This is a genomic window from Hymenobacter sp. M1-2, from assembly GCF_057808495.1.
Window position 1 is genome coordinate 1 of sequence record NZ_JBTYZO010000012.1, and the last position, 115,343, is coordinate 115,343.

Consider the following 115,343-nt stretch of genomic DNA (forward strand, 5'->3'; position numbering starts at 1 on the left):
TGGCTTTCTGTTGCAAGCACTCCGCCTTGCCTGATTTTGGTGCGGGAGCCCTACCCCGACGGGGCTTTAGTGGTTTTTTACCGGTTGGTTGCTACCGACATACCGCCCCTCCGGGGCTTCCCATAGGCCGCCGTGCGTAAGTCCTATTAATAAAGCAACTCACCCAGCCCCGCCAGCGCGGCGCTTCTCGTCTTCGGCCCCACCAGAGCGGCGCTTAGTTTGCGCCACCTTATCGTTGCCGAAACGGTAGCTGAACGAGAGCGTAGCCACCCGCGAATCCTGGCGCTGGTAGAAGCGCTCCACGTAGTTCTCGTAGGTGGAAGTGGCGCGTACCACGCTGGTGTAGAAGATGTCCGTTACGTTTAGCTTGAGCGTACCTTTCCGGTCCCAGACCTGCTTTTGCACGCCGGCCGTCACCTGGCCCTGGGGCCGCACCAGGAAGAAGCCGTACACCTCCCGCGACTGGTAGCGGGCACTCAGGTCGGCAGTCCAGCCCTTGCCGAGCGGGAAGGTGCTGTTGCTCGTGACGTTGTAGGCCGCGCGGCCCGTATTGAGGCTGGTGCCGGCCAGGTTGCCCTCGAAATGGTTGTAATAGAGCACGGCGCTGTTGTTCATGGTCCACCATTTGGCCAGCTCCACCGGCGCGTCCAGCGTGAGAGCCACGTACTGCTGCTGCCCCAGGTTCTGGCTCGTCGATACCACCGCGCGGCCGCCCTCCGGCGCCGGCTGCACCGTCCCGATAATGGGGTCCGTGGTGACGCTGTAGCTCACGCCCAGGTTGTATTTCTGGCGGAAAGTGTGCGTCAGCTCGAAATTGTAGCTGGTCTGCGGGAGCAAGTCGGGGTTGCCGGCGCCGTAGGTGGTGGCGTCGATGTAGGAGCGGAAGGGGTTGAGCTGCCCGTACGAAGGCCGGTCGATACGGCGGCTCAAGGACAGAGATAGGGCGTGGTTTTTAGAGAAATCCCGCTTCAGGGAGGCACTCGGAAACAGCTGGAAGTAGTTGCGGTCAAAACCCTGGCTGGGGTCTTCGGGCACGCCGGTGGCCTTGGTTTGCTCGCCGCGCAGGCCCGCCTGTAGCGTCCAGCCAGGCCGCGTGTAATTGAGGTTGACGTAGCCGGCGTTGATGTTCTCATCGTACAAAAAGCGGTTGGAGCGGCGCGCGTCGCGCACCAACCCCACGCCATCGGGCCCCGGAATGCGAAATAGCAGGTCGTTGTCCGATTTCACCCAGCTCACCTTGCCGCCGGCTTCCAGCGTCAGCTGCTTGCTCAGCAGGTGCGTGTAGTCCGCCTTCACCGACCAGATATCGAGCCGGCCCCGCTGGTTGCCATCGAGCAGGTCGAGCGAGTCGTTGGGGAAGGTGTACACCGTGCTCAGTTGCTGCAAGCGGCGGCTGTCATAGCGGGCTACGTCGGCATCAGCGGTTAGCTCGCGCGGCCCCACCGAATCCTGCGCGAAGGTGTGGCGGAAGTTGAGGTTGCCGGTTACATTGGGCACGTCCAAATCCCGGGTATTCAGGGAACCGTAGCGGCGCTGCAATTCCCCGTCGGGGGCCAGTTGGTTGGTGGCGTTGGAGCCGGTCTGGGCCAATTGAAAATCCACTCCGCTCACCACCGCACCCAGTACCGTATGTTCGCCTAGGTCGTAGTCGAGGCCGCCTTTCCAGGTGTGGGAGCGGCCCCGGCCGGTGCTAAAGTTCTCTTGGTCGGTGCTGCCGGTGAAGGTGCGCGTGCCATCGGGGTAGGTGTAAAAATCCCGGTGAATGCTCAGCGCCCCAAAGTTCTGCCGGTCGGCGTAGGTGTAGCTCCCAAACAGATTGAGACCCTTGCGGCGGTGGTTGAGCGAGAGGCCAGCCGTGTACTTGTCGTTGCCGTAGCGTCCCAGGCCATAGCTGGCATTGATGGTGCCATTGGTGCCCAGGCGCTGGTCTTTTTTGAGGTTGATAGCAATGATGCCTGCCCCGCCCTGCGCGTCGTATTTAGCCGGTGGGTTGGTGATCAGCTCGATGTTCTTCACTTGGTCGGCGGGCAGGGCGCGCAAGTAATCGGCCAGCTCGGTGCCCGTCATGGGCTGCCGTTTGCCGTCGATGAGCACCAGTACGCCTTGTTTACCGCGCAAGGCCAGGTTGTCGTTGCCATCCACAGTTACGCCCGGCGAGCGGCCCAGCACTTCCAGCGACGTAGCACCCGCCGCCAGCGTAGTGCCTTCCACGTTCACCACAGTGCGGTCGGCGAGGCGCTCAAACTGTGGTTTCTGGCCCACTACGGTCACTTCTTTCAGGTTGGTAGCCCCACTGGCCGCCAGCGCCAGCGTGGGCATCTTCACCTCGCTACTAGCCACCTCCACCGGCGCACTCCAGCGCCGCACAAACCCCACCTGCGACGCCGATACTAGGTAGCGCCCGGCGGCCACTGGCCCTAGTCGGTAAGCTCCCTTCTCATCACTGAATTCCGACTTCACCACCACCGAGTCCTGGGCGCGGTGTAGCGTGAGCGTGGCAAATTCCACCGGCTTGCCAGCCGCGTCCTGCACGGTGCCATTTACGGTACCAGTGGTCTGAGCAGTAACGTTTTGCGTGGAAACCAGGCTTGAAAAAACGGCCACAGCAAGGTAAGCCGGCCGCCGCAGCCACCGGGAATAAAGAGTTTTCATGAGCAATACAGAGTGTCGCTGTTGAAAAAAGAAGAAGAAGGAATGGTGCGCCCGCCCGGAGGTAGCGACGTGACGCGGAAGAAGAAAAAAAGCTGCGTGGCCTCTTCAGCAAGGAGCAGCAACTGGCAAGGACGGCCCGCTTTCTGTCGACGGAAAACGGAGCCAGGCAATGACTACGAATTTGTTCGTACAATTATATACGAAGTATTTCGTAGGTGCAAGAGGTTTGGCAATATTTTCTTTAAAAAGGCGGATTTCGTCTCAGAATCATGATTTCTGTGCCTGTGCAGGGCTAATTGTTAGGGGAGGAGCAATTCGTGTAAATCCGTTCTAGCAGGCCGCGCAGTACGGTGAGGTCGTCTTCGCTGAGGCCGCGCAGGGCCAGGGCGCGGTTGTTGAGCACCACGGGCTGCACGGCTTCCAGCACCCGCTCACCTTCTTCGGTCACGCGGAGCTGGCTGCGGCGGCCGTCGGAAGGCAAGGGCACGGCGGCCAGCAGCCCGCGCCCCGCCAGCAGACTGATAATGCGCGCCACCGAAGCCTGGTCCTTGAAAACCCGATCGGCAATGTCGGTTTGCGTTAGGTCGTCGTGCTCCTGAATCACGCGCAGCACCAGCCACTGGTCGATGGTGATGGCAATGCCCGCCCGGTCGATGTTGGCCTGCGCCATTTTTCGGTACTGCCGAATGGCTTTGTCGAGCGAATAAAAGATGACGTTGGAGAGCATGCAGGCTGTTTCGGGGTTCTGAGTGAATAGATGTATGACATATCATAGAAGTTGCCTGCGTTGAAAAATATTTTTCAGAAGCGCGTATTCCGACTGGGCGTTTTGAGTGTGTTGGCAACAGCATTTTGCTCGCAACCGGCTCAGCGGCGCGGGGTATGGGGTAGGGCGGAGCAAGAGAAGCGCCGCGCCGTTGGGGAGGCAAGGATTGCACCGGGCGAAATGCTTTTCGCGGAAAGAACTGGAAAATGCAGGGCGACGAAACGGGTTTCGGAGGCACCGGCCTCAATTGGCTGGAAACGGCCTTGGCATAGCTGGCATTGGGTTTGGAAAAAGAAGGACAGACACTTCTTTCATCCTAACCACTTGTACGTCATGCACAACATTGATCGAACCTTGCAGGAACTGGAATCTGGCTCGCTACTGACCGGAGAATTTGAGAACACCTACGAGTACGGCTCCCAGGGCGAATATGGCTCGCAGGGCGAGTACGGCCAGGAGTTTGGGCAGGAATTCAGCGGCGAATTTGGACAAGAGTACAGCAACGAATACGAAACCAGCCAGGGTGAGAATCTGGAGCTGGAAATGGCCTATCAGCTGCTCGAAGTCAGCAACGAGCAGGAGTTGAATCAGTTTCTGGGCGGGCTCATGAGCAAAGCGGCAAATGCCGTCCGGGGTGCCGCATCGAGTTTCGTGACGTCGCCGGCGGGCAAGTCGGTGGGCTCGTACCTAGTGAAAGTAGGCAAGGAAACACTGCCGGGATTAGGCCTGAAGTACGGCGACCAGTTTGGTACGCAGCTCGGCAAAAAGTACGGTGGCGCGGCGGGAGGAGCGGTGGCGGGGGCGCTTGGCGGGGCCGCGGGCAAATGGGCGGCCACCAAGGCGGGCAACTATCTGGCCAGCAACGCCCAGCGCATCTTCAACCTGGAGCTGGAAACTCTGAGCCCCGAAAACCAGGAACTGGAAATAGCGCGCTCCTTCGTGCGTTTCGCCACCGACGTGACCCGCCGCGCCAACCAGGCCGTGCGCCAAAACCCCAGCATTGGTCTGGCCGACCTAGGCCGGCAGGTAATCGGGGCCTCGGCTCAGCAGTACGCCCCCGGCTTGCTACCCACCAACGGCAATGGCAACGGTGCGCAGCTCTCACAACGCCGCTCGCGCGGTGCCAAAGGCACCTGGGAGCGGCGCGGCAACTCCATCGTGCTCTACGGGGCCTAAGCCGCCAGCGGCACTACACTCATTTTCATTCACAGGAAGCCTAACTGCTTACCATCATGTACAACAACGAATTTGAACTGGAATTTGAGCAAGGTCTCGGCCAGGAGTTTGAGTATCAGGAATCGTCTTTCGATGGCGCAAGCTCGCGGGAGTCGTACGAGTTCAACCAGGAATTTATGGGCGAAGCCGACCACGAGTTCAGCGGTGAGATGTTCGAAATGGGCGACGAGCTGAGCGAAACGCAGGAAATGGAGCTGGCGCACGAGCTGCTGAGCGTTCAGAACGAAGAAGAGCTGAACATGTTCCTGGGCAAGCTCATCAAGGGGGCCGGCAAAGCCATTGGCGGCATCGTGAAGTCGCCGATTTTCCGCGGCATTGGCAACGCCCTCAAAACCGTCGCCAAAAAGGCACTGCCTATTGCGGGCGGGGCGCTGGGCTCGTTTTTCGGCGGCCCGCTGGGCGGTATGGTGGGCGGCAAGCTCGGCTCGATGGCCAGCAACTTGTTTGAGTTGGAGCTAGAAGGCCTCAGCCCCGAAGACCAGGAATTTGAAATGGCCCGCGCCTACGTACGCTTCGCCGACTCGGCGGTGCGCAACGCGGCCAACCTGCACCGCCGTCAGCCGGGCTCACAAGCCCCCGCGTTGGTGCGTTCGGCCCTGACGCAGGCCGCCCAGCAGCACGCACCCGGCTTGCTGCGTCCGCGCAACGCCAACGGCACGTTCCGCTCGGCCAATGGCAACGGCCAGCAGAGCCAACACGGCCAACATGGTCAGCAGAGCCAGCACGGACAGCAAGGCCAGAATTTCTACCCGCAACGCGGCGGGTCGGGCCACCGCGCCAGCAGCGGCACCTGGACGCGCCAGGGCCGTACGCTGGTTATTCAGCTCTAGGGGCATGAAACGCCCCGCCGACACCCAGTTTTTGATTAACGAGGCGCTGTCGTTGCTGAGCCGGCTGCAAACGGTACGGTCCTTTGCCCTGAACACGCCCATGGTGCTGGCCGCTTCCGTGTCGGCCGCGGCCAACGTCGCCATTAACGAGCACCTGGCCCGCGTGGCGTTCGATTTGCGTCGCCGCTTGCAGGAGTTCATTCAGTGGGCCCAAAGTCCGGCCGCGGCAGACGTTAGCGCCGCCGAAAGCCAGGCTAAGTACGTGCTGCTGAAGCTGCGCTTCAACAACCTGCTCGACCAAGTCGACATCTTCGCCGACGTGCTCAGCCAGCGCGGCGAGCATGTGACGGGCACCTGGATGGCGGGCCTCGATGTGCTGGCCGAAGATGCGCTGGCGCTGCCCGGCAACTACTACGACGCGCCGCCGCTCATCTGCTTTCTGGAGCGGGGGCACGGGGCGGCCATCCGGCGGGCCCGCACCCGGTTGCCGGGCGGCGACGACAACCCGGTGGGCGTGATTCAGATTCCGCGCGAGCGAATGGTGGGCAGCGGCATTGCCTCGTCGCTCATTCACGAGGTGGGCCACCAGGGCTCGGAGCTGCTGGGGCTCACGCAAACCATCAAGGACGAAATCAGCCGCACCCAGCTCGGCGGCGACGCGGCGGCCGACTTACCGTGGCTGCTGCTCAGCCGCTGGCTCAACGAAATCCTGTCCGATTTCTGGGCGGTGGCGCACCTGGGCATTTCGGCTACTTACGGGCTGATGAGCGTGGTGAGCCTGCCGAGCTACTTCGTCTTTCGCATCGGCACCGACGGACCCCACCCGTTTCCCTGGATTCGGGTCAAGATCAGTCTGGCGCTGGGGGAGGCCCTGTTTCCGCACCCGCAGTGGGCCGCTCTGGACCAGCAGTGGGAGGCCTTGTACCCCACAACGGAGCTGCCCGCCAACAAGCAGCGCATCATCGAAAGCCTGGAGCAAGTGCTGCCGGCCTTCGCCGGGCTGGTGCTCAACCACCAGTCGAAGGCTTTGCGGGGGCAGCGGCTGGCGGACCTGTTTCCGGTGGCCGAGCGGCAGCCGGCTCGTTTGCAGCAGCTCTACCAGGAGTGGCAAGCCCAGCCTGCCCAGCGCGAGCAGTGCGCCCCCACGCTGGTATTTGCGGTGGTGGGCCAAGCCAAAGCCGATGGCAAGATTACGGCCCCGCAGGAATATCAGCTCCTCACCCAACTCCTGACGCGCTGGGCCCTGAACCGGGCCAAAAACTACGGCCAGCGGCCCATGCCGACGTCAACAGCCATATCCAAGCTGGCGGCCAACCGCTCTCACCTTCACTCTCTAACTGCCTAATTTCATGGAACGCGAATTAATCATTGACTCCAACCAGGTGTACATAGGGGACAACTCGACCCTATCGCTGCGTCTGAGCCCCACGGACAATATACCGTTGAGCACGGCTCTGAGCGGCAAGTACATCCACCTCATTTTCGACAACCTGACCTGGGACGAAAATTTCGTTGCGTTCATCTATAGGTGCGACGTTACTGCTGGCAAGCTCACGCTTGTAAATACGCGCACTCAAACCAAGGACCTGTTCAGAAGCATCACCCAAAATCTCAACAAGCCCATTCCGCTGAAGGATGCTCAAAGTATTATCATCGACTGGGAAATTGAAGGATGGGATACGCCGGGTACTTACACGGTTGGAGGCTTCATTGGAACACTGAATTCTGAGTTGAGTGCTGAGAATTGGCTGGAGGCCAGTACTAGTATTCGCGACGAAGTGAGAAATGAAGACTTCTCGCCCACGCTCAAGCTGCGGGTAATCGAAGAGGGTGACTCCCAACCGGTGAAAGTTTCGCTAAACGAAGCGAAGCGCGAGGAAACGTCCGACCAGCCACTATGGTCCCTGATCCGGAACCGGACTGTCGATTTCAGCCAGTACCGGGCATTTATTGACCGGGTGATGTGCTCTACCGACGAGTCGGACGCGCGGGCGTACGTCACGCAACGCTATTTGCCTTTCAACCGGGCAGCCTCCTACAGCATGCTCAAGCATGCCACAGAATACTATTTGATGCAGGAAATAGGGCTGGCCATAGTAAAGGACACTAATCCGGAGTCAGAAACTGATTTTCAGGGGAGTGTTACGTCGAGAAACAGAGGGGTAATAATGGATACCCGGACGCCACGGCTAGCCAGAACCGATCGGCTCAGTAGAGGTGGTCTTCAGGAAGAAAGGCGACGGACAAGCGGCGCACCTTTCAGCCCCGCCGCTTACAAGGCGGATTATCTGGAGCAGCTGGAAAACAATGAAGGCAAAGTGCTGCCCTACTTCAAGATCATCCGCGAGAAGCTGTCGGAAGTACCACTGAAAAAGATGGAAGACCTGCCCGGCTTCAACGGAGGTATGGTTCCTGGCCCGGACGTGTGCTATGGCATTCTGCGCTCCAAGCTGCAAGCGCCGCCTTTGATGGAGCTGATCTGGTCGTACTGGATGGAGGAAGGCGGGCTGGTGCAAACCATGAACGCGCTCTGCCTGCGCTTCCAGAACGTGCGCCGCGGCGGGCCCGGCAACGACCCCCTGGCCAACCTCAACCTCGACCCACTGCGCCCGCTCAACAATCTGCTGTGGGGCTACATCGAAGACGAGCGCAACCGCCTCACCCTGAACCGCCGCAACCTGGAGTACCAGTACGAGTACGGTATTTCGCTCATTGGCAAGGCGGTGCAGAGCATTGCGGTGGCCGAACACCGCAGCAACTTCCTGCGCGGCTTCCATAGCCTGCTGCGGGCCGCGGTGGAGTTCTACCAGCAAGCCAACTTCACTACCGTCATTCCCGACGGCTTCCCAATTCTCAACCACCTGCGGGAAGTGCACCTGAGTCTGGCCGAGGGCGCTCACAACCAGTACGGCGACCTGCCCTGGACCTCGCGGGCCGAAATGCTAAGCCAGCAGTGGCTGCTGGCCCGGCCCGAAATGCGCGAGTTCCTCGGGGGCCGCATCATGGTGCCCTACACCGAGCCCTGGATGGACCGCGTCGACAACATGAAGAGCTTGCAGGGCTGGAACCCCACCAACATCACCCACTTCCGCGACCTGGCTACTTTCGGCGAGCAACTGTTGCTTTCCGTGCGCTACGGCAGCTGGAACGACCCAACCATTGGGGCCCAGAACGCGGCCAACTGGGCCCACTACTGGCGGACCGAAATCCAGCGCTACCTGCACGCCTACAAAGCCGTGACCGGCGTAGACCTGGCTTCCGACATCGTGGACGCCCGCATTACGGTGCCGGCCAGCGAAGACCGGTACCTGCAGCCCTCCCAACTGATTGAGCGGCAGGTGGCGCTGCAAAGCCCGGCGGCCCAGCAACAGCGCCACCGCCAGCTAAACGGTGGCGGCGCCCTGCCCTCGACTCCGCCCCGGCCGGTAGGGGCCCCGGCTCTGCGGCGCGGCCCGTTCAATGAGTGATTTCACCTCGGCGCTCTATCTAGGCCGGCCGGAAGTCCCGGTGGGGCTTCCGGCCGGCTTACCGCTGAGCACCGGCCAGCCGGCCGCGCTGGCCGAGCCGGAACTGGCCCGCTGGGTGGGGCAGGAAGTGGCTCGTCGCCAAGGGCTGGAAGATGGGTTGCTGGCTCCCTCGTCGTTGCATTTGTTCTGGGACGTATTTCGGCTGGTGCCGCGCCGGGGCGTGGTTTTCGTGGACCAAGCCCTGTACCCGGTAGGCCGCTGGGGCGCCGAGCGCATCTTGCTGCGGGGCTTACCCGTGGTGCAGTTCCGTACCGGCGACGAAGACCAACTGCGGCGCTTGCTGCACGTCTACGGCCAGCAGGGCCACACACCCTGGCTCGTGACGGACGGCTGGCTCGTAGCTGCTGGTCGCCCGGCCCCGCTGGCCCGCTACCTCGCCTTGCTCCAGCCGTATCCCGATGCCGTGCTGCTCGTGGATGATGCTCAGGCTTTCGGGGTGCTTGGGGCTGGCGCCACTGCCGCGCGGCCTTGGGGCCAGGGCGGGGGCGGCAGCACGGCGTATGCTGGCCTGCACAGTCCGCAGTTGCTCACTATCACGTCGTTGGCTAAGGGCTTGGGCGTGCCGGTGGCGGTGCTGGCCGGCAGCGCGGCCCGAGTAGCGCAGTTCCGGCAACGCAGCGAAACGCGAGTGCACACCAGTCCGGCTTCCACCGTGCACACTTGGTTGGCGGCCCAGGCTTTGTGCCAGGATGCCGCCCACGGCGAGGCTCGGCGCCAGCGCCTGCTCCGCAACGTACGGCAGTTTCGGCTGGCAATGGAATGGACCGGCTTGCCGCTCCAAGGCGGCTTGTTTCCAGTGCAAAAGTTGCAACTGCCCGATGCCCGGGTCGCCTTCGACTTGTACCGGGGCTTGCAGCAACAAGGCATCCGGGCCCTGCTGCTCGCCAACCCAGCCCGGCCTACGGTGCCCGACGTGGCTTTCTGCCTGCGCGCCGACCACACGACGGCCCAGCTGCGGCACGCCAGCCACTGCATACGAGAACTACTTGGCTTACCCTCGGCCGCCTCAGCTGCCGCTTCACCTTCTGTCTTCTTTCATTTTTTCTGTTATGAACACTACGCTACACGCTGAATCTGCCCCGGCTGCCGGGGTGTTGGCCACTGTCTACACCCGCCTGGGGCGGACTCTGCGGGTGCCGCTGCGCGGCGCTTCGGCAGCTCGCGGGGCGGGCTGCGTGCGTCATCCGGAGCAGCAATTTATGCGCTGGTTCAACCGGCAAGTAGCGGCCAATCCGGGCTTTGCGGGACAAGTCAAGAGCATTTTGCTGGTCGTGAACCGGGAGCAGTGCGTGAGCTGCCAGCAGGCCCTGGTGCGGTTTCTGAGCCGGTTCAATCTCGGCAACCGACTCCGCCTGCTGGCCACTGACCCCGCGCCGGGCTGCGGCTGCACCAACTGCCAGAAGCAAAATGAAATGGGGCACGAGCACGAAGAAGAAACTATGAGCGACGAAATGAGCCGTTGGCGAGTGCCAGCGCGCACGGCAGCCCTCCGGCGAGCCCCCGTGCGTGGTGCCCGGCCCACGGTAGCCAACGTGGGCCGCGCCATTCGGCCGTTGCGACGCTTCCCGTTGGTGCGCACCTTGGTCCGGCCGAGGCTGCTGGGCTACCAACCCGATGCCTTAATAGCGGCCGCTGCGGCGCCGGCTCCGCCACAACCCGCGGCTACCTGTGCCGCCCCGGGCGGAACTCGGCCCACGTTGCGCTTCGGGGCCCGCGGCGAGTATGTGAAATACCTACAATGCCGCCTGAATTTTCATCAGGTGAGCTTAAGCCAACCGCTCGTGGAAGATGGCGTGTGGGGCGCGAAAACGCAGGCCGCCGTGCGCAGCTTCCAGCAAGGCAAAGGTTTGATGGTAGACGCAGTGGTTGGCCCCAAAACCTGGGCCCAGCTTGATGCCGGGACTTCGGTGACGCCAAATATCCCGCCCATAACCCCACCCCAACCCACGCCCAGCGGTACCACCGACGTAGATAAGGTGCGTTTCCGCAACGCCACCGACATCAACGCCTTCTTCGTGGCCCGAACCGGCCAGGATTTCGTCGACTGGTTCCGGGGCAAGGTGGGCGGACGCGGGGCCTGGGTGCGCACTTGGCAGGGCAAAACATCGGCCGTGAGCATGCCTGGTACTGCTGATGCCAAAGCGGGCTTCCAGCAGTTCTGGGACGGTATTCCGCTGGTGTTCAATACGGCCGAAATCAACTTCGCGCAGTTTGCGGCCCTGCAAAGCATCCTCATCAACGAAACGGGCGGCACCATGCGGCCCATTGCCGAGCGCGTGGGCATGGCTGGCCATCCCGGCATAGCGTATGCCTTCGATAAGATTGCGGGCCTGAAATCGTCGTACAACGTGGCGCCCAACAAAACGGCCCTCGCACTTTTCAACGACCCTAATTTCGTGCAGGCGCACGGCCACAAGCCCTTGGGCCAGCAGCTGGCCAACACGCAGGATGCGCGCTGGGGCAGTGTTACGTATCCCACTAACGACTACCCGACTAGCACCGATCCGGCCGTGGCGGGCTTTGTGCAGGAGGCCGACTTCTACAAGTTTCGGGGCCGCGGCTACATCCAAATCACCTGGCGCAACGCCTACCAATGGCTTATTCCGTCGGTGCAGAACTACACCGGCGCGGACCCCATCATCCAGCGCTACCAAAAACAATGGCAGGGCCTGAGCCTCGACGCCGTTGCTACGCGCTCCAGCAACGCCGATTGGGACGCCCTGTTCATGCAAAGCCCCACCTTCGCGCTGGGAGCCCTCAAAATATTCTTCAGCCATAAGTCCGACAGCATCAACCGCGTACAAGTGGGCAACTGGCTCAGTGTACGTCAGGTGGCCTGCGACGTGATGTGTACCCCCGGCTACAAAGACCTGTTTGAGCAGCGCGTAAAACAGATTTTCAACACGCTAGGTACGGCGCCCGTACCGGCTGGGCCAGCACCAGGTTCGGTGCCGGGTGGTGGGGGAGTACAGCCTCTCGTACCAGTCACTGGCGGTGCCGAAAACGAGTTACGCGAGGCTATCATTGCTAACGCCTTGGCCATGATGTCCGAACCTGTGATTAGGGCCAGTGAGTTTGGCGAAGATGGTTTCCGCAGGGGGTGGCAAAAGCTGCTGGCCATGTTCAAGCTAGCAGCGCCGAGCTATATCGTGCCTGGATGGGAAGAGCATTCATTGAAGCGCAGCAAGAAAGTAGGAGCAGCGGGCTTTCCGCATTGGTGCGGCATTTTCGCCTTGTGGGCGGTGAAAGCAGCAGGCTTGAACGTGGGTACCTGGCAGATAGAAAAAGGCCTCAATAAAACATTTGGAATTCGGCATATCAAGCCAAACCAGTTGAAAAAAGGCGACATCGGCTACATCGCAGAGAAGTCTCACCACTTCCTGATTCGCGAAGTGTATCCCGATGGCTCGGTCGATACCATTGAAGGCAATTCACTGTACAGCTCGATTAGAACGGGCAAGCGCACCATCCATAACGCTAAAAGTATTCTAGGAGGCTTCACCGCTTTCTAACACTCAGCTGTCACGTTGGTGGCCGTCACCAACGTGACAGCTGAGTGTCCAAGCCGCCGTTTGTAGCACCAAATGGATGCTTGCTATTGGGAGCCTCTATATTTTCTTATCATGAACGCCCAGTTCCTGCGCGAGCTGCAACAGCTCGTCCGCTTCCCCAGCATCAGCACAGATCCGCAGTACACCGGGGCCGTGCAAGACTGCGCGGCGTGGCTGGCCAAGCACTTGCGAGGCATCGGGCTCGATGGAGTGCGGCTATTCGAAACGCCGCGCCACCCTGTTGTGTACGCTCAGAAGCTGGTGGGCCCGCACAAGCCCACGTTGCTCATCTATGGCCACTACGATGTGCAGCCCGTGGCGCCCGCTGCAGCTTGGACGGTGCTGCCCTTCGGCGCCGTAGTCCGGGGCAACAAGCTCTACGGCCGCGGCGCCTCCGACGACAAAGGCCAGTTTTTCACCCACGTCAAAGCCCTACAATTGTTGCTGGCTAGCGGGCAGCCGTTGCCACTGAATGTGAAGCTGTTGCTGGAAGGCGAGGAGGAAATCGGTAGCCCCAATCTTGGCGCCTTTGTGCGCCAGCACCGCCGCTTGCTACGCGCCGATTGGGCCGTACTGTCGGATACCAACCTGATTTCGGCCGAACAGCCTTCGCTCACTTATGGCTTGCGTGGCGCATTGGCGGCGGAGCTCACCGTACAAGGCCCTCAGGATGAACTCCATTCCGGTGTGTTTGGCGGAGCGGTGCTGAATCCATTGCAAGCGTTGAGCGAAATACTGGCGGCCCTGCACGACAAAGAGGGCCGGGTAACAATTCCCGATTTTTACGAAGCTGTAACTCCTGCTTCCGCCACCGAGCGAACCTACCTGCGCCGCCACGGCCCGCCTGATGCGCAACTGCTGCACGAGGCCCAGGTGAGGCAGGGCTGGGGCGAGCCAGGCTACAGTCTCTACGAGCGCACCACGCTCCGGCCTTCGCTCAGCATCACAGGTCTGAGCGGGGGCTACCAGGGCGAGGGCGTGAAGTCGGTGGTGCCGCCGCGGGCCAGTGCCAAGCTGAGCTTCCGGCTGGCCCCCGGCCAGGACCCGCATCAAGTGGAACGGCAGTTGCGCGCTCACGTGCAACGCCTTACGCCGCCGCAGGTGCAAGCCACGCTCCGTAGCCAGCTGCACGCGCCGCCCTATACGGTGTCGCCCCGGCATCCGGTGATGCAAGCTGCCGCGCAGGCTTACGCGGAGGGTTTCGGGCGGGCCCCGGTGCTGCAACGCTCCGGCGGCACCATTCCGGTGGTGAGCATCTTCGAGCAAGACCTCGGCATCCCGACCGTACTCATGGGTTTCGGCCTGCCCGACGACCGGAAACACGGCCCCGATGAGTTTATGTACCTGCCCAATTTCTGGCGCGGCATCCATACCAGTCTGGCGTTTTTGCGCCGGCTAGGCCAGTTTTCTGCCACTTCACCTGCATAGCCATGCTCATCATCGACTGCCACTGCCACGCCGGCAAAGGCGACGGCCTCACCGGCCCCTGGGACACCGATGCGCCGCTCGGCCCCTATCTGGAGTGGGCCCAGGAAGCGGGCATCCACAAAACCGTGCTCTTCGCCGCTTTTCACTCTGATTACGCGGCGGCCAACCGCCAAGTGGCCCAGCTGGTGCGCCAAGACCCTCAACGGTTCTACGGTTTCGCCTTCGTGCACGCCCAGCGCGACCGGGGCCGGGTGTTGGAAATGGTGGGCACTGCGGTGCAGCAGTACGGTTTCGTCGGTATTAAGTGCCACCGTTACGACGCCCGTATCAGCCGCGAAATCTGCGACGTGGCCCGCGCCTTCCGGCTGCCGGTGCTCTACGATGTGGTGGGCGAAATCTCGGTGGTGGAACTGCTTGGCGAGCAATATCCCGACGTCAACTTCATCATCCCGCACTTGGGCTCTTTCTCCGACGACTGGCGGGCCCAGGCCGGCCTCATCGACCAGCTCGTACGCTTCCCCAATATCCACACCGACACCTCGGGCGTGCGCCGCTTCGACATTCTGCAACGCGCCCTGGACCGCGCCGGACCTCGTAAGTTCCTCTTCGGCTCCGATGGTCCCTGGCTGCATCCCGGCGTGGAGCTAGCCAAGGTTGCCGCTCTACATCTACCGCCAGAAGACGCCAAACTCGTGCTAGCCGGCAACCTGCTGCGCCTCATCAGTCAAGTGCGCCCCGAACCTGCCCAGCCGCCCCGCGTTGCCGTAGCTGCCGAAACAACCAACGAGTGGCGCGACCCGTGGTTGGTGAGGTGATTATGTTATTGGGTGACAGGTAACAGGTTTTGGGTGACAAGTGATGGGTGAGAAGGAGGGAGTAACAAGGGGAAGAGGGAGGTACGAAGGAAAAGCCGTAATTAGCCCCGGAGGGGCGATATATCGGTAGAAAGAAGGACTATAACGTTGAGTAAAGCCCCGGCGGGGCGACACCTTGCCTGCGCGGTCGAGGTGCCGTCTCGCTAGGGCTCTTCTATTGCAGATGCATTCATTTTCAATCTATAGGCCGCTCCGCTGAAACTGCCCGTTCATTACCTCCCCTCCAGTCCTTGTCACGTGTTACCTGTCACTTATCACCTCCTCCCGACGGTGCATTTGCAGGATTCTTTCGCTACAGCCGAGGCGGTGGGCGGCTAGCTTCAGGTTGCCGTTTTCGTGGTGAATGGCCACTTTCTTGGCTATTTCGGTCACTTGGTCTTTGATTTCTTTGAGGCCCAGGCCCTGGTAAAGCAGGCCAGTAACGCCGGCTTCCAGCTCGCCGCTGGGTGGGGCAGCGGGGCCAAGTCGGGCGAAATCGGGCCAGTCGGAGCGCGGAATGTCGCCGATGGTGATGGGGCCTTCGCCGAGGTGCTTGTTGGCGATGCGGTTGATAAGCTGCTGCAACTCGCGCACGTTACCGGGGTAGTCGCGTAAGAGAAGGAAGTCGTACACCTGCCGATCTACGGGCTGCTGAATGTGGTGCTGCCGAAAAAAATGCTCGGCTAGCAGCACGATATCCTCTTTTCTGTCCCGCAAGGGCGGGAGGTGGCAGGTCCAGCCCGAAATGCGGTAGTACAAATCCTGCCGGAACGTACCCTTCCGCACTTCCTCGGCCAAGTCGCGGTTGGTGGCACTTACCAGCCGAAACCGCGCCTGCCGCCAGGTGTTGCTGCCCACCCGTTTATAAGTGCCTTCCTGCAAGGCCCGCAGCAATTCAGCCTGCAAAGGCAGCGGCAACTCGCCCAGCTCATCCAGAAACAGCGTGCCTTCGTGGGCCAAGGCCAGGGCGCCGTCGCGGGTGCTGATGGCGTTGGTAAAAGCGCCCTTCTCGTGCCCAAACAGCTCCGAGCCCGACAAACCGGGAATAAGATTGGTGCAGTCCACCACCACGCAGTCGCGCTTGCTGGGCCGGGCATCGAGGCGGTGAATTTCCTGGGCTACAAGCTCCTTACCGGTGCCGCTTTCGCCCATAATGAGCACCTGGCAGTTGGAAAGCGCCATGTCCACGAGCTGCCGCAACGTATTCACCCAGCATTTGCTGCGGCCCACGAGGCGTTGTTGCAAGTCAGCTACTTTTTCTTCCAGCAACTCCCAGTACGTGAGCCGCGAAGCCACAATCTGCACGGGCTTCGCCACTTCCGGCCAGGCAAATACCTCGGCCACGCCGCTCCGCAGCAGCGCCCAGGTGCTGGCACTGGATAGCCGCTCCACCGATACCGCGATAATGCGCGTCTCGGCGTAGAAATTGAAGGCATCTATGGCTTCCTGCACCTCCGCCAAAACGGATTGTTGGTCGAGAAAGATGATGCCCGCGCCGCTAGGCACGTCGTTCAGGTGCAAGGCCGCCAGCTCAATGCCGGCCGCCTCCAACTGCCCGATGATGTCGGCCAGCGGCCCGTGTTGCCGGGTGAAGGTTTGGAACCAGATGGTGTGTCCTGTGGCCATAACAGAGGACGGGTTAGCTGTGAATGGAATCCTAGCCAGCAGGACTGGTCTGTTTAGCCACCCTCTAACAATAGAGGGATATTTTACATCCGGTCAGGCACATGGCGGCTTCAACCTGTCCGTTGAAGAGACCTGCCGGATGACACACGTTCGTACTAACTAATTATTGATAGAGGCGAAGCTAGGGAATACAACAGCGCTAGAATATAGCATGATGATGTGATTGCGCTGAATAACGGGATCTTGGAACTGATGTAAGAGAAATAAAACCCGACAATGCTTACCAAAGCTTTATGAACCGCATGGGGGACGTTCACTTTGGGCCTTCTACCTGAGAGGCATCAATTTTACCCAAGCAAATCGCAAAGCAGGTGTTATCCAACCGGCCCAAACAGCCTCACAGCTACTTTAAAACTAGGCCTGTTGTAACGGTTGAAGACTTCAGAAAAATAGCAGCCTCAACAAGGTGGCGCAGCTTGTTATTCTTGGAATGGAGGCGAAACTGGCTCGGCAGTGCCGTTAGAATACGGCCGTCATGTATTGGCAGAAGAGCCGAAGTCTAGTTCAGCGTCTGACTGGCGGCGCGTCGCTTTTCCTCCTCGGCGCTGGTGCTGCGCTTGCGCGCGGGTGGTACCTCGTTGCTGCCAAAGCGGTACGTGAACGATAAAGTGCCCACGCGCGTGTCTTGCTTGGAGCGGAAGGTTTCTTCAAATGCCGCATAGCGCGAAGTCGCCCGGATTGGCGCCGTGTAGAGCAGGTCGGCGCCGCTGAGGCGTAGGGTGGCCCGGCCGTCGTAGAAACTCTTTTGCACGCCTGCGCCCAGCTGCCCAAACGCCCCAACTACCTGGAAGGCATACCGCTCGCGGGAATGGTAGCTGCCGTTGAGCTCGGCCGTCCAGCCCTTGCCCAGCGCGAAGGTATTATTGACGTTAGCAATAGCTCCTGGCTGTCCGGCTGGGGTAGTGGAGTCGCCGAACTTGCCTTCGAAATAAATGAAATACGCCTCCGCGTCGGCGTAGAGCTGCCACCATTTGGCGGGCGACATGGGAGCCGTGACTGTGAAGGCGTAGTAATGACGAGTTTGCAGGTTTACATCGGTGGCTGCCACCAATAGGTTGGAGCCGGGCTGGGCCAGGTACACGGGCACAATGGGCCGGTTGGAATACGAGTAGCTCACGCCGCTGATAAACTTTTGGCGGAAGGTGTGCGTCAGCTCCGCGTTGTAACTGGTATGGGGCTGCAAATAGGGGTTGCCAGCGCGGTAGGAAGTGGCGTCTACGTAGGAGCGGAAAGGGTTAAGCTGATTGTAGGTCGGCCGGTCGATGCGGCGGCTCAGCGAGAATCCGAGACTGTGCGTTTCAGAAAACGTACGATTCACACTCAGATTGGGAAAAAGCTGGAAGTAGTGCCGGTCGAAGTTTTGGTCGCCAACCTCCTGCCGACCCTCGGCGTTGGTTTGCTCCGCCCGTAGCCCCGCCACGAGAGTCAGCGCCGGCCGGGTGCGCGACAAACTCAAGTAAGCTGCGTTGATGTTTTCGTCGTAGCGGAAGCGGTTCGACTGGTCGGTATCCAGGGTAGTTTGCCCGTTCTGAGTTCTATAAAACACCACGTCGTTGTCGGAGTGCACCCAGCTGGCCTTCACCCCGGCTTCCAGGCGCATATCCTGGGGTAGTGGCCGCACGTAGTCGGCCTTCACCGACTGAATCCGCAGAGTACCATCCTGGGTGCCCATCAGGGCGATGGGCAAGCGAGTGGGCAGCGCGAATGTGGTAGCTAGGTCCAGCGTACGGTCGGTGCCGTAGCGCGCCATATCGGCATCAAGAGTTAGCTCCGGTGTGCCGGCCGAGTCGGGGCGGAAGGCGTGGCGGAGCGTCAGGTTGCCGGCCACATTGGGCGTGCGCAGATTACGGCGGTTGTCGGAAGTGTAATCGGCAGTAGGCTGCCCTTGTTCATCGAAAATAGCCGAGGCATTCGTGCCTTCCCACGGCGACCGGCTAGCTAGGCCACTGACCATCGCGCCGATAGTGGTGTGTTTGCTAACGTCGTAGTCGACGCCCGTTTTCCACGTGTGCGAAAGGGTTTGGTTGCGCATTTCATTGCGTTGGCGGCTGCCAGTCACCAGCAGGCCATCTTGCAAATAGGCGCGGTCGAAGGTTAGGTTCTGAAAATTCCGCCGGTCAGTGTAGGCGTAGGTGCCGTAGAGGTTGAGGCCTTTATGCCGGTGATTGAGCGAGAGGCCGGAAGTATACTTGCCGTACTTTCCCCGCCCATAGCTGGCATTGACGCTGCCGTTGGTTCCTTGGCGCTGGTCTTTGCGGAGGTTGATGGCAATGATGCCCGCCCCGCCCTGCGCATCGTATTTGGCCGGCGGGTTGGTGATGAGCTCAATATTTTTCACCTGCTCGGCGGGCAGAGCCCGTAGCAGAGCCGCCAAGTCCGCCCCGGTCATGGGCTGCCGCTTGCCATCGATGAGCACCAGCACGCCTTGTTTGCCGCGCAGGGCCAGGTTGTCGTTGCCATCCACGGTCACGCCTGGGGAGCGGCCCAGGATGTCGAGCGCGGTATTCCCCGCCGACAACACGCTGTTTTCCACGTTGACGATGGTACGGTCGGGCAAACGCTCAAACTGCGGCTTCTGGCCCGTAACCGTTACGCCCTGAAGCTGCTGCGCGCTACTCGGCGTGAGCGTGATAGTGAGCGGCGCGCCCACCACCGCCGACGTTTCCAGCGGGCCGGCCCAGGCCCGGACATAGCCCACATACAGCACCGAAATCAGATAGCGGCCCGGCGCGGTGGGTTCCAGCAGAAAACGTCCTTCAGGGTCGCTAAACTCGGTTTTCACCGCCACAGAATCCGCAGCCCGATGAAGCACCACAGTAGCATACTCCACAGCGGCTCCAGCGGCCGTGCGTACCACGCCAGGAATTGGCGCGGGCCGTACTTGAGCCAGCAGTGGCAACGTAAAGAATATTAACGCCAACGTCAGGCGCGAAACCCGGCGCAAAAAGCCGGTAAAAGAAAAACTCATGCGTGCACAATCCGGTGAGCAAAAAACGGAGCGTGCAATAGGTAGTGTGGCAAGCGAAGTCCTGTAGGGAGCCAGGACCTTCGTAGAATCATAGAGCGAATCAGAAACTCGGCCGTAGCTTCCACGGAAGCCAAAGCCGGGTTTCTGATGGGAAAGATAGACACAAAGCACGATAGTGCATCTGATACCTGCCGCAAATTTTGTGGAGCAGTATCAGATTGGGAATTTCTATCCTAACTCTCCTAAGTAAGATGCAAAAAGAGCTTCCTCCGCTCCGTAAAGCCAAGGAAGCTCTTTCCCAAGTAGAAAAATATAGGCTACTTGCTATGTTACCGGAGTGCCGACAATGCTGCTTGTAGGCGCGGTAAAGCGGCTTGGATACTCTCCAACGACGCCCCACCCACCGACATACGAAACCACGGCGCGGTATCGGCCGTGCCAAAGGCGCTAAAGGGCACCAGGGCCAGCCGCGCCTCACTAATGAGGTAGGACGTAAGTTCCTTGGTGGTGCTCAATACCTGCCCCGCCGCGGTGGTTTTGCCTAGCACGTCAAGCTTGGCCGTGAGGTAGATGGCGCCCATCGGCACAATGGAATCGACGGGGTAGCCTTGGGCTTTCAGTTGCTGCAAGCCCGAGTGCAGCGCCTCCAGGCTATTCTGAATGTCTTGCTTGAACTGCCCAACGAAGTCATCTACCGCCGCTTTCTGCGGAAGAAAACTAGCCGTAGCTACTTGCTCAGCTTTCGGCGCCCAGGCGCCCACGTGGCCCAGAATGGCCTTCATCTTATCGATAACGGTAGCCGGCCCGAAGGCGTAGCCCACCCGCACGCCCGTGGCAGCCAAGCTCTTGGAAATGCCGTCGATGTAGATGACGTAGTCGCGCAGTTCGGGCCGCAGGTTTACGGGGTCGAAGTGCTCGGTCTCGCCGAAGGTCAGCAGCCAGTAGATTTGGTCGTAGAGTAGGTAGAGTGGCTTCTCGTAAGGTTGGCGGCGCTGGTTTTCGGCTAGTACCAGGTCGCAGATTTCCAGCAGGTTTTCGCGGGAGAAGGCTGTGCCGGTGGGGTTCAGAGGCGAGCACAAAGCCAGCATCGTGGCGCCGGGCAGATGGGGTTCCAACTCGGCCGCGGTGGGCATAAAATTGTTTTCGGGCGAGGTTTCCAGCATCACGGGCTGGGCGCCGGAGAGGTGGCAGTAGTGGTTGTTGTTCCAACTCGGCACCGGAAACACCACCCGGTCGCCGGGGTCGATGAGGGCTAGGTAGGTGGCGTAGATGAGGGGCCGCGAGCCACCAGCTACCAGCACGTCGTTGGGCGAGTAGTCTAGGCCCAGGCGCTCCTTGGTGAAGGCAGTGGCGGCTTCGCGCAGGGCAGCCATGCCGTTGGCGGGCGGGTAGTTGGTGTGCCCGGCCTGGTAAGCAGCCGTGATTTCGGCTTGCAACTGCGTAGGAATAGGGTAGATAGACGAGTCGAAGTCGCCGATGGTGAGGTTGCAGATCTGCTCCCCCTTGCGAATCATGTCGTTTACTTCATTGCCAATCTTTATGATTTCGGAGCCGATGAGGCTGCCCGCCATTCGCGAAACTTGCATGAGGAAGGAGATGTTGGTCGGCCAAATATAGAAGCTGCCTGCCATTGTGGGCCGGCCCCGCTTGCCAAGAGCCCGGAAAACGTAGCCGTGGAAAATCAAAGCCACGAGGCTCATTAAGTGAGGCTAGCCGCGGTTTACGGTTTGCGTAAACTTGCGGTTTTAATTCACCACCCGATGGCAACTACCCTACTCAACCTGGATATTCCTTCGCTGGCGGCGCTGCCCGCCGCCGCCACGCAAGTCCGCGACGTGCTGGCCGGGCATTCCATCGTGTGTTTTGAGGGGGAAATGGGCGCCGGCAAAACCACCTTCATCAAGGAGCTTTGCCAGACCCTGGGTGTGCCCGCCGCCGATGTAAGCAGCCCCACCTTCTCGCTGGTCAATGAATACCGCGACGCGCACGACCGGCCCATCTACCACTTCGACTTCTACCGGCTCAACGAACCAGCCGAAGCTCTGGGCATCGGAGCTACAGAGTACTTCGATTCCGGCTATCTTTGCCTGATAGAGTGGCCCAGCCGCATTGAGGCGCTATTACCGCCTGAGCGGCTGCTCGTCACGCTCACCGTCACCGGACCCTCTTCGAGGGAATTAATAATTAGTAATTAATAATGAAAAATTGGCTGCCCCTGCGCGTAGGCATTTCGTGTTGCTTCCACAGGGTAAGCCGCTCATTTTTAATTATTAATTCTTAATTATTAATTAAAAAAAGATGCCCGAAGCAGTACCCCCCGGATTTGAGTCGTTGGCTACGAGCCGCGCCTACTTCACGCAGGAATCCATGCTGGCCGTGGAAACGCGGAAGCGTAAGCTGTTTATCGGGTTGCCCCGCGAAACGTCGCTGCAAGAAAACCGCATTTGCCTCACGCCCGAAGCCGTGAAGCACCTCGCAGAGGCGGGCCACGAAGTAGTGATGGAAAGTGGCGCTGGTGAGCCCAGCAAGTATTCCGACCACGACTATTCCGAGGCCGGCGCCACCATTGCCTACTCGCAAAAGGAAGTCTACGAGGCCGACCTCATCCTGAAAGTGGCCCCGCCCACCCACGACGAGATAGAGTTTCTCAAAGCCAACCAGACGCTTATTTCGGCCCTGCAATTTGGTACGCTCACGGCCGAGTACGTAATGGCCCTTACGCGCAAGAAAATCAACGCCATTAGCTTCGAGCTGATCAAGGACCCTTCGGGGGCCCGGCCCGTGGTGCGAGCCATGAGCGAAATAGCTGGCTCCACCGTCATGCTGATTGCGGCTGAGTATCTGGCTCGCTCCAACGAAGGCAAAGGCATTATTCTGGGGGGCATTACGGGCGTGCCTCCGTCGCAGGTCGTGATTCTGGGGGCGGGCACGGTGGCCGAGTACGCCGCCCGCGCCGCTACGGGCCTGGGAGCTGAGGTGAAGGTGTTTGATAATCACTTGTATAAGTTGCGCCGGCTCAAGCAGAATCTGGGAACCCAGCTCTACACCAGCACCCTCGATACCTTCGCCCTGAGCCAGCAGATTCGTCGCGCCGACGTGGTGATTGGCGCGCTCAACGCCGAAGAAGGCCGCATCCCGTTCATGGTGCCCGAAAGCATGGTGGCTAGCATGGCGCCCGGCTCCGTCATTATTGATGTGAGCATCGATCAGGGCGGCTGCTTCGAAACAAGTGAAATGACCAGCCACAGCAAGCCCGTCTTCCGCAAGTACGACGTCATTCACTACTGCGTGCCCAACATTGCTTCGCGGGTGCCGCGCACGGCAACCAACGCGCTGAGCAACATCTTCACGCCGATTCTACAGGAAATCAGCCAGCACGGCGGCATCAACGAGGTGCTCTTTACAAATGAGCATTTCCGTTCCGGAGTGTACGTCTACAAAGGCTCGCTCACCAATGCCACCATCGCCAAGCGCTTCAATATGCGCTATAAGGAGCTGGGCTTGATGATAGCCGTGCGCAACTAGGATCACGGATTAGCACGGATTTTAGCGGATTTCACGGATTTTGTGGACGATTTAGTAGGGAGAGCCTGCGCTTGGGCGCGGGCTTTTTGCTTTAGTTTACTCAATTCTAAAAATTTACGCCTGTCTTGTGCCTCACTTCTCCTAGCTCACATCTTACCACTTAGACATGGAACTCACGGCCCGACCAGCACTGGATTTCACTTCTAATGAGCTGAGCGAGGCGATGAACCGCTCGTTTGAGGATTACTTCGTGGTGTTTGATTTCGATGCGGAGCGTTTCGAGCGGCGCTTTCGGAGCGAGCATCTGGACCCGGCGGCTAGTCGGTTGTGGTTTCGGGAGGAGGAGTTGGTGGGCGTGGTGTTCCTGGCCCGGCGGGGCTGGACGTGCCGGGTGGCGGCGATGGGCCTCGTGAAAGAAGCGCGGAGCCACGGCTACGGCCGCTACATGCTCGAAACCGCCATTACAGAAGCCACCGCCCGCGGCGACCGAAGTATGCTGCTGGAAGTATTTACCGAAAATGAGCCCGCGCGCCGCCTGTACGAACGGCTGGGTTTCCAGAACACCCGGCTGTTAGCCACCTTCCGCCGCGTGCCTACTCTGGCGCCGGCGGCCGAGCCGCTTGCCGAGGTAGACCCGTTGGAAGTGGCGCGTTTGGTGGCGCAGGATGGCGACGCCGACGTGCCGTGGATGTTTTCGGCGGAAAGCCTGGCCGCTGCCGCGCCGCCCGCCCGGGCCGTGCACCTACACGAGCAAGCCTACGCCATCGTACGCCCGGAAGCCACGCGCACGCTGCTCCTGACGCTCATCGTACGTCCGGCCGCGCGGCGGCAGGGATGGGCCACCCGACTGTTGCAGACCTTGGAAACGGCGTTTCCCGAGCAGCCGTTGGTAGCGGCTTTGGTGCCCGAAGGAGCAACCCAGCAGGTGCTGCTAGCCGCCGGGTGGGAGCAGCAACCCCTGACGCTCTACGAAATGGTTCGGCCGCTAGAGTAGGCCGCGAAACGCGCCTACGCCGCCGAGTGGGCCAGCAGCAGCGTCTTCCAGGCGTCCAGTAGGCGGCCTTCTTCCAGTATCTTCTTGCCGAGTACCATCAATTCCTGGCGCTGCCGGGCGGGATTGGTGGCGTGCTTGCTGAGCGTGTAGCTCACCAGCGGATCGAGCCGGAACTCCTGCACCTGCTCGGGCGTGGGCAGGGCTTGCTGCTCGATGTTGGCGAGGCGGCCGAGGTTGTTGCCCGTGAGCAGGTCGGAAGTGCGGATGAACTCGGGGAGCTGGTCGAAGCCGATGCCCTTGTTGCGGTTGGGCTTGGGTACTTCGAAGAGGCTTTCGGGGATAATACGACTGTACCAGTCGCCGCCAAGGCGGGCTACGGCGTCGAACTTGTGCGGGTCGATGCCGGGGCCGGTAGTGAGGAGAATATCTTCCCGGAAATGGGCCCGAACCACCTGGCAAATCACGAGGTTGCCGCCACCGTTGGAGTCGCCGACCGGAATAATCTGCTCTACTATGCACTCCAGCGCCACTGGGCACTCAGCCACGCGGGGGGGACGCACCTTCTCAGAAGCCAGTTCCGTGAGGCCGGCTTTCACGAATTCATTTACACCCCGCTCGTACTCGGTGCTGGCCAACGACATCTGCTCCACCACGGCGTAGTCGCAGATATTGACCACGCACTCGGCCACCTCGCGCACGTTGTAGAGCGTGTGTTTCTGCGTGTTGTCGCGCACGCGGTTAGCGGGCGAGAAGATGAGCGTGGACGGGTTGGAGCTGAACACGTTGAAAAACGAGAACGGGCTCAGATTTACTTCCCCATCGGCCGAAATAGTGCTCACGAAGGCAATGGGCCGCGGCGCCACGGCTCCGAGCAGAAATTGGTGCCATTCAGCCCCCGGCAGCGTGCCCGGCGTGATAGTGCGAAAAGCGTGGGAGAGGTGCTGCGGCGTGGTGTTCATGCTAAATATTTAGAGTGGGTTGGCGCTAAATGAAAAGTAAGGGCCGTGCCTACGAATCAAATTGCCAGTTGGAAAATAGCGAGACGCTGGCGGCACGCCCAGAAACGCAAAGCCTACGAATACCGGCAATGGTCTGGGTGGCAAAAGTCCGCTTCTCCCGGCATTTCTTCACCAATCACACTCAACAATCTACAATCACCCCATCTCCATCAACTCATCAGCCCATTAACCCAGCAAAGAAGCAACACATCATTTAAGCCACTCGGCGGGAATGGCGGGTTTGCCTTGCAGTGGGAGCTGCACGATGAACTCCGTGAATTCGCCTTCCTGGCTTTCCACGCGCAAGCTGCCGCCGTGGCCTTTAGTGATGATGTCGTAGCTCACGGCTAGGCCCAGTGCTGCGCCTTCGTTGCCGGAGCTGGTCGTGAAAAGACGTTGGAAGAAAGTGGCGCGGGCCTGCTCAGAAGTTCCCAGCCCGTTGTCGCGCACCCGGATTTCGGCGCAGCAGTCTATGAGGTGGGTAGTGAGGGACACCTGCGGTACGTAGTCGTCTTCGAGCTGGCCCTGGCGCTGCTGCACGGCGTAGAAGGCGTGCATAAATAAACTCACCAGCGCCCGGCTGATGTCCTGGCGCACGACGGGCACCTGCGGCAGCGTCGGGTCGAGGTGGGGGAGAAGGGCCACGTTGAAGCGCTGGTTTTTGAGGCGCAGGTCGTGGTAGGTAAGGCGCATGTATTCGTTGGCCAGCACGTTGAGGTCGGTGAGCTGGCGTTGGGCGGGGCCGGTGCTCGAATACTCCAGCATGCTGCCCACAATACCCTGGGCCCGCTGGCTGTGCTTGGCGATTTTGGCCTGGTAGCGGCCCAAACTCTCGAACATTTCATCAAGAACCTGCTGCTCCTCCACGAGCAGCGGCATCTTGGCCAATTCCTCCCGGATTTCCTGGCACAGCGTCTCGCTAATGGCCGCGAAGTACTTCACGCTATTCATCGGGTTCTGAATTTCCTGCGCCACCCCAGCCATCAGCCCGCCCAATGAGGCCATCTTCTCGCGCAAAACCAGCTGGCCTTGCGCGGTGCGCAACTCTTGCAGCATCTGGGCCAGCCGGTCGCGCTGCTGGGTGAGTTGCTGCTTCTGCTGCGTTACCTGGGCGTTGAGTTGCTGCAATTGGCGGTTGGCGCGGCGCTGCTGCTGCGTGTAACGGCCCAGCACCAAGCCACCCAGAAAGAGTACCGCCACGCTGGCCCAAAGCGCATAGGTGCGTACTTCCGCCGCGAGACGGCGGTTTTCTTCTTCCAACTGCCGCAGCTGCAACTGCTCGGCAAAGCCAATAGCATCGAGCTGCTTGATGCGCTTCGGGTCGTGCAGGCTATTCTGGGCCGCGAGCATGATGCGCAGGTATTTCAAGGTACTGTCGCGCTGGTTGCGGGCCGTGAATGCCTCCGAAAGCAGGGCGCTGGTACGCAACACGCCCACCGTGAAGGGCAGCGTTTGGCCCACCGCTAAGGCTTTGCGGGCATAATACACGCTGGAATCAGTTTGTTGCTGGCTTTGGTAAAGCTCGGCCAAGTATTGATACGCCCGGCACCGACTGCGTCGGTCGTTTTCCGGCACGGCGGCCAAGGCGCTGCGGCGGTAATAGTTGCGAGCCAGCGCCACTTGCCCGCGCGAGGATTGCAGCAAACCCAATTCGCGCAGCACGTAGGGCGCCGGGTTGCCCCAGCAGCTCCAGGGCCGGTGGCGCGGGCGGATGGTGATTTGGTAAGCTTGGTTGAGGTAGAAAGCAGCCGAGTCTAGCAGCTGAAGCCCCTCGTAGCTGGCGCCAATATTGGTGAGGATGCTCACCAGCTGAGAATCATCATTGACGTGGGCTTGTGTATATAGCTTCCTAGCCCGGAAATAATACCGCAGCGAAGGCCGAAAATCGTCGAGGGCGTAGTAGAGCAGGCCGGTTTGGTTGAGCGTGCGAACCATGCCCAGCAAGTCGTGGCTTTCTTCGTGGAGTTGCAGGGCCTGTAGGTCGGTGCGCAACGCGGCGGGCAAGTTGCCACGCTCCCCCATCAAAATACCAATGCGGGACAGGCAGCGCCCTTCTCCTTTGCGGTAGCCGATGCGCCGGGCCAGTTCCAGCCCCCGCGCCGCATAGTGGTCCACCGAGTCGAGGCTGGAGTAACGGTAGGTGGCGCTCAGATCGGCGAGCAGCAGCACCCGACTGGTATCGGTGCGAGCCTGGGCCAACGCCTGCCGCAACGGCCGCGTTTGCGGACTCTGGCCGACCACGGGCACTACCCGCAACAGCAGCATGCATAGCAGCACCGAAAATGGTAATCTCATGAGTGAAAATAAGAATATATAGCCGTTCTATTCACTGCTTGTGCAGGCCGATTTTGGGATGCCCGTCCAGATATTTAGCTTGCGAAGTGGCTGCTACGGTTAAGCTACGGGTTACTCACAGCATAAAAAAATATGCCCTTGCTCCGCTGCTTGCTACAGAGTCTGTTTCTGCTACTTTCTGTTCCGGCTTTAGCGGGCGGCGCCGATACCACGCAGCTCCGGCGCCATTTGCTGGCTCTCGTCGGTACGCCCGAGCCGCGCAATTACCAACACTTAGCCAGCCTCAACCAAGCCGCCGACTACATCAACACCCAGCTGCGCGCCGCCGGTGCCCGCCCCACAGAACAAACCTACGAAGTGCAGGGCCAAACCTACCGCAACCTCATTGGCAGCTTCGGGCCCGAAGCCGCGCCGCGCCTCATTATTGGAGCGCATTACGATGTGTGCGGCGAGCAGCCCGGCGCCGACGACAACGGTACTGGCGTGGCGGCGCTGCTGGAATTGGCACACCTCCTGGGCCAACAGCCCAACCTGCCCTACCGCATCGATCTAGTGGCGTACACGCTGGAAGAGCCGCCCTTCTTTCGGACCAAGAACATGGGCAGTTACGTGCACGCGCAAAGCCTGCACGCGGCGGAAGTGCCGGTGCGCGGCATGGTGTCGTTGGAAATGCTGGGCTACTACGACGACCGGAAAGGCAGCCAGCACTACCCATTTGGGCCGCTGAAGTGGATATATGGCACGCGCGGCAACTACGTGACAGTGGCCCAGAAATTCGGTAATGGCCGTTTTGGGCGACAGTTCGCGCGGCGCTACAAAGCGGCGGCTCAGCTCCCGGTGAAACGCTTTAAGGCCCCCGCCTGGCTGCCCGGCATCGACTTCTCCGACCACCTCAACTACTGGCAGTTCGACTACTCTGCCATACTACTCACCGACACCTCCTTCTACCGCAACCAACACTACCACCAAACCACCGACACGCTCAACCGCCTCGACATGCGCCGCCTGGGCCTAGCCGTGGATGCCGTGCTGGCGACGTTGCTGGCATTGTAGACGCTGCGCGTTTTTGCTAAGGCCCTCAACAACGCGGACGAATTAGAGCGAGTTTGCGGTTGCAGGGTGTAGCGTGAAGCTCCGGCTTCGCGCATCGTTGCTGAGGTTGAACGAGAATCGTTGTTACGGTGCGGTTTCAGTCGTTCAACCTCAGCAACGATACGCGAAGCGGGAGCTTCGCGCTACTGCCCCACGCCAGTCAGTTCATTAACCAAAGAATTGCTCTAGGTCCTCTGGGTTGGCTGCCGGCCTACCCAGACTCGGCCGCGGCGGACCCAGTAGATAGTCTCGCCATCGGGAGTGGTTTCGGTGCGGAAAGAGCGGTGGCGCAAGAAACGCCGTAAGGAAAGATATTCTTGGTTATCAGGACCGAAGTCGACCAAGGGTTCCTCATAAGTATACGCTTGCCAACTTAAAGCCGCCACGCCCGGCAAGGTGCGAAAAGGCTCGGGCAGGGGAGAAGGAGTCGTAACAACAGGCCCAAAAACACCCTCGTAATGCGCAATTCGCTCCTGCACTGCCGCTACGAGCTGGCTGCGGTGAAACTCGGTTTCAAACACCCAAATGGCCAGATGACTTGGTTCGTTTAGCGCGCGTAGGGCAGTTTGCCAGCGAGTGAAGTTCGCTAGCAACCCAGCCAGCAACTCACGGCGCAGACCAGTAGGAGGTTGTGGGTGAAGCCACTGATGCCGCTTTACACGGTGGAGGTTCTGCCACGGACTTACCCACAGCTTCTGGTAGTCGTAGTGTTGTCGGCGGAGCAAGGCTACGTCAAGAGCAGGTTGTTCTTCTCGCTGCCATCGTTGCACCCGACGGGCATGGCGGCGTAATCCGCGCAATCGTTTCATGGTCGGGCAAAGACGGTTTTTGTTTTAATCCAGGAAGTAAGCCGTGGGAAGAAAGAGGCAGATTATGACCGCGTTACGTGTAACCCATTGTCCAGGTAAGGCTTACGCTAAGCGGTGAGGTTGGTCAAAAAAGACGAAGAAATAGACAAAAGAGGTTGCTTATTCGCTAAAGTAGTATAGATTTACTAATCAATTATAGCAATTTGTCTTTCACACCTACTTACCACTCCGATGGTTGCTCCTGCCTGCCCCAAATGCGAATCGAAAGAAGCCACCAAAAGCGGTGTGATAAGCGAAAGGCAACGGTTTAAGTGTAAGAACTGCGGCTACCATTACACCGTGGCCAAGGTAGGGCGGGAGGTCAATTCGTATTACGTTATCAAGGCTTTGCAGCTCTACATCGAAGGCGTGAGCTACCGCGAAATAGAGCGGCTGCTGGGCGTGAGCCACGTGAGCGTGATGAACTGGGTGAAGAAGTATGGCGTGCGCGCGCCCCGTCAAACCGACTACCATCCAACCTACAAAATATTGAATCAGAAAGAACTGGCGGAGTTTTTTCAAAACCCGCAGAACCTGAAAGGCACGGGCCTGGTGGTGACGGAGCTAGGCGATAAATACATGATGATTCGCTGGGAACGGTTTAAAGCGTAGCGGGACTATAGTCATTAGCGAAAGTATAGCAGAAACGTGACTTCGCCCTTGCGGTTTTGCTACTTGGTTGGGCCGAACCGGGAGAATCGCTTCCGGCCGTCGGGTAGTTGCTTCCCACCGCTCACCCAACCCAACCCCTTATGCGAAACGCTCGTTACGCACTCGCCTTCAGTGGCCTGCTTGCTAGTCTTGCGGCCACGGCCCAAGTAACGCCGGCGGTGCCGGACACAGCCCGGCGCACGCCCACGCAACCCACCACGCCCACGCCGACCACCGTGCCGCCGGTCAATCCGCAGGCCCCGTCCGTGTCGCAGTCGCCGCCGCCAGCCGCTACGCCCACCACGGGAACCGTGCCCTACGGCGCTGGTATGAAGGTCAATATCTCGCCCGACGGCTCCAAGTACCTGCGCTTTATCACTTGGCACCAGATCTGGACGCGCTACACCGAGAACAACTCTGGCACGTTGCGCGCACCGGGCAAGCCGCAGAGCGACCAGGTAGATTTTTCCATCCGCCGTTCCCGCCTCATTGTGTTGTCGCAGCTCAATCCGCGGTTTCTAATCTACACCCACATCGGCATCAACAACCAGACCGCCGTGAGTGGGGGCGTGAACCCTGCCACGGACGGGAAGAAGCCGCAGCTTTTCATTCACGAGGCCGTGGTGGAGTACAAGATCAATAAGTACCTGGACCTGGGCGCGGGTATGCACTACCAGAACGGCCTCTCGCGCCTGACTCGCTCCAGCACGCTCAACTTCCTGACCCTGGACGCGCCACTTACTAACTGGCCCATCATCGAAGCAGCCGACCAGTTTGCCCGGGGCATCGGTGCCTACGCCAAGGGCCGCGTGAGCAAGCTCGACTACGTTTTCTCGGTCAATGAATCTTTCCTGACTAACCAAGCCGGAGCCTTCAGCACGCCCCTGGGCCTGGGGTCGGTGAGCGGCACGGGCGCGAACCAGACCAATACGGGGACCAACGTGGCTCAGTACAACCCGCAGAGCACCAAGCATATTTATCAAGGGTACCTGAGCTGGGAGTTTCTGGATCAGGAGTCGAATCTGCTGCCCTTCAACGTGGGATCTTACCTGGGCACGAAGCGGGTATTTAATCTCGGCGGCGGGTTTCTTTACAACGCCGATGGCATGTACTCCCGGCCTTCGAGCAGCGTGCTGACTGCGGCCGACATTACGGCGGCCAACGCTCCCGGAGCCAATCAGTTTGACGTAGTGCCCACCGAAAAGCACGACATCGGCCTGTGGGCGCTGGACGCCTTCTTCGACACGCCGATCAACAAAGAGACGGGCACCGCCTTCACGGCGTACGCGGTCTACTACAACTACGACTTCGGTCCCAACCACGTGCGCTACATCGGGGCCGCCAACCCCGGTTACGGCGCCGCGGCTCTGCGGGGCAATGCCGTGCCGCACTCTGGCACTGGCCAGGTCGGCTTCGTGGAAACCGGCTACCTGCTGCCCAAAAGCCTGCTCGGCCCCAAAGTGCGCGTGCAGCCCTACGTTTCGGAACTGCTGGCGGCTTACGATGGACTGCGCAAGAGCGACGGCGACCGGCAAAACGTGTACATCACCGACGTGGGGGCGAACTTCTTTCTGGAAGGCCACAACGCCAAATTCACGCTCAACTACCGCGCCCGGCCCGATTTCACCAACGTGAACGACGTGCAGTACCGGCCGGAAGTCACCCTGCAAACCCAGATTTTCCTGTAGGCCGGGTGTGTTTCCTGACTCTGTGATTTTTCCCATTCCAACCAGCGCATACCCCACCATGGAACAAAGCATTCCCCGCGCAGGCGGCTACTCTGCCGCCGACGCTCCGGTAGAGCACGACAACAACGCGGTGTCCACCAGCAAGATCTGGCAGGTTATCACGGCCTCGTCGGTAGGCACCGTCATCGAGTGGTACGACTTTTACATTTTCGGCTCCCTGGCCGCCATCATCGGGCCGGTTCTGTTCGGCTCGACCGGCAAGATTGAAGACACGATTCTGGGCACGCTGGCCGTATTCGGGGCCGGCTTCGTGGTGCGACCGTTTGGAGCCCTAGTGTTTGGCCGCATCGGCGACTTGGTGGGCCGTAAATACACGTTCCTGCTCACGCTGCTCATCATGGGCGGCGCCACCTTCGTCACGGGCCTCATTCCGAGCTACGACAAAATCGGCATCGCCGCGCCCATCATCGTGACCATCCTGCGCCTGCTGCAAGGCCTGGCGCTAGGCGGCGAATACGGCGGCGCCACCACCTACGTAGCCGAACACTCGCCCGACAACCGCCGCGGCTACTTCACCTCCTTCATTCAGATCACGGCCACGGCGGGTCTGTTTATCAGCATTCTGGTGATTATCACCACCCGCAAAACCATGGGCGAAGACGCCTTTAAAGAGTGGGGATGGCGCATTCCGTTTCTGCTCTCGGGCCTGCTGGTAATTGCCTCGTACTACATCCGCCGCAAGCTGCACGAGTCGCCGCTGTTTGCCAAGGCTAAGGCCGAGGGCAAAACCAGCACCAACCCATTGAAGGAATCTTTCGTGAACCCCGTTAACCGTCGGCTGGTCTTGATTTCGCTGTTTGGCGCCACTATGGGCCAGGGCGTGGTATGGTACACCGGCCAGTTCTACGCCTACGCTTTCATGCAGAACACGCTCAAACTCGACCTCGTGGATGCCAGCGTGGTGCTCTGCGTGGCCCTGCTGCTGGCCACGCCATTCTTCGTGTACTTCGGCAGCCTTTCGGACCGGATTGGGCGCAAGAAAATCATCATGATGGGCCTGCTCTGCGGCGCCTTGTTCACCATTCCGATCTTCTACGGCCTCAAAGCCTTTGCCGGCCCGCTCACGGAAGTAACCGCCGCCACCGTGGATGCCACCGGCAAAGCCGTGCCCGCCGTGATGAAGGCCCTTTCGCCCAGCCTCGTGCCCATGACGGCGCTGGTGTTCTGCCTGGTGCTGTTCGTGACGATGGCCTACGGTCCCATTGCGGCCTACCTCGTAGAGCTATTCCCCACCAAAGTGCGCTACACCTCCCTTTCGCTGCCCTATCACATCGGAAATGGCGTGTTCGGGGGCTTCGTGCCCTTCATTGCCACGGCCCTCACCCTGCGCGCCGCCGCCCAGCCGGGAGGCACGCTGTTCAAGGAGTACAGCAGCTTCGCGGGCCTGCTCTACCCAGTTCTTATTGCGCTGATCTGCTGGTTTATCGGCACGGCGCTGATGAAAGACGTGCGCAACGTGCGCCTCATGGAAGACAATCCTGCGGCCTAGCCTACCGCCCGCTCGGTAGGATGATGCAAAGTCCGTCGGGCCGTTGGTTCGGCGGACTTTGTTATGTTGCCGAAGCACTACGCTACATTGCCTGGCCTACTTCATTGCTCTCGCACCATGCCACCCATTCCGCCCCAGGAGCGCCAGGAACAGCGTCGCGGCCAGCGGCTGCTGTTCGTCTCGTTGCTCTTCGGCGTGCTACTCAACTTCCCGCTCCTCGCCGTCTTCGACCACGACGGTCGGGTAGGGGGCGTGCCCGTGCTCTACCTCTACGTCCTGCTCACCTGGTCCGCGCTAGTCCTGCTCACCGGCTGGCTCGTGAAATCAATTAAGAATTAGGAATGAGTGAATGAGTGAATGAGTGAATGAGTGAATGAAGCTTCCTGAACACCTACCTCGGCAACTGTTCACTGCTCATTGTTAGTTGTTCATTGTCGTCCGTTCCGGTCTGCCCGCTTTTTCGGCGGGCTGACCGGTCGCCGCTAGCTGATGTTGTTCTGGCTGCTCGTTCGCCCCAATTCAGAATGAACGGATGGCGCGCCCTTCGACCGGTCAGCCCGCCGAAAAAGCGGGCAGACCGGAGCCACCGGCCAATTCTTAATTTTTAATTCTCAATTTTTAATTAAAAGATGTCCACCCTGCTCGTCATTGGCTTTTCGTTCGGCTACCTCGCCCTGCTGTTTGGGGTGGCGTATGCGGCGGAGCGTCGGTCGGCGGCGCGGCGGAGTTTGGTGAGCAACCCCTACGTGTACGCCCTGAGCATGGCCGTGTACTGCACGGCCTGGACGTACTACGGCTCGGTGGGGCGGGCCGCGCACTTCGGGCTGGAGTTCATCGGTATCTATCTGGGTCCCACGCTCATGGCCCCGATGGCCTGGCTGGTGCTGCGCAAAATCATTCGGGTGTGCCGCATGCAGCGCCTCACCTCCATTGCCGACTTCATCTCAGCCCGTTACGGCAAAAGCGCCTGGCTCGGCGCCCTCGTCACGGTGGTGTGCGTGCTGGGTGTGGTGCCCTACATTTCACTGCAAATCAAGGCCATTGCCGCTTCCTTCGACATCCTGACCCGGCCCGTTGGTGCCATCAACCTGCCCGTGACGGATGCGGCCGGCTCGGCGCTGTATACCACGGTGGCGCTGGCCTTCTTTACCATCATTTTCGGGGTGCGCAGCATCGAGGCCACCGAGCGGCACGAGGGCATGGTGCTGGCCGTGGCCCTGGAAAGCCTGGTGAAGCTGGTGGCGTTTCTGGCGGCGGGCCTGTTCGTCACCTACGGCCTGTTCGACGGGTTTGCGGATGTGTTTGAGCGCGCCGCCTCCGTGCCCGACCTGCGCCGGCTGTTCACGCTGGAAGGAGCCGGGACCAGCGGGGCGCAGTGGTTCACGCTGCTCGTGCTCAGTATGGCGGCCATTCTACTGCTGCCGCGCCAGTTCCAGGTGTCCGTCGTCGAAAACGTGAATGAGGACCACCTGCGCAAAGCCATGTGGCTGTTTCCGCTCTACCTCATCATCATCAACCTGTTCGTACTGCCGCTGGCTTTTGGGGGGCGCCTGCTCGATGGGGGCCGGCTGCTCGACGCCGATACGTTTGTGCTGGCGCTGCCCTTGCAGGCGGGGCACCCGTGGCTGGCCCTGCTCATCTACCTCGGCGGACTATCGGCGGCTTCGTCCATGATTATCGTCGAAACCATTGCCCTGAGCGTGATGATGAGCAACCACCTGCTCATGCCGCTGCTGGTGCGCATTCCGGCGGCGCGCACCGAAGAAGGAACGCGCTGGTTTGCCTACCTCAGCCAGGTAGCCCTGCACAGCCGCCGCCTGGCCGTGGTGCTGGTGCTGCTGCTGGCTTACGGCTACTACGCGGTGGTGGGTCATTTGCTGCCGCTCGTCAACATTGGACTGGTGTCGTTTGCGGCGGTGGCGCAGTTCGTGCCGGTGGTGCTGGGCGGGCTCTACTGGAAAGGCGGGACCCGCCAAGGCGCTACGGCGGGCATTCTGGCGGGTTTTCTGCTCTGGTTTTTCACGCTGGTGCTGCCCACCATGGTCGGGCCGGATATGCTGCCGCGGACGGTGCTCACGGAGGGCCTGTTCGGGCTGTCGTGGCTGCGGCCGTTTGCGCTGTTCGGGCTCGAAGGACTCGACTACCTGTCGCACGGCTTGTTCTGGAGCTGGTTTTTCAACGTGGGGCTCTACGTGGGCGTGTCGTTGCTGCGGACGCCCACGGCCCTGGAAGAACACCAGGCCGACGTGTTCGTGGACGTGTTTCGCTACGGCACCGTGTTCGAAGGACCCGCCGGCTGGCAAAGCGCCGCCCCACTGCCCGACGTGCGCGCCCTGCTCACCGGCTTTCTCGGGAAAAAACGCACCAACCAGGCCCTGCGCGCCTTCCAGGACCGCTTCCCCGAGGCGCACAGCACCGAAGACCTAGCCCCGCCCCAGGCCGACCCGCGCCTGCTGGCCTACGCCGAAAAGCTGCTCGCCGGCTCCATCGGCCCCGCTTCGGCTAGGCTGCTGCTGCGTTCCTCGGTGGGAGTGGAGGACATCAGCTTCGACAACGTGGTGGGCATTCTCAAGGAAAGCCAGCAGCTGCTCGAAGCCAACCGCCAGCTCCAAAAGCAGCAGCGCCAATTACAACGCCTCACCGACGAACTCCGCGCCGCCTACGACCAGCTCCGGGAGCTGGACCAGCACAAAGACGAGTTCCTCTACACCGTTACGCACGAGCTGCGCACCCCGCTCACTAGCATCCGGGCCCTGTCCGAAATCCTCTCCGACAACCCCGACATGGACGAGGAGGAGCGCCAACGCTTCCTGCTCACCATCACCCGCGAGTCGGAGCGCCTAAGCCGCCTCATCACGCTGGTCCTCGACCTCGAAAAGTACGAGTCCGGCAAGGCCACCCTCGACAAAACGCCCGTCGATGTGGCCGACGTCATCACCGACGCCCTCGATGCCGTGGGCCAGCTCCTGCGCGACAAGCACATCCACCTCGACGTGGCCGTGCCGCCCGGCCTGCCCCACCTGTCCGGCGACCGGGACCGGCTCATGCAAGTGCTCGTCAACCTACTCTCCAACGCCGTCAAATACTGCCGCCCCGACGGCTCCGGCCGCATCGGCGTGTTGGTCGAAACCGGCTCCGCCACCCTGCGCATCACGGTGCAGGACAACGGCAAGGGCATTGCGCCGGAGTTTCACCAGCTCATCTTCGACAAGTTTTTCCAGGCCCGCCACCAAACCATGCGCAAGCCCGAAGGCTCCGGCCTGGGCCTGGCCATCACCCGCAAAATCGTAGAGCTGCACGCCGGCCGCATCTGGGTCGAAAGCCAACCCGACCAAGGCGCCAAATTCTCCTTCGAACTACCCGTGGAAAAGAATGAAGAATTAGGAATGAAGAATTAAGAATTGAATACGCCCTCCGGTCTGCCCGCTTTTTTGCGGGCTGACCGGTCGAAGTACGCGCCGCCCGGCAGTTCTGCACAAGGAATGAAGAATCCCGCCAGCCACCCCACCACCCCGCCACTAAATCCTCGCCCTCGCTCGTCTAAAACCTCGCGCACTACCCAACAAAAAGCACCATCACCCCAACACGCCACCCCGCTATGTACGCCACTCATTACCCCACAATTTTTCATTTTTAATTCTCAATTTTTAATTGAAAAAAGATGCCTCACATTCTCATTGTTGATGACGAGCCCAACATTGTGATGTCGCTCGAATTCCTGATGCGCAAAAACGGCTACCAGGTCAGCATTGCCCGCAACGGTACCGAGGCTCTCGACGCCATCGACCATACCGCCGTGGACCTGGTGCTGCTCGATATCATGATGCCCGACGTGGACGGCTACCAGGTCTGCCGCCACATTCGCCAGCACCCCAACCGCGCCGGCACCCGCGTCATCATGCTCTCCGCCAAAAGCAAAGAAGCCGATATCCAGAAAGGCTACGAAGCCGGCGCCGACCTCTACCTCCCCAAACCCTTCAGCACCCGCCAGCTCATGGAAAAAGTAAAAGAGCTACTAGCCGTCCGCCAAACGCCCTAACCGTTGCCTCACCCCCTAGCCCCCTCTCCTAGGGGAGAGGGGGAACTAGCTCTAGAGCTAGTTTCTAACTCCCCTCCTTTTTTTCAAGGAGGGGTGGCCGCAGGCCGGGGTGGTAAAACTCGTTGAACGACTACTAGCTCTACTATCTAACTCTAAACCTCAACCACCCCCAACCCCTCCTTAACTAAGCAGGGGAGCTAGCTCTAAAAACTAAAAGCTAGTCCCCCCTCTCCCCGAGGAGAGGGGGCTAGGGGGTGAGGTCCACCACCCACCATGAACTACGCCACCACCCACGCCGCCAGCCTCGCCGACCCGCCTGCCTTCTGGGCCGAGCAGGCCCGGCAGCTCCATTGGTTTCAGCCCCCGCCCGCACCCGTACTGAGCCAGGACGAAGCCACCGGCTTCTTCCGCTGGTTCCGCGGCGGGCGACTCAACACCGCCTGGCTCTGCCTCGACTACCACGTTGAAAACGGCCGCGCCGAGCAAACCGCCCTGGTCTACGACTCGCCCGTGACCCATACCGTGCGCCGCTACACCTACCGCGAGCTGCTCGACCTCACGGCCCGCTTTGCCGGCGGCCTGCGCGGGCTGGGCGTCGCGCCAGGCGATAGAGTCATCATTTACATGCCCAACATGCCCGAAGCCGTGGTCGCCATGCTGGCCTGCGCCCGCCTCGGCGCGGTGCACTCGGTGGTGTTCGGGGGCTTCGCGCCGCCGGAGCTGGCCGTCCGTATTGATGACGCCCGTCCCAAGGTCATTGTCTGCGCCTCGGCGGGCATGGAGTTCGACAAAGCCGTGCCTTACAAGCCCCTCATTGATGCCGCCGTGGCGCAAGCCACGCACCAGCCCGCCTACATAGTGGTGCTCCAGCGCGACTTCTGCCCCGCCGAGCTACGGCCGAGTGCTGCCGAGACAGGGCAGGGGCTTCCGCAGCTCACCAGCGAGCACCCGCAACCGAACACTGACCTCCCGCAGCCCGCCAGCGAGCAGCCGCAACCGAACAGACATCACCCGCAGCCAGACAGACATCACCCGCAAGCAGACAGACATCACCCGCAGCCTGACATTGAGCAGCCGCAGCAGTACTCCAGCTTCGTACCACCGTCCAGTGCCGCCTTACCGCCCGCTCAGGCCGGCCCGGCCCACCCCGAGGACGTAGATTACCAGGAGCTGCTGCGCGCCGCGCCCGTGCCCGCCGTGCCGCTCGATGCCACCGATCCACTCTACATTCTCTACACCTCCGGCACCACCGGCAAGCCCAAAGGCGTGCTACGCGACAACGGTGGCCACGCCGTGGCCCTCAAATACAGCATGGCCGCCATCTACGGCGTGCAGCCCGGCGAAACCTTCTGGGCCGCTTCCGACATCGGCTGGGCCGTCGGCCACAGCTACATTGTGTATGGGCCGCTGCTGCACGGCTGCACCACGGTGCTCTTCGAGGGCAAGCCCGTGCGCACCCCCGATGCCGGTACGTTCTGGCGCGTGGTACAAGACCATCAGGTGCGAGTGCTGTTCACGGCGCCCACCGCCATCCGGGCCATCAAGAAGGAAGACCCCGAAGGCCAGCTCGCCCGCAAGTATGACCTCAGTAGCCTGCGCCACCTCTTCCTGGCCGGGGAGCGCTGCGACCCCGCCACCTACGACTGGGCCGGCCGCATCCTCGGCGTGCCGGTCGTAGACCACTGGTGGCAAACCGAATCGGGCTGGCCCATGCTGGCTACATTAGTGGGCCTGGCCGATATGCCCCCGCCCATACCCGGCAGCGCCGGCCACCCCGTACCCGGCTACGACGTGCGAATTCTGGACGAAGCCGGCCAGCCCGTACCCGCCGGCACCACCGGCCTCGTGGCCGTGCGCCTGCCGCTGCCGCCCGGCTGCCTGCCCACCCTCTGGCACGACGATGCCCGCTTCCACAGCTCCTACCTCGACACCTTCCCCGGCTACTACCTCTCCGGCGACGGCGGCTACCAGGACCCCGACGGCTACCTCTACATCATGGGCCGCGTCGATGACGTCATCAACGTGGCCGGCCACCGCCTCAGCACCGGCGAAATGGAGGAAATCCTGGCCGCCCACCCCGCCGTGGCCGAGTGCGCCGTGCTCGGCATTGCCTGCGAGCTGCGCGGCCAGCGCCCCGTGGGCCTCGTGGTGCTCAAAGACGGCCAAACAATAGGAGAGGAGCAGCTCGAACAAGAACTCGTGAGCCTTATCCGTCAGAAAATTGGAGCCGTAGCCAGCTTCCGCCAAGCCGCCACCGTCAAGCGCCTGCCCAAAACCCGCTCCGGCAAAATCCTCCGCAAAACCCTCCGCCAACTCGCCGATGGCGAAGACTTTCCCACCCCCTCCACCATCGACGACCCCCTGATTCTGGATGAAATCCGCACCGTGCTGAGTAAGCGCGGCATAGGGCAGGCGTTTGAAAAACCCAGCTCCGAAAGGAAGGGGCTCTAGTACTAGTTTTCGCTTCTAGCATTCCTACACTTTTCAATAAACTCTTTCTCACCCAACCTCCCACTTCTGCCTACTCGAAGCTGACCAACTGCTAGAGCTAGGAATGTTAGAACTAGAGCCCCTCCCTTTTGGATGTTCCGCATCAAGGAAGAGTGGGTTGGGGAGGGGTAACTCACACGCATCATGCCCGACACGTCCCCCAAACACGCCCGCATCCGCACTCTGGAAGAGTACCACGCCGCCTACCAGCGCAGCATCGAGCAGCCCGAAGAGTTCTGGGCCGACGTGGCCGCGCCCTTCACCTGGCGCCGCAAGTGGAGCCAGGTGCTGACCTCCAACATGGCCGCCGGCCACAACGAGTGGTTCGCCGGCGCCCGCCTCAACATCACCGAAAACTGCCTCGACCGCCACCTGGCCACCCGCGGCAACAAGCTGGCCATCATCTGGGAGCCCAATGACCCCAAAACCCGCCACCTGCGCCTCACCTACCGCGAGCTGCACCAGGAGGTCTGCAAATTCGCCAACGTGCTCCACAACAACGGCGTGGAAAAAGGCGACCGGGTGTGCCTCTACATGCCCATGATTCCGCAGCTCGCCGTGGCCGTGCTGGCCTGCGCCCGCATCGGCGCCGTGCACTCCGTCATCTTCGCCGGCTTCTCCGCCACCGCCATTGCCGACCGTGTAAACGACGCCCAGGCCAGCGTAGTACTCACCGCCGACGGCCTCAACCGCGGCCCCAAGCAGATTCCCGTCAAGCGCGTAGTGGATGAAGCCCTCGAACATTGCCCCAGCGTGCGGCGCGTCATCGTGACCGAGCACGTAGGCTGGCCGGTGCAGATGAAGGAGGGCCGCGACGTCTGGTACCACGACGAAGCCCAGGACGTGGCCAAAACCTGCCCCGCCGAAGAGATGGACGCCGAAGATCCGCTCTTCATCCTCTACACGTCCGGCAGCACCGGCAAGCCCAAAGGCGTGGTGCACAGCACGGCCGGCTACATGGTCTGGGCCGATTACACCTTCCGCAACGTGTTTCAGGTGGAAGAAAACGACGTGTACTGGTGCACCGCCGACATTGGCTGGGTCACGGGCCACTCGTACCTGCTCTACGGCCCGCTGCTGGCCGGCGCCACCTCGCTCATGTTCGAGGGCGTCCCCACCCACCCCAGCCCCGGCCGCTTCTGGGAAGTCATTGACAAGCACTCGGTGAGTGTGTTCTACACCGCGCCCACCGCCATCCGCAGCCTCATGGCCGCCCCCCTCGACCACGTGCTCAGCTACTCCCTCGACTCCCTGCGGGTGCTGGGCTCGGTGGGGGAGCCCATCAACGAGGAAGCCTGGCACTGGTACCACACCCACGTGGGCAAGGAGCGCTGCCCGGTGGTAGACACGTGGTGGCAGACCGAGACCGGCGGCATCATGATATCGGCGCTGGCGGGTATTACGCCGAGCGTACCGGCCCGCGCCGGCCTGCCGCTGCCCGGCGTGCAGCCGGTGCTGCTTACGCAGGAAGGCCAGGAAATCGAAGGCAATGACCAGGAAGGCTACCTCGCCATCAAGCACAGCTGGCCCGGCATCATCCGCACCACTTATGGCGACCATGAGCGTGCCCGCCAAACCTACTTTGCGCCCTACCCCGGCTACTACTTCACCGGCGACGGCGCCCGCCGCGACGAGCAGGGCCTCTACCGCATCATCGGCCGCGTCGACGACGTCATCAATGTGAGCGGCCACCGCTTCGGCACCGCCGAAATCGAAAACGCCATCAACCAGAATTCCCACGTGGTGGAAAGCGCCGTCGTCGGCTATCCTCACGACGTGAAGGGCCAGGGCATCTACGCCTACGTGATCTGCCGCGAAGGCGCCTGCGCCAACGACGCCGACAAGCCCCGCGTCGAGGCCAGCATCATCGAAACCGTAGTGGCTGAAATCGGTAAAATCGCCAAGCCAGACAAGATCCAGATCGTATCGGGCCTGCCCAAAACCCGCTCCGGCAAAATCATGCGCCGCATCCTGCGCAAAGTAGCCGAAGGCGACACCGCCAACCTCGGCGACACCACCACCCTCCTCGACCCGCTGGTAGTAGACGAGATTATCGCGGGCAAGAAATAGCTTCTATTTATCACGCAAAAAGGGCCGATGCTACCAGCATCGGCCCTTCTAATATCTATCAGATTGTGCTCTCAATATTTGTCCAGAGCATTTCTGCCGACCCGAAAGCCCCTGTAAAACCAAAGAATTATCGTTCGACTCCCCCTCTCCCCTAGGAGAGGGGGCCGGGGGGTGAGGCCCGCTACTCCGCCAGCACCAGCTTCTGCGTGAAGGTGTTGCCGCCCTGCCGCACGCGCACCAGATACATGCCCTGGGCCAGCGTAGGCACGCTCACCGTAAAGCTGTTGGCGCCGGCTTGGGCCACACGCTCAAAAGCGCCCACCGCGGGCCGGCCCAGCGCATCCACGATTTCCACTTGTACCGCGCCCCGCTGTGCGGCTTCGTATTCGATGGCGAACTGCTTGCGCGCGGGATTGGGGAACAGCTGAAGCGCGGCGTCGGCGTTGCGGCCCGCAAAGTTGCTCAGGGCCGTAGAGGAACCGATAACGGCAAAGAAACCATCGTAGGTGCCGCCGCCGGCCGCGGTCTGCACGGCGTTCAGCAAGTACTGGGGGTCGGAGTTCTTAGCCTGGCCGGCCCAGGTGATATTAACCCGGCCATTGATGGTGCGGGCGTCGATGGCGGCGGTCTGGCCGCCCGCGTTGAGGCGCGTCACGAACAGGCGTTGGTTGAAATCGGCATTCATCACCATAAACCACGCGCCGCCGGTGTAATCGCCCAGGTTGGGCGGGTTCAGGGTGAGAGCCGGCAAGCCAAAGGCCGACGCGCCGCCAATGTAAACCCGGCCGGTTTCATCGGCGCTGATTTCACCGCCCTTTACCCGAATGGTGTTGCCCGAGCTGTTGGGCAGGCGGTTCACTAGCTGCTGGCCGCGCAGGTAAGCGCCGGTGGCCGGCTCGTACCGCGCAAAAAACGTCTTGTGCTCCGAGCGGGTGTTGTTGAAGGTGTGGTACTGATCGCCGCCCACGATGCTTACTCGGGTGGTGATATCGGTGGTGCTGTAGCGGAAAATGTGGTTGCCGCCCGCGCACTCGAAAGCCGCGTACAGCTTGCCGTCGCGCCCGAGGGAGCAGCGGTAGCCGCGCGTGTCGGCCATATTGTTTTCGGGCCGGTTGATGAAGCGCGGCGAGGTACGGTCCGTCGACCAGTCGTAGGCTGTCCACTTCACGGTGCCGTTGTAGCCGTAGCCCCGCAGGTAGGCAATTTGCACGGGCTCAGTCCGGGTGCCGTCGAAAGCGTTGGCCTGCCGCCAGCCAATGGTATTGATCGTCTGGGAAGCGCCATCCAGCGCCACGTCCTGGGTGTTGTTGTAGCCGTCGAAGGCACCGGCTACCGTGCCGCTGGCATCGAATGCCGTGACGCGGCCATTCCCGGCGGCACCATCGGCATCGCCCACGTTGCTGGGCACCAGTGCCACACTGGTGCCATCTGCCGCCGCATCGACGCGGTGCACGTAGGAGCCGCTCAGGCGGTTCCAGGTTACGGCGCCGGCGTTGGGAGTCAGCTTGAATACGCCCGCCGTGCCGGCCGCCACGTAAATATTATTGCTGCCATCCAGCGCCAAATCGTTCACCTTATCCGCCAGGCGCGTTACCGACAGCACCGTACGGCCATCGGCGCTCAGCCGCAGAATAGCGCCTCCGGAAGTAGCCGTTGCGTTGTTGAGCAGCACGGGCGTGAGGTTGTTGGGCCGGGCCGTTCCTAGGTTGGCCGCCAGCACAATAGTACCATCCGACTGTATCCGGCTTCCGCGCACCTGGTCATCGTTGGCCGCATCACCTAAGTAGGATGAAGCTGTAACGGCAAATTGTGCGTTGGCCGCGCCATGGAAGCACAAGGAGCACGCCAGAAGGATTGTGAGTCTGGTAAATGTTTTCATGAGGTAGTATTCGTGAGGTTCTATGTCCCGAAAAGTAGGACTTTTTTATATAAGTTGCCTGCTGTGCTTGAAATAGGACGTGAAGTTTGTGTTGATATAGTACAATAATAAGTAAGCACAAGAGGCTAAAGCGTAGCCAGTACGGAACCGTGTATGTGTGGCACGAACTTCAGTCCGTAGCCCTACCAACCACAACAATGCCAGGGCGACGGACTGAAGTCCATGCCACACACACGCAGCCGGTATGGCGGCGAATCCGGGGAGGGGCCGTTACCTTCGCGCCAAATCCCGTCTTCATGCCCAACTTCCACATTCGTCCGCTTAGCCAAGACCTGGCCGGCGCCATCCAACATAAAATCGACTTCAAAACCAAGCCTGTAGGTGCGTTGGGGCAGCTTGAAACCCTGGCCCGCCAAGTGGCCCTCGTTCAGCAGACGCTCACTCCGCGCCTGAGCAAGCCCAACCTGTTGGTTTTCGCCGCCGACCACGGCATTGCCCGCGAAGGCGTGAGCAAATACCCGCAGGAAGTCACCTACCAGATGGTGCTCAACTTTCTGCACGGCGGGGCGGCTATCAACGTATTCTGCCGTCAGCACGGCATCGCGCTGAAAGTAGTGGATGCCGGCGTACAGGGCAGCTTCGTCGATTTTCCGGCCGTGCTCGATCAGAAGATAGCCGAAGGCACCCGCAGCTTCCTGCGCGAGCCGGCCATGACGGACGAGCAGTGCGAGCAAGCCCTGACCAAAGGCGCCGCGCTGGCCCGCACGGTGGCGGCCAGCGGCTGCAACGTGCTCGGGTTCGGCGAAATGGGCATCGCCAACACCTCCGCCGCCAGCCTGCTCATGCACCGCCTCACCGGCCTGCCCCTGGCCGACTGCCTGGGCCGCGGCACGGGCCTCGACGACGAGCAGCTCCGCCACAAAGCCGCCATCCTGCACGCCGCCGCCGAAACCCATAGCGCCGCCACCACGCCGTTCGATGTGCTGGCTACTTTCGGGGGCTTTGAAATTGCGCAGATGGTGGGGGCCATGCTGGCTGCCGCCGAAGCGAGGCTGGTGCTGCTCATCGATGGATTTATTGCCTCGGCGGCGCTGCTCGTGGCGGCGGCCCTGCACCCGGCCGTGCTGGACTATTGCGTGTTCTGCCATCAGTCGGAGGAGAGTGGGCACGGGCGGATGCTGGCGTACCTGGGGGCGCGGCCCTTGCTGGGGCTAGGCTTGCGGCTGGGCGAAGGCACGGGCTGCGCGTTGGCGTATCCGCTGCTGGTGTCGGCGGTGAGTTTTTTGAATGAAATGGCGTCGTTTGAAAGCGCGGGCGTGAGCCAGAGCGAGGCGCCGGAGCCCGCCGCCGTATGATGCGCCGCCAGGTAGAGCTGTTTTTCACGGCCCTCATGTTTTACACCCGCGTGCCCTGCCCCAAGTGGGTGGGCCATTCGGAAGAGCTGCTCAACAAATCCACCATCTACTTCCCCGTGATGGGCTGGCTGGTGGGCGGCGTGGCGGCTGGCGCCTACTGGGCGCTCCACTTCCTGTTTCCATCCGACGTGGCCCTGCTGCTGAGCATGGTGGCCGGCATTCTCATGACTGGGGCCTTCCACGAAGACGGCTTTGCCGATGTCTGCGACGGATTCGGGGGCGGCTGGACCAAGCTGCGCATCCTCGACATCATGAAGGACAGCCGCCTGGGCACGTACGGCGCGGCCGGGCTGGGACTGATGCTGGCACTCAAGTTTGTGGCCCTGCGCAGTTTGCCACCGTCGGCCGTGGTGCCGGTGCTGGTGGTGGCCCACGCCCTGAGCCGCGCCACGGCCCTCACCTTCATCTACACCCACGAGTACGCCCGCGAAAACGAGGACAGCAAAGCCAAGCCGGTGGCCAAGAAAATCAGCTTCGCGGAGCTGAGCGTGGGGCTGCTTTTTGGGCTGCTGCCCTTGCTGCTGTACGCCGCCTGGCTCCGGCAGCCGGCGTTGCTGCTGGTTGTGCTGCCGCTTTGGCTCGTAAAAGCTTACCTGGCCCGCTACTTCGTGAAGTGGATAGGCGGCTACACCGGCGACTGCCTGGGCGCCACGCAGCAAGTGGCCGAAGTAGTTATCTACCTGTTTTTCTGCTCTTCAGTATGGATATCTATTTGATCCGGCACACGCGCGTGGCTACGGCTGCGGGCATCTGCTACGGCCGCTCCGACGTGCCGGTCGCCGCCACGTACGCCGAGGACGAAGCGGCCGTGCGCGTCAAGCTGGCCCCGGTGCTGGCCGCTGGGCCGGTAGCCGCGTTCAGCAGCCCGCTCACGCGCTGCTGCGGCCTGGCCGAAGCCCTGACGCCTGATCTAACCACGGGCCCCATCACTTTTGATGACCGGCTGATGGAATACAACTTTGGCCGCTGGGAGCTGCAACCCTGGGACGCCTTGCCGGCGCACGAGCTGGACCCCTGGATGGCCGACTTCGTGCAAACCGCCGCGCCCGGCGGCGAAACTTTCCAGGCCATGCAAGCCCGCGCCGTGGCCTTCCTAAGCGAGCTGCTCGCCCGGCCCGAACCACCCGCCACGGCGCTCATTTTCAGCCATTCGGCCATCATCCGCGGCCTGCTCTGCCACTGCCTCGACCTGCCCCTGCGCAACGCCTTCCGCCTCGACATCGACTACGGCTCCGTCACGAAAGTGCGCCACCGCCACGGCCACTTCAACGTGGCCTACACCAACCAGTAGGAGGGAAGTGCGGAGCCCCGGCCCTGAATCAGTACCGCGACCCGCACCTTGGCGTGGGCTACTTCCACCTGCGGTACACCCGTTCACACTTGAGTGCGAGCCCCAGTACGACCCAGTAAAGCCATCCGCACGTTGGTGCGAATAGGTTCCCGACACCGGGAAGCCATCCGCACCAACGTGCGGACGTGTTTCCGACAACGGGAAGCCGCCCGCACGTTGGCGCGGACGACTTTCCGAAAAGGTGTAGCCATCCGCACCAACGTGCGGACGTGTTTCCTGACTCGGGAAGCCATCCGCACGTTGGTGCGAACGGGTTTACGAAATGGTTAAGCCATCCGCGCCAAGGTGCGAATGGCTTTCCCAAATGGTAGCATCCTCCGTACGTAGGCGGGAGCGGCTTTATATACTAGGAGCACCCCACAAGTAGAGTGTCCTGTTCTCGTTCGGCTCCCCCTCTCCCCTAGGAGAGGGGGCCGGGGGGTGAGGTCCCACGTTAGAACGAAGCGCCTCACAAAACTTCATCCCTATGCCCAGCGTCACCTTCCGCCGCGAAACGCAACTTGCGCAGCTGTCCGCCGTGCCGGAATGGGACGTGCTCATCATTGGGGGCGGGGCAACGGGGTTGGGCATTGCCGTGGACGCCGCCAGCCGTGGCTACCGTACGCTGCTGCTGGAGCGGGCCGATTTCGCCAAGGGCACCTCCAGTCGCAGCACCAAGCTGGTGCACGGCGGGGTGCGCTACCTGGCCCAGGGCAACGTGCAGCTGGTGCGTGAAGCCTTGCGGGAGCGGGGCCGGCTGCTGCACAACGCGCCCCATTTGGTCCATACCCAAGCCTTCATTATCCCGTGCTACACGTGGTGGAGCCGCCCGTTCTACCTGCTCGGCCTCAAGCTCTACGACTTGCTAGCCGGTAGCCGCGGGTTGGGGGCCACCAAGCCGTTGAGCCGGGATGAGACACTAACTCGCCTGCCCGGCATTCGGCCGCAGGGGCTACAAGGCGGCGTGCTGTATTACGATGGGCAATTTGACGACGCCCGCCTGGCCCTTAATCTGGCGCAAACTGCCGCCGAGCAAGGAGCTACCGTGCTCAACTACGCCGCCGTTACGGCCCTGCGCCACGATGCCGCCGGCCGCCTCATCGGCGTCACCGCTCACGACCCCGAAACCGACCAGAGCTACGAGCTGCGCGCTAAGGTGCTGATCAACGCCACCGGCGTATTCGTGGATGAGGTGCTGCGCCTCGACCAGCCGGCCGCCGCGCCGCTGGTGCGGCCCAGCCAGGGCGTGCACGTGGTGCTGCCGCAGGACTTTCTGCCCGGCAATGCCGCCCTCATGATTCCCGAAACCGACGATGGCCGCGTACTTTTCGCTGTGCCCTGGCACGGCTACACGGTAGTGGGTACCACCGACACGCCCGTGCCGCAAGCCGCCCCGGAACCGCACGCGCTGGAGGCGGAAGTGGAATTCATTTTGCGCACGGCTGGCCGCTACCTCACCCGCCCACCTCAGCGCCTCGATGTGCTCAGCGTGTGGGCCGGGCTGCGGCCCCTGGCGGCCCCCACGCGGGAAGGCGCGGCCACCAAGGAGATTTCGCGCGGCCATAAGCTGCTCGTTTCCGGCTCCGGCCTGCTCACCATCACGGGCGGCAAATGGACCACCTACCGCCAAATGGCCGAGGACGCCGTTGACCGGGCCATTCACCTCGCCAACCTCCCGCCGCAACCCTGCCGCACGGCCACGCTAGCCATCCACGGCTCTTTGTCCGCAACTCCGGCCACGCCTGAAGATGCGGAAGATACGCTAGCCACTTACGGCTCCGACGCGCCGCTGCTACTTCAGTTGCTGCAAGAAAACCCCGCTTGGGCCGCGCCGCTGGCGCCTGGTCTGTCCTTCACGCGGGCTCAGGTAGTATGGGCGGCCCGCTACGAAATGGCCCGCACGGTGGAAGACGTGCTGGCCCGCCGCCTGCGCCTGCTCTTTCTTGATGCCCGCGCCGCTCTGGCCGCCGCCCCAGTCGTGGCTACTCTACTGGCCGCTGAGCTAGGAAAGGATGAAGCGTGGCAGCAGCGCCAGCTGCGGGAGTTTCAGAACTTGGCACGCGGCTATGTGCTGGACGACGAAACCTAAACCTTGGCCCGCCCAGGCTGGCACCATTGTAATTTCTAAGCCTTACCAGAACCGGTTGGTGCACACCACCTGCGCTTTCTTCTTGATGCGCAAACCCACGAGCACCTCGTGGCTGCCGCCGTGGTAGCCAGCCAGCTTGGAAAGCCCGGCATCGTAGGAATAGCCCAGCGTGAACTGCTCGTAGCTGAGGCCCACCAAGCCAACCACCGAGTCGAAGGCCCGCCACGACATGCCGACCCACAGCAGATCCTGGTACTTGAGCTTGGCGTTGAGGTCGACCGAGAGCGGGGCCGGGTTCACAGCCTTCACCAGCACCGACGGCACCAGCGACCAGTCGGTGCTGAGCGGCACCCGCACCCCGCCCGTGGCGAAGTAGTGCCGCTTCAGCGTGTTGCCGGGCGCGCCGTCAGCCAGCGTGTTGGGACCGTAAGCGAAGTCGAGCCGATTGCCCAGCAACTGCGCGCCCGATACCCCAACGTAGAAATCGGAGCTGTACACCCACAAACCCACCGACCCATCCAGCACCCGCGAGGCGTCGCTGGCGGCCTGGGTGGTGGGGTCGAAGAATCGTAGCTTATTGCCATCCACGGCAAACTGCTGCATGCCCGCCGACACGCCCAGCGCCGCCCGGAGGTTGGGCCTTAACACCAGATTGTAGGCGTAGGAAATGTAGGCGCCCTTTCGGCTCGTGGGCCCGGTCTCGTCGTTGTACACGAGGGCCCCCAGGGCGTGAAATGGCCGGCGCCGGTCGCGGAGAGTGCGCTTGCTGGTGGTGCGCCACTTGCCCAGCGAGGAGCTGATGCTGGCGTAGTAGGTTTTGGGCGCCCCCTCCAGGCCCGTCCACTGGGTGCGGTAACTGACCTTGGCATCGATGTAATCCTCCACGCCCGTTGCGCCGGGGTTGAGGATGTAGTTGTTGTTCATGTACTGGCTGTACTGCGCCTGCTGCTGGGCCAAGGCCGGCACCGTGGCCAGCAGCAGCAGCGGGAGCAGCAGTAGAGTTAAAGCTCTTTTCATAGCATTGGTGGTCTTATTGTCCGGCTAAGAAGCAGGTGGCTGTGCTTCGTCAATCGGATGCCAGACAGGCATGGCAGTTTGTTAGTACAGAATCGTGATCGATCCGCTGTAGGATTTACCCAGGGGGCCCTTCGTAACGACGACGTAGTAGTAAGTGCCGACCGGAGCGGGCCGGCCATTGATGTCCCCGCGCCATTCATTGGCCCGGCTGTAGTTGTTGGCCGAGAAAATCTCGTTGCCCCAGCGATTGAACACGGTCACCGTATTGTCGGGAAATTGCTCGATGAACTCAATCTGCCAGGTATCGTCGCGGCCGTCGCCATTGGGGGTGAAGGCATTGGGAATGCGGATAGCTGGGCGCACGGTTACCGTCACCTGGTCGGAATCGGCGCAGCCGTCGGCCCCGGCCGAGAGAGTGTAAGTGGTGGTCACCGTGGGCGAGGCCACGGGCCGCAGCGAATCGCGGGCCGCAAAAGTCAAGCCCACCGCCGGCGTCCACCGCACGGGATAGTTGCCATCGGCCCGCCCTTCCAGCGTCACGGAGGAGCCGGCCAGAATTGTTTTGTCGGGCCCGGCATCCACGTCAACCGGCGGTTGAATGCGCACGGCCACGCCGTTGGAAACGGCCGTAACGGGCTGGTTGCAGACGTTGGTTGTGTTTAGGCGCAGCGTCACAGTCTGGCCCTCGCGTAGCGTGGTGCTGGTGAAGACCGGGCCCGTGGCACCGGCTACGTCATTGCCGTTGACCTGCCACTGATATTGGGGGGCCGGGCCGGGCTCCGTTACACTGACAATGTTGAACGTGAGCGGCGCGCCCAGGCAAACTGGTCCGCTAGGCTGCGCGGCAATGGCGAGCGTGGGCGTCGGCGTGGGAGTGCGCGTCACCGTCACCGTGGCCACGGCCGGGCCCGTGCTGCATAGCCCCGCCGTGGGCGTCACCTCTACGCTCACCTGGTCGCCGGAAACCACCGTGCTGCTGGTGAAAGTGGAGCCGCTGGCTACGGCTACGTTGTTGACGAGCCAGCGGAAAGTAGGCGCGGCACCCGCGTTGGGAGCCACAGCCGTGAAGGTAAGAGCTGTGCCGGGGCACTGTGCGGGCGGCGGGGCCAGGCTTACGGTGGGAGTTATGGTGGGCAGCACCCGCACCGTCACCGTGTTCGACACCTCCGCCGAGCAAGTGCCCGTGTCCGAGTTTACCCGGCGCCGGAAGTACGTGGTAGCCGTCAGTGGGCCCGGCGCGTAGTCGGCGCTGTTGGCCCCAGGAATGGCTGCCCAGGTGACATTATCCAGCGAAGATTCCCACTGATACACAAACGAACCCGTGCCACCGCCGGGGCTAGTCGTACTCGTGAGCGGGTCAGGGGTAGCGCCGGGGCAGATGTCCCGGTCGGCTGCAATGCTGCCCGCGCTCAGCGGCGGCAACACCGTCACGAGGACGGAGGGCGAGTACACTGGTCCACAATCACCGGAAATCACCCGACGGCGGAAGAAGGTGTCAACCGTGAGCGGACCAGGCGCGAAGGTATCGCCCGTGGCGCCGGCTATAGTGGTCCAGTTGGCGTTGTTCGGCGAGGATTCCCACTGGTAGCTGTAGCTGCTCGTGCCGCCGCTGGGCCCGGCCGTGCTGGTCAGCGGCACGACGGGGCTGCCGGCACATACCGTTTGGTTGGCGGCGATGGTGCCGGCCGTTAGGGCTGGAAGAACGGTGATGGTGACGACGTTGGACGAGGCCGGCGCGCAGGACCCCGCCGTTACCCGACGGCGGAAGTAGGTGGTAGCCGTGAGCGGGTCGGGCGCGAAAGTTGGGTTATTGGCCCCGGCTATTGGGTTCCAGGTGGTGTTATCCACCGATGCCTCCCACTGGTACGCCAATGTGCCCGTGCCCGTGGCCAGGGTGAGGCTCGTGAGAGGAGCGGGGGTAGCGCCCGGACACAGCGTTTGGTCGGTCGCAATAATGCCCGCAATCAGCGCCGGCAAGACCGTAATGGTAACCACTGGCGAGTACTCCGGTCCGCACGCCCCCGACCTCACCGCCCGCCGGAAGTAGGTAGTAGCCGTAAGCAAACCAGGAGCGAAGGTCTCGCCGGTAGCGCCGGCAATGGCCGTCCAGGTGGCATTATCCGCCGATGACTCCCACTGATACGCAAACGCGCCGGTGCCGCCCGTGGCCGCGCTGGCACTGGTCAGCAAACCAGGCGTTTCACCCGCACATACGGTTTGGTTCGCCGCAATGGTGCCTGCCGCCAAAGCGGGCAACACGGTCAGAGTGACAACGTTGGACGAAACCAACCCGCACGCTCCCGAAGTCACCTGGCGCCGAAAATACGTAGTAGCCGTGAGCGGGCCGGGCGCGTAATCGGCGCTGGTAGCGCCGGCTATAGCGGTCCAGTTGGCATTATTCGGCGAGGATTCCCACTGGTAGATAAATGAGCCGGTGCCGCCAGTGGCCGCGCTGGCGCTGGTCAGCGGAGTAGGCGTGACGCCCACGCACAGTGTCTGGTCGGCGGCAATGCTGCCGGCCGTCAGCGCTGGGGTTACGGTGATGGTGACGACGTTGGACAAGACTGGAGTGCAGGCAGTGCCCGAACTTGCCTGGCGGCGAAAGTAGGTGGTGGTCGTAAGCGGGCCGGGCGAGAAGGTGTCGCCCGTGGCGCCGGCTACAGCGTTCCAGGTGGCATTATCCACCGATGATTCCCACTGGTACGCCAGCGCACTGGTGCCGCCCGTAGCCGGGGCAGTGCTCGTCAGTGACGCCACCGCGCTGCCGGCGCATACGGTTTGATTGTCGGCAATGCTACCGGCCGTTAAGGCGGGCACCACCGTCACGGTAACAACATTGGACAAGATCGGGCTGCAAACGCCCGAACTCACTTGGCGCCGGAAGTAGGTAGTAGCCGTGAGCGAGCCCGGCGCGTAATCGGCACTGGTAGCCCCGGTAATGGCCACCCAGGTCAAATTATCCAATGATGATTCCCACTGATAGGCAAACGTGCCCGTGCCGCCCGTAACTGGCGTCGCGCTGGTAAGGGGCGCAACGGGGCTGCCAGCGCACACAGTTTGATTGTTGGCAATGGTGCCGGCCGTCAGCGCTGGGGTCACGGTGATGGTGACGACGTTGGAGAGAGCCGGGGTACACGCGCTGCCAGAGCTAGCCTGCCGCCGGAAATAGATCGTGCCGGGCGGTAGCGAAGTTGGTGGCTGGTAAGTCGCACTGGTAGCCCCACTGATCTCCGTGAAGGTGACATTATCTGTTGACGATTGCCACTGGTAGGTGATGGGGACCGTGCCGCCCGTGGCCAGCGTCTCGCTGGTCAGTGGCGCGACGGGGCTGCCGGCGCAGATGGCTTGATCGGCGGCAATGCTACCGGCTACCAGAGGAGGCACCACGGTGATCGTAACGGGGTTGGACACCACGGCGCAAGGCCCGGAAGTTGTCCGGCGGCGGAATAAGGTGTTGACCGTAAGTGGGTCCGGCGTGAGGGTCTCACCCGTGGCGCCGGCTATGGGCGTCCAAGTCGCGCCGTTATCAATTGATGATTCCCACTGGTACAAAAACGAGCCGCCGCCTGTAACCGGGGCGGTGCTAGTTAGGGGTGCGACGGGACTGCCGGCGCACACGGTTTGGTCGGCCGCGATGGTGCCGGCCGTCAGGGCGGGGAGCACGGTAATGGCTACCGAGGCGGTAAAGGTGTCAGTACAGTAAGGACCCGAGCGGTCAGGCAGTAGCAGTTGAGCGTGCCGGCGGAAATAGGTAATGCCGGGCACCAGCGAAGTCGGTGGCTGGTAAGTCGCGCCGGTAGCTCCACCGATCTCCGTGAAGGTGACGTTATCCGTTGATGTTTGCCACTGGTAAACGAGCGGCAGGCCGGCATCGCCCGAAGCATCGGTAGTGCTGGTAAGCGCGGCCGGCGCGGTTCCGGCGCACAGCGTCTGGGCAGCGGCAATGCCACCCGGCTCGGGCAGGTTCGGCACTCGGATAATGCCCCGGGTTTCGCGGCAAAAACAATCGTTGGTGATGCGGAGCGTAACGGTGTAGTCGCCGGGGGTCGCGTAAGTGTGGACGGGGTTTTCTTCCGATGAGGTAGTGCCGTCGCCGAAGGTCCAGGCATACACTAAATTAGGGGCTTCAACGGCGAAGCCGGCCTCAAAGGATATCTGCCGGCAACCCGTGATCCGCGGGTCGATGCCGACTCGCAGCAAGGAGCTTTGGTTGAAGTTGGGCAGGCCCAGCCCGCCGCGGCGGCCCCCTAGCTGGAGGCTGTCATCGGCGTAAGCTACCGCTGCCCCCAACGAGTCGGGGTACGTGATGAAGCCCAGGGTGGGCTGATTGTCACGGGCTACGTAAATCTTGCCATCCGGGCCGGCCTGCATGGAGCCCAGCCGAACGGGAGTGGTTTGGTTGAGCGGAATCGACTGCTTACTGGCCGGCACGTTGGCGGCGCTCAGATCGAACTGCAACAGTTGGGGTGGGTTCAGCACGGTGGCGTAAAGCCGGCTGCGGCCGGGCGAAAACTCAACTCCGTAGTAGCCTCCTTCCCGGCTGTCGATGATTCGGGGGTTGCTCACCACGCCGGTTTGGTCATCGAAGGCAAACAGCTCAACGGTGCCACTGCTGTCGCCGGCGGTTTCGCTGAAGCGGGCCACGGCCAGCTGCTTACCATCGGGCGTCACTTTCATCTGGCCGCGGTAGCCTTGGGCCGCGGCGCTCGGCGCGTGCACGGACCCAACCGTTGAAATGATGGGCGGGAGCTGCACGCCGGCCGGGGTCACGCGGTACGCCAGAAAGGAGTCGCCGCGGTTTTCGGTGCCGGTGGTGGCATCGCCCCAACCGTGCACGATGATCCAGATATCACAGCCGTTTCGGTGGAATACGGCCGTCATCTTCTCGGCCGTGCCCTGGGTGAGGGGCGTGTTCTTGGTGGCAGCTACTACTTCCCCCTGCTGCCCGGCAGGAATCACAATTTCCGAGTAGCTCAGGCCTTTGGGGCCGCCCTGCGCGTCCTGCGTGAAGATAAGGTAGCGCGCCGGCGCACCCGGAGCAACCAGTCCCGGTCGCTTAATAGCCAGGGGCCCGTCGGTGGTGAGGCGGTTGCCCCCCATTCCGGTGCCGTTGAGCATGATGCTATGGTTGGCGCTCCAGACAGTGTCGCCGTTGCTGTAGAAAAGCAGGGCCCCATTCCGATCCGACATCACCCCGGAGCCGGCCGGCGCCACCATCTGGCCATCCGTCAGCACCGCGGGCGGAATAGAGTCCGTGGCTTCATTGAAATTCAGCCCCGCCCGATACCCGAAATACCAGTTGTTGATGAACTTCTCATCATCGCTGCACTCCGGGGACGTCCCTTGCGCAAACGTGGTAGTGGCTACGCCGCTCAGGAGCATGAGCACTAGCGTGAGCAACCAAATAGTGGCCGGCGGCACCCGCCTGACTAGACACCAGCTGTTGCCGCTGGCTGGCTGGCCGGGCGTAAGGGTAGGTGGGGAGGAAATACTGACAGTGGACGGGGCAAGGTGCGGTAGCTCTGCAGGCATAGGAGGGCAGGTGGGTGGACGGACGGCGAGTGGTGCTTCAGGAAGGGAAGCACCACCCGCCGTCTTTAAGGAACGAAGCCTGATGGTCAGCTATTGCTGGAAAGGTTGCTGACTTCAATAAAGCTACTTGCTGCCAGCTAGGTTTATGCAAAGCAATGCCCCAATAGTGCTGAAGGTTCCCGCCAATTGCTCCTTCTAGGCCAGATTGGCCTAATTACTATTCTAATCGTCTCCCGATATTTTTTGGTGCTACCACGATATAAATCATCCATGCGCTGCACTATATATACGCCTGGCTGCGTGCACACTGCCTGCTCGATACATCTCTTTATACATCTCTTTGCGGAGGCTTGGCAGGGAAGTTACGTACGGCGCATATTCGCACGGTAGAGACTCCTAACCCTGCTGAGGGCATATTGGCCATGATGCAGTAGCCAAAAGCGTACGGCTACGTGCTGATGCGGAGCGTAGGGATTGGTTGATTCCTCATCTTTCAGTGAATAACTATATAGCTCGTAGCATCCAAATGCCGCAGCCGAAGTGCCCACTGTTCCCCAATGGGCTAGACAAATAGCGAAAGCCTAGTTTTTCGTATAGCGGCAGGGCCTTTTTCATCTCTGGTGTCGTCTCCAGGTAGAGATGCTCGTAGCCTAAGGTGCGGGCCGTAGCGAAGCATTGCTCTACTAATTGCCGGCCCAGCCCAATGCCGCGAGCGGTGGGCAACAGATATACCTTCACCAACTCGCATGTGGTAGGCGGTAGCCCAGCGGTAGGGTAGATACCAGTCCCACCCAGTAGCGTCTCGCTTTGCGTGGCCACAAAGTAGGCACTGCGCGGCTGTGCTTCAAACAGCTCAAACAAGTGGTCCGTAGTGGGGTCGAAATACACCGTGCCGGGCTTGTCGGAGCCAAATTCGCGCAGCGTGTCGCGCACTATATGGGCTAGGGAGGCGTTGTCGGATGCGGCCAGGGGACGGAGAATTATGGGGGAGGTCATAGTCAGTGGAAGGAAAAAGTAGAAAACACGCTAAGACATTCAGCCACTCGTCAGGTGTGCTACGGTGGGCATACCGCCGAACTCTCATTTTGTAGTACCCAACCACCCCTTCTTATTCGGTTTAACTGAGTCGACGCGGGTGTTCGTACCCGGCCAGGCGGCGTGGGCAGAAGGTGGCGGAGCAGCGGGAATGGCGGGTGCCGGAGCAGCTATGAGGTGGCTGATAACAGATTCCATTCGGGGCCGAAAGGAATTGAAAACGGGTTTGCCCAGGGCCGCCAGCGTCACAAGCAGCCAGATCGAATTAAGGGTGGTATTAGCAAAAGCTCGTTTTCGGTAAGTATAGACAATGAGCAGGCCGCAGCCCATCACGTTCAGTAGCAAGTAGGGTAACGACTGACTCCCCAGCACTCCGTGGCTGTTGAGCGCGTACGCCGTCAAAGAGGCCGTGGCGCCTCCCCAGCCGAGTCCGTCGAGCAGGCGGCCGGTCAGTAAAGACTGGCTCACCGGAGATTGCGCTTAAACAGATGATCAAGTTGCTCCTCTGTGGCGAGCCGGAAAATATGCTTCCCAAATCGCGTGAAGCCTGCCCGTTCATAAAAGGCCACCGCTTTGTGATTGTGCTCCCAGACACCGAGCCAAATTACCTCAAAAGCCAGCTGTTGGGCCAAATCAATAGCAGCATCCAGCAACTCTTTACCCACGCGCTGCCCCTGAAACTCACGCAGCACGTAGATTCTTTGCAGCTCTATGTGGCGCTGCCCGGTCAGCTCCAAAGGGAATTCCACGGTACGCAGCTTTGCGTAGCCTGCCAGGCGGCCCGCTGAGCGAGCCAGTAGAAACCGGGCGTTAGGCTCTCGGAACTCTCGCCGGATTTGCGCCTCGTTGAATTTCTCAGTGAGATACTGCTGCATATCGGCCGCCGCGAAGTAGTCGGCGAAGGTTTCGCTGAATGTTTGCCACCCTATTTCGGCGAGTGTAGTGGCGTCAGCTACCGTAGCCAGCTCGACGTGAACCGTTGGAACGGCAGAATCCAGGAGGACCAATTCCATTTTCAGGTCAGCAGCTTCGTATTGCTGCGTGCCCAGCGGTACTTCTACGAAACCAAAAGCCCGGTAAAGCTGGCAGGCGGCTACGAGCTTAGATGCCGTGTAGAGTACTAGTGAAGTAGCCCCCAGCGCCTGTGCCTGCCCAATGCAATGACGCACCAGGCGTTGCCCCAGCCCTAGTCCGCGGTAGTGTTCGGCCACGGCCAGCTTAGCCAGCTCATACTGGCCTGGCACCGGCGTCGTGCATAAAGAAACGGTACCTACTACTTTGCCCCGCAACGTAGCCACAAACAAGTGGCCGCCCGGTGCCACCACGTAGGCATACGGGTCTTGCATGAAGGCGAGGTCAGCCGGTTCTACGTGCACATATTGTTCCAGCCACGCCCGCGTAAGAGCGGCCACCGCGGCAGCGTGGGCGGGGGCGTAGGGTAGCAGTTGAACTTCGGTGGCGAAATTTGATTCAGTCAGGCTCATGCTGCGAAATTGCGCAGTTTAGCAGCTCTCAACAATGCTAAATCCGGGGCCACAAATCCAGAAAACGCATCACGCAGCACCAAAACTAGCATGGACCTTCAACAAATACGCTACTTCCTGGCGCTGGCACAGGAGCTGCATTTCTGGCACACGGCCGAGAAGATGCACATCACCCAGTCGGCCCTGAGCCGCCACATTCAGGCACTAGAAGCAGAAATCGGGGTGGCCTTGTTCGAGCGTAACAAACGTAACGTGAAGCTGACAGCGGCAGGCGCGTTTTTGCGGACTGAGTGGGCGCAGCTGCTCACCACGGCCGAAGCCGTGCATCGGCGGGCGCGGCAGCTGGGCGCGGGCGAAATAGGCGAGCTCAGAATCGGGCATCCTGGCTCGGTGGCGTACTCAGTGCTGCCCGACTTGCTGGCTGAGCTGACCCACCGCTATCCTGAATGGCGCGTTGAACTAGTCGAAATCATGGAATGGGACCTGGAGCAAGCCCTGTTCAATTATCATCTTGACCTTGGGTTACGGCGCGAAATCACGCGCAATCCACGCCTGGAGTCGCGGCTGCTGTTTGCCGAAAATTTCGTGCTGGCCGTTCCGGCCAACCACGCCCTAACGGCTGCCAACTTTTCGACCCTAAGTGGGGTACGGCAGGAGAAATTCATTTTGCCCTCGCTGCGCAACCACACCCAGTACGCTGATTCGTTGCGGACTATCTTCGCGACATACGGGTTTGAGCCTGTCATTCAGATAGAATCCGATTTTGGGGCCACTATTCTGACTCTAGTTGCGCGGGGCCTAGGTCTGTCCATCATGCCTGCTTCGTATGCTTCTAGTGCTCCAAAAGGCGTGCGCTTCATTGAACTGCCCCACCAAACGCAACTCTACGCGCTCTGGCGTAAGGACGATACGAGCCCTGTATTACAGAATCTGATTCGAGTGTTAGAAGCCACCCTAACTCACCATTCCGCTTGAAACGGAAACCACGCGCCTCAACGAAGGCGCTGGCCGAGAAGCACAGCTTAGACTATAGTTCATTATCTGAGCTATGCGAACGATAAAAGACCATCCTGCTCCAGCTGGCGTTTGCGCAGCCGAAGCAGGATGGTCAATGTCAATGTAGCAGAACAACCTCGAAAACGCTACTATCCACAGTATCCAGGAACCTTAGGTAGGCAAATAGGCAACCTACTACAGCGGGTTGGCCGGCAGCACCTTGCCGCTCACGTGTCCGAAGCCGATGCGCACGCCGTCTTTCTCGCAGTAGCCGCGCATGGTTACGGTGTCGCCGTCGAGGAGGAATTTGCGCTCCGAGCCGTCTGGCAGCGGTACGGGGCGGGTGCCGCGCCAAGCCAGCTCCAGCATGGAGCCCAGCGAATCAGGCGTGGGGCCGCTGATGGTGCCCGAAGCGTACAGGTCGCCGACTTGCAGGTTGCAGCCATTGCTAGTCTGGTGCGCCAGCTGCTGAGCCATGCTCCAGTACATGAGGCTGAAATTGGACTTCGATACCGTGGTTTCGGGCTGGCCTTCGGGCTCAATGGCTACTTCCAAATTGATGTCGAAGTTGTGCTGGTCGAGTTGGCGCAGGTAGAGCAGGGGTTCGGGTTCCTGTACCGGGCCAGCTACGCGGAAGGGCTCCAGCGCGTCGAGCGTCACCACCCAGGGCGAGACGCTGCTGCCGAAGCTCTTGCCCAGAAACGGCCCCAGCGGCACGTACTCCCAGCTCTGAATGTCGCGCGCGCTCCAGTCATTGAACAGCACCAGCCCGAAGATGTGGTCCTCTGCGTGCTGCACCGGCACGGCATCGCCGAGGCGGGTGCCGCGGCCCACCACAAAGGCCATTTCCAGCTCAAAATCCAGCTGCTGCGACGGGCCAAACGTGGGCGCGTCGGCATCGGGGGCTTTGCGCTGGCCGTTGGGCCGCCGGATGTCGGTGCCCGATACCACAATGCTGCTGGCCCGGCCGTGGTAACCGATGGGAATGTGGCGCCAGTTGGGCAGCAGCGCGTTGGCCGGGTCCCGGAACATCATGCCCACGTTAGTGGCGTGCTCGATGCTGCTGTAGAAATCGGTGTAGTTGTGGGGCTTCACGGGCCGCAGCATCTGCACGTCGCGCTGGCGCACCAGGCACTCGCGCATCACCTCGTCGGAGCGCAGGGCCCCATTGTCGTGGCGCAGCAGCTCCGATACGCGCTGGCGCACGGCCCGCCACGCCGGGCGGCCCAGGGCAATGAACTGGTTGAGGGTGCGGCGGCGGAAAATCTTGGGCATTTTCGGCCCTAGCTCCAAATCCTCGAAGAAACCGAACTGCGCCACTGCGTACAAATCCAGCACGTACTCGCCAATTGCCACGCCCAGCCGCGACCCTCGGTCCTCGCTCACGAACACCCCAAAAGGCAGGTTCTGAATGGGAAAGTCGCTTTCGGGAGCAATATCAATCCAGGAGCGCAGGGCGGGGTCGTTCGGGTGGGCCATATAATAGAAGAGAAAAGGAGGAGCGACAAAGGTAGCGGCGGGCAGGAAATGGCGCGAAAAAGTATCGGTTTCACGGCCCTGGTTAGGTAAAACTCGCCCAAGCCGCTACCTTGACTGGAAACTCCTGCGGCGTATTGGCGCTACAGTAGCGCGAGAAAAAACAATGACAATTAGCCTACCGTTGGCGAAATATCCTCAGTAATGGCAATACACATGCTAGTAGCAATTTTATAGACCGGTATGACAAAAGAAGAGCTAATTCTGGAAATACGAACTGCATTTAAAGATGTGAAGCTGGAAGATGGTGTAGGCCTGTGGCAAGCACAAGGAATAGACGATTATGCTGACCACAAAACAATCATGGAATTAAGAGAAAAAGACGAAGTAGATAATTGGGATGCTATACCGTACGAAGACCTTGATGCTTGTGAAAGCTCTTTGTCATTTTTTGATGCGAAAGGAATGAAGTTCCATTTGCCTAAATTTTTGATTTTCGACATTCTTGGGGAGCAGTTGCACAAGGAAAGAGGCCTAATTGCGCCAGATGTACTATTTACTTTAGGCTATAACTTAAATGGAGGATATCAAAAAAATAGACTCAGTCTCCTTGATGCCAAGCAAGTGGAATGTATACTACATTATTTGGAGTATAAATTACAGGAGGCAATTATAAAGTACAAGGAATACATAGCCACCAATGAAATAACAGAACAAGATCTTTACTCAGATTATGATTACACTGAAATTAACCGAATCCTGAATGAGTGGAGAGAAATAAAAAGCGCAGTAGTATAAATAACAATTCACTAAAAGCAGAGCTGAATTTCACACCTCCCCACAAACCACCGCGCCCCGCTCGCACCGAAAACCGGCAGGAGCGGGGCGCGCTTGGTAGAAATACCTACGAGCAGAACTAAAACTGCGGCGTCGGGACGGGCGTGGGCGGCAGGGGGTGGCCGGTTTGCCCGGCGGGCTGCTCATCCATCGAGGTACCGTTGATGGCTTGCACGGCCCGGATTTCGGGCACGGCCTTCTTCACCGACTCCTCCACGCCGGCCTTGAGCGTCATCGGCGACATGGGGCAAGTGCCGCAGGCGCCGAGTAGCTCCAGTTGGAGCACCATATCGTCGGAGATGCCGAGCACCCGCACGTTGCCTCCGTCGGCAGCCAGGTAGGGCCGGATAGAATCCAGCGCCTGCTCAATGCGGGGCAGCAGAGGGTGGTCTTCTACGGCGGCAGAATGTATCATAAGTCGCGGGGTTGCGCTGATTGGGATGAGGTTGCTGGGTTCGATAGACAGAAACAGCTAGTCTTCAGCAGGAAGTTGGGCAAAGATAAGGCTTTTGAGAGCTAGAAAATTAACTGGTGAACGTGCAAGGAAGTTCGCCAAGCAGGTCATCAAATCAGCAAATGAGCCAATTCACGCCCTCAAGCAAGCCCCGTTAAACGTTAAAATCAGCGAAATCGAGCTAAGCAGCGCAAATCAACGGTTCATTTCAACGATGTTGGTTTTGGGCGCCACGGCGTTGCGGATGCTCACCTGGCGGGCCAACTCCTCGGCTAGCTCCTCAAATACCTCGGCGGCCGGCGTGCCGGCTTGCAGGATGGCGGGCGTGCCCTGGTCGCCGTTTTCGCGGATGCTTTGCACCAGCGGAATCTGGCCCAGTAGCGGTACCTGGTGCTTTTCGGCCAGCGCTACGCCGCCGCCTTCCCCGAAGATGAAGTACTTGTTGTCGGGCAGCTCGGCGGGCGTAAACCAGGCCATATTCTCCACGATGCCGAGCACTGGCACGTTGATTTGCGGCAGCCGGAACATCTGCAACCCCTTTTCCGCATCCGCCAAAGCAACCTTCTGGGGCGTCGTCACGATGAGCGAGCCGGTGACGGGCACGGTCTGCACCATGGTCAGGTGAATGTCGGAAGTGCCGGGTGGCATGTCGAGCAGCAGGTAGTCCAGCTCGCCCCAGTCCACTTCCGTGATAAACTGCTTGAGCGCCGACGAGGCCATGGGCCCGCGCCACACAATAGCCGACTCGGCCGGGGCCAGGAAACCAATGCTCATCAGCTTCACGCCGTGCGCTTCTACCGGCTGAATGAGGTTTTTGCCCTCGGGCGTCTGGTACACGTGCGGCCGGGCGCTTTCCACGCCAAACATCAGCGGCATACTCGGGCCGGAAATATCGGCATCCACGAGGCCTACTCGGGCCCCGGTGCGGGCCAGGGCAATGGCCAGGTTGGCCGTGACGGTGCTTTTGCCCACGCCGCCCTTGCCCGAAGCAATGGCGATGATGTTGCGCACGCCGGGCAGAATGTCGCGGTTCTGGCGCATGGTGGTCACGCGCGAGGTCATGTTGATTTTCACCTCCGCTTCTTTGTCCACCATGGTATGGATGGCGCGCACGCAGGCGTTGTGGATCAACTCTTTGAGCGGGCAGGCGGGCGTGGTAAGAACGACGGTGAACGAGACGGTGCGGCCGTCGATATGCACGTCCTCGATCATATTGAGCGTGACGAGGTCTTTACCCAGATCGGGCTCCTCCACGTAGCTCAGCGCCTTGAGGACATCTTCAGTGGTAATTGCCATACGAGTGCGGGCGAATACGAAAGCCCGTGGCAAAGATAACTCCGAAATGCCGCCCAAGGTTGGCTGCGCGCGGTGTGGCACGGACTTCAGTCCGTAGCCTGGTAAAATGAAATACCGCCTAAGGTTGGTTGCGCGCGGGCAAGGCCCGCGTGATGCAAGTCGGCGGGCCAACGGTTGCTTGGTCGGACCCGTTCTTAGTCGATATGGTATCGGTAAGCTAGCCGCGTCTTCTGCTCCTTCTCAGCTATCAATGATGAACCCGCTCGGTGGCTACTTCGGCAGCACCTGGGCGGGTTTTTGGTTGTGGGTGCAGTCGATAAGACGCACCGTCTTGTTGTGCGCTAGGAACCACGTTTTCGGCTTATTGTCCAGGCAGTCTAGCCGGCTCTAATAGTTCTTGCCATAGCTCTTCGCCTATCTTTCGCAAAGAATATTCAATAACAAGGACCATAAGTCAACTTATGAAAAGGAACTGGATGCGCTTGGGCGTGGTGATGCTCTCCGTAGCAGCTAGTATATCGCCTGGTTTTGCGCAGCAGGCCAGTAAAGCAAGCCCTTCCGCTGCCGAGCTGAAGAGGAGCATCGCAACAATCAACCATGAAGGGGTGGAAGGAGACGCTGATCCGGCCAGAATGCTGGTTACTTACCTGAAGAACCATGATCTGTCAGCAGCCGAAGCCCAAAAGCTAGGTCTTGAGCTGTCCGTGGACTCAAAGGACGCCGCCCATTTTAGAGTCTACACCTTCGATTACCATTCGGGTGGCACGCGCGGCCAGGTCAACGTCCCAGTGATGCAATGGAAAAATCAAACGGGTAAGCGGTTTGCGTATGCGCCCTCTATAGAATGTAGCTTCGGCGAAATTCACAAATTAAGCAGCCCCGGCCGAACGGTGTATCTGCTGCTTGGAAATGAGCAGGGGAGTGGGCGTTGCGTACGAGGCATAGCGCACGTGGTAGAATTGAAAGGCAACTATTTATTGCTCGATACTCCAGCTTTCGACAAAAGCGCCAGTTTGGACTTGTGTGATGTACTCATGGAGTTTGATGCCTCCCGGCAAATGCTGCGTCTTGATGTGACCGACTTCGATTTCGACTACTATACGCCGGAAGATGAGTCATATCGGCTGCTGAAGCGGTGGGGATTTCGCAGTCTAGCGACTACTAAAACGCTGGGCCTCAAATTCGACGGCCAGCGCTTCGTAAAGCCATAGGCGCTTGCGCCGCCGCGGCACCCGGTTGGGAGTACCACGCCTCGGAAAGTCGGCTGAGAGAGCAGTGCACTGCAAGCTGCGTATCCTCATAGGAAGTCCATTGGCTTGCTAACCCGTGTTGCGGATTACAAAATCTAGAAAGCTAAGAGCTAGTTTCCCTCCTCAGATAAGGAGGGGTTAGGGGTGGTTGATGACACGAGGACGATACTAGAACTAGTAATCGTTCTGACGCAAATCAACCACCCCTAGCCCCTCCTTAAAAAAAGGAGGGGAACTAGCTTTTTAACTCTAGTCCACCACGCGAGCTTATTTATGATGGTCGGTACCGCAACCGGCCACATGAGCACCATACATGCACAGTAGTACCTTCACAAAAAAATATTCGATTGTACTACAAGAGCTAGCTCATGATACGCACACCCACTTCCTTCTCAGTTACTACCGCTGCGGCAGTACGGGAGCATTTCGCGTTGACGCAGGCCGAACTGGCCCGCTGGCTGCATGTTAGCTTGAAACAAGTGCAGGCCGTAGAGGCCGGGCGGCGGCAGTTCTCGCGTGCAACCGAGTACCGGCTGTGGCGGCTGGCTGATGTGCTGCCCCCAATAGGCCCGGCGCTGCCCGCCCCCGAGACGCTGCCCCCGCCACCGGCCCGCGCCGCTTGGCGGGACGATAAGGAGCGGGCAATGCTGCGCCGGCGGAAGCGTCGTTGCGAGCATCTGGCCTGGCAGCTAAGTTTTCAGCTCGAAACGCTGGGTTTGCAGGATGCGGCGGTGCTGCGCCGCCGCCAAGGGCTAGCGGCGTTGCGCCTGGCGCTGGCCACTCCGCCCCTGCCCGGCACTCCGCCCATCGACCCCGCCGAAGAAGCCGCCTGGCTGAGCCGCCTCGAAGAAGACACCGCCGCCCAGCCGCCGCGCCCCAGCCCGCTGGCCCGCGCCCACCTGGCCCTGCGCCACCGCCTGCTGATAGAAGAGGCCGAGGTGCTGGGCCAACTGCTGGCCTCCGACGCGGAGCCCACGCCCGAGGAGCAGGCTTGAGAGCGGTTCTCAAGTCAGTGTACATGCCGGTCTGCTGGCTTTTTCGCCAGCTGACCGGTCGCCGTCAGCACGACCCGCGCCGGAACGGTTCGGCTACCCACCGGCAGCAGACGGCAACCGGTCTGCTGGCTTTTCGCCAGCTGACCGGAAAGACGGCCGCCTACAGCAACCGGAAAACCGCTTTAAGAGCAGGGCGCTTGCCGGAGCCCTACCTAGCCCTGGGCGCCGCACCTTTCGTAGCCGCTGGCTCGTTGTAGGCTAGCGCTGCTTCGCGCTGCATCCTGCCTACCTTTGCCCATAGTATGGCACGAATTCCCAAGGAGACGGTAGATCAAATCATTCACCACGCCGATATCGTGGAGGTGGTGGGCGACTTCGTGAGTTTGAAGCGGAAGGGCCAGAATATGTGGGCCTGCTGCCCGTTCCACCACGAGAAGTCGCCGAGCTTCTCGGTGGCGCCGGCCAAGGGGCTCTACAAGTGCTTTGGCTGCGGCAAGGCCGGCGGGGTGGTGCAGTTCATCATGGACATTGAGGGCACCTCCTACGTGGAGGCCCTGAAGTACCTGGCCAAGAAGTACGGCATCGACGTTGAGGAGGAAGAAAAGACCCCGGAGCAGCAGCTGGCCCAGAACGAAAAGGACTCGCAGTTCATCGTTTCGAACTGGGCCAAGGACCACTACCACCACCTGCTGCTCAACACCGACGAAGGGCAGAGCATCGGGTTGAGCTACCTGCGCCAGCGCGGCCTCAACCAAACCACCATCAAAACCTTCGAGCTAGGCTACTCCCTCGACCAGTGGGACGACCTGCTCAAAACGGCCGAAAAAGCCGGCTACCAGCGCAAATACCTCGAAAAGACCGGCCTCGTCATCACCAAAGAAGACGACAACGGCCAGGACACCGGCCGCCGCTACGACCGGTTTCGGGGCCGGGTTATGTTCCCGATTCATAACGTGTCGGGGCGGGTAATTGGGTTTGGGGCGCGCACGCTCAAGCCCAACGACAAAACGGCCAAGTACCTCAACTCGCCGGAGTCGGAGATTTATCATAAGTCCGACGTGCTTTACGGCCTCTACCAGGGCCGGCAGGCCATTCGGACGGAGGAGCTGTGCTATCTGGTGGAAGGCTACCTCGACGTGCTGAGTCTGCACCAGGGCGGCATCAAGAACGTGGTGGCCTCGTCGGGAACCTCGCTCACGGAAGGCCAGATTCGCCTCATCAAGCGCTACACCGACAACGTAACGGTGCTCTACGACGGCGACGCGGCCGGCATCCGGGCCTCGCTGCGCGGCATCGACATGCTGCTCGAAGGTGGCCTGAACGTGCGCGTGGTGCTGTTTCCGGACGGCGACGACCCCGACTCCTACATCCGCAAAGTCGGCGACCAGCGCTTCAAGGAGCATTTGGAGCAGGCCAGCCAGGACTTCATCCAGTTCAAAACCGACCTCGTAAGCCGCGAGGCTGCCCAGGACCCGGTGAAGAAGGCCGAGGCCATCCGGGAAGTGCTGCAAAGCATTGCCAAAGTGCCCGACCCTATCAAGCGGCAGGTGTTTTTGCAGCAGACCTCGCAAACGTTCGGCATCGACGAGCAGGTGCTCATCACGGAGTACAACAAGATTGCGCGCCAAGCCACCCCCAAAACCCCCGGCGCAAGTAGCAACAGCGGCAGCGCAACCAACAGCTACCAACCAGAAGCCAAAAACCAAAACCCAAAACCCAAAACCCAACTCACCCCCGAGGAAGAAGCCGAGGCGTTGATGTACGGCGCCACGCCCGATGACCTCAGTGGTGGTACCGACGCACTCACGGCCGACCAGCGCGAAGACTTGGAGCCCGTGCCCGACGTGCTGGAACAGTGCGAGCGGGAGGTGGTGCGCCTGCTGCTGCTGTACTCGGCGCAGCCGCTGGCGCCGGACGTGGCCGTGGCGCAATACCTGCTGCAACAGCTCGATACGCCGTTTCGCACCCCGCTCTACGCCGACATGCTGCACCTGTGCCGCGAGGAATTGGAGCAGGGCCGCTGGCCGGAGGTGCGCACCCTCATCCAGCACGGCCGCTCCGATATTCGGAACGTGGTGGCCGAGCTGGCCACCGAAAAGTACGAGCTGAGCCCCAACTGGACCACCCACCAGATCTACGTGCCCCGCGAGCTGGACCTGCTCCAAACCGCCTGCGACAACGCCATTCTGCGCCTCAACAAAGTGAATGTGGAGCGCGAGCTGGCCACCCGCCTCGAAGCCCTGCGCCACCCCCTCGACGACGACACCATGATGGAGCACCTGCAAACCATCCGCCTGCTCAAGCAGATGGACAACCAGCTGGCCAACATGCTCGGCACCGTCATCCCGCGCGGCACGGCGTCTTGATTCAATGAAGAATTAAGAATGAGGAAGGAAGAATTTTGTGGGATGGGTCAGCAGGGAGCTGGGTTGAGGCTTAGGGGCTATACTACTTTGATAGGCCTTAGGCACAGCAGCCTACAGGAGAAGCCCCGGCGGGGCGGTATATTGGTAGTACTCTGTTGCTTCACTACCCCATAGCCTCCTCGGGGCGACACTACCCGTTCAACGAGTGGTGTCGCCCCGAGGGGGCTTTACAAAGCTCCATAATCGGGTTTCCTACCGATATGCCGCCCCGCCGGGGCTTCCGTAGGCCGCTATGCGTAAGTTCTATTTGAATTAAGGCTTCACCAAATCACGGCTGTATGGGTTTCTTGCGCGTTGCGGTTTTAATGAGTCTCCTGGTTGCTGGTCTTGTAGACGTTTCGCGGCCAGTGGCGGCGCAGCATCGGGCGGCGGTGGGAGCGGCTGAAGTGAACGGGACGTTTACCAACGCGGCGGGCAGCACGTTTCGGGTGCTAGCTCTGGGCGGCGGCAAGCTGCGAGTGGCCTTTGAAGGAATCTACGCCTACAAAATGAATGACGGTACCTTCATGGCTAACACGGGCGAGGCCGAAGGAATTGCCCGTATCAAGGCCGATAGCGCCGTTTTTCAGCCGGAAGGCTTGGCTAGCAGCTGCCGCATTACGCTGCTTTTCGTGCGGCCCGGCCGAATGGTGGTGCGCGAAAGAGGCGAGAGTTGCGGCTTCGGTATGAACGTAACGGCCGCCGGCACCTACCGCAAAACCAACGCCCGCAAGCCCACCTTCGAGACACGGTAATCGAGCCCCCTCGGAGGGGCATATATCGGGAGTTGTGCCCTAAATAAAGCCCCGGCGGGGCGACATATCGGTAGAAACACCAAGGCCCAAAAGGAATCAAGCCCCATCGGGGCGACACCTAATCGTTGAACGATTTGTGTCGCCCCGACGGGGCTTTATCTAATAGTATAGCTGTTTTTTTCTACCGATATGTCGCCCCGCTGGGGCTTGATTTAGGGCCCAACTCCCGATATGCCTTCCCGCAGGGGCTTGCCTTTCCACTCTGTTTACGCAGCAGCGGGGCTTGAAAAGCGGCGGGTTTATAGCTTGCTAAGCCATTCTTTCTTCTTCGCGTCGAATTCTTCGGGGGTGATGATGCCTTCGTCGAGCAGGCGCTTTAGCTTTTGCAGCTGCGCTACCGGGTCGGGGGCTTCGGTGGGGGCTGGGGGAGCTTCTTCGGGCTTGGCGGCCCAGGCTTTGCTGAGTTCCAGGCCGGCTCCCAGCTGTACGCCCGCCGCGGCCAGACCGCTTTCGTTGCGGGCGGCATCGCGCAGGGCTTTTAGTCGTTCCGAATCGGCGTAGCTGAGGCCGCCTTGCGCGGCAGCCAGGTTGTCGGCCGTCATGTCGGAGATGCGCTTGATGCGTGCCTGCGTGTCTTTGTCGAAGCTCGTGCCCGCAATCTTGAAATCCGTCAGCTCGAAGCCCAGCGCCGCAAACTCGGCGTTCAACTGCGCCCGCAGCTCATCCGAGAGCCGGTTTAGCTGGGCATCAATGGCTTGGTAGGAGAGGGCCGCCGCGGCAATGGTAGTCGTAAGACCCTGCCCAATCCGGCCTTGCAGCAAGGCCCGGAGTTCGGCGGCGGAATAGGCATCGCGGGAGCCTACCACTTCCGTGAAGAAGCGTTGCGGCTCCGTGATTTTGCAGGCGTAGTTGCCGTACACGCCCAGCTCCACCGGAAATTGGTAAACCGGGTCCGGGTACTTCACCGGCGAAGCCGTGCCCCAGGGCTGATTCACGAGTTCGGCTTTGCGGTAGAAGTAAATCCGCAGCTTATGCTCGCTCTCAAACGCTTGGCGCAGCTTGAGCAAGGTCGTGATGAAGGGGTGGTTGTCGGTTTTGAGGTTGAATGCGCCCTCCTCGTTGAAGACCTCGGTCACCTTGCCTTCGTAGACGAGCAGGCAGCCCTGGCCCGGCGCCACCAGCAGCTTGCTGGCATTCTTGATTTCGGCGGTAGCGGCCGGAAAGCGGTAAAACAACAGGTGGGGCTGCTGATTGGTCCACTCAATCACCGTCGAGAGTTGCGTGCTCAGAAAGTTCTTTAGGCTCATAACTTCTGGTCGATTTGGAATTGACTGATGACTTTTCCGGCCGCTGAAACTATCAGCGCTCCGTTGTAGGTAGCGGCCAAGAAGCCGGGTTTGCAAGGGCTTACGCGTTCCAGCTCGTCTTGCGTGCCCAGCGGGGTGGTCCACAGAATACGGCCCGTGGCGGGGTCGAGGCATTGCAGGCTTACAGGAGCTTGCGGGCTGGCGTTGGCGCGGAATGTAATGAGCAGGCGCTCGGCATCGGAGTGCAGCACTTTGGGCTTGAAATAGAGCCGGCCGGGGGTGAAGTCGTGGAAGGCAGTGATGCGGCCGCTGGCCTTCGCCGCGTCGTCGAGGAGCACGGTTTCGTAGATGTTTTGGCCGGTGGCGGGGTCCAGGCGCACGTACTTTTTGTTGCAATGGACGGTCTCCGACACGTCTTTGGGGCCCCCGCCGTTGTCTTTGTACTTGATTTCCAGCAGCTGGATTTTCTCTCCCGGGCAGCCGTGGCTCGGGTCCGTAAACGCGAAGTAGGTTTTGTCGGTCGCGCCCGGCAGCAGGGTCTCGAAGCCACTGTCGACCCGATAAATTTCTTCGGCCGAGTACACCTTATTCACGAGCGGGTAGAAAAACACGTTCTGGCCATCGTTTGTGAACAGCGAAAGGCCGTCCCCGCCCGTACTCGACACAAACTCCAGAGTAGCCACGCCCGCCTGCAACGCCGACTGCCCCTGAAAAAGCTGCTGCCCAACGTCGGTAACACTCAGCGAGGCTTTATCCACTTGGTACAGATTGGTCTTCGCGACTGTGATGTAGAGTGCCCCGTTGGAAAAGGTGCGCGCTTCGATTTTGGGGAAGCGGGTTTCCCGCCCAGGTACTGTCAGCTTCTGCGCCTTGACTTCCGCCTTTTTTTCGGGGTCGTAAAAAGTGGCGTATACGCCGTCCTGTTGGTCGTCGCTACGGTAGTAGCGGTTGGCTACCAGGAGCAGCATAGGCCGCCCGGCGTCATCAGTAAAGGGCACCACCACTTTCGAACTTGTACTGTAGCCTGTATCCTTGGCCAGTAGCGCCCGGGCATCGGTGTTTTGCGGCCGAACGGGCGTACCCAGCCAGCCGCTCGCCGCCACGCCCACCAGCACGATAAACACCGCGGCCACTATGGCTCCCGCCAGGGCGAAGGAGGGGCGAGGTGGGGCCGGCGGCGCGGGGGGCGCCTGGTAGGTGTAGTGGTGTTGAATGGTCAGGTGGTCATTATCCAGAAAATACTCCGTCTGGCAATTGTCGCAGCGGTAGTGCTCCGGCTTGGTTTCCGTTTTCTGCGGACTGCCGCACTGCGGACACTTGATTACTTTGATCTCCTTGGCCATGGGTTGATTAACTGCGGATTGCGGGCTAACAAGCCCTACCAAGCTACATTTTTTCGGTTAGTCGCCGCGCGCCCTCCGAAGAATACTGGCTTTGCTACGCTGTACGAAAAGTTGAGCTCTGGTGTGACATCTGGCCTTACCTTGCGCGCCGAAAGCATCACCACAGCTCCCAACCGCACCCCGTCACCACCAAATTCCTCCTTCTCAATTCTTCATTCCTCATCAAGAAATGTGGCAGCGTCTTAACCTGAGCCGGTTTTTCCTCGCCGTTGTCCTGACGGTGTTCAGCTTCGGCAGTGGGGTAGTGGGCTTCATGTGGATCGAGGATTTCAGCTTGGTCGATGCCTTCTACATGACCATGATTACCGTTTCGACGGTCGGGTTTGGGGAGCTGCATCCGTTGTCGCCGCTGGGGCGGCTGTTCGTTTCGTTTTACATTTTCTTCAACCTGCTCGTCATTGCCTACCTCGTGTCGGTGCTGACCACCTACATCTTCGATGGCGAGCTGCGCAACATCTTCCACATGCTTCGCACCGACCAGGAAATCCGCAACGTGTCCGACCATATCATCGTGTGCGGCTTTGGGCGCAACGGCAGCAAAGCCTACAACGAGCTGCGCGGCAGCGGAGTGCAGGTCGTGATTGTGGAGCAGAGCGAAGCCCTGCTCAAAAGCGCCGCCGAAGCGCAGGGTGGGAATATCCTGGCGGTTTTCGGTGATGCCACCGACGACGAAACGCTACGCACGGCGGGTATCGCGCGGGCCCGCGCCATTATCACGGCCCTGCCCAAAGACGCCGACAACGTGTTCGTGGCTCTCACGGCCCGCGAGTTGAACCCGCACATCAAAATCATTGCCCGCGCCAGCCTCAAAACCAGCGAGGCCAAGCTCATGCGCGCCGGCGCTGATTCGGTGGTGATGCCCGACGAAATCGGCGGCTCGCATATGGCCAACCTCGTCATCCGCCCCGAAGTCATCCGGTTTCTGGACATGCTTTCCGGCCTCGGCCCAAGCAAGCTGCGCCTGGAAGAGTTGCGCCCCGACGAGCTGCGGCCCGAATGGCGCGGCCGTAGCATCCGGGAGTTGGACATCCGCAGCCGCACCGGCGCCACGGTCATCGGCCTCAAGCAACGCACCGGCGAGCTCCTGGTCAGCCCCAGCGCCGACACCATCCCCCAGCCCGGCGACGTCGTGCTGTTTCTCGGCACTGAGGAGCAAATTCAGGCCCTGCTGCGCCAGTTCCAGGCGTAGGCTAGCTCTGGCAGCAGCCTTGACGTACTGGCGGCCGTCTTGAGCTGACAAAGTCAGCGAAGACTGCCAGCCACGGAGCCAATCCAGTCTTCAGACTGGCAACCGTGGAAGAGCCACGCGATATTACGCCGCATAAAAGCTGCGCTAACGGCTTGGAGAGAATGGGGTCTGTTTTCCGGCGGGACCTAGCGTAGGGTTCGGGGCTGTGGCGGTTCGGGCCAGTCTGAAGACTGGATTGGCTCCGTGGCTGGCAGTCTTCGCTGACTTTGTCAGCTCAAGACGGCCGCCAGTACGAACGGCTTCCGTTCGTAGCTTTGTTGGCTCTATCTGAATCTCTGAAGTGCACATTCTGCAACTCTGCCCGCGCGTCCCTTTTCCGCTTACTGATGGCGGCGCTATTGCCATGTACGACGTGGCGGCGGGCCTCATCCGGGCCGGCCACCGCGTTACGCTGCTGGCCCTCAACACGCCCAAGCACCACCAACCCGCCGACGCGCTGGCCCACCTCGGCCCCAACCTGCGCCTTATTACGGTGGACGTGGACACGCGCCTTTCGCCGGTGAAAGCCCTGCGCAACCTCGTTGCCAGTAAGTTGCCCTACAACGTGGAGCGGTTCGTGAGCGAGGAGGCTGCCGCGAAGCTCAGTGAAATACTGCGCACCGATGCCGTGGATGTGGTGCAGGTGGAAGGTACGTTCGTGGCCTGGTACGTGGATGTGGTGCGGCGCGTGGCCCCTGGCGTGCCGTTAGTACTGCGGGCGCACAACGTGGAATACACTATCTGGCAAATGCTGGCTCGCCGGGCGGGAAACCCGCTCAAACGTTCTTATCTGCGCCATCTGGCGGGCCGGGTGCGGCAGTTCGAGCACGACTATCTGCCGCGTTTCGATGCCGTGGCGGCCATCACCGAGCCCGACCAGCAGCGCCTGCGCCAATTGGACTGCCCGGAGCCAGTGGTGTTTGTACCCGCTGGCGTGAACATGGAGCGGTTTCAAGTCGATGCTAGTATCCGGCCTAAGCCGCGCACCTTATTTATGATAGGGTCCTTCGACTGGCTGCCCAACCAGGAAGGGCTCGACTGGTTTCTGACCGAGGTGTGGCCCAAGGCGCACGCGCAGTACCCGGCGCTGGAGCTGCACTTGGCCGGCAAGCAGATGCCCGCCCGCTTTCAGGAGCTGCGGCTGCCGGGCGTCACGGTGCACGGCTTTGTGGAGTCGGCGGCGGCTTTTATGCAGCAGTATGATGTGATGTTGGTACCCTTGCTGAGTGGCGGTGGTATGCGCATCAAAATCATCGAAGGCATGGCCCTGGGCAAGTGCATCCTCAGCACCACGCTCGGCGCCGAAGGCATTCACGCCACCAACGGCCACGACATTCTGCTGCGCGACACACCCGAGGCCTGGCTCGAAGTACTAGGCCAGTACCACCGCGGCGCCCTGGCTGCCGACCTCATCGGCCAAGAAGCCGCCCACACCATAGCGCGCCTCTACGACAACCGCCGCGTAGTGGAAAGCTTCCTCGATTTGTACGAGGTGGTACGCCAGCGCCGGACCCAAACAGCGTAAGTTTGCGGTCCATGAAGCTCCTCGTTCTGCTGTCCCGGTTCCCGTATCCGCTCGATAAGGGCGACAAACTGCGGGCCTACCACCAGCTCCGCTACCTGGCCCGGCACCACGAAATCTGTTTGTTTGCCTTGTCGGATGAGGAAGTACTGCCTGCCGATTACGCCGCCGTAGCGCCGCTTTGCGCCGGGGGCCTGCACGTGCACCGCCTGCGCCGCCCCGGCATTGCCGCCAACATGGTCCGCGCCCTGGCCGGGGGCTTGCCCTTCCAAGTAGGTTACTTCTACGATGCCGCCGCCCAGCGCCACCTCGATGCGCTGATTCAGCAGTTTCAGCCCGCGCACGTCTACTGCCAGCTGATTCGGATGGCGCACTACCTGCGCGCCTACGCCCAGCAACTGCCCATGACGCTCGACTACATGGACGTCTTCTCCAAGGGCATGTTGCGCCGGGCCGAAACCGCGCCCCGCTGGCAGCAGCCCCTGTGGCTGCGCGAAGGCCACTTATTGCGTGCCTACGAGGCAAAAGCCTTCGACTGGTTTCGCCACCACACCATCATCTCCGACCAAGACCGGCAGCTCATCGAGCACCCGCGCCGCCAGGATATTCACGTGGTCCTCAACGGCATTGACACCGAGTTTTTTCAGCCCCGCCCCGCCGAAACCACGCACGAGCTGCTGTTTTGCGGCAACATGAGCTACCACCCCAACGTGGACGCGGCCATATTTCTGGCCGAGGAAATCCTGCCGCTCGTGCGCCAGACTTACCCATCGGCCCGGCTGCTGGTGGCGGGCACCACGCCGGCCCCGCGCGTGCAGGCCCTAGCCTCCGAGGCCGTAACCATCAGCGGCTGGGTGGCCGATATCCGGGATGCCTACACGGCGGCGCGCGTGTTCGTGGCGCCCATGCGCGTGGGTACCGGCCTGCAAAACAAGCTGCTCGAAGCCATGGCCATGCAACGCCCCTGCGTGACCACCCCCCTCGCCAACAACGCCCTGCGCGGCCACCCCGGCCACGATTTGCTAGTGGGGGAATCAGCGGCAGAGCTGGCCGCGCACATCTGCACCCTGCTTACCAATACGGAAGCCGCCGCGCAGCTGGGTACCCAGGGCCGGACCTTCGTGCAGCAGCAGTACGACTGGGAAGCATCTACCAATCAACTGGAGGCGTTGTTCAATTTAGCTTGAGTGAGCCCGAGCAGCCAAGCACAACCAAGCCCCAGCGGGGCGACATATCGGTAGAAAACCCGATACCAGAACAACCAAGCCCTGTAGGGGCGACACAACCAACCCAACGACTTGGTGTCGCCCCTACAGGGCTTTAATCACAGAGAGCAACGGATTTGCTACCGATATGCCGCCCCGCTGGGGCTTGGTTGTGCTTGGGTTCTATTCTGCTACCGATATTTCGCCCCGCTGGGGCTGAAGCGGAGCGGTTCTTATTTTGGCTTACTTTGAGCGAGGTTAGTGCTGCTCAATTCTTCTACAATAGTTGAAGCTGCCACCTCACTGGTTGTCTTATTCCATTGCGTTGTAATGCGGCCCAAAAAAGCCGCTCATCCTCGGCAGATGACAATTGGGCCAGCACCCCAAGCCCAATTTTTAATTCCTAATTCTCAATTTTTAATTGATGAACTCACTGCGTATTGCCATTCTCGGCTGCGGCAACATGGGCATGGCCTTCGCCAAGTCCTTCCTGCACTACAACCTCGTGGAGCCCACCGACCTGCTGCTGCTCGGCCGTCACGACGAACATTGCCAGCGCCTGACCGCCGCGCACCCCGGCCTGCCCACGGGCGAGCTTTCTGCCCAGGTCGGGACTTACGATGTGGTCCTGGTGGCCGTGAAGCCTCAGGATTTTGGGAAGATAGCCGAAGGTCTGCGGGCTGTGCTGCAACCGACGCAGGTGGTGGTATCCATCATGGCCGGCATTCCGATTGCGCGGTTGCAACGGGAGCTGGCGCACCAGCAGGTGCTACGAGCCATGCCCAACACGCCGGCCCTGCTGGGCATGGGCATCACGGGGTTTTCGGCGGCGCCGGAGGTGGAACGCAGCCGGTTGCACCAGGTTGAGAACCTGCTGAACGCCACGGGCCGCTCTATTTTCCTGGAAGATGAAAGCCTGCTCGACGCCGTAACGGCCGTGAGCGGCAGCGGCCCGGCGTACTTCTACTACATCGTGCAGGCCATGATGCAGGCCGGCCGCGAGCTGGGTTTCTCCGAGTCGGTGGCCGGGCTGCTGGTGAAGCAAACCATGCTCGGCGCCTATCACCTGCTCAACACCTCCGCCAAAACCCCCGACGAGCTCATTGCCGCTGTGGCCTCCAAAGGCGGTACCACCGAAGCCGCTCTCCGCGAGTTCCGCGCCGGCGGCCTCGCCGAAACCCTGCAAGCCGGCATCAAAGCCGCCCAGCAACGCGCCACCGAACTAGCGAGGGAGTAACAACTGTCATTGCGAGCAGCGCGAAGCAATCCTTCCTCTCTATGAGACAAACCCACTGAAGCACCAAGCCCTTGACATCCGTGTGGTAATTTACCATCAAGGGCTAGTCTTACAAGTGACATCCTCAGCAGAAAGAGGAAGGATTGCGTCGTCGTGCCTCCTCGCAATGACAGTCTTATTCATCGCGAGAGTAGCAGGGATAGTCAGCCACAGCACTCCTTCGTAACTTCGCGGCCTGTTACTGGTTGTAGCAGCAATTCACGGCAGCCCCCCACGGCTCTACAAAATCCGTGAAATCCGTTTAAATCCGCGCTAATCCGTGATCCATGCTTGATTCCATTGAAGAGGCCATTGCCGATATCCGCGCCGGAAAGGTGGTGGTGGTAGTGGACGACGAAGACCGTGAAAACGAAGGAGACTTTATCTGCGCCGCCCGTTGTGCCACGCCCGAAGTCATCAACTTTATGGCCACCCATGGCCGGGGCCTCGTCTGCGCCCCACTCATCGAAGACCGCTGCGAGGCGCTGGGCCTGGAGCTGATGGTGGGCCGCAATACGGCCTTGCACGCCACGCCCTTCACCGTGAGCATCGACCTGCTCAAAAACGGCGTCACGACCGGTATTTCGGCTTCCGACCGTAGCAAGACCACCCTCGCCCTCATCGACCCCGATACCAAGCCGGAGGAGCTGGGCAAGCCGGGCCACATTTTCCCGCTCAAAGCCCGCAAAGAAGGCGTGTTGCGCCGCGCCGGCCACACCGAAGCGGCCATCGACCTGGCCCGCCTGGCGGGGTTTGAGCCGGCCGGGGTGCTGGTGGAGATTCTAAAGGAAGACGGCGAAATGGCCCGCCTGCCGGAGCTACGCGAAATAGCCACCAAGTGGGGCCTGAAGCTGATTTCGGTGCAGGACCTCATCAAGTACCGCCTCGAAAAGGAAAGCCTCATCAGCCGCGACATCTCGGTGAAAATGCCCACCGAATGGGGCGATTTCGACCTCTACGCCTACACCCAGCGCTCCAACGGTGCCCAGCACCTGGCCCTGGTGAAAGGCGACATCTCCGGCTCCGAACCCGTATTGGCCCGCGTGCACTCCAGCTGCGTCACGGGCGACATTTTCGGTTCCTGCCGCTGCGACTGCGGCCCCCAGCTGCACCGCGCCATGGCGCAGATTGAGCGCGAAGGCCGCGGCGTCATCGTGTACATGAACCAGGAAGGCCGCGGCATTGGCCTGCTCAACAAGCTCAAAGCCTACAAGCTACAAGAGCAGGGCCGCGACACGGTGGAAGCCAACCTGGAACTGGGCTTCGGCATGGATGAGCGCGACTACGGCGTGGGCGCGCAAATCCTGCGCGACCTAGGCGTGAGCAAGATGCTGCTACTCACCAACAACCCCCGCAAGCGCACCGGCCTCGTCGGCTACGGCCTCGAAATCATAGACACGGTGCCCATCGAAATCGAGCCCAACCAACACAACGAGAGCTACCTCACCACCAAGCGCGACAAGCTGGGCCACACCATCCTGAGCAAAACTCTCGGCCAGCACCCGGCACAAGCCGCCGCCGAAGCCCTGTCGGCGGAGTAGCCGCTCGTACTGAACACAACATAGGCCTGACGCACGGCGGCCTACAGGAAGCCCCAGCGGGGCGGTATATCAGTAGTACTCCGTTGCTGCACTAACCTGTAGCCCCATCGGGGCGACACCAATCGTTGGACGGGTGGTGTCGCCCCTACGGGGCTTGATTCTTTTTGGCCTTAGTATTTCTACCGACATGCCGCCCCGCTGGGGCTCCCGTAGGTCGCTGTGCGTAAGGCCTAACACAACCCAACAACGCCCGCGACCTGAGCAGGTCGCGGGCGTTGTTGGGTTAGCTACCAGGGAAGCAGCCGGACGCTCAAGGCAACCAACTCAGTAACTGCGAGGAGTGGGGCGTACCTTATTTCTGGCGTCCTGAAAAATAAGGTACACCATTTGTACCCTATTTTTTAAAATCTGAGAAATAAGGTACAGATGATGTACCTTATTCTTTGACATCCAGAAAATAAGGTACAACGTTTTTTGCCATGCCGCGTCGGTCCAAGCCTTCTGATAGTTTGATGGCGCTTGTGCGCCGGTATTTCGGTTTGCAGCAGCTGGAACTGGCCCTGTATCTGGGGGTGAGTCCGGAGCTGGTGAAGCACGTTGAAGCCGGGCGCCGCTCCATTACCGGCCGGATACTGCTGCGTCTCAATCCGCTGGCTCTGCTCGTGCCGGCTGCGCCCGAGCCGGAGTATCTGGCCCCCGCCATCGAGCCGCTCACGGCCGCCCCCGACGTAGCGCCCCTGGAAGCCCGCCTCGATGAGTGCCTGCACTACGCGACTCGGCTGCGCCGCGAATTGCGTCAGCTGGCCGGCCCGATCCGGCACGCGCAACGCTGGCAGCGGGTGTTGCCGACCCTGCTGAGCGCCGCGCCGGCTATGGGCCCCCTGGCCGATGCCGAACACGAGGCCCGCACCCGGCGCTGGCTGCTGGTGCGGCAAGAGCGCGCCGCCGAAGACCTAAATGGGACCGTGGCGGCGCGCTACCACCTGCTGCGGCTGCGTGCCGAAGCCCTCGAAACCGAAGCCGCCGCCCTGGTTGAACTGCTGCCCCAGGTACCTGAATGGGCGAAAGTAAGATTGACGCGGCTGGGCCTCCTGCCGGAGTAGGCAGCTCAGGAGGATCAACCGACGCCGCCCCGCGTGAACCTGCTGCCTGTTTAGGCCGTTGTTCTCTTCATCCGACATTCGTCTTTTCGGTTACCTTGCTCCCGTTATGACCACGTCTCGTTACCTCTCCCTTTTCCTGCTGGCCGGGCTGCTGGCTCTGCCGAAAGCCACGCGGGCCCAGCGCGCGATGGTGCAGGAATTCGCGGGCAGCACCATTCTGCTTACCAACGGCGACACCCTCCGCGGCCCCCTCACGCTGCGCCGCGACCAGGACGTGCTGCTCATGGCCCAGCCCGATGGCACGCTCACCACGCTCTCGGCCGTATCCGTGAACAGCTTCGCGGTGAAAGGGGAGAAGACGGACAGCCGCCGCAACAACGGCTACTACGACAATTTCTACGACGCCCGCAACGGCTATTATTACGGCAACCCCATCTACAACCGGCCCATGCCCCGCTCGCGGCCGGAGTTGGAAGATGTGAACCGGGTGCGGGTGTTTCGCACCTTCCGTTGGAACCGCGGCAACGACTACAGCGACTTCAAGTCGCCAGCCTTTTTCGAGCAGCTCAGCAACGGCCCGCGCATGCTGCTGCGCCGCGAATCGCTGGTGGAGCGCACCGTGAACACCAGCCCGTATGGTTACGGGGGCTATGGGTACGGTTACGGCGGCGGGCGCTACATGGGCACCTACACCGATGTGAAGGATGATTTCTATCTCGCCACGCCCACCGGCAACATCATCCCGCTACGCAACCCCAAGAAAGATCTGTTGGCCGTGTTTCAAGGCCAGGCCCGGCAACTAGAGCAGTACGCCAAAGACAACAGACTCAATTTCACCGTAGCCCGCGAGCTAGCCTTCATCGTGAACTACGCCAATTCGCTGGTGAAGGAATGAGTGAATGGTGGATGAGTGAATGAGGTTGTAAGGCCAGCCGTGCAAGCCGCAGCGCGGCGACATATCGGTAGTAAAACCGCTCTTGCGTTTATTTTGAAAGCCCCGTAGGGGCGACACCCAACGATTGGTGCCGCCCCTACGGGGCTTAACGCTTCTAGTGTCCAGCCAGACTACCGATATGTCGCCGCGCCGCGGCTATACCTCGCTGTTCATTGTTCATTGCTCATTGAAACTACAGGTCCCGGCTGCGCAGGACCAGGTAGCTCAGGCCCCAAAACAATGCGGTGTAGGCCAGGGCGAGGGGAAGGGCCTGGGTGGGCAGTAGCGCCAGGGAGGGGCCGGCTACCGTGTCGAGGAGCTGCTGGCCGGGCATAGGCGTGAGGCTGTTGAAGATTTTAGCGGGTAAGTACCGGTCCAGCGTGTCGGGGAGCGAGAGGCGGGCCAGAGGCTCTACCACCCAGAGGTAGAGCAGAAACAGCAGAATGGCGGGGCCACTCCGGCGCACCAGTACGGCCACCAGCGCCGCCAGGGCCAGCAGCCCCAGCACCTGCACGCCGTAGAACAGCACGGCCGGCAAACCCGCCGGCGCCTGCCCCACGGTATCGGCGGCGCGGGTGAGGCCGAAGTAGAAGCCCGCCACCAGCACCACCAGCATGCCAAACCCGGCCAGCAGCCCCGACACCATCAGCTTGTTCTGCACCAGCCCCGCCACGGAGCCACCATCTATCACCTGCTGCCGAAACGTGCGGAACTGGAATTCGTCGGTTATCAGGATGATGAGCAGGATGCCGAGCAGCATGGTAAAGTAGCTCGCCACGTAGGTCAGCTTCTCCCACAGCTGCGGAAACACATACAACGACTGCCCCAGCTGCTGCCCGTTCAGGGTCACGCTCCCGCCCGCCGCTACAAACAGCCAGAGCAGCACCGCATACAGCAGCAGAATAATCCAGACGGTACGATAAGGCAGGATCTTACGAAGCTCGGCGCGAAGAAGCATTTTGATGTGCTGATTTTTTGATGTGCTAATGTGCTGATGGGTTGGTGTGCTAATGAGTTGATGTGCTGTTGTATTGATTTTTTGAATTGGTGAGGGGGTGATATGCTAATGTTTGAGGTGCTGAAGGGGTGATTCGTCCCAAACAGCTTAGGGCAATACCACCACTCAGCACATCAGCACATCAAAAAATCAGCACATCAGCACATCAGCACATCAAATAATCAGCACATCATTTAGTTAACTCCAGGAACTGGGCTTCGAGGCTGCGGTGGCGGAGTTCGAGGCCGGCCAGGACCAGGCCTTGCTCGAAAAGGGCGCGGTTTACGTCGGCGGGGCCGTGGGAGGGGGCCAGGGAGGCGCTGAGGATGTCGCCGGTTTCGGGGCGGACGTCCGTCACCCAGGGGAGGGCGGCCAGGGCTTGCTGGATGGCGGCGGCTGGCGTGTTGGGCGCAGGGCGCAGTAGTACCCGGTCGGCGGTGGCGAGGATGTTGCCAACGGGGCCGGCGGCGCGCAGCTCGCCGCGCTGCAATACGGCCACGTGGGTGCACACTTTCTCAATCTCGTCGAGTAGGTGGCTGGCCAGGATGATGGTTTTGCCCTCGGCGGCCAAACGCTGCACCAGGCCGCGCACTTCGGCAATGCCTTGCGGGTCGAGGCCATTGGTAGGTTCGTCGAGCACCAGCACTTCGGGGTTGCCGAGTAGGGTGGAGGCCAAGGCCAGCCGCTGCTTCATGCCCAAGGAAAAACCGCGAAAGGCGTCGTGCTGGCGGGTGCCCAGGCCCACAGTATCCAGCGCCCGGTCCACGCTCCGGGCATCGGCCTGCTTCACGTCGGCGGCCAGCAGCAGGTTTTGGCGGGCCGAGAGGTAGGGGAAGAAGTTCGGGGTTTCGAGCAAAGCTCCGACGCGCTGCCGGCTGGCCGCCGTAGGCTCCTGCCCAAACCAGCGGACCGTGCCGCCCGAGGCCCGCAGCACACCTAGCGCGATGCCGAGCGTGGTGGTTTTGCCGCTGCCATTCGGCCCCAGCAGGCCGTACACGCTGCCCGGCTCCACCCGCAGCGTCAGGCTCTTTAGAGCCTTAGTACTGCCGTAGCTTTTAGAAAGATTGTCGAGTTCGAGTATAGCCATGCCGGAAAGCTAGGAAAAAGCAGTGGGTTATATCGTCCCGCAGAGGCGCAGTTGACGCATCTCGCGTGCTAATGCCAGCACACATTCTGTTTATAGCGTTTCAGCAGTCGGTGTATACCGTACCGCTCTGTAGCCTGGGCTTCGGCCCGGAGCATTTGAGCCGAGGCATTTGGGCCAGCTGGTGCAGATTTCCCCGGGCTGAAGCCCAGGGCTACGTAGCGGAAAAGACTTACTATCATCACTCCACCGGCAGCTGGCCGCCGAACCAGCGGGCCACGGGGTAGCGCAAATGGGTTTTCTCGTAGTGCGGCGACTGGCGGAACACCCAATCGAGCTGGGCGGCGGGGCTGGCGGCGAAGGCGGGGTTCTGTTGCGTGAGCTTCTCCAGCCGCTGGCGCAGGGCCGGGTCCTGGCGGAGCAACGCGGCGGCCACGTCCTCGAACACGTAGTCGGAAAAATATTCCTTCTGCTGCAGAATACTGTCGAAGAAACCCCAGGCAAAAAACGAGTCGGTGGCTTGGGGCTCCAGGGTTTCGACGAGGTAGCGGGCGGCGGGCTGGCCGAGCAGGGCTACGTAGTCGCCTTGTCTGAAAGCCAGGGGCTGCTGGGTGGTGCGCAACTCCACGGCACTGTGCAGATAGTGGCCTTCGTAGGGCCGCTGGCCAGTTTTGTAGTTTTCCACATAGTAGACCTCGGCCGTGAGGGTCGTGTCGCGGCGCAGGCGGCGGAGCTGCACGCCGGAGAGGCGCAGGCGGTCCAGCACTTCGCCCCAGGCCTGCGGAATGAGGTAGGCCACGGGCCGCTGCACCTGCGCCGTGGGCCGGAACGTGTTGTAGTAGGGCAACACCCGCGTATAAGGCGCCTTCCGGTCGTAGTAGAGCCGCGGCTGCCCGCTCACTTCGCTGGGCTTCATGCGGCCTTCGTAGCCCAGAAACGCAATTTTTTCGGCGGCGGTGGTGTCGAGCTTCCAGGCCAGCGGGAACGAAGCCTGGGTTTGCAGCAGCTGTTGCGCCTTGGTCCGGGCACCGGCTAGCGCGTCTTTCTGCTGCGCCACGGCTTGCACCACCAAGTCCAGGAAATCATATTGTGCCTTCACGCGCGGTGCGTAGGCCTTCAGCATGTGCGTTTCCGTCACGAAGCCGATGGTATTGAACAGCGTGGTGTAGCCGGTGGAGTAGCGCGGCGTTTCCAGGAAGCCCGTCAGCCCGCGCGCGTCCGGCGTCTTGCCCTCAAAATCCACGTAGGGCGTCATGGGTGTCTTGCGCTTGGCCATGCCGGCGTAAAGCGCGGGCAGCAGCTGGCCCATCAGGTACTCGCTCAAGGCCGGGTGCAGCTTGTCTTTCTGCGTGGCAATGAGCGTCATGGTGTGCTGGTAGTCGGCGCCATCGGAGGTGTGCGTATCCACGAATACGTCGGGCTGCCAGCGCTGGAACAGCTGCGCGAAAGAGCGGGCATTGCGCGAATCCTGCTTGATGTAGTCCCGGTTCAGGTCGAGGTTGCGGGCGTTGCCGCGGAAGCCGTAGCTCTCCGGTCCGTTTTGGTTGGCGCGGGTGGTGGAGTTGCGGTTCAGGGCCCCATCCACGTTATAAATCGGGATGATGACCAGCGTGACGGATTGCAGCTGCTGCCGGAGCTTTTTCTGCTGCACGTAGTCGCGGGCCAGCATCATGGCCGCATCAATGCCTTCCGGCTCGCCGGGGTGAATGCCGTTCTGAATGAAGACCACGCGCCGCCCTTTGCCGCGCACCGAAGCTGGATCCGCATCGCCATCGAGGCTCACCACTACCTCGTGCAGGGGCTGCCCGCTGTCGGTGGGGCCGGCTTCGCGCATGGTTATTTCGGGGTAGGCCGCGTCGAGCTGCTGGTAGTAGCGGATGCACTCGGCGTAGGTGGCGGTGGTGTTGCCGTTGCCCCGCTCAAACGGTGTGCGCCAGTCGGTTTTGGCGGGCGGCGCCGCGAGCAGCAGCGCGGTAAGTAAAAAGGAGAACATGCGGCAAAGGAAGGAAAACCAAACGTCATGCCCGCGCGCCCGTCGCACCTCCTGTCCAGGAACAGCCAGAAAAACGGCAACTCACGCAGGAAACCAAAGCGGCAAGCACCGGCCAATGCCCATTGCTGACTCCCACCCATCTGCCCGCTTTTTCGGCGGGCTGATGGGTCGAAGCAAGCTGACTTCCGAACGGCCTTTCCGCAACTAAGGGCTGAAGTTGATTATCAGCGCATGTCAAGTCGTTCTGTCCGCGACCCGTCAGCCCGCCGAAAAAGCGGGCAGACGGGCAGGCGCCCATAGCTCCGGCTTCGCGCCTCGTTGCTGAGGTTGAACGACTAGCACCAGCTACTAGCAACGATATCGTTCAACGATGCGCGAAGCTGGAGCTTCGCGCTACAGGGCACTTAGTACAGCCGGCGGCGGGTGCGGGCGGGAAACAGCATTTCGTCGATGCTGTACCGGCCGGGGCCGCTAAACAGCAAGCCCAGAAACACGAAAGCCGCTTCCAGAGCGTGGGAATAGCCGTTGAATCCGTCGCCGCTGCTCGCATGCATGACGGTGGCCATAACCATAGTGCCCAGCAGCAGCACGCAGGTAAACCGGAAAAACAGGCCCAGTGCCAGCAACTGCCCCCCAATGGCCTCGGCCGCCGCGGCCAGAAACCCCCAGAACACCGGCGCGAAATCTAGCCCTACCAGCTTCATCACCCCACCCACCTGCGCCCACATTTCCGGCCCCCCGAAAAGCTTGGGGTAGCCGTGCATGGTGAACATAACGCCCATGCCAATACGCAGCAGCAAAAGGCCAAGGTCGTGGGTGCGGTAGCGGTTTTCAAACAGAGTCATGCAGGAAAGGGGAGTGGGCCCCAGGGGCGGAAAAAGTGAACAAAGCACAGGCCAGCCAGCCGGCCGACGTTGCCAAAGTACACGATTTTCCTTTGTTTCCTACTTCCGGGCCCAACGGCCTACCGGAAAAGTAATACCCCGGTGATGCGCGTGGCGGGTGGTACGTCGCCCGGCGTGAGCCGACGGTTGCGGCTGGTTTTCGGCATCGACTTTTCATCCAGCAGCCACGACATACCCACCTGGTCCGATACGGCCACCAGGCCCGCATCGGTGCGCTCTACGGTGGAAACGCCATACAACTGGCTGGCCGCCCCGAAGGGTGAGCCGACGCCAATGCCGGCCGCGGTGCGGTATTTGGGGTCCGTGATGCGCACCCGCCACAGGCGGTAGCCTTCGAGCGAGTCGCCCACCATTTCCAGCACCAACGGCGGTGCCTGCGGGTCGCGGTGGTCTGGCAGTTCATACACGGGGTAGCGGATGCCTTCGAGGGTGCGGGTAGTGGCCCGCAGCCGCTCGTACGGCACGGCTTTCAGCAGCTCCGACTCGCGCATATTAAGCCGGAGCGCCCCCACCCGGCCAGGGCTAATCAGGTGGTTGAGAGAGTCGGCGGGAGTAGCAATGGGGGCGGTGGCGTTACCATCCGGCTCGGAGGCAGTGGCGGCGGTAGGATCGGCGCCGGGGCTGGCAGCGGCCGGGTCGGCGGTGGGGCCGCTGGCGGGCGTGAAGGGGCCGGTTGCGGCGCCGGGGGAAGATGCCGCGCTACCAGCAGAGTCGGGAGAGGAGCAAGCAGCCAGCAGCGCGGCGGCGAGCAGGCACCCGGCGGGCCACGAAAAACGAGGTAATGCAAACATAAACAAGCAGTACGCACTCAGGCGCCACCACGTTGGCGCAATTACTAGGCGGTAAAGGCCACTGCGGAGCCAGAAGCCCGTCAACCTCTGCCAGCGGGCTGCGTACCTTTGCCCCGATTCCCGCATTTCAACCACCAACACCATTGCCCGTGACTGCTCCAGCCCGCAAGCCTCTGATTTTGATTTCCAACGACGACGGTATCACCGCGCCCGGCATTGCCACGCTCGTGCGCGTCATGCGCCGCATTGGCGAAGTGGTGGTGGTGGCGCCCAACTCGCCGCAGTCGGGCATGGGCCACGCCATCACCATCGGCCACCCGTTGCGCCTCGACGCCAGCACTATTTTCGAGGGCCTGGAAGCCTACGAGTGCAGCGGCACCCCCGCCGACTGCGTGAAGCTGGCCAAGCACCACGTGCTCAAAGAGCGGCAGCCTGATCTGGTGGTGTCGGGCATCAACCACGGCTCCAACGCATCGGTGAACGTGCTGTATTCGGGCACTATGTCGGCGGCCATTGAGGCGGCTATTGAAGGGCTGCCGGCCATTGGCTTCTCGCTCTGCGAGTACGGCCACGACGCCAATTTCGAGCATACTGAAGCCTGGGTGGAGCACATTGCCCGGCAGGCGCTAGAGCACGGCATTCCGGCGGGCACGGCTCTGAACGTGAACATTCCCAAAAAATCGGAGCAGCCCATTGCCGGCATTCGGCTCTGCCGCCAGGCCCGCGCCAAGTGGCAGGAGGAATTCGACCTGCGCCACGACCCTTACAACCGCCCGTACTACTGGCTGATTGGCGAATTCGTGAACCTCGACCAAGGCACTGACACCGACGAGTGGGCGTTGGCCAACAACTTCATTTCCGTCGTGCCTTGCCAGTTCGACCTCACGGCCCTGCACGCCATGCGCGAAATGAATACCACCTGGCAGCTCAATACCAGCCCCCCGGTTTACGCCGAGCCGGCTCCATACCTGGGCAGCGCCACCCCGGAACCCGGCGAGTCGGCTGAAGGATTGGGGTAGAGCCAAGCCGCGTTGCGTTTGAAGCGTCCTGAACACCTTCCATATTGTCAATTTGAAAGCCTCGCTCAAAGCGAGGCTTTTTTTGTGCTTATTCGTGTCCGTGTTCAGGCTTGCTCTCGTAATCAGGTATAGACCAGAAATAGAGAGCTAGAGATGGATCGTAAAAGTGCGATAGATATGCTCTCTTATTTCAAGCTTACCTCGGTATAAGAGAGCATGAGATAATTGTATGCGTGCTAACCCCACTGCCCCACTTTCAGCCCAACTTCTGCCTCGGATTCGGGCGTGGTTCAATCTGAGCCAACTAGAACTAGGGCGCTGTTTTGGTCTGAGCCGAACGATGATATCACAAGTAGAGCGGGGCGTGCGGGGGCTGCCGCTCGGGGCCGCACTACCACAAGCCGCTCTCACGCTGGCTCTCCAAACCACCCCCGCCGACCCGGCGCCCGAGGCCATTGACGCGGCTGCCCTGCGTGAGCACCAGCGCACCTGCCAGCAGCGCGCCGACCAGCTCGCTCTTGAGCTAACCCGGCTAACCGAGCGGGCGGCTTGGGCCCGGCGGCGGCTGGCGGCCCTGCCCACCCTCACGGCCACTCTCACCCCAGCCGGCGCTCAGCCACCGTCGTGGATAGCCGATTTCGCGGCCGAGGCCCGCGCGGAGCTGGCCCGAAGCGGCAGCACTGCTCAGGCCCTAATGCAACTGCGCCAGCAAGCCTTAACTGCGGAGGTTGCCGAAACAGCTAAGCTGCTGGAAGCCGCGGGTTTCCCGGAAAAATAGCTTTACTGCGCATTAAACCCAACGCGAATAGTCAGTCCTTCCAAATCAACACCCATAAAAAAGCCCGCCTGACAGAAATCAAGCGGGCTTTCACTGATCGTAACGCAAGCAGCGGATTAGCTTTGAAAACGAGTCTGCTGCTTGCCTTAATTGAGCTACGGGTGCGGTGGGTGAGCAAGGTGCGGGCCGGCGCGGACGTGCCGCACTACTGGGCTGGGCGCGTGGCGGAAAATGGGCGGTGCCGCGTGGGCCACGGGTGGCAGCCGCGCCGGTTGCAGCAGCACCGGCAGGTACAGCAGAGCCGCCAAGGCCAGCAGCAACAGCAGCAGCGCTAGCAGCGTCGTTTTAAACTTGGTTAGAGAAAAAAAAGAAGGCTTCATGGGGCGTAGAGCGGGAATACGCTCCCAATCTGCATTGCAAACCATGAAGACTGTATGAGCCTCCACTTTGCTTACGCGGATAGTTTTGGAGCACCCGCGGCCCCGAATTCCAGCGCGAACGTGCTGCCCTGGCCCAGCTCAGACGTAGCCGTGAGCGTGGCTTCGTGGAAAGTCGCGATGGTGAGGGCAATGGGCAACCCCAGGCCATAGCCTTCCGGTGCAGCCGCACCCTGGTGGAAACGCCGGAACCGGTCGAAGAGGTGGGGGATATTTTCGGGCGCGATGCCGGGCCCGGTGTCGGCCACGGTGAGGCGGTAGCCGCCACCGGGCCGCGGCTGGCCCGTTACATGTATACTGCCGCCCCAGCGATTGTACTTAACAGCGTTACTGAGCAGATTAAAGAGCAGCGTAAACAGCAGCGTGTGGTTGGCGCGGGGCAGCACGTAGTCGGGGACCAGGTGGGTGTGGAGCTGCAACTCGCGCTGGGCCAGCCGATCCTCCAACTCGTTGAGCACCTCGGCCAGCACCGCTGCCAACGACACCGACTCGTCGCGCAGGTACTGCTCGTTTTCGATGTTGGCAATGAGCAGCAGCGTGCGGACGGTGTTGCGCAGCCGGTAGAGCGTTTTCTGCGAATCCACGATTTTGAGCGAGTGCGCGTGGCTCAGTTCGGGGTCTTGCAGCATGTTTTCGAACCTCGATTGCAGAATACTCACCGGCGTCAGCAGCTCGTGCGACACGTTGCTCATAAACTCCCGCTCCTTTTCGAAGGCCGACTGAATTTGGCGCATCATCTCGTTGAGGCTGTCATCGAGGCGGCGAAAGTCGGTGGTGGTGGTAGGAATGGGAGTGAACGGGAAGGCCGAGGGGTGGCGCACGTTGCGCAGCTTGCGCGTGATTAGCTCGCTCAAGGGGCGCAGCAGAAACCGCGCGAAGGCCGCATCCGTCACGATGGTGAGCAGGGCCCCAATCACGATCACCCACAGCGCCAGCCGCCGCAGCGTGCCTTCCAGCAGCTCCACCGTAGCCAGTGAGGAGCCGATTTCCAGCCGGTAGGGGCGGCCCTGCTCCGCAAACCGATAGCTCAGAATCCGAAAGTCTTCTACCTCATTGTCTACCTGCCGCTGCTCATTGAAAACCTGCTCCGTGGCGTGCCTGGGAGCCGGGCCCTGCTCGGGCGTGAGGCTGATGTATTCCTGCTTGAGAATGTTGTAGTCGGCGTAGGCCTCGTTTTGTTCCTGCCGCACAAAGGCCGTCAGGCCGTCGCGGGCCACGAGGTCTAGTACCTCCCGCTTTTTCTCGTGCAGGCGCTGGTCGGTGTGCGAGATGGCCACGCGGCTCACCACCGGCGGAATCACCAGGGCCCCTAGCAGGACCAGCAGCAGCTTCGAGAGGGCATTGAATAAGGCTAGCTTGGCTTCAAGACGCATCGGTTGGGGCAGCGCGAGGAGCGGGAGTCGGGCGGGGCTCTGGGCTGCTCGCGAGGGTAGGCGGGTTTATTCGGTCACGCGGTAGCCAATGCCGCGCACGGTTTCGAGGAAATCGGCGGGAGCAAACTGGCTGAGCTTTTTGCGGATGTTCTTGATGTGCACGTCGATGTAGTTGGAGTCGGAATCATCTTCGAGCACGTTGCCCCAGAGGTGCTCACCGAGCTGCAAGCGCGTGAGCACGCGGTTTTTGTGCAGCACGAGGTAGTGGAGCAGGTCAAATTCCTTTTTGGTGAGCGGCACTTCCTGCTGGCCCTGGCGCAACACGCGGCTGGTCACGTCCATCTGAAAACCCTGGCCGAACAGAATTTCCTGGCGCTTCAACCCAAACTTGCGGCGCGTGATGGCCTGCATCCGGCTTTGCAGCTCCAGCAGCGAAAATGGCTTGGGTAGATAGTCGTCGGCGCCCAAATCGAGGCCCATGATTCGGTCGTCGAGGCTGCCGCGGGCCGTAAGGATGATGAAGGACGCTTCCTGCGCATCGTTTTGGCGGGCTTCCCGGAGCAGGCCTAGGCCGTCGCCGCCGGGCAAGCCCAGGTCCAGGAGCACGAAATCGTAGCTGTTGACGAACAGCTTTTCCGAAGCTTCGGCGTAGGTGAAGGCCGAATCGACGAGGTATTGGGATTGAAGCAGAAACTGCCGCACTTCCTGGTGCAGGCTCTTCTCGTCTTCAATAAGGAGGATGTGCATGGGTAGCGTAGCGCTTGATGACGCGGTAACATACGCAACTCCACCATGAAGACCGAATGAAGGGCGCAAAAAAGGCCACCCCAGCGGGGTGGCCTTTGAAGTACGGATCAGATGACTAACCGTGCGCTATTGGGCACCAACGAAATTCAGCTTCCACTGCTGGTTTTGGCCGCCTACGTAGGTCCATTGATGAATTACAGCTTGGTCTTCATAAGAGACATTGGCAACATCGAGCACCTTGCCGCTGGCTTTGCAGGTGAGTTTGTAGTAGCCGTCGCCGACGCTCTCAATCAGCCACCGCTGAGCGTTGCTACCGTTCCAGGTGTATTGCTGCACCTTAGCACCGTCGGCCGAGCTGGAATTACTCACGTCCAAGACCTTACCGCTGTTCTTGTTGATGAGCCGGTAGGACCCGTCGTCGAGCTTTTCAAGCTTCCATTGCTGCGCCGCGGAGCCGTTTTTGTACCATTGCCACACGGGTGTTTCATCTTCGGTATAACCATATTTCACGTCCATCACCTTGCCCGAGTGCCGAGCTTCCAGCTGATAGTAGCCCGCAAAATCGGTGGTGCTACCACCGCCACCGCCGCCGCCAGTAGGCGGCGTACCGGCTGCTTGCTCGTGCGCCCCAATATCGAAGCCGCCACCCGCGGGCCGGGCCGTACCGAACAGGTCATTCGGAACAGTGGAGCCATAGTTGTAGCCCTTGTCGATAACGGGCGAGGTGGTGGCAATCTTGAAATTGTCGGCACTAACTGAGCTGGAGCCTGGATTGGCGAGCAGCGGGTCGGCGTTGACGTCGCTAGAGGAAGCGCCGCCGCCGATGGTGCTGGCGTCGCCGCCCGACCAGTTGTTGTTGCCGAACGTAACGCCGCTCAGGCTGCCGCTGGCGTACACGTAGCGGCCCCCGGCAGCCTGGCGGAAGATATTGTTGCGCACCTCAATGTTAGAGTAACTGCCCCCGTCGAACTCAATCAGGCCTTTACCCGCAAACGACTGGTAAATGGTGTTGTTGGCAATCTTGATGTTGGAGGCAAGTGATCCGCCATAGCCTATGCTGAACGAAATGGGCACCCCGCCGTTGGCTAGTATGTTGTTGCGCACCACGTTGTTGCTTAGGTGAGCACCCAGAATGTAGCGCGACTCGTCAGAAATACTAAGGGCCGCCAGCGGCAACTCGATGCTCGGGGCCCGGTAGTAGAAGTTGGTATTGCCCGTGTTGTACGCCAGGTTCTGCTCAAACAGGCAGTTACTGGAGTTATCTAGGTACAGATAGTTGCTGTAGTTATCGTAAGATGTGTTGTGGTGCACGTGCACGTTGTCCGAGTTGGCCGAAATTACTCCTTCGCCATAGTTGTTGTACGTTATGTTGTTAGATAGCACTCCATTTTTGCCTTTCGACATAATGATGGCACTTTCCCAACCGCCGCGACTGGGGTCACGAGCGCTGTTGTTGAGCACAGCATTGTACACTTTATTGCCATCAATTACCACGTCATCACTGTCGTAGACAGCCTGATTTGTGCACCCCCAAGCTGAAATACCCTGTCGGTAGATGTTATGCACCGTATTGTCGAGAAAGCGCACGTGCTTCACGTCGCAGCTCGTAATGCCATCGCGGGCATTGGTCACTTCAAAGTTTTGGAACACCACGTATTCAGCCGAGCCAAAGTAAATGGTTTTGGCCCCGCTATCGGAGGCGCTTCCACCATCAAGTACCGGGCGGCTCTGGCCAGGCCAGTCTCGGATGAGCAGCCAGTTGCTGGCTGTACCGTCGATGCCGGTGTGCACCACAATGTTGCCGCTGGGCCGAAATGTACCCGTGCAGTAGATGGTGCCGCCGTTGCCATTAAGCTTGCTTAGAGCTTGGTTAATAGTTTGCAGTGGCCCACTAGAAGAAGTGCCTGCGTTATTATCGTTGCCGTTAGTGGCATCTACGTAAACGTACGGCTGCGGGTCACTGGCCAGGGAATAGGCGCTCCGGGTTCCCGTAGCGCGGGCGCCTACTGTTTGGGAGTCTGGAGTGAGACTGTCATCCACCTCTTTTTGGCAGCTGGCTAACAGCAAGCTGGTTAGGCTCAACAAGGCTGAGACCGAGCGAAAAGTAAGTTTCATAGTGGTTGGGTTGTGGGTTGGTAGGTTGTTGGAAAAAAGAGCACGATGGGCTAGCTACTACTCGCTAGGCTGGTTGGCTTAAGCACACAGCAATGTCACAGGCAAGGGTTGAAACCGGTGCCGCGCAAAGAGAAATACTAGAAGAAAGAAGAGAGGGGCTTAATGGTCAGCCAGCAGGCTCGTCCCAGGTCACAGTGGTAAAGAGCGTGAGTTTCATAGCTGGTTAGGTTGTTCAATGGAGCACGACACTTGAACAATTGTGGCTATTCAAGCTGAAGAATACGGCCGGGTCACCTCGGAAAGGCTGAGTTTTTCCGGTTCCTGATATGGGAAGCTAACTCTTAATTTTGGAACTGATGTCAAGTTAGCATGACGGTTTTATCTAATCATATCAGAATTATACATCTTCTTAATAAGATATTATATTTGGTATAATAGGTTGCTAATCACTCCTGTTGAGCTGTAAAAGTTATTTGCGGAGATACTCGGTGAGTTCGGAAATAGCTTCGATGTGCAATTCTTCAGCTTGTTGCTGCCGCATCAGTAAGGCGTAGGTGTTGTTGAACCCCAGCGGGCCAAGCCATTCCAAGCCGAAGCGGCGTTTGAACTGCTGCTGTACGTAGCTGTACACCGCCGTCGGCTCACCAGCCAAGGAATCCACTACGGCGGGAGCGGGCTGCAACAGTACCAGCAAGCCGGTACCCGTGTACTCGGGGTACATATCGATGGCGCCGCTCCGGAGCGCCTCAAAGCAGATGGTGGTGCCGCCCAGGCCGGTTTTAGTGGCTACGCCCAGGTCAGTGTAGCCGCGAATGAGGGCGGCGTACATCTCGGCCAGAATGTATTGCTCCGAAAAAATCTTGGAGCCGAGTGTAATGGTAGCAGCGCCCGGCGCCACGGGCCGCGGTGCCCGCCACAGGCCACGGCGGCGCAGGAAGGAGAGGGCCACGGCGCGCGGGTCTTCGTGCAAGTAATCAACCCGGTAATTCAATTCCGTCATCACCGAATCGTTGATTTGGCCGGCCAACTTGCCAAGCACCACGCGCAATTCCGGGTGGGCCGCCAGCACTTGCGGCCGCACCACCGGCGCGGCGTAGTAGGGCGGAAACACGCGCCGGTCGTCGCGCAGTACGCGCAGGTCGTAAGCCTTGATGCGCCCATCGGTGGAGTAGCCGTCAATCACGTCGACGTCGGCGTGGCGGGCGGCCTCGTACACCAGGGCCGGCGCCAGCACCACGCTGGGCAGGCGGCGCAAACCGTACGCTTTGCTCAGGCCCGGCAGCCCATCGGCGCGGCCCACGAACTCGGGGCTGAAGCCGGCCAGCAACTTACCCGTGGCGCGAGGCAGCAGGTAGAGTCCGGCCAGCAGCGGCAGCAGCACCAGTAGGGCTCGGCCCACCCCCGCCAGCCGCCGCGCCGACAGGCGCTGCACGCCCGCCAGGGCGGCATCAAAAACCAGCGCCAGCACCGCCGCCGGAATGGCCCCGGCCAATATCATCGCCGGATTATTGAGGGCAATACCGCCAAAGATGAACTCGCCTAGGCCGCCCGCCGCCACGTAAGCCGCCAGCGTAGCCACGCCCACATTGATAACCGCCGCCGTCCGAATGCCCGCAAATAGCACTGGCAAGGCCAGCGGCAGTTCTACCCGCCGTAGTACTTGCCCGTCGGTGAGGCCTAGGCCGCGGGCGGCATCTACTACGGCCGGACTCACGCCTTGCACGCCCGCCACCGTGTTCCGGATGATGGGCAGCAGCGCGTACAGGAACAGCGCCAGAATAGCCGGCCCGGCCCCAATACCGAGCAGCGGAATCAGGAAGCCCAGCAGCGCGATACTCGGAATGGTTTGAAACACGCCGGCCGTGCCCAGCACCCAGGGCGCCAGCCGCGGCCGGCGCGTGAGCCACAACCCGAGCGGCACGCCCACCAGCACGCCCAGCAGGAGCGAGGCCGCCGTCAGGCCGATATGTTGCAGCGTTTGCTCGCCTAGCTTGCCGGCCTGCATCTGCCAGAAAGCCAGTAGTTCGGAGAAGACGTTCACCTTGTTCATGGCTGTTGCAGGCGTTGGATGACTCTGCCGAAAGCAGCCATCAGAGACGAAAGCGTAAAAGGAACCATAGCTGTTTCTGCTGTAGCGTCTGACACCCAAAGCACCCGCTCTGCGGATTGCGGCCCCGCAGGCGTGGCGCTCGGCGCAGCCGCATTTAAGGCCTCAATAGCTTCTTGTATGGTTGCTGTAGATTCCAGGCGCTTACCCTCTGAATGTGAATTGGTTATCCGTTGGGTTGAGCTATTGTCGGCTAAATCTGCTAGTAGGTCTGAGAGACGCAAGGTGCGGAGCTGAAGGGCCAGTTGCTCGGCCTCGAAGAAACGGCGCACGAAGTCGTTGGCGGGTTGGAAAAGCAGCTCGCGTGGGGTACCTAGCTGCTGCACCCGGCCCGCGTCGAGCAGCATGATTCGGTCGGCCAGCTCGAAGGCTTCCTGCACGTCGTGGGTGACGAGCACCACGGTTTTGCGGCGCAACTCGTCCAGCTCCCGGAACTCGCGCCGGATGCTGGCCCGCGTGATAGGGTCGAGGGCGCCGAACGGCTCATCCATGAGCACGATGGGCGGGTCGGCGGCCAGCGCGCGGGCTAGGCCTACGCGCTGCTGCTGCCCGCCGGAAAGCTGGTGCGGGTACTGGCTGGCGTAGCGGGCCGGCGGCAGGTGCAGGCGCGTGAGCAGCTCGGTGGTGCGCGTGGCTATGACGGCCGGCTCCTGGCCAAGCAGGCGCGGCACCACGCCCACGTTTTCGGCCACGGTGTAGTGCGGCAGCAAACCCACTTGCTGAATCACGTAGCCGATGCCGCGCCGCAACTGCTCGGGGGGCTGCTGGCGCACGTCTTGCCCAAACACTTCCACCGTGCCCGTGTCGGGCTCCACGAGGCGGTTGAGCATGCGCAGCAGCGTGGTTTTGCCGCAACCGCTGGGCCCGAGCAACACCAGCGTTTCGCCGGGGGCCAGGTCAAACGAAATATCCTGTACCACGGCCTGGCTGCCGTACTGCTTGCTAAGGTGATGGGCGCGAATGGCGAGAGGCAACATGCCGCAACCTAACAGGTCTTGGGCAGACCTGCTCAGTTGTGCCAATTCAAAGGGCCCTGCTTATAGCGCAAACTGCCCACTAGAGCCTCCAGAAGTCGTTATGGGCTTGTGCTATGGTGCATCAAATGCTTTGCTAAGAATACAAAGGCAGTAGCCGGCTCCGCTTCTGTGGCGAGGAGCAGGCGCCAGCTTGCCGTGGAAGAACCAGCCAGATGGGCCACAATTTATTTATGGTCTGGGCCAGTAGTCGAATCGTGTAATATGATTAGGAATCCAAACTACTTTTGACTCGTCAGCCAGCCAATCTGGCGCTGGCTAGGCATCGTCTCCTCACCCCAACCTTTAACCCGCTTCAAGTCACATGGAACCTCAATTGATTCCCGGCTACACCTATGGCCACGTAGGCCCATCTCCAGTTTCCGTTGCCGAGCTGGAATTGCTCAAGCAAACGGTGCTCTTCACTGCCGACGACGAAAAAGCTCTGCTCCGGGCTGGCCAGGTGCTGGCTTCGCAAACCGACGCCATTCTTGATGTGTGGTATGGTTTCGTGGGGGCGCACCCGCACCTGCTCCGCTACTTCTCGGCTAATCAGCAGCCCGACGGCAACTACCTGAGTCGCGTCCGAGCCCGGTTTGGACAGTGGATTCTGGACCTGTGCAACCGGCCCTACGACCAGCAATGGCTCGATTATCAGCACGAAATCGGCCTGCGGCACACTGCGGCCAAGAAGAACATGACCGACGGAGCCGCGGCCGAGCCGCTTATTCACCTGCGCTACCTCACGGCGTTTATCGTGCCCCTCACGGCCACCATCAAGCCTTTCCTGCAACAAGGGGCGCAGTCGGAGGCCGAAGTGGAAGCCATGCATGCCGCCTGGTTCAAGGCCGTTACCCTCACGGCCACGCTTTGGAGCTACCCTTACGTGAAAGAGGGACAGTTTTGATTTTTCAACCAGTTAAGCTTCTCAACCATCATGGGAGTCGCCGTTTACGATACCTACGTCCGCAAAAAGGACAAGTCGGTCATGCATTTTGATATTTTGGTGCCCGACACGCTGACCAACAAAGAAACCATCTACGGCTTCGGCCGGGAATATTTGAAGAGCAAAGGGCAAGAAGGTCAGCCGCTTGCTGCTCAGGAATGTGCCTTTTGCCACGTGGAGCAGCCCACCCCCGAAATAGCGGCGGCCATTGCCGGGCAGGGATATTACATCATCGAAATGCAGGGGTGCCGGTAGGCACCTCTGTTTCTTTTGCTTGCCTTATGTTTCCGTATCAGCCCATCGACTGTGCGTTTCACGACTTGCTGGAGGCCACCATCACCCAGCGTACGTACTCGCACCTGCAATACTTCACCGACCTGTGGGAGTCCACGACGGTCACGACGCTGCTCAAGGACCTGACCAGTGAGCGAAGCGCGGACGGCTTAGAGGAATACCTCATCATCGGCACGGGCGAGCAAATTCGGCTCGACCGCGTCGTGAACGTGAATGGTACCTTTGCGCCGCCTTTTCGCCACTTCCTGGACTTCACCTGTGACTGCTGATTCCACTGCCGCCAGCCCCTTCGACCCCGCTCAGCAAAACCAGCCGCCGGACCTGGACCTGAAAATCGTGGCTTCGCTGGAGCGGCTGAGCAGCGTGTTTCGGACCCTGCTCTGGCAAGAGGCCACCCAGGTGGGGCTGAGCCCGTTGCAGTTGCAGCTGGTGGTATTTCTGCGTTTTCATGCTCCGGGCCAGCGTACCGTCAGCTACCTGGCCCGCGAGTATCTGGTGAGCCGGGCCACAATAAGCGAAGCTGTGAAGGCGCTGGAACAGAAGCAACTCCTGAGCCGGCTCACGGACCCTGCGGACCTGCGCAGCCATTCCTTGCACCTCACCCCGGCGGGGGAGCAGTTGGCCGAGCGCACCAGCCGCTTCGCTCAGCAGCTCACTTCTCCCGTGGCGCGCCTACCCGCCCGGCAGAAGCAGGCCCTGTACCTGAGCGTGCTTACCGTCATCGGGCAATTGCAGCAGGCGGGCGTTATTCCGGTGCAGCGGATGTGTTTCTCCTGCCGCTTCTACGGCCAGGAAGCGCCCGGCAACCACTTCTGCCACCTACTGAAAATCCCGCTGGAAGGGGCCCATTTACGGATTGACTGCCCCGAACACCAGCCCGCGCAACCCCAGTAAAAGCCCATGACCCGCGCTACGTCACCGCCATCAGGATAAGTCGTTGGCTGTGAGTAAAGAATCAAGATGTTGCAGGCTACAACCTTGGGGGCAGCATTATCTCTCACTTCTCCTATCTCAGTTCTAAGATGCCACAACTTATGAGCGACATTCACACCCCCGACGACCTCCGGTGCCTGGTGCACGCGTTTTATGAGCGGGTCCGGGTCGATGAGCTGCTCGGCCCTGTCTTTGCCACGCGCATCTCGGCCGGCCACTGGCCCGAACACCTCGACACGATGACGCGCTTCTGGACGGCCGCACTGCTCGGCCAAGCCGCTGGTTACCGCGGCAACCCCGGCACCAAGCATTTGCCCCTGCCCATAGCAAAAGAGCATTTCACGCGTTGGCTCATGCTGTTTGGGCAGACCGTGGACGAACTATTCGCCGGCGAAAGAGCCACGGAAATCAAGCTGCGCGCCTTGAAAATGGGGGAGATGTTTCAGGCCAAAATAGCCCTGGCCCGCACCAACGGCGGAACAGCCATTCTGTAAGCCTAACATGCTCCGGCCTCATCTCTACTGCCTTGCTATTGAATATCGAACGAGAAGCAGAGCGGCCGGTACGGTAGGGAAGTTCACACTTGGCAAGGCCAGCTTGCACAAGGTATTCGAGATAAGACAAGATAAGAGCTAGGTCGTGAGGGAGGCCCCTACCGCACGTATTGCCCGGCTGAGCTGCTCCACGCCCTGCTCAATCTCCACTGGCGTGAGTGAGGCAAACCCCAGGCGTAAAGCATTGCTCGTTGCATGACCTAAAAAAAAGTGATGTCCCGGCGTGACAACCACCTTGCGCGCCGCCAGATACTGCGCCACCTGCGCCAAATCCACTGACTCCGGGAAATTTGCCCAGATGGTCATGCCGCCTTCGGGCACCACAAATTCCACCAGCCCACCTAGGTGCCGTAGTAGGCTGTCGGCCAGCGCATCGCGGCGCAGTCGGTACTCGGCGTGGGCGCGGCGGGTATGGCGTTTCAGCTCGCCCTCCTCAATCAGCTCCGCCAAGGCCTGTTCCAGCACGGTGTCACCCTGGTGGTCGATGAGGCGGCGCAGGCGGCCAAGAGCCGCTACGAAAGCGGGTGGCCCGGTGACGTAGCCTACCCGGAGGGCCGGAGCTAGCAGCTTCGAGAGGGAGCTGATGTAAATAACCAGGCCCTGCGTGTCGGCGCTGGCCAAAGGGAGCATCGGCTGGTAGTGGTAGTGAAAATCATGGTCGTAATCGTCCTCGATGAGGGCCACGTCGTACCGGGCGGCCACAGCCAGCAGCTGCAGGCGGCGGGCGGCTTTCAGCGTTACGGTGGTGGGATATTGATGGTGCGGCGTGAGGTAAAGCGCCCGCACCGGTTGGCGGGCGCACAACGCTTCCAGCTCATCTACCCGGAGTCCTTCCGCGTCCACGGCAATGGGCGCCAGCTCGGCCCCAAACAAACGAAAGGTCTGCCAGGCGGGCGGATAACCGGGATTTTCCACCGCCACTACGTCGCCGGACCGTAGCAATAGGCGGGCCGTTAGGTAGAGCGCCATTTGGGTGCCCCGGGTCAGGCAGATGCTGGCGGGAGTAGTGTGCAGGCCCCGGTCGTGGTTGAGCATGCGGGACAACGCCTCGCGTAAGGGGAGGCTGCCGAGCGGGCTCTCGTAGCCGAGCTGGTTGCGGCGGCCCCGCGCCTGGAGCACCCGGCGGTAGGCCGTAGCCAGCCCGGCCAGCGGCGCCAGTCGGGCGTCGGGCGTTCCGTCGTTGAAGACAATGGCCCCGGCCAGCGCCGGTTGTGGCAATTGTTCCGGCTCGGTGGGGTCGTGCCAAGTGAAACCGAGGCGGACCGTTTCGTCGGTTCCGGCGCTGCTTGGGGCAAAGGCAGCGGGTGTACTCACGGGTAGCTTAGCCGATACAAACGTGCCCCGGGTGTGCTGCGACTCCAGCCACCCCTGCGCCGTCAGCTCCTCATAGGCCAGCACCACTGTTTTGCGGTTCACTCCCAGTTGCCGGGCTAGTTCCCGCGAGCCAGGCAGCGCCGCGCCCGGTTGCAGCCGACCCCGCCGAATATCCTCGGTCAGCAACTCCGCGATTTGCAGGTATATGGCGGTTGAAGAACTGAAATCTGGTTGGTAATGGGTGTCCCAGGTGCGCAACATGGCTGGCCCAGTTGAAGAGTGAAGTACGACTGATTGGTCGGGGCCAAGGTACTGCGTTCTGTTGAGCCTGAAGGTCCCGTGCTGCGGAGTTCCGGGAATTAGGTTTGTGACGAGCCTCCGCGCCTTCTTTGTCAATGAACTTCGCTTAGCGTAGTGTCTGCTTCTGACCAGCCCGCGCCAGCTATGCAACCTGGCGGCCATCATCTCATCCTTCAGCCATGAAGCTATTTCGCCAACCGCCCCTCTGGCTCCTGCCGCTGCTCCTGCTCCTGCTCAGCAGCAACTGCGGCCTGATTGCCCCGCAACGCGACCGTCACACGACCATCGTGTACGTGATGCGCCACGCTGAAAAGGACCTGACGCCCGGTCTGGCCGATCCGCCTCTGACACCGGTAGGTCAGCAGCGCGCCGTGGCGTTGCAGAAGAAGATTTTCAAACAAGCCCGGCCCAGCGCTATTTTTACCACCAACACCACCCGTACCCGCGCCACCGTAGCGCCGCTGGCCGAGCAACTCAAGCTAACGCCTCAAGTCTACGATGCCAAACAGCTGCCAGCTCTGGCTTCCCTGATTCGGCGCGAGTACCGCGACCGGGTAGTGGTGGTAGTGGGGCATTCCAATACCGTGCTTGAAACAGTGGAGGCGTTAGGAGCTCGCCGCCCAATAGAGACCATCAAAGACAATGAATACGGCTACCTGTTCAAGGTATCGATGCCGCTCGACACTACGCAGGCCGTGACTGCCGAAACGCAAAGCTACTAGTGGCGCCTTGTGCTTTGGGCTGCAACCTGCCGCGAATTTTCGGCTACTTTAGCCGTTCGGCGTCCTGGTTTGGGCGCTGAACGGCTTTTTTATTTCTCTTCTCCCACCTATGCGCCTTCCTTTCCACTGCCTGACGCTGGCCGGCCTGTTGCTGGCCGCTACCGGCTCCGCCACCGCCCAATCTGCCCCCAAAACCGACAAAACGGATTCGCTCAATATCCGCAAGCTCTACGACGAGGCCCTGCTGCGCGGTCAGAGCTACGAAAATCTACGCGAGCTATGCACCCGCATCGGGGCCCGCCTCAGCGGTTCGCCCCAGGCCGAACAGGCCGTGCAGTGGGGCAAAGTAGCTATGGAAAAAATGGGCCTCGACCGTGTGTATCTGCAGGAGATAATGGTGCCTCATTGGGTGCGCGGCACCAAAGAAAAAGCCCGCGCCACGGGTTCCAAAGGCAAGGGTCTCGACTTCAACGTGTGCGCGCTAGGCGGCTCAATAGGCACTAATGGCAAGCTCAAAGCCCAAGTGGTGGAGGTGCAAAGCCTGACCGAATTGGCGGCTTTGCCGGCTGAGAAGGTGAAGGGCAAGTTTGTGTTCTTCAACCGGCCCATGAACCCCACCTACATCGAAACCGGCCAGGCCTACGGCGAAGCGGGCGACCAACGCCGCAGCGGGGCGGCGGCGGCCGCCAAACGCGGGGCTATTGGCGCGTTGGTACGCAGCCTCTCCCTGGCCCACGACGACTATCCGCACACCGGCTCCATGCGCTACGAGGACAACGTGACCAAAGTGCCGGCCGCCGCCCTCAGCACCAACGGTGCCGACCAACTCAGCCAGCTCCTCAAAGCCGACCCCGACCTGAACTTCGAGCTGGAAATGAGCTGCCAAACCCTGCCCGACGTGAAAAGCTACAATGTGGTGGGGGAAATAAAAGGCTCGAAGTACCCCGACGAAATCATCACGGTGGGCGGCCACCTCGATTCCTGGGACCTGGCCCAGGGCGCCCACGACGATGGCACGGGCTGCGTGCAAAGCATGGAAGTGCTGCGGCTGCTCAAAGCCAGTGGCCTCAAACCGGAACGCACCGTGCGGGCTGTGCTCTTCATGAACGAGGAAAACGGCGTGCGCGGCGGCGACAAATACGCCGAACTAGCCAAAGCCGCCAACGAAAAGCACTTGGCCGCTATGGAATCGGATGGGGGAGGGTTTACGCCCCGCGGTTTCAACATTGAGTCCGATGCTGCCACGGTGCGCAAGGTGCAGCAGTGGCAGCCGCTGCTGCGCCCCTACGGCAGCGCAGAGTTCAATCCCGGCCACGCTGGCACCGATATTGGCCCGCTAAAAGACCGCGCCAAAGCCCTCATCGGCTACGACTGCGACTCCCAGCGCTACTTCGACCTGCACCACACCGCCGCCGATACCTTCGACAAAGTGAACCGCCGCGAGCTGGAACTAGGCGGCGCCAGCATGGCCGCGCTGATATACCTCATGAGCAAATACGGGCTGTGATTGAATGAGGAATGGGTCGGTAGCTCCGGTCTGCCCGCTTTTCGCGGGCTGACCGGTCGCCGTTGGCTGACGTTGCTTCGTCTAGTCGTTCTAGGGGTACGCCCTTCGACCGGTCAGCCCGCGAAAAGCGGGCAGACCGGGACGTTTCCATAAGTCAACATGAATTGAGGAACTGGCGCAACCTAGCCGATGGCAAGAGGCGTAGCAACTCCTAACTCCTAACTCCTAACATGAACCTCTACCTCGTGGCGTTGCTGCCGCCGGAGCCGGTGCGGGAGCAGGTGTGGCAGTTGAAACAGGAGGTACACCGCCGGACTGGCAGCCGCAACGCGGTGCGCCTGCCGCCGCACATCACCCTGATTCCGCCCACCCAGCAGCCCACCGAGTTTGCCGAAGAAGCCAGCGCGGTACTGCGCCGGTTTGCGGCTACGCAAGCGCCATTCAGTGTCGGGCTCGATGGTTTTCGGTGGTTTGGCGACCGGACGCTGTTTGTGCGGGTGCGGGAGGATGCCGCCGTTCGGCAGTTTCAGGAGGCGTTGGTGAGCTGGTGCGCGCAGCACCTACCCATTGTGCCGCGGGAGCAGCGGCCCTTCACGCCCCACATGACCCTCGCCACCCGCGACCTGCCGCCCGCCCAGGTGCCAGAACTGCGCCGCGACTTTGCCGCCCGCTCCTACGCGGCCACCTTCGAAGTCACCACCATCGAGCTGTTCCGCCACGATGGCCGCCAATGGGTAAGCATAGGGACATTTCCACTTCTATCACCCACCAAAAAATAAAGCCGACTGCCCAAAAAGCAGCCGGCTTTGAACAGAAACGGAGCGGAGCATAAAAGCACCGTCCACAAAATCCGTGGAATCCGCTAAAATCCGCGCTAATCCGTGATCCTAGTTGGCCTCCAGGATCTGGAACAGCTCATCAAGCTTGGGGGTCAGGATGATTTCGGTGCGGCGGTTCAAGGCCTTGTTCTGGGGCGTATCGTTCTGGGCGATGGGCACGTATTGGGCGCGGCCGGAGGGCGTTACCTGACCGGCGGGCAGGCCGCTTTCGGTGAGGATGCGCGTGATTTCGGTGGCGCGTAGCACGCTTAGGTCCCAGTTGTCGCGCATGCCGGCGGTGCCGCGCACGATGGGCACATTATCCGTGTGGCCTTCCACCAGCACGTTCACGTCTTGGTTGCCTTTGAGCGCCGACGCCAACTTTTTCAAGGCTTCCTGGCCTTTGGGGTCAACTTTGGTGGAACCCGACTTGAACAGCAATTGCTCCGACAGCGACACGTACACCTTGCCGTTCTTCACGTTCACCTGCAAATCCTGGGCGTTGAAGCCGAGCAGCGCGTCGCCCACTTTCTTGCGGAGCGCCTTCACGGCCGCGTCTTTCTGATCGAGGATGCGCTGCATTTCCGCAATGCGGGCTTCACGGTCTTTGAGCTGCTCCTGGGTGTTGCCGAGGTTGGTGTTCAGCTGATTTACCTGCTGGTTTTTGCTGAGCAGGCTGCTGCGCAAGGCTTCTTCGTTCTGCGCTTTTTCCTGCTCCAAAGCCGTTTTCTGGGCCTGTAGCTGGTCGCGCGAGGTGGTAAGGGCGGCATTTTGCTGTTGCAGGGCCGCTATTTCTTTGGCGTTGCAACCGCCGAGCAGCAGAGCGCCGGCACCAAGCACCGGCAACAGGGCCGTGCGAAGGGAGAGAAGATGCATTGTTGAGGCAGTTAAGAGAAAAAAGTGGGAGAATTCTTAGTTGAGGTTGAAACGTAGGCAAGCCCAACGGGTTGCGCTAATCAATAAGAGAACGGGTCGTAATTCAGTCAATGGCTCGCGCCGAACCGGTGCAAACATATAGTTTTGAAAATTAAGAGCAGCCGACGGCCCCTCATCTTGGTCAATGCCATATTTCGTGCGTCCTCAGCCCAACTATTGAGCCGCGGCGGCGTAGCTTTGGCTGCTTGCTCATCGGCAGTCTTTTGCCCGGTTACTTTACCTCAACATTGGCGTTGCTACATCCTATTCGTTCCATTTGGCTGCTATTGATACTGCTCTCCGGGCTCGATTACAGTGCCCGGGCAGCGAGTCCCGCACCGGCCGGCTACTGGGTAACGTTGCGCGATAAAGCGGGCGTGAGTTTTTCCGCCGACACCTATTTCTCGCCCGCCGCGCAGGCCCGCCGCCGCCGCCAGCACCTGCCGCCCGCCGACAGCACCGATTTTCCCGTACGCCCCGACTACCTCCGCGCCGTGCGCGCCACCGCCGATTCGGTGCTGTTCGTGAGTCGTTGGTTTAATGCCGTGGCCTGCCGCGCCACCCCGGCGCAGGCCGTGGCACTGGCGCATTTGCCCGGCGTACGCCGCGTCACGTTGTTGCCGGAAGCCCATTTGCTGCCCGCCGCCACGCAAGCCGCCCCCACGAGCCGCCCCAAGCCCATCGACCCGAGTGACCGGCTGCTGGCCCGCCGACAGGTGCGCAGCCTGGGTGCCGATGAGTTCAGAAGGGCAGGGCTGGATGGCAAAGGCTTGCGCATCGCCGTGTTCGACGTTGGTTTTTCTGGCGCCAACCAGCATCCGGCGTTTAAAGAGCTGTTTGCCCGGAAACGGGTGGTGGCTACCTACGACTTTGCCCGCCGCACGCCCGATGTGTTTCACGGCGGCAGTCACGGGACGGAAGTGCTGTCCTGCCTGGCCGGCCGCCTGCCCGATGGCACCCCGTTGGGATTGGCTACTGGCGCCGAATACCTGCTGGCCCGCACCGAGCGGATGTACCGCGAGATTTACGCCGAGGAGCTGGCTTGGCTGGCCGCCGCCGAGTGGGCCGACCGCAACGGCGCCGACATCATCAACTCTTCGCTTGGCTACACGGCCCGCCGTTATTTCCCCGAAGAAATGGATGGCCGCCGCAGCCTCGTGGCGAGGGCCGCGAGTATAGCGGTGCGCAAGGGAATACTCGTGGTGAATGCCGCCGGCAACGATGGCGACAACGAAGACTGGCACACCATCGGGACGCCCGCCGACGCCGACTCGGTGCTGGCTGTGGGCGGGCTCGACCCCGAAACCGGCCTGCACATCGAGTTCAGCGCCTACGGCCCCACCGCCGACCGCCGCCTGAAACCTAACCTGGCGGCTTTCGGGACGGTACTTTCGGCCGCTCCCAACGGGTACGCGCACGTTGATGGCACTTCTTTTTCCAGTCCTTTAGTGGCGGGATTTGCGGCCTGCGTGTGGCAGCAGCAGCGGAGCCTGTCCGTGATGCGGCTCTTTCAGGAGTTGCAGCAATCGGGCTCCTTATACCCGTACTACGACTACGCCCACGGCTACGGACTACCGCAAGCCAATTTCTTCCTGCATCAAAAGTCAGTTCCCAATGCTGCGGCTAACCAGACACCCAAGGTAGATTTCGTGGTGGAAGACAGCCTGCTAGCGGTGAACATCCGGCCGGAGGCGGCCCAGGTGGTGGTGCAAGTCCTCCCGTTCTACGCCGATTCGGTGGGCCTCGCGCTGCCCAATGCCAAGCGCGTACCGGCGGTAGGGCGCGAAGAACCCCGCACCGACACGCAACGCGAACCCGCATCTATGCCGCCCGTCGCCTCCTCAGAAACCGCGTCTGTGCCATTGCCGGCGGCCAGCTACTTCTACTGGCACGTAGCCGATGCCCACGGGGTGTTGCGCCGTTACGAGGTGGTAGAGGTGAGCCAGCGGGCCATTTTGCGCATTCCGCGCCGTACGCTCCGGCCGGGCGATGTGGTGCGCGTGTTTTACCTAGGCACCACGCACAGCTACCCCGTTTTATGAGGCTGCCGATTTACTTTTTTCTGTTGCTAGCAGGGCTGTTGCGGCCATTTGTGGGGGAGGCGCAGCGCGTGTTGTTGCAGGCCACCGTGGCGCAGGATACCACCTACGGGCAGTTTGGGCCGAACCGCGCAATCTACAACCACTTGTATTTCGGCTACCTGCCCGTGGTAGGCCGGGCCGCTGGCGACGGGGCCAAGCTCCGCTACGGCAGCTCGGCCGAGTATATGATCGGGATACGCAACAAGTTCCGGCTGAGCGAGCCGCTCAGCGTGGGCTTCGACCTGCGTTTCGTGCGGCTGTCTTATGATTTGGCCCAGACTTCAGACAAAATACTGCCCACGCCCGATCTGCACCACCGCGAGTCGTTGGCCATGTCGCAGGTGCAGCTGGAGGGGTTTGTGCGGCTCAACGTGGGGCAGCGCGGCAACGTCATTGGGCGCTACCTCGACCTCACGGGTTGGGGCGGGTGGGCGCTGAGTACGGCGCATCGGTATGAGGACCGGCCCAGCAGCGGCCCGCGGAAAATTCAGGTAGCGGAAAAAGATTTGACCTATCTGCGCCGCTGGCCCTACGGTGTCGGCGCGCGACTAGGTGCCAGCCGCTACGCCGCCGTAGCCCGCTACCGCCTCTCCGACACCTTCACCTCGGCCGCTAGTGCGCTGTATCCCGAGTTGCCCCGCTGGACCGTAGGAGTGGAGCTGAGCTGGCTGTAAGAAGCTTGCGGCAGCCTTCGAAACGATGTTGAGACGTACAAGAAGAAGCCCGGCATCTTGCCCGCAGAGTGCGGCAGAGCTCAAGTGCAGGGTTGCGCTGAGTGGTGCGGCGAAAACGCTGCGCGAACTTCTATAAGGTAGTAAGACACAGGCCCTAAAGTAAGCTGACTTTTCGGAACAAACAGCCGGCATGTAGCAGGTTGCTACAAGGTTGAGGTCAAGTATTTCCTGGCTGCTGGCCTAATGATTGATCTTAGGGCTTACTGTCTCGAAACAAAATGTTGCGATAAACCCAACCCTGCCTCATTTTCTCGGTAGACAGCGACAGAGCCGAAGCTTTGCTATATAGCTACCTGTAGCAGCCGAAGCTTTTGTGTTCCTCCTCGCCTGTGAAAGGCTTTGTACCTCGCTGAATCGACCAGATTATGGTTTTCTCTCACTCCATGAAAAAAGTTCTTCTGACAGCGGCCTCCTTGGGCCTGCTGCTGCAAACCAGCTCCTGCATCACCACGGAACGAGAAGCCGGCACTTCCCGCGACGGAAACCGGACGTTTACGCCCACGCCGGAAGGAGCCCGCGCCCGCGTGAATGCCCGCACGGTTTTGCGCACCGTCAATACCACGCACTATTTCTCCAACCCCAAAACCAAGGACAACTTCATCCTGCAACTGCGCGGCCCCAAAACCCTTAACGCGCGGGCTCATTTTCTTATTCTGAGCAGCACCGGCGACACCCTGCACTCGGAGATAATGCCGGCCACGGCACTGCTTGGAGAGCCAGAGGTAGACCTGCGGGCCGCAACCACCGTGCGGGAGAAAGAAATAGCGATTCTGCAAAGCATGAATGCTTTCCTGCGCGAAGACCACTTCACCAAGCCTGCCGTGCCACGCGATGCCATCCAGCCCACCGAAGTAGATGCGCAAGCCTGGGAAGCCGTGAAAGCCGACCCCAAAGCAGTAGGTTTCGACTACGTAACCAACGGCCGGGAGCGGCGGCTGGCGTACGCCAAGAAGCTGCAAAAAGCCGTAGTAGTAGCCGAATAAACCCATTCACTTACTTCACAAGAAAGGCCCGTACGGTTTCGTACGGGCCTTTCTTGTAGTCTGAAAGCAGCAAAGAAAAGGAGGGTAGGAGCCGTTCAAACTGTACATCAACCCGGAAATTCTTTGCCTGCACCTTAACAAACGGCGACGGAGCCTGACCTTAGGATTTAGCCACCGCCCCAGCGGCAAGCCAGCCTACCTTGCCGGCCGCGCTGCGCACCAACCGGAACTCGCCAAACTCGCCGAGCACGGCCACGCGGCTCTGGGCCGGCAAGGAATCGAGGGTGGGGGCGCCGGGTAGGGGATGGGCGTAGAGGTCCGTAGCGACGGGCAGCTCCACGCGGCGCAGGGGCGCGGCGGCCGGCACCACGGCGCGAGACGCCACGTAGCCCACTCGGCCGTCGGGGTGCTGCACGCGGTACCAATCAGCCTGGCTGCCGACTACCAGCAAAGGCGTGTTGCGCGTGAGAGCCGCCACCGACGCTTGCTTGGCAACGGGGCCGCGCCGCAAATCAGCCCGCTTGTCTTGCACGCGCACCCACTGGCCTAGTCGCTCCGGCGAGGTGCGCGGGGCTTCAGGGGCCGCATCGGCGCGGCGCACGAACGGGAACGGGTCGACGGCACCCCGGCCGCCGCGGTAAATGCCGAAATGCAGGTGCGGGGGAGTGGTGCGGGCGTTGCCGGTGTTGCCAATCAACCCCAGGGTATCACCGGCCAGTACCTGCTGACCGGGCTGCACCAGTTGCCTGTCGAGGTGGGCGTAGTAGAGGTGCTGGCCGTGCTCAGTATCAGCGAGCCAGACCACCAGGCCGCCGCGGGGCGTTTCGTTTACGCGGGTGATGAGGCCGTTGGCGGCGGCCACGGCGGGCGTGCCGCGCTTGGCAAAAATGTCGATGCCCTCGTGGCGGCGGGCGCCGCCGTCGCGGTCCATACCCCAGAAGCTGCCCACGGCCACATCATTCTTGCCCTTCACCGGAAAGCTCAGGCTAGGAGCGCGCTGAATGCGGAGCGTGAAACGGCCAGCGCGCAGTAGCTCGGGCTGCACCCGCAGCAGGTGCTGGCGGTCGTCTTCGGCCACGTAACTAAAGGAAAGGGCGGTGGTATCAGCGGAGGCGAGGGGACGCGTGGCGCGGCGTTCGGGGTCCAGCTCGAAGGCGTCGAGGAACACCCGGGCGTCGTTGCCTTGGTCGAGAGTGAGGCTGATGCGGACGGTTTCGCCCTCGCGGACTTGGTAGCGATAAGCGGCGGCCGTGGCCCGCTCGGCGGCGAAGTAGCCGGTTTCCTGGAAGGGCAGCGTCACCAGGAGCGAGTCGCGCAGGGCCCGGTCGGCGGCGGCCAGCCAGTCGCGGCCCAGGGCGGTTTGGTCGAGGCCGGTTTGGCGCAGGCGGCGGGCGTAGGCTTCGTGCGGGGTACTTTTTTGAAAGATGCCTTGCAGCGTTTGCTGTTTGCCGCAGGCGGTGAGAAGCAGGAAGACAACGAGGTATAGAGGAGCGCGCAGGCGAAAAGACATAATCGGCAGTTGATTCTCCTTCAAACCCGGAACGCGCCGGGGTAGTTCGCCCCGAACCAGAAGGTATTTGTCCGTACCACGACCGCGCTTATGCGCAACGGCCATTTCGCTAGCGTTATGCTCATGGCGCACATGCGCAGGGCCCATTTCCGTTCACGAATGCCCATAGCGCGTAAGCGCAGCAGGCAAAACGCTAGGGAAATGCCCGTTGCGCTTACGCGCAATGGGCAAAATCGCACCCAAAAGCATGCAGCGCGTACGCGCAACAGGCAGAATAGTGCCGAAATGGCTGCTGCGCGCACGCGCAACGAGCAAAATCGTACGCAAATATGTGCTACGCATATGCGCATTGGGCAAAACGGTGTGAAACTAACAATTAGGTCTTACGCACAACCCGTGCGCAGCCCCGGAGGGGCGACATATCGGTAGTAACCCATTGATGTAATGAACTAAAGCCCTGTAGGGGCGACACGCTTAGACCACCTATGATTAGGTGTCGCCCCTACAGGGCTTGGTTCGTCATTACCACTGTTTCACTACCGATATGCCGCCCCGCTGGGGCTACGTCCGCATTGGTATGCATAGGGCCTGGGAGGATTTTCTGCATGGGTAAAATGGTACTGAAACAACCGTTGCGAGTCTCCTGAGGCGGCAAAGGGTACCGAAACGGGCGCTGCGGATTTCTGATACGGACAAAATGGTGTGAAAATGCCCATTGCAGTTGTCTGTAACGGGCATTTTCATATCGAAACGGTTATTGCAGACAACTGCAATGGGCATTTTCGTGACGAAATAGTCATTGCAGACAACTGCAATGGGCAAATCAGTTGCGAAATGCTCATTGCAGACATCCGCAATGAGCAAACACGTGCCGAAATGCTCGTTGCGGGCTTCCGCAATGGGCAAACACGTACCGAAATGGCCCCGTAGGATTTCCTAAGTGGGCAAAACAGTACCGAAATGGGCGCATAGGAAATCCTCATAGGGCAAAACGATACCGAAATGGGCGTTGAGGATTTCCTATGCGCACTTCAGAGGTATTATGGCGTTAGCGTGCACTGCAACCGGCCTGCCCACTGAAAAAGCGGGCGGAGCGGGGAAGGCCATGGGTAGTGGCGGCGGGCGGCTACCTTTGGGCTCCCACTCATCCGGCACCCTATGAAACTCATCGACTGCCCGCGCGACGCCATGCAGGGCTGGCCCACCTTCATCCCAACCACCCAGAAAATAGCCTACCTCAACACGCTGCTGCGCGTGGGGTTCGATACGCTGGACTTCGGCTCCTTCGTCTCACCGAAAGCCATTCCGCAGCTCGCCGACACGGCCGAAGTATTGGAGGGGCTAGACTTGGCGCAGTCGGGCACCCACCTGCTGGCCATTGTGGCCAACCTGCGCGGGGCCGAAACCGCCGCCCAGCACCCCCAGATTCGCTACATCGGCTTTCCGCTTTCAGTGTCGGAAACCTTCCAGCAGCGCAACACCAACAAGTCCATTGCCGAAGCCCTCGACGATGTGGCGCGAATGCAGGAGCTGTGCGCCCGCACCGGCCAGGAGCAGGTAGTGTACCTGAGCATGGGTTTCGGCAACCCCTACGGCGACCCGTGGAGCCCCGAAATTCTTGGCGAGTTCACGCAGAAGCTCGATGCTCTGGGCGTGAGCATTGTGGCTCTCTCTGATACCATCGGCGCTTCGGTGCCCGCCACCATCGCGCCGCCCTTCCGGGAACTGACGGCCGCCTTTCCGCACATCGAGTTCGGCGCTCACCTGCACACCACCCCCGATACCTGGCGCGAAAAGGTACTGGCTGCCTACGAGGCCGGCTGCCGCCGCTTCGATGGGGCCTTGGGCGGCTACGGCGGCTGCCCCATGGCCGCCGACCAGCTCACCGGCAATATGCCCACCGAGCGGCTCATCGAGTTTGCCTTGGAAGCCGGGGAAGAACTGCGGCTGCAAGAAGCGGCGTTAGGGGAGGCGCAGAGGCTGAATCAGGAGATATTTGCGGAGCATTAATGGCGCGGCGTCCTTCGATACCAGCGTACAAGCACCGCCAGGCAGAACGCAGAAAACGCTACGAGGCGGCACAGGAGGCGAAGTTGCAGGCGCAGCGCAAGCTGCCCTGGGCGTTAGGCGCCATGGCCCTGCTGGTTGTGATGTTTATGTGGGCCGCCTTTTCGCTGTACACCCGCTCTACCCACACTCTCGCTTCGTTACACCGTGTTGAAGGCGTCGTTTCCTGGGTGGAAGTTCGGCGAGACAACACCCGCTACCACCCCTACATGCTGCGCCTGACCGTGGAGAATCGAACTCCAGTCCTGGAAAAGTTTATAGGACAAAACGAGCAGTACGCCGCTACCTTCTCGCGCGCCTTGCACGTAGGCGACTCCGTGCGCGTGTACTACGATACCGAGTTGGCAGGCAATCTTTCTTTCATTTACCAGCTCGAAAAAGGGGAGGACATGCTGCTGACGTTGCAACATGTCAACAGCGGGCAAAGAGCAGGGGCGGTGGGGTTTGGCTTGCTGAGTTTGCTGCCCTTCGCCCTATTGCTGCCCAACCGGCAGTTTCGGACAAAGATGATGACGTACTTTCGTCGTCGCGCCGCCTGATTTTTCTACCGTGCCCTGCCCCACACCATGCCTACTGCCGTCGATATCTTCATTCCCTGCTTTGTAGACCAGCTTTTTCCGCAGACCGCCATGAATATGGTGAAGGTGCTGGAAGCCGTGGGCTGCGAGGTGCATTACAACAGCAACCAAACCTGCTGCGGGCAGCCCGCCTACAACGCCGGCTACAAAGCCGAAAGCTGCGAGGTAGCCCGCAAGTTTCTCGGCGACTTTCCCAATGAGCCCGGCCGCTACATCGTCAGTCCGTCGGCTTCGTGTGTAGGCATGGTGCGCAATGCCTACGCCGAGCTGTTTGAGAATGGCCCCGACCAGGGCCGCTACCACGCCACGCAGCGCCGCATCTTCGAGCTGACGGAGTTTCTGGTGGATGTGCTCGGCATCAAGTCCATCCCGCAAGCCCGCCTCAGCGGCACCTACACCTACCACGATTCCTGCTCTGCTCTGCGGGAGTGTGGCATCAAGGAAGCCCCCCGCCGCCTGCTCGACGCCGTGCCCGGCCTGGAACGCCTCGAAATGGCCGAAAACGAGACCTGCTGCGGTTTCGGCGGCACCTTCGCCGTGAAGTTTGAAGCCATTTCCGTGGCCATGGCCGAGCAAAAAGTAGAACACGCCCTGGCCACCGGCGCCAATTACATCGTGAGCACCGACACCAGCTGCCTCATGCACCTCGACGCCTACATCCGCCGCGAGAAAAAGCCGATTAGAACCCTGCACGTGGCCGATGTGCTGGCGAGTGGGTGGTAGGCGTAGGCCTCAACGAGTGGCCTCACCCCTAGCCCCCTTCCTCGCTTGATGCGCGACATCGTGGAGAGGGGGACTAGTTCTAGTTTGTAAAAACAAAAGCTCAGCGGGCTATTGCCCACTGAGCTTTTGTCTAGATTATAGGTTTTAGTAAAAAGTTTAAAAGCTAGTTCCCCCTCTCCACGATGTCGCGCATCAAGCGAGGAAGGGGGTTAGGGGGTGAGGCTTCACCGGACGTGGAAAATTTCCTCAACTATTTTCAAGGCGCGCTCCATTGTAATGCCCGCTCGTTGCTCTGCCAAGAGTAGATGATTTTCTTCACCAATCTCAACCCACGGAATGGTGCCAACCGCCCTAGTATGTACTCGGGTTTTGATGTTGACAGTATTTGGGTAGCCTGGAATCTGAGTTTGAAGCCAGCCAAAATAGGGCGGCTCGTTCTCTCGATTTGGCTCATTCCATACTTCGTTAGCTCTAAGGAAATTCTTCTCACTCAACGAAACCCAAACGTTCCAGCAAAAAGGCTCGTCATGGCCGATGATGGGAATTTCAATACGGCTTCGAATGAAGAAGTGGCTTCCGTCAACCACGCACAAGTCCTTAGTTAGTTCAACTCTTGCTGCCCGCTCGGCTGGTGGTACGTTGAAATAGAATTCAGGAAATTCTGCTCCAAAACAAAAGGAGGGTCCGGCGTGCGTTTCACCACAAGTGGGACACGTAAAGCTTGTCATTGACTGAAGACCTTCGTTGTAAAAAGTGCTGGGTTACAACAACTGCTTCACCCGTTCCCGCAGGTTCTCACTGGCCTCCAGCAGCGGCAGGCGTACGGCTCCGGAGCATACGCCTAGCGCCTCCAGGGCGGCTTTCACGCCTACGGGGTTGCTTTCCTCATACATGAGTGGGTTGAGGTCCACGAACTTGAAAAGTAGCTGGCTGGCCTGGGCAAACTCCCCGGCCAGGGCGTGGCGCACCATGTCGGTGAAGGGGCGGGGGAAGGCGTTGGCCAGCACTGATATCACGCCTACGGCCCCGAAACTTACGAGCGAGGTGGTCATCATATCGTCGCCGGAGATGAGCAGGAAGTCGGCGGGTTTGTGGGCGGCTATCTGCTGGCACTGCTCCAGGTTGCCGCTGGCTTCCTTAATGCCGATGATGTTGGGGTGCTGGGCCAGGTGCAGCGTGGTAGCGGCGGTGAGATTTGAAGCTGTGCGGCCGGGCACATTGTACAGAATAACCGGCACCGGCGAAGCGTCGGCCAGCCGCTCGTAGTGCGCAATAATGCCGCGTTGGCTGGGCTTGTTGTAGTAAGGGCTGGCCGAAAGGATAGCCGTGATGCCCGAAAGGTCGGTGCTGCGGATGGCGGCTTCAAGGCTAGCCGTGTCGTTGCCGCCAATGCCGTACACGAGCGGCACGCGCCCGGCCACGTGTTCCTTCACCAAGCGCAGAATTTCCACCCGCTCTTCGGCCGTCAGGGTCGGCGACTCGGCCGTGGTGCCGTTGATAACGAGGTACTCCACGCCGCCTGCTAGCACAAAGTCCAGCAGGCGGCGCAGGGCCGGATAGTCCACGGCAGGGTCGGGAGCGGAAACGAAGGGCGTTACGAGGGCGACACCAGTGCCATGAAGCTTGTCCATACGGGGAATTAGCTGTTGTTTTGTAAGATGGGAAGTTGGGGCGAAGGTACGCTGCTGCTCGAACGACTCTCTCTCGCAAAAATACAGCATTTGCCGGGTGCCCGGCCCCTTTTCCTTTCATGAAGCTTACCTACTCCTCGCTGCTTGCCGCAGCAGCCCTGGCCTCGGCCCTCACCCTGCCTTCCTGCAACGAAACCAAGACGGCCACCGCCGCCGAAGTCAGCTCCCCCGCCAGCGTCGCCATGTCGGGCACGGCAGCCACCGCCGCCACTGAAGCCGCTGCTACCGCTACCAGCGCCACAGCGGCTCCCGACCCCGGCAGCATCCCGGCCAGTAAGATTGCCGATGCCGCCACCATCACGGCCCGTCCGCAGGTGCCCATTCTGTGCTACCACCAGATCCGCGACTGGCGTGCCAAAGATTCGAAAGGCGCCAAGGACTATATCGTGCCCGTTGAGGCGTTCAAGAAGCAGATGCAGATGCTGGCCGACTCCGGCTACCACACCATCCTGCCCGACCAGCTCTACGCCTACCTGGCCACTGGCGCGCCGCTGCCCAGCAAGCCCGTCATGCTCACCTTCGACGATACCGACCTAGACCAGTTCACCATCGCCAAGCCCGAAATGGACAAGCACGGCTTCAAGGGCGTGTTCTTCGTGATGACCGTGAGCCTAGGCCGCCCCAAGTACATGAGCAAGGCGCAGGTGAAGCAGCTTTCGGATGAGGGCCACGTCATCGGTTCCCACACCTGGGACCACCACAACGTGAAGAAGTACCAGGGTCTAGATTGGGTAACGCAAATCGAGAAGCCCACCAAAACGCTCGAAGAAATCACCGGCAAAGACATCAAGTACTTTGCTTATCCCTTCGGCCTCTGGAATCCCGAAGCTATTCCGCAACTCAAGCAACGCGGCATGGTGGCCGCCTTCGTGCTGGCTGAAAAGCGTGATCCACAAGACCCGCTCTTCACCATCCGCCGCATCATCGCCAGCGGCTACTGGAGCCCCCGCACCCTGCACAACAGCATGGTCAACAGCTTCTAACTTACATAGCGAAGAGCCAGTTTGTCATTGCGAGGCCGTAGGCCGTGGCAATCCTTCCTCTCTTTGAGACACGTTTCCTGAATAGAAAAGCCCTTGACGTATGCTAACGTCAAGGGCTTGTTGCTTCAGTAGGTTTTGCGCTGTGAGAGGAAGGATTGCTTCGCGCTGCTCGCAATGACAGTGCTTTACTCCGTCTTCAAACCAGCTGCCTTCAAATCCTTGAAAGCTCCAGCATTTACCACTTTTTTGAAGCCGGTTTCGTCCATGAGCACGTTGGTTTGGCCGCTACGGTTGCCAGAGGCGCAGTACAGCACGTAGGTTTTGGTCTTATCCAGCTTTGCTACCTGCTCCCGGAAGCCAGGCGCCCGGAAATCCAGATTCTGAGCCCCGGCCAGGTGGCCGGCCGCAAACTCCTCCGGCGTGCGCACATCCAACAGCACCACATCGGGCTGCTTGAGGGTCTCTAACGCCACGGACAGCGGCACGATGGGCGTTTTCTTCGGGGCCGTTTGAGTGGTTGATGCCGCGGCGGGCGTTTTTTGCGCGAAGGCAGCGTGGTGCAGGCCAAGTGCCGTGAGCAGAATCAGCAGAAAACGTGACATAAGCAAGAGGAGGGGCTAGAATGGCTGTATGGCAACGAAATGTGTGCGAGCCTTTCGTTGCAGGATGGTTACTAGCAAGGCACCAGTATAAGTAGTAGGCCGACAGTAGAAAAGTGAAATCTGTTCGACAAAATGCTTGACAGCAGAACGAAGTCTAACGTCTCACTTCTTATGTCTAAGGTCTCTATTTAAAACAAAGAGCCTTGCTGGCCTTGTCCGGTTGGAGCA

94 protein-coding genes (1 of these 94 running past the window's edge) are annotated in these 115,343 nt (G+C 60.9%); 57 read left to right on the forward strand and 37 right to left on the reverse strand.

The window, feature by feature from the left end; translation table 11 throughout:
* Positions 1–159: 159 nt before the first annotated feature.
* Both ACYSMN_RS12715 and ACYSMN_RS12720 read right to left on the reverse strand, forming a co-directional pair.
* Positions 160–2,652 carry a TonB-dependent receptor domain-containing protein gene (locus ACYSMN_RS12715; RefSeq protein WP_488924264.1) on the reverse strand — a complete coding sequence of 831 codons (2,493 nt, stop codon included), beginning with the start codon at positions 2,650–2,652 and terminating at the stop codon, positions 160–162.
* Between the two features lie 292 nt (positions 2,653–2,944).
* Positions 2,945–3,379: a MarR family winged helix-turn-helix transcriptional regulator gene (locus ACYSMN_RS12720; RefSeq protein WP_488924265.1), complete on the reverse strand. Its 435-nt coding sequence runs from the start codon at positions 3,377–3,379 to the stop codon at positions 2,945–2,947.
* Between the two features lie 372 nt (positions 3,380–3,751).
* Here ACYSMN_RS12720 and ACYSMN_RS12725 point away from each other — a divergent pair, with 372 nt between their 5' ends.
* The 8 genes from ACYSMN_RS12725 to ACYSMN_RS12760 all read left to right on the forward strand — a co-directional run bounded on the left by ACYSMN_RS12725 (position 3,752) and on the right by ACYSMN_RS12760 (position 14,805).
* The gene (locus ACYSMN_RS12725) at positions 3,752–4,594 is read left to right on the forward strand and encodes a hypothetical protein (RefSeq protein WP_488924266.1); all 843 of its coding nucleotides are present in this window, start codon (positions 3,752–3,754) and stop codon (positions 4,592–4,594) included.
* Positions 4,595–4,650: 56 nt separating this feature from the next.
* Positions 4,651–5,484, forward strand: coding sequence for a hypothetical protein (locus ACYSMN_RS12730; protein WP_488924267.1), 834 nt, complete (start codon positions 4,651–4,653; stop codon positions 5,482–5,484).
* A 4-nt stretch (positions 5,485–5,488) separates the two neighbouring features.
* On the forward strand, positions 5,489–6,829 hold the full coding sequence (locus ACYSMN_RS12735; protein ID WP_488924268.1) for a hypothetical protein: 1,341 nt from the start codon (positions 5,489–5,491) through the stop codon (positions 6,827–6,829).
* Positions 6,830–6,833: 4 nt separating this feature from the next.
* Positions 6,834–8,951 carry a hypothetical protein gene (locus tag ACYSMN_RS12740; protein ID WP_488924269.1) on the forward strand — a complete coding sequence of 706 codons (2,118 nt, stop codon included), beginning with the start codon at positions 6,834–6,836 and terminating at the stop codon, positions 8,949–8,951.
* Positions 8,944–10,083, forward strand: a complete 1,140-nt coding sequence (locus tag ACYSMN_RS12745) for an aminotransferase class I/II-fold pyridoxal phosphate-dependent enzyme (RefSeq protein ID WP_488924270.1) — start codon at positions 8,944–8,946, stop codon at positions 10,081–10,083. The genes ACYSMN_RS12740 and ACYSMN_RS12745 overlap by 8 nt, the downstream gene beginning before the upstream one ends.
* Positions 10,061–12,523, forward strand: a complete 2,463-nt coding sequence (locus ACYSMN_RS12750) for a peptidoglycan-binding domain-containing protein (protein WP_488924271.1) — start codon at positions 10,061–10,063, stop codon at positions 12,521–12,523. The genes ACYSMN_RS12745 and ACYSMN_RS12750 overlap by 23 nt, the downstream gene beginning before the upstream one ends.
* Positions 12,524–12,634: 111 nt before the next feature.
* Positions 12,635–13,990: a dipeptidase gene (locus ACYSMN_RS12755; RefSeq protein ID WP_488924272.1), complete on the forward strand. Its 1,356-nt coding sequence runs from the start codon at positions 12,635–12,637 to the stop codon at positions 13,988–13,990.
* A gap of 2 nt (positions 13,991–13,992) precedes the next feature.
* Entirely contained in the window at positions 13,993–14,805 is an 813-nt protein-coding gene (locus ACYSMN_RS12760) for an amidohydrolase family protein (protein WP_488924273.1), read from the forward strand.
* A 300-nt stretch (positions 14,806–15,105) separates the two neighbouring features.
* On the opposite strand, the gene ACYSMN_RS12765 is transcribed toward ACYSMN_RS12760, so the two are convergent.
* From ACYSMN_RS12765 to ACYSMN_RS12775, 3 genes are all read right to left on the reverse strand, one after another.
* Entirely contained in the window at positions 15,106–16,470 is a 1,365-nt protein-coding gene (locus tag ACYSMN_RS12765; protein WP_488924274.1) for a sigma 54-interacting transcriptional regulator, read from the reverse strand.
* A 559-nt stretch (positions 16,471–17,029) separates the two neighbouring features.
* Entirely contained in the window at positions 17,030–19,498 is a 2,469-nt protein-coding gene (locus ACYSMN_RS12770) for an outer membrane beta-barrel protein (protein ID WP_488924275.1), read from the reverse strand.
* A gap of 329 nt (positions 19,499–19,827) precedes the next feature.
* Positions 19,828–21,084, reverse strand: coding sequence for a pyridoxal phosphate-dependent aminotransferase (locus ACYSMN_RS12775; protein WP_488924276.1), 1,257 nt, complete (start codon positions 21,082–21,084; stop codon positions 19,828–19,830).
* Between the two features lie 174 nt (positions 21,085–21,258).
* Here ACYSMN_RS12775 and tsaE point away from each other — a divergent pair, with 174 nt between their 5' ends.
* From tsaE to ACYSMN_RS12790, 3 genes are all read left to right on the forward strand, one after another.
* Positions 21,259–21,693 (forward strand): tRNA (adenosine(37)-N6)-threonylcarbamoyltransferase complex ATPase subunit type 1 TsaE, encoded by a 435-nt coding sequence (gene tsaE / locus ACYSMN_RS12780; protein ID WP_488924277.1) that lies wholly within the window; start codon positions 21,259–21,261, stop codon positions 21,691–21,693.
* Between the two features lie 103 nt (positions 21,694–21,796).
* Positions 21,797–23,023: an alanine dehydrogenase gene (locus ACYSMN_RS12785; protein WP_488924278.1), complete on the forward strand. Its 1,227-nt coding sequence runs from the start codon at positions 21,797–21,799 to the stop codon at positions 23,021–23,023.
* Between the two features lie 166 nt (positions 23,024–23,189).
* Positions 23,190–24,017 carry a GNAT family N-acetyltransferase gene (locus ACYSMN_RS12790; protein WP_488924279.1) on the forward strand — a complete coding sequence of 276 codons (828 nt, stop codon included), beginning with the start codon at positions 23,190–23,192 and terminating at the stop codon, positions 24,015–24,017.
* A gap of 14 nt (positions 24,018–24,031) precedes the next feature.
* Here ACYSMN_RS12790 and ACYSMN_RS12795 read toward each other — a convergent pair whose 3' ends face one another.
* Positions 24,032–24,976, reverse strand: coding sequence for a flavin reductase family protein (locus ACYSMN_RS12795; protein ID WP_488924280.1), 945 nt, complete (start codon positions 24,974–24,976; stop codon positions 24,032–24,034).
* Positions 24,977–25,225: 249 nt separating this feature from the next.
* Complete coding sequence (locus tag ACYSMN_RS12800; protein WP_488924281.1) at positions 25,226–27,310, reverse strand: tetratricopeptide repeat-containing sensor histidine kinase; 2,085 nt, start codon at positions 27,308–27,310, stop codon at positions 25,226–25,228.
* 132 nt (positions 27,311–27,442) lie between these two features.
* Here ACYSMN_RS12800 and ACYSMN_RS12805 point away from each other — a divergent pair, with 132 nt between their 5' ends.
* Positions 27,443–28,363: a M28 family peptidase gene (locus ACYSMN_RS12805; RefSeq protein WP_488924282.1), complete on the forward strand. Its 921-nt coding sequence runs from the start codon at positions 27,443–27,445 to the stop codon at positions 28,361–28,363.
* A 224-nt stretch (positions 28,364–28,587) separates the two neighbouring features.
* Here ACYSMN_RS12805 and ACYSMN_RS12810 read toward each other — a convergent pair whose 3' ends face one another.
* On the reverse strand, positions 28,588–29,211 hold the full coding sequence (locus ACYSMN_RS12810; RefSeq protein ID WP_488924283.1) for a hypothetical protein: 624 nt from the start codon (positions 29,209–29,211) through the stop codon (positions 28,588–28,590).
* A 231-nt stretch (positions 29,212–29,442) separates the two neighbouring features.
* Here ACYSMN_RS12810 and ACYSMN_RS12815 point away from each other — a divergent pair, with 231 nt between their 5' ends.
* From ACYSMN_RS12815 to acs, 8 genes are all read left to right on the forward strand, one after another.
* On the forward strand, positions 29,443–29,862 hold the full coding sequence (locus ACYSMN_RS12815) for a transposase (RefSeq protein ID WP_488924284.1): 420 nt from the start codon (positions 29,443–29,445) through the stop codon (positions 29,860–29,862).
* Between the two features lie 140 nt (positions 29,863–30,002).
* Positions 30,003–31,589 (forward strand): hypothetical protein, encoded by a 1,587-nt coding sequence (locus ACYSMN_RS12820; protein ID WP_488924285.1) that lies wholly within the window; start codon positions 30,003–30,005, stop codon positions 31,587–31,589.
* A gap of 58 nt (positions 31,590–31,647) precedes the next feature.
* Positions 31,648–33,138: an MFS transporter gene (locus ACYSMN_RS12825; protein WP_488924286.1), complete on the forward strand. Its 1,491-nt coding sequence runs from the start codon at positions 31,648–31,650 to the stop codon at positions 33,136–33,138.
* A gap of 117 nt (positions 33,139–33,255) precedes the next feature.
* On the forward strand, positions 33,256–33,477 hold the full coding sequence (locus ACYSMN_RS12830) for a hypothetical protein (protein WP_488924287.1): 222 nt from the start codon (positions 33,256–33,258) through the stop codon (positions 33,475–33,477).
* A gap of 290 nt (positions 33,478–33,767) precedes the next feature.
* Entirely contained in the window at positions 33,768–36,536 is a 2,769-nt protein-coding gene (locus tag ACYSMN_RS12835; protein ID WP_488924288.1) for an ATP-binding protein, read from the forward strand.
* A 263-nt stretch (positions 36,537–36,799) separates the two neighbouring features.
* Complete coding sequence (locus ACYSMN_RS12840; RefSeq protein ID WP_488924289.1) at positions 36,800–37,177, forward strand: response regulator transcription factor; 378 nt, start codon at positions 36,800–36,802, stop codon at positions 37,175–37,177.
* Positions 37,178–37,450: 273 nt separating this feature from the next.
* A complete protein-coding gene (locus ACYSMN_RS12845) occupies positions 37,451–39,628 on the forward strand; it encodes an AMP-binding protein (RefSeq protein ID WP_488924290.1) in 2,178 nt (725 codons plus the stop codon).
* Between the two features lie 183 nt (positions 39,629–39,811).
* Positions 39,812–41,737 (forward strand): acetate--CoA ligase, encoded by a 1,926-nt coding sequence (acs, locus tag ACYSMN_RS12850; protein WP_488924291.1) that lies wholly within the window; start codon positions 39,812–39,814, stop codon positions 41,735–41,737.
* A gap of 181 nt (positions 41,738–41,918) precedes the next feature.
* Here the strand turns inward: acs and ACYSMN_RS12855 are convergent, their stop codons facing one another.
* Entirely contained in the window at positions 41,919–43,616 is a 1,698-nt protein-coding gene (locus tag ACYSMN_RS12855) for a T9SS type A sorting domain-containing protein (RefSeq protein ID WP_488924292.1), read from the reverse strand.
* Positions 43,617–43,912: 296 nt separating this feature from the next.
* Here ACYSMN_RS12855 and cobT point away from each other — a divergent pair, with 296 nt between their 5' ends.
* The 5 genes from cobT (at position 43,913) to ACYSMN_RS12880 (ending at position 48,450) form a co-directional block, all read left to right on the forward strand.
* Positions 43,913–44,971, forward strand: coding sequence for a nicotinate-nucleotide--dimethylbenzimidazole phosphoribosyltransferase (gene cobT, locus ACYSMN_RS12860; protein ID WP_488924293.1), 1,059 nt, complete (start codon positions 43,913–43,915; stop codon positions 44,969–44,971).
* Positions 44,968–45,747 carry an adenosylcobinamide-GDP ribazoletransferase gene (locus tag ACYSMN_RS12865; RefSeq protein WP_488924294.1) on the forward strand — a complete coding sequence of 260 codons (780 nt, stop codon included), beginning with the start codon at positions 44,968–44,970 and terminating at the stop codon, positions 45,745–45,747. Before cobT ends, ACYSMN_RS12865 begins: the two co-directional genes overlap by 4 nt.
* Positions 45,732–46,322: an alpha-ribazole phosphatase family protein gene (gene cobC / locus ACYSMN_RS12870; protein WP_488924295.1), complete on the forward strand. Its 591-nt coding sequence runs from the start codon at positions 45,732–45,734 to the stop codon at positions 46,320–46,322. Before ACYSMN_RS12865 ends, cobC begins: the two co-directional genes overlap by 16 nt.
* A gap of 135 nt (positions 46,323–46,457) precedes the next feature.
* Entirely contained in the window at positions 46,458–46,652 is a 195-nt protein-coding gene (locus tag ACYSMN_RS12875; RefSeq protein ID WP_488924296.1) for a hypothetical protein, read from the forward strand.
* A 196-nt stretch (positions 46,653–46,848) separates the two neighbouring features.
* Complete coding sequence (locus ACYSMN_RS12880) at positions 46,849–48,450, forward strand: glycerol-3-phosphate dehydrogenase/oxidase (RefSeq protein WP_488924297.1); 1,602 nt, start codon at positions 46,849–46,851, stop codon at positions 48,448–48,450.
* 42 nt (positions 48,451–48,492) lie between these two features.
* Here ACYSMN_RS12880 and ACYSMN_RS12885 read toward each other — a convergent pair whose 3' ends face one another.
* The 5 genes from ACYSMN_RS12885 to ACYSMN_RS12905 all read right to left on the reverse strand — a co-directional run bounded on the left by ACYSMN_RS12885 (position 48,493) and on the right by ACYSMN_RS12905 (position 57,518).
* Positions 48,493–49,467: a PorP/SprF family type IX secretion system membrane protein gene (locus tag ACYSMN_RS12885; protein WP_488924298.1), complete on the reverse strand. Its 975-nt coding sequence runs from the start codon at positions 49,465–49,467 to the stop codon at positions 48,493–48,495.
* Positions 49,468–49,548: 81 nt separating this feature from the next.
* Positions 49,549–54,999 (reverse strand): DUF8696 domain-containing protein, encoded by a 5,451-nt coding sequence (locus ACYSMN_RS12890; RefSeq protein WP_488924299.1) that lies wholly within the window; start codon positions 54,997–54,999, stop codon positions 49,549–49,551.
* 504 nt (positions 55,000–55,503) lie between these two features.
* Complete coding sequence (locus ACYSMN_RS12895) at positions 55,504–55,995, reverse strand: GNAT family N-acetyltransferase (RefSeq protein ID WP_488924300.1); 492 nt, start codon at positions 55,993–55,995, stop codon at positions 55,504–55,506.
* A gap of 84 nt (positions 55,996–56,079) precedes the next feature.
* Positions 56,080–56,502: a CBU_0592 family membrane protein gene (locus ACYSMN_RS12900; protein WP_488924301.1), complete on the reverse strand. Its 423-nt coding sequence runs from the start codon at positions 56,500–56,502 to the stop codon at positions 56,080–56,082.
* Complete coding sequence (locus tag ACYSMN_RS12905; protein WP_488924302.1) at positions 56,499–57,518, reverse strand: GNAT family N-acetyltransferase; 1,020 nt, start codon at positions 57,516–57,518, stop codon at positions 56,499–56,501. Before ACYSMN_RS12905 ends, ACYSMN_RS12900 begins: the two co-directional genes overlap by 4 nt.
* A 90-nt stretch (positions 57,519–57,608) precedes the next feature.
* Here ACYSMN_RS12905 and ACYSMN_RS12910 point away from each other — a divergent pair, with 90 nt between their 5' ends.
* Positions 57,609–58,493 (forward strand): LysR substrate-binding domain-containing protein, encoded by an 885-nt coding sequence (locus tag ACYSMN_RS12910; protein ID WP_488924303.1) that lies wholly within the window; start codon positions 57,609–57,611, stop codon positions 58,491–58,493.
* A gap of 216 nt (positions 58,494–58,709) precedes the next feature.
* On the opposite strand, the gene fahA is transcribed toward ACYSMN_RS12910, so the two are convergent.
* Positions 58,710–59,993: a fumarylacetoacetase gene (gene fahA / locus ACYSMN_RS12915; protein ID WP_488924304.1), complete on the reverse strand. Its 1,284-nt coding sequence runs from the start codon at positions 59,991–59,993 to the stop codon at positions 58,710–58,712.
* Positions 59,994–60,233: 240 nt separating this feature from the next.
* Here fahA and ACYSMN_RS12920 point away from each other — a divergent pair, with 240 nt between their 5' ends.
* Positions 60,234–60,788 carry a DUF6714 family protein gene (locus ACYSMN_RS12920; RefSeq protein ID WP_488924305.1) on the forward strand — a complete coding sequence of 185 codons (555 nt, stop codon included), beginning with the start codon at positions 60,234–60,236 and terminating at the stop codon, positions 60,786–60,788.
* A 118-nt stretch (positions 60,789–60,906) separates the two neighbouring features.
* Here the strand turns inward: ACYSMN_RS12920 and ACYSMN_RS12925 are convergent, their stop codons facing one another.
* Together ACYSMN_RS12925 and ACYSMN_RS12930 are read right to left on the reverse strand one after the other, a co-directional pair.
* The gene (locus tag ACYSMN_RS12925; RefSeq protein WP_488924306.1) at positions 60,907–61,242 is read right to left on the reverse strand and encodes a NifU family protein; all 336 of its coding nucleotides are present in this window, start codon (positions 61,240–61,242) and stop codon (positions 60,907–60,909) included.
* 234 nt (positions 61,243–61,476) lie between these two features.
* Positions 61,477–62,577 (reverse strand): Mrp/NBP35 family ATP-binding protein, encoded by a 1,101-nt coding sequence (locus ACYSMN_RS12930; protein ID WP_488924307.1) that lies wholly within the window; start codon positions 62,575–62,577, stop codon positions 61,477–61,479.
* A 461-nt stretch (positions 62,578–63,038) separates the two neighbouring features.
* On the opposite strand from ACYSMN_RS12930, the gene ACYSMN_RS12935 reads away from it, so the two are divergent.
* From ACYSMN_RS12935 to ACYSMN_RS12955, 5 genes are all read left to right on the forward strand, one after another.
* The gene (locus ACYSMN_RS12935; protein ID WP_488924308.1) at positions 63,039–63,788 is read left to right on the forward strand and encodes a hypothetical protein; all 750 of its coding nucleotides are present in this window, start codon (positions 63,039–63,041) and stop codon (positions 63,786–63,788) included.
* Positions 63,789–64,195: 407 nt separating this feature from the next.
* Positions 64,196–64,822, forward strand: a complete 627-nt coding sequence (locus tag ACYSMN_RS12940) for a hypothetical protein (protein ID WP_488924309.1) — start codon at positions 64,196–64,198, stop codon at positions 64,820–64,822.
* Positions 64,823–64,845: 23 nt separating this feature from the next.
* Entirely contained in the window at positions 64,846–65,079 is a 234-nt protein-coding gene (locus ACYSMN_RS12945) for a hypothetical protein (RefSeq protein ID WP_488924310.1), read from the forward strand.
* 45 nt (positions 65,080–65,124) lie between these two features.
* Entirely contained in the window at positions 65,125–67,188 is a 2,064-nt protein-coding gene (gene dnaG / locus ACYSMN_RS12950; protein ID WP_488924311.1) for a DNA primase, read from the forward strand.
* Positions 67,189–67,553: 365 nt separating this feature from the next.
* Positions 67,554–67,982, forward strand: coding sequence for a hypothetical protein (locus tag ACYSMN_RS12955; RefSeq protein ID WP_488924312.1), 429 nt, complete (start codon positions 67,554–67,556; stop codon positions 67,980–67,982).
* Positions 67,983–68,281: 299 nt separating this feature from the next.
* On the opposite strand, the gene ACYSMN_RS12960 is transcribed toward ACYSMN_RS12955, so the two are convergent.
* Together ACYSMN_RS12960 and ACYSMN_RS12965 are read right to left on the reverse strand one after the other, a co-directional pair.
* Positions 68,282–69,289 carry an SPFH domain-containing protein gene (locus tag ACYSMN_RS12960; RefSeq protein WP_488924313.1) on the reverse strand — a complete coding sequence of 336 codons (1,008 nt, stop codon included), beginning with the start codon at positions 69,287–69,289 and terminating at the stop codon, positions 68,282–68,284.
* Positions 69,286–70,632 carry a hypothetical protein gene (locus tag ACYSMN_RS12965; RefSeq protein WP_488924314.1) on the reverse strand — a complete coding sequence of 449 codons (1,347 nt, stop codon included), beginning with the start codon at positions 70,630–70,632 and terminating at the stop codon, positions 69,286–69,288. Before ACYSMN_RS12965 ends, ACYSMN_RS12960 begins: the two co-directional genes overlap by 4 nt.
* A gap of 229 nt (positions 70,633–70,861) precedes the next feature.
* Between ACYSMN_RS12965 and ACYSMN_RS12970 the strand changes: the two genes are divergently transcribed.
* The 7 genes from ACYSMN_RS12970 (at position 70,862) to ACYSMN_RS13000 (ending at position 79,462) form a co-directional block, all read left to right on the forward strand.
* A complete protein-coding gene (locus ACYSMN_RS12970) occupies positions 70,862–71,881 on the forward strand; it encodes a potassium channel family protein (RefSeq protein WP_488924315.1) in 1,020 nt (339 codons plus the stop codon).
* A gap of 340 nt (positions 71,882–72,221) precedes the next feature.
* Positions 72,222–73,445 carry a glycosyltransferase family 4 protein gene (locus tag ACYSMN_RS12975; RefSeq protein ID WP_488924316.1) on the forward strand — a complete coding sequence of 408 codons (1,224 nt, stop codon included), beginning with the start codon at positions 72,222–72,224 and terminating at the stop codon, positions 73,443–73,445.
* A gap of 11 nt (positions 73,446–73,456) precedes the next feature.
* Entirely contained in the window at positions 73,457–74,629 is a 1,173-nt protein-coding gene (locus ACYSMN_RS12980; RefSeq protein WP_488924317.1) for a glycosyltransferase, read from the forward strand.
* Positions 74,630–75,080: 451 nt separating this feature from the next.
* The gene (proC, locus tag ACYSMN_RS12985) at positions 75,081–75,884 is read left to right on the forward strand and encodes a pyrroline-5-carboxylate reductase (RefSeq protein WP_488924431.1); all 804 of its coding nucleotides are present in this window, start codon (positions 75,081–75,083) and stop codon (positions 75,882–75,884) included.
* 326 nt (positions 75,885–76,210) lie between these two features.
* Positions 76,211–77,464 carry a bifunctional 3,4-dihydroxy-2-butanone-4-phosphate synthase/GTP cyclohydrolase II gene (locus ACYSMN_RS12990; RefSeq protein ID WP_488924318.1) on the forward strand — a complete coding sequence of 418 codons (1,254 nt, stop codon included), beginning with the start codon at positions 76,211–76,213 and terminating at the stop codon, positions 77,462–77,464.
* A gap of 479 nt (positions 77,465–77,943) precedes the next feature.
* Complete coding sequence (locus ACYSMN_RS12995; RefSeq protein ID WP_488924319.1) at positions 77,944–78,567, forward strand: helix-turn-helix domain-containing protein; 624 nt, start codon at positions 77,944–77,946, stop codon at positions 78,565–78,567.
* Positions 78,568–78,673: 106 nt separating this feature from the next.
* On the forward strand, positions 78,674–79,462 hold the full coding sequence (locus ACYSMN_RS13000; protein WP_488924320.1) for a hypothetical protein: 789 nt from the start codon (positions 78,674–78,676) through the stop codon (positions 79,460–79,462).
* A gap of 232 nt (positions 79,463–79,694) precedes the next feature.
* Here the strand turns inward: ACYSMN_RS13000 and ACYSMN_RS13005 are convergent, their stop codons facing one another.
* The 5 genes from ACYSMN_RS13005 to ACYSMN_RS13025 form a co-directional block, all read right to left on the reverse strand.
* The gene (locus ACYSMN_RS13005) at positions 79,695–80,459 is read right to left on the reverse strand and encodes an ABC transporter permease (RefSeq protein WP_488924321.1); all 765 of its coding nucleotides are present in this window, start codon (positions 80,457–80,459) and stop codon (positions 79,695–79,697) included.
* A 229-nt stretch (positions 80,460–80,688) separates the two neighbouring features.
* On the reverse strand, positions 80,689–81,585 hold the full coding sequence (locus ACYSMN_RS13010) for an ABC transporter ATP-binding protein (RefSeq protein ID WP_488924322.1): 897 nt from the start codon (positions 81,583–81,585) through the stop codon (positions 80,689–80,691).
* 238 nt (positions 81,586–81,823) lie between these two features.
* Complete coding sequence (locus tag ACYSMN_RS13015; RefSeq protein ID WP_488924323.1) at positions 81,824–83,575, reverse strand: M14 family zinc carboxypeptidase; 1,752 nt, start codon at positions 83,573–83,575, stop codon at positions 81,824–81,826.
* Positions 83,576–83,979: 404 nt separating this feature from the next.
* The gene (locus ACYSMN_RS13020) at positions 83,980–84,420 is read right to left on the reverse strand and encodes a DoxX family protein (protein ID WP_488924324.1); all 441 of its coding nucleotides are present in this window, start codon (positions 84,418–84,420) and stop codon (positions 83,980–83,982) included.
* A 119-nt stretch (positions 84,421–84,539) separates the two neighbouring features.
* Complete coding sequence (locus tag ACYSMN_RS13025; protein WP_488924325.1) at positions 84,540–85,271, reverse strand: hypothetical protein; 732 nt, start codon at positions 85,269–85,271, stop codon at positions 84,540–84,542.
* A 149-nt stretch (positions 85,272–85,420) separates the two neighbouring features.
* Between ACYSMN_RS13025 and surE the strand changes: the two genes are divergently transcribed.
* On the forward strand, positions 85,421–86,290 hold the full coding sequence (gene surE / locus ACYSMN_RS13030) for a 5'/3'-nucleotidase SurE (protein WP_488924326.1): 870 nt from the start codon (positions 85,421–85,423) through the stop codon (positions 86,288–86,290).
* Between the two features lie 340 nt (positions 86,291–86,630).
* Positions 86,631–87,068 carry a hypothetical protein gene (locus ACYSMN_RS13035; RefSeq protein ID WP_488924327.1) on the forward strand — a complete coding sequence of 146 codons (438 nt, stop codon included), beginning with the start codon at positions 86,631–86,633 and terminating at the stop codon, positions 87,066–87,068.
* A 155-nt stretch (positions 87,069–87,223) separates the two neighbouring features.
* Here the strand turns inward: ACYSMN_RS13035 and ACYSMN_RS13040 are convergent, their stop codons facing one another.
* The 6 genes from ACYSMN_RS13040 to ACYSMN_RS13065 form a co-directional block, all read right to left on the reverse strand.
* Positions 87,224–87,448: a hypothetical protein gene (locus ACYSMN_RS13040; protein ID WP_488924328.1), complete on the reverse strand. Its 225-nt coding sequence runs from the start codon at positions 87,446–87,448 to the stop codon at positions 87,224–87,226.
* A gap of 71 nt (positions 87,449–87,519) precedes the next feature.
* Positions 87,520–88,878, reverse strand: coding sequence for a sensor histidine kinase (locus ACYSMN_RS13045; protein WP_488924329.1), 1,359 nt, complete (start codon positions 88,876–88,878; stop codon positions 87,520–87,522).
* Between the two features lie 66 nt (positions 88,879–88,944).
* Positions 88,945–89,625, reverse strand: a complete 681-nt coding sequence (locus ACYSMN_RS13050) for a response regulator transcription factor (RefSeq protein WP_488924330.1) — start codon at positions 89,623–89,625, stop codon at positions 88,945–88,947.
* Between the two features lie 126 nt (positions 89,626–89,751).
* Complete coding sequence (locus tag ACYSMN_RS13055; RefSeq protein WP_488924331.1) at positions 89,752–91,740, reverse strand: RICIN domain-containing protein; 1,989 nt, start codon at positions 91,738–91,740, stop codon at positions 89,752–89,754.
* Between the two features lie 469 nt (positions 91,741–92,209).
* On the reverse strand, positions 92,210–93,790 hold the full coding sequence (locus ACYSMN_RS13060; protein ID WP_488924332.1) for an ABC transporter permease/substrate-binding protein: 1,581 nt from the start codon (positions 93,788–93,790) through the stop codon (positions 92,210–92,212).
* Positions 93,787–94,824 (reverse strand): ABC transporter ATP-binding protein, encoded by a 1,038-nt coding sequence (locus ACYSMN_RS13065; RefSeq protein WP_488924333.1) that lies wholly within the window; start codon positions 94,822–94,824, stop codon positions 93,787–93,789. Before ACYSMN_RS13065 ends, ACYSMN_RS13060 begins: the two co-directional genes overlap by 4 nt.
* Before the next feature lie 361 nt (positions 94,825–95,185).
* Between ACYSMN_RS13065 and ACYSMN_RS13070 the strand changes: the two genes are divergently transcribed.
* The 5 genes from ACYSMN_RS13070 to ACYSMN_RS13090 all read left to right on the forward strand — a co-directional run bounded on the left by ACYSMN_RS13070 (position 95,186) and on the right by ACYSMN_RS13090 (position 97,527).
* Positions 95,186–95,767, forward strand: a complete 582-nt coding sequence (locus tag ACYSMN_RS13070) for a protoglobin domain-containing protein (protein ID WP_488924334.1) — start codon at positions 95,186–95,188, stop codon at positions 95,765–95,767.
* A 30-nt stretch (positions 95,768–95,797) separates the two neighbouring features.
* Positions 95,798–96,061 carry a DUF2024 family protein gene (locus ACYSMN_RS13075; RefSeq protein WP_488924335.1) on the forward strand — a complete coding sequence of 88 codons (264 nt, stop codon included), beginning with the start codon at positions 95,798–95,800 and terminating at the stop codon, positions 96,059–96,061.
* A gap of 26 nt (positions 96,062–96,087) precedes the next feature.
* Positions 96,088–96,369: a hypothetical protein gene (locus tag ACYSMN_RS13080; RefSeq protein ID WP_488924336.1), complete on the forward strand. Its 282-nt coding sequence runs from the start codon at positions 96,088–96,090 to the stop codon at positions 96,367–96,369.
* A complete protein-coding gene (locus ACYSMN_RS13085) occupies positions 96,359–96,994 on the forward strand; it encodes a MarR family winged helix-turn-helix transcriptional regulator (protein ID WP_488924337.1) in 636 nt (211 codons plus the stop codon). Before ACYSMN_RS13080 ends, ACYSMN_RS13085 begins: the two co-directional genes overlap by 11 nt.
* A 140-nt stretch (positions 96,995–97,134) precedes the next feature.
* Positions 97,135–97,527, forward strand: a complete 393-nt coding sequence (locus tag ACYSMN_RS13090; RefSeq protein WP_488924338.1) for a group III truncated hemoglobin — start codon at positions 97,135–97,137, stop codon at positions 97,525–97,527.
* A 138-nt stretch (positions 97,528–97,665) separates the two neighbouring features.
* Here ACYSMN_RS13090 and pdxR read toward each other — a convergent pair whose 3' ends face one another.
* On the reverse strand, positions 97,666–99,162 hold the full coding sequence (pdxR, locus tag ACYSMN_RS13095) for a MocR-like pyridoxine biosynthesis transcription factor PdxR (protein ID WP_488924339.1): 1,497 nt from the start codon (positions 99,160–99,162) through the stop codon (positions 97,666–97,668).
* Between the two features lie 218 nt (positions 99,163–99,380).
* On the opposite strand from pdxR, the gene ACYSMN_RS13100 reads away from it, so the two are divergent.
* The 3 genes from ACYSMN_RS13100 to ACYSMN_RS13110 all read left to right on the forward strand — a co-directional run bounded on the left by ACYSMN_RS13100 (position 99,381) and on the right by ACYSMN_RS13110 (position 102,209).
* The gene (locus ACYSMN_RS13100; protein ID WP_488924340.1) at positions 99,381–99,923 is read left to right on the forward strand and encodes a histidine phosphatase family protein; all 543 of its coding nucleotides are present in this window, start codon (positions 99,381–99,383) and stop codon (positions 99,921–99,923) included.
* A 109-nt stretch (positions 99,924–100,032) separates the two neighbouring features.
* Complete coding sequence (locus ACYSMN_RS13105; RefSeq protein WP_488924341.1) at positions 100,033–101,430, forward strand: M20/M25/M40 family metallo-hydrolase; 1,398 nt, start codon at positions 100,033–100,035, stop codon at positions 101,428–101,430.
* Between the two features lie 230 nt (positions 101,431–101,660).
* Positions 101,661–102,209 carry a 2'-5' RNA ligase family protein gene (locus ACYSMN_RS13110; protein ID WP_488924342.1) on the forward strand — a complete coding sequence of 183 codons (549 nt, stop codon included), beginning with the start codon at positions 101,661–101,663 and terminating at the stop codon, positions 102,207–102,209.
* A 108-nt stretch (positions 102,210–102,317) separates the two neighbouring features.
* On the opposite strand, the gene ACYSMN_RS13115 is transcribed toward ACYSMN_RS13110, so the two are convergent.
* Complete coding sequence (locus tag ACYSMN_RS13115; RefSeq protein ID WP_488924343.1) at positions 102,318–103,124, reverse strand: OmpA/MotB family protein; 807 nt, start codon at positions 103,122–103,124, stop codon at positions 102,318–102,320.
* 326 nt (positions 103,125–103,450) lie between these two features.
* On the opposite strand from ACYSMN_RS13115, the gene ACYSMN_RS13120 reads away from it, so the two are divergent.
* From ACYSMN_RS13120 to ACYSMN_RS13130, 3 genes are all read left to right on the forward strand, one after another.
* On the forward strand, positions 103,451–105,205 hold the full coding sequence (locus ACYSMN_RS13120; RefSeq protein WP_488924344.1) for a S8 family serine peptidase: 1,755 nt from the start codon (positions 103,451–103,453) through the stop codon (positions 105,203–105,205).
* Positions 105,202–105,918 (forward strand): hypothetical protein, encoded by a 717-nt coding sequence (locus tag ACYSMN_RS13125; RefSeq protein ID WP_488924345.1) that lies wholly within the window; start codon positions 105,202–105,204, stop codon positions 105,916–105,918. The genes ACYSMN_RS13120 and ACYSMN_RS13125 overlap by 4 nt, the downstream gene beginning before the upstream one ends.
* Positions 105,919–106,361: 443 nt before the next feature.
* Entirely contained in the window at positions 106,362–106,961 is a 600-nt protein-coding gene (locus ACYSMN_RS13130) for a hypothetical protein (protein ID WP_488924346.1), read from the forward strand.
* A 160-nt stretch (positions 106,962–107,121) separates the two neighbouring features.
* Here ACYSMN_RS13130 and ACYSMN_RS13135 read toward each other — a convergent pair whose 3' ends face one another.
* A complete protein-coding gene (locus ACYSMN_RS13135) occupies positions 107,122–108,471 on the reverse strand; it encodes a peptidoglycan DD-metalloendopeptidase family protein (RefSeq protein WP_488924347.1) in 1,350 nt (449 codons plus the stop codon).
* 708 nt (positions 108,472–109,179) lie between these two features.
* Here ACYSMN_RS13135 and ACYSMN_RS13140 point away from each other — a divergent pair.
* From ACYSMN_RS13140 to ACYSMN_RS13155, 4 genes are all read left to right on the forward strand, one after another.
* Positions 109,180–109,401: a hypothetical protein gene (locus ACYSMN_RS13140; protein ID WP_488924348.1), complete on the forward strand. Its 222-nt coding sequence runs from the start codon at positions 109,180–109,182 to the stop codon at positions 109,399–109,401.
* Positions 109,402–109,629: 228 nt separating this feature from the next.
* Complete coding sequence (locus ACYSMN_RS13145; protein WP_488924349.1) at positions 109,630–110,481, forward strand: hydroxymethylglutaryl-CoA lyase; 852 nt, start codon at positions 109,630–109,632, stop codon at positions 110,479–110,481.
* Positions 110,481–111,077 (forward strand): DUF3592 domain-containing protein, encoded by a 597-nt coding sequence (locus ACYSMN_RS13150; protein WP_488924350.1) that lies wholly within the window; start codon positions 110,481–110,483, stop codon positions 111,075–111,077. The genes ACYSMN_RS13145 and ACYSMN_RS13150 overlap by 1 nt, the downstream gene beginning before the upstream one ends.
* A gap of 27 nt (positions 111,078–111,104) precedes the next feature.
* Positions 111,105–111,839: a (Fe-S)-binding protein gene (locus ACYSMN_RS13155; RefSeq protein ID WP_488924351.1), complete on the forward strand. Its 735-nt coding sequence runs from the start codon at positions 111,105–111,107 to the stop codon at positions 111,837–111,839.
* 224 nt (positions 111,840–112,063) lie between these two features.
* Here the strand turns inward: ACYSMN_RS13155 and ACYSMN_RS13160 are convergent, their stop codons facing one another.
* Both ACYSMN_RS13160 and dapA read right to left on the reverse strand, forming a co-directional pair.
* A complete protein-coding gene (locus tag ACYSMN_RS13160) occupies positions 112,064–112,567 on the reverse strand; it encodes a DUF2199 domain-containing protein (protein WP_488924352.1) in 504 nt (167 codons plus the stop codon).
* A gap of 33 nt (positions 112,568–112,600) precedes the next feature.
* Complete coding sequence (gene dapA, locus ACYSMN_RS13165) at positions 112,601–113,470, reverse strand: 4-hydroxy-tetrahydrodipicolinate synthase (RefSeq protein ID WP_488924353.1); 870 nt, start codon at positions 113,468–113,470, stop codon at positions 112,601–112,603.
* A 119-nt stretch (positions 113,471–113,589) separates the two neighbouring features.
* Between dapA and ACYSMN_RS13170 the strand changes: the two genes are divergently transcribed.
* On the forward strand, positions 113,590–114,513 hold the full coding sequence (locus tag ACYSMN_RS13170; RefSeq protein WP_488924354.1) for a polysaccharide deacetylase family protein: 924 nt from the start codon (positions 113,590–113,592) through the stop codon (positions 114,511–114,513).
* Between the two features lie 185 nt (positions 114,514–114,698).
* On the opposite strand, the gene ACYSMN_RS13175 is transcribed toward ACYSMN_RS13170, so the two are convergent.
* Together ACYSMN_RS13175 and ligA are read right to left on the reverse strand one after the other, a co-directional pair.
* On the reverse strand, positions 114,699–115,115 hold the full coding sequence (locus tag ACYSMN_RS13175) for a rhodanese-like domain-containing protein (protein WP_488924355.1): 417 nt from the start codon (positions 115,113–115,115) through the stop codon (positions 114,699–114,701).
* A 188-nt stretch (positions 115,116–115,303) separates the two neighbouring features.
* Positions 115,304–115,343, reverse strand: partial view of an NAD-dependent DNA ligase LigA gene (gene ligA / locus ACYSMN_RS13180; protein WP_488924356.1) — the 3' portion only. The gene runs 2,099 nt beyond the window's last position; 40 of the gene's 2,139 nt are visible here — the last part of the coding sequence; its start codon lies off the right edge, out of view; the stop codon is at positions 115,304–115,306.

Coding starts and splice junctions, on each gene's coding strand:
- ACYSMN_RS12970 (WP_488924315.1), top strand. CDS start 70,862: ATGTGGCAGCGTCTTAACCTGAGCCGGTTTTTCCTCGCCGTTGTCCTG.
- ACYSMN_RS13005 (WP_488924321.1), bottom strand. CDS start 80,459: ATGCTTCTTCGCGCCGAGCTTCGTAAGATCCTGCCTTATCGTACCGTC.
- ACYSMN_RS13015 (WP_488924323.1), bottom strand. CDS start 83,575: ATGTTCTCCTTTTTACTTACCGCGCTGCTGCTCGCGGCGCCGCCCGCC.
- ACYSMN_RS12760 (WP_488924273.1), top strand. CDS start 13,993: ATGCTCATCATCGACTGCCACTGCCACGCCGGCAAAGGCGACGGCCTC.
- ACYSMN_RS12805 (WP_488924282.1), top strand. CDS start 27,443: ATGCCCTTGCTCCGCTGCTTGCTACAGAGTCTGTTTCTGCTACTTTCT.
- ACYSMN_RS13130 (WP_488924346.1), top strand. CDS start 106,362: ATGAAAAAAGTTCTTCTGACAGCGGCCTCCTTGGGCCTGCTGCTGCAA.
- ACYSMN_RS12745 (WP_488924270.1), top strand. CDS start 8,944: ATGAGTGATTTCACCTCGGCGCTCTATCTAGGCCGGCCGGAAGTCCCG.
- ACYSMN_RS12880 (WP_488924297.1), top strand. CDS start 46,849: ATGCCCAGCGTCACCTTCCGCCGCGAAACGCAACTTGCGCAGCTGTCC.
- ACYSMN_RS13020 (WP_488924324.1), bottom strand. CDS start 84,420: ATGACTCTGTTTGAAAACCGCTACCGCACCCACGACCTTGGCCTTTTG.
- ACYSMN_RS13175 (WP_488924355.1), bottom strand. CDS start 115,115: ATGTCACGTTTTCTGCTGATTCTGCTCACGGCACTTGGCCTGCACCAC.
- fahA (WP_488924304.1), bottom strand. CDS start 59,993: ATGGCCCACCCGAACGACCCCGCCCTGCGCTCCTGGATTGATATTGCT.
- ACYSMN_RS12925 (WP_488924306.1), bottom strand. CDS start 61,242: ATGATACATTCTGCCGCCGTAGAAGACCACCCTCTGCTGCCCCGCATT.
- ACYSMN_RS13050 (WP_488924330.1), bottom strand. CDS start 89,625: ATGCACATCCTCCTTATTGAAGACGAGAAGAGCCTGCACCAGGAAGTG.
- ACYSMN_RS12965 (WP_488924314.1), bottom strand. CDS start 70,632: ATGGCCAAGGAGATCAAAGTAATCAAGTGTCCGCAGTGCGGCAGTCCG.
- ACYSMN_RS12775 (WP_488924276.1), bottom strand. CDS start 21,084: ATGCAAGTTTCGCGAATGGCGGGCAGCCTCATCGGCTCCGAAATCATA.
- ACYSMN_RS12830 (WP_488924287.1), top strand. CDS start 33,256: ATGCCACCCATTCCGCCCCAGGAGCGCCAGGAACAGCGTCGCGGCCAG.
- ACYSMN_RS13115 (WP_488924343.1), bottom strand. CDS start 103,124: ATGCATCTTCTCTCCCTTCGCACGGCCCTGTTGCCGGTGCTTGGTGCC.
- cobC (WP_488924295.1), top strand. CDS start 45,732: ATGGATATCTATTTGATCCGGCACACGCGCGTGGCTACGGCTGCGGGC.
- ACYSMN_RS12960 (WP_488924313.1), bottom strand. CDS start 69,289: ATGAGCCTAAAGAACTTTCTGAGCACGCAACTCTCGACGGTGATTGAG.
- ACYSMN_RS12905 (WP_488924302.1), bottom strand. CDS start 57,518: ATGAGCCTGACTGAATCAAATTTCGCCACCGAAGTTCAACTGCTACCC.
- ACYSMN_RS12885 (WP_488924298.1), bottom strand. CDS start 49,467: ATGAAAAGAGCTTTAACTCTACTGCTGCTCCCGCTGCTGCTGCTGGCC.
- ACYSMN_RS13150 (WP_488924350.1), top strand. CDS start 110,481: ATGGCGCGGCGTCCTTCGATACCAGCGTACAAGCACCGCCAGGCAGAA.
- ACYSMN_RS12715 (WP_488924264.1), bottom strand. CDS start 2,652: ATGAAAACTCTTTATTCCCGGTGGCTGCGGCGGCCGGCTTACCTTGCT.
- dapA (WP_488924353.1), bottom strand. CDS start 113,470: ATGGACAAGCTTCATGGCACTGGTGTCGCCCTCGTAACGCCCTTCGTT.
- ACYSMN_RS13140 (WP_488924348.1), top strand. CDS start 109,180: ATGCCCATTGCAGTTGTCTGTAACGGGCATTTTCATATCGAAACGGTT.
- ACYSMN_RS12720 (WP_488924265.1), bottom strand. CDS start 3,379: ATGCTCTCCAACGTCATCTTTTATTCGCTCGACAAAGCCATTCGGCAG.
- ACYSMN_RS12955 (WP_488924312.1), top strand. CDS start 67,554: ATGAGTCTCCTGGTTGCTGGTCTTGTAGACGTTTCGCGGCCAGTGGCG.
- ACYSMN_RS12800 (WP_488924281.1), bottom strand. CDS start 27,310: ATGAGATTACCATTTTCGGTGCTGCTATGCATGCTGCTGTTGCGGGTA.
- ACYSMN_RS13065 (WP_488924333.1), bottom strand. CDS start 94,824: ATGTTGCCTCTCGCCATTCGCGCCCATCACCTTAGCAAGCAGTACGGC.
- ACYSMN_RS12815 (WP_488924284.1), top strand. CDS start 29,443: ATGGTTGCTCCTGCCTGCCCCAAATGCGAATCGAAAGAAGCCACCAAA.
- ACYSMN_RS13135 (WP_488924347.1), bottom strand. CDS start 108,471: ATGTCTTTTCGCCTGCGCGCTCCTCTATACCTCGTTGTCTTCCTGCTT.
- ACYSMN_RS12980 (WP_488924317.1), top strand. CDS start 73,457: ATGAAGCTCCTCGTTCTGCTGTCCCGGTTCCCGTATCCGCTCGATAAG.
- ACYSMN_RS13110 (WP_488924342.1), top strand. CDS start 101,661: ATGAACCTCTACCTCGTGGCGTTGCTGCCGCCGGAGCCGGTGCGGGAG.
- ACYSMN_RS12750 (WP_488924271.1), top strand. CDS start 10,061: ATGAACACTACGCTACACGCTGAATCTGCCCCGGCTGCCGGGGTGTTG.
- ACYSMN_RS12790 (WP_488924279.1), top strand. CDS start 23,190: ATGGAACTCACGGCCCGACCAGCACTGGATTTCACTTCTAATGAGCTG.
- ACYSMN_RS12920 (WP_488924305.1), top strand. CDS start 60,234: ATGACAAAAGAAGAGCTAATTCTGGAAATACGAACTGCATTTAAAGAT.
- dnaG (WP_488924311.1), top strand. CDS start 65,125: ATGGCACGAATTCCCAAGGAGACGGTAGATCAAATCATTCACCACGCC.
- ACYSMN_RS13025 (WP_488924325.1), bottom strand. CDS start 85,271: ATGTTTGCATTACCTCGTTTTTCGTGGCCCGCCGGGTGCCTGCTCGCC.
- ACYSMN_RS13155 (WP_488924351.1), top strand. CDS start 111,105: ATGCCTACTGCCGTCGATATCTTCATTCCCTGCTTTGTAGACCAGCTT.
- ACYSMN_RS13125 (WP_488924345.1), top strand. CDS start 105,202: ATGAGGCTGCCGATTTACTTTTTTCTGTTGCTAGCAGGGCTGTTGCGG.
- ACYSMN_RS12770 (WP_488924275.1), bottom strand. CDS start 19,498: ATGAGTTTTTCTTTTACCGGCTTTTTGCGCCGGGTTTCGCGCCTGACG.
- ACYSMN_RS12840 (WP_488924289.1), top strand. CDS start 36,800: ATGCCTCACATTCTCATTGTTGATGACGAGCCCAACATTGTGATGTCG.
- ACYSMN_RS13090 (WP_488924338.1), top strand. CDS start 97,135: ATGAGCGACATTCACACCCCCGACGACCTCCGGTGCCTGGTGCACGCG.
- ACYSMN_RS13145 (WP_488924349.1), top strand. CDS start 109,630: ATGAAACTCATCGACTGCCCGCGCGACGCCATGCAGGGCTGGCCCACC.
- ACYSMN_RS12930 (WP_488924307.1), bottom strand. CDS start 62,577: ATGGCAATTACCACTGAAGATGTCCTCAAGGCGCTGAGCTACGTGGAG.
- ACYSMN_RS12730 (WP_488924267.1), top strand. CDS start 4,651: ATGTACAACAACGAATTTGAACTGGAATTTGAGCAAGGTCTCGGCCAG.
- ACYSMN_RS12855 (WP_488924292.1), bottom strand. CDS start 43,616: ATGAAAACATTTACCAGACTCACAATCCTTCTGGCGTGCTCCTTGTGC.
- ACYSMN_RS13035 (WP_488924327.1), top strand. CDS start 86,631: ATGATATCACAAGTAGAGCGGGGCGTGCGGGGGCTGCCGCTCGGGGCC.
- ACYSMN_RS12765 (WP_488924274.1), bottom strand. CDS start 16,470: ATGGCCACAGGACACACCATCTGGTTCCAAACCTTCACCCGGCAACAC.
- ACYSMN_RS13000 (WP_488924320.1), top strand. CDS start 78,674: ATGACCACGTCTCGTTACCTCTCCCTTTTCCTGCTGGCCGGGCTGCTG.
- ACYSMN_RS13070 (WP_488924334.1), top strand. CDS start 95,186: ATGGAACCTCAATTGATTCCCGGCTACACCTATGGCCACGTAGGCCCA.
- ACYSMN_RS12735 (WP_488924268.1), top strand. CDS start 5,489: ATGAAACGCCCCGCCGACACCCAGTTTTTGATTAACGAGGCGCTGTCG.
- ACYSMN_RS12725 (WP_488924266.1), top strand. CDS start 3,752: ATGCACAACATTGATCGAACCTTGCAGGAACTGGAATCTGGCTCGCTA.
- ACYSMN_RS12945 (WP_488924310.1), top strand. CDS start 64,846: ATGCCGGTCTGCTGGCTTTTTCGCCAGCTGACCGGTCGCCGTCAGCAC.
- ACYSMN_RS13060 (WP_488924332.1), bottom strand. CDS start 93,790: ATGAACAAGGTGAACGTCTTCTCCGAACTACTGGCTTTCTGGCAGATG.
- ACYSMN_RS12825 (WP_488924286.1), top strand. CDS start 31,648: ATGGAACAAAGCATTCCCCGCGCAGGCGGCTACTCTGCCGCCGACGCT.
- ACYSMN_RS13055 (WP_488924331.1), bottom strand. CDS start 91,740: ATGAAACTTACTTTTCGCTCGGTCTCAGCCTTGTTGAGCCTAACCAGC.
- ACYSMN_RS13010 (WP_488924322.1), bottom strand. CDS start 81,585: ATGGCTATACTCGAACTCGACAATCTTTCTAAAAGCTACGGCAGTACT.
- ACYSMN_RS12810 (WP_488924283.1), bottom strand. CDS start 29,211: ATGAAACGATTGCGCGGATTACGCCGCCATGCCCGTCGGGTGCAACGA.
- ACYSMN_RS12785 (WP_488924278.1), top strand. CDS start 21,797: ATGCCCGAAGCAGTACCCCCCGGATTTGAGTCGTTGGCTACGAGCCGC.
- ACYSMN_RS12865 (WP_488924294.1), top strand. CDS start 44,968: ATGATGCGCCGCCAGGTAGAGCTGTTTTTCACGGCCCTCATGTTTTAC.
- ACYSMN_RS13100 (WP_488924340.1), top strand. CDS start 99,381: ATGAAGCTATTTCGCCAACCGCCCCTCTGGCTCCTGCCGCTGCTCCTG.
- ACYSMN_RS12845 (WP_488924290.1), top strand. CDS start 37,451: ATGAACTACGCCACCACCCACGCCGCCAGCCTCGCCGACCCGCCTGCC.
- ACYSMN_RS13105 (WP_488924341.1), top strand. CDS start 100,033: ATGCGCCTTCCTTTCCACTGCCTGACGCTGGCCGGCCTGTTGCTGGCC.
- ACYSMN_RS13045 (WP_488924329.1), bottom strand. CDS start 88,878: ATGCGTCTTGAAGCCAAGCTAGCCTTATTCAATGCCCTCTCGAAGCTG.
- ACYSMN_RS12940 (WP_488924309.1), top strand. CDS start 64,196: ATGATACGCACACCCACTTCCTTCTCAGTTACTACCGCTGCGGCAGTA.
- ACYSMN_RS13080 (WP_488924336.1), top strand. CDS start 96,088: ATGTTTCCGTATCAGCCCATCGACTGTGCGTTTCACGACTTGCTGGAG.
- tsaE (WP_488924277.1), top strand. CDS start 21,259: ATGGCAACTACCCTACTCAACCTGGATATTCCTTCGCTGGCGGCGCTG.
- ACYSMN_RS12755 (WP_488924272.1), top strand. CDS start 12,635: ATGAACGCCCAGTTCCTGCGCGAGCTGCAACAGCTCGTCCGCTTCCCC.
- ACYSMN_RS12820 (WP_488924285.1), top strand. CDS start 30,003: ATGCGAAACGCTCGTTACGCACTCGCCTTCAGTGGCCTGCTTGCTAGT.
- ACYSMN_RS12935 (WP_488924308.1), top strand. CDS start 63,039: ATGAAAAGGAACTGGATGCGCTTGGGCGTGGTGATGCTCTCCGTAGCA.
- ACYSMN_RS12990 (WP_488924318.1), top strand. CDS start 76,211: ATGCTTGATTCCATTGAAGAGGCCATTGCCGATATCCGCGCCGGAAAG.
- ACYSMN_RS12890 (WP_488924299.1), bottom strand. CDS start 54,999: ATGCCTGCAGAGCTACCGCACCTTGCCCCGTCCACTGTCAGTATTTCC.
- ACYSMN_RS12995 (WP_488924319.1), top strand. CDS start 77,944: ATGCCGCGTCGGTCCAAGCCTTCTGATAGTTTGATGGCGCTTGTGCGC.
- ACYSMN_RS12895 (WP_488924300.1), bottom strand. CDS start 55,995: ATGACCTCCCCCATAATTCTCCGTCCCCTGGCCGCATCCGACAACGCC.
- ACYSMN_RS12795 (WP_488924280.1), bottom strand. CDS start 24,976: ATGAACACCACGCCGCAGCACCTCTCCCACGCTTTTCGCACTATCACG.
- ACYSMN_RS12910 (WP_488924303.1), top strand. CDS start 57,609: ATGGACCTTCAACAAATACGCTACTTCCTGGCGCTGGCACAGGAGCTG.
- ACYSMN_RS13160 (WP_488924352.1), bottom strand. CDS start 112,567: ATGACAAGCTTTACGTGTCCCACTTGTGGTGAAACGCACGCCGGACCC.
- ACYSMN_RS13170 (WP_488924354.1), top strand. CDS start 113,590: ATGAAGCTTACCTACTCCTCGCTGCTTGCCGCAGCAGCCCTGGCCTCG.
- acs (WP_488924291.1), top strand. CDS start 39,812: ATGCCCGACACGTCCCCCAAACACGCCCGCATCCGCACTCTGGAAGAG.
- ACYSMN_RS12740 (WP_488924269.1), top strand. CDS start 6,834: ATGGAACGCGAATTAATCATTGACTCCAACCAGGTGTACATAGGGGAC.
- ACYSMN_RS12835 (WP_488924288.1), top strand. CDS start 33,768: ATGTCCACCCTGCTCGTCATTGGCTTTTCGTTCGGCTACCTCGCCCTG.
- pdxR (WP_488924339.1), bottom strand. CDS start 99,162: ATGTTGCGCACCTGGGACACCCATTACCAACCAGATTTCAGTTCTTCA.
- cobT (WP_488924293.1), top strand. CDS start 43,913: ATGCCCAACTTCCACATTCGTCCGCTTAGCCAAGACCTGGCCGGCGCC.
- ACYSMN_RS13075 (WP_488924335.1), top strand. CDS start 95,798: ATGGGAGTCGCCGTTTACGATACCTACGTCCGCAAAAAGGACAAGTCG.
- ACYSMN_RS13040 (WP_488924328.1), bottom strand. CDS start 87,448: ATGAAGCCTTCTTTTTTTTCTCTAACCAAGTTTAAAACGACGCTGCTA.